At 63.7% G+C, this 110,760-nt stretch carries 116 protein-coding genes and 1 pseudogene (2 of these 117 cut by a window edge); 52 read left to right on the top strand and 65 right to left on the bottom strand.

The annotated features are described in order from the left end of the window. Window positions 1-64: the 3' portion of a hypothetical protein gene (locus tag C437_RS19245; RefSeq protein WP_049919896.1), read on the top strand. Its footprint begins 233 nt before the window's first position; only the last 64 of its 297 coding nucleotides appear in the window; its start codon lies beyond the left edge, outside the window; the stop codon is at window positions 62-64. Between the two features lie 97 nt (window positions 65-161). Here the strand turns inward: C437_RS19245 and C437_RS21260 are convergent, their stop codons facing one another. Beyond that, a complete protein-coding gene (locus C437_RS21260) occupies window positions 162-371 on the bottom strand; it encodes an SHOCT domain-containing protein (protein WP_004518685.1) in 210 nt (69 codons plus the stop codon). A 469-nt stretch (window positions 372-840) separates the two neighbouring features. Between C437_RS21260 and C437_RS19235 the strand changes: the two genes are divergently transcribed. Beyond that, the gene (locus C437_RS19235; RefSeq protein WP_004518684.1) at window positions 841-1,074 is read left to right on the top strand and encodes a DUF2249 domain-containing protein; all 234 of its coding nucleotides are present in this window, start codon (window positions 841-843) and stop codon (window positions 1,072-1,074) included. Window position 1,075: 1 nt separating this feature from the next. Beyond that, window positions 1,076-2,239 (top strand): hypothetical protein, encoded by a 1,164-nt coding sequence (locus C437_RS19230; RefSeq protein ID WP_004518683.1) that lies wholly within the window; start codon window positions 1,076-1,078, stop codon window positions 2,237-2,239. 11 nt (window positions 2,240-2,250) lie between these two features. Here C437_RS19230 and C437_RS19225 read toward each other — a convergent pair whose 3' ends face one another. The 4 genes from C437_RS19225 to C437_RS19210 form a co-directional block, all read right to left on the bottom strand. After that, entirely contained in the window at window positions 2,251-2,898 is a 648-nt protein-coding gene (locus C437_RS19225) for a helix-turn-helix domain-containing protein (protein ID WP_004518682.1), read from the bottom strand. A 65-nt stretch (window positions 2,899-2,963) separates the two neighbouring features. Then, window positions 2,964-4,037: a radical SAM/SPASM domain-containing protein gene (locus C437_RS19220; RefSeq protein ID WP_004518681.1), complete on the bottom strand. Its 1,074-nt coding sequence runs from the start codon at window positions 4,035-4,037 to the stop codon at window positions 2,964-2,966. Continuing rightward, window positions 4,038-4,343 (bottom strand): CGCGG family putative rSAM-modified RiPP protein, encoded by a 306-nt coding sequence (locus C437_RS19215; RefSeq protein ID WP_004518680.1) that lies wholly within the window; start codon window positions 4,341-4,343, stop codon window positions 4,038-4,040. 111 nt (window positions 4,344-4,454) lie between these two features. Then, entirely contained in the window at window positions 4,455-4,868 is a 414-nt protein-coding gene (locus tag C437_RS19210; RefSeq protein WP_241431718.1) for an SRPBCC family protein, read from the bottom strand. Window positions 4,869-5,058: 190 nt separating this feature from the next. Here C437_RS19210 and C437_RS19205 point away from each other — a divergent pair, with 190 nt between their 5' ends. The 3 genes from C437_RS19205 to C437_RS19195 all read left to right on the top strand — a co-directional run bounded on the left by C437_RS19205 (window position 5,059) and on the right by C437_RS19195 (window position 7,071). Continuing rightward, entirely contained in the window at window positions 5,059-5,694 is a 636-nt protein-coding gene (locus C437_RS19205) for a helix-turn-helix domain-containing protein (protein WP_004518678.1), read from the top strand. Window positions 5,695-5,741: 47 nt separating this feature from the next. After that, the gene (locus tag C437_RS19200; RefSeq protein ID WP_004518677.1) at window positions 5,742-6,305 is read left to right on the top strand and encodes an NUDIX hydrolase; all 564 of its coding nucleotides are present in this window, start codon (window positions 5,742-5,744) and stop codon (window positions 6,303-6,305) included. Between the two features lie 67 nt (window positions 6,306-6,372). Then, window positions 6,373-7,071 (top strand): SDR family NAD(P)-dependent oxidoreductase, encoded by a 699-nt coding sequence (locus C437_RS19195; protein ID WP_004518676.1) that lies wholly within the window; start codon window positions 6,373-6,375, stop codon window positions 7,069-7,071. A gap of 9 nt (window positions 7,072-7,080) precedes the next feature. On the opposite strand, the gene C437_RS19190 is transcribed toward C437_RS19195, so the two are convergent. The 3 genes from C437_RS19190 to C437_RS20765 form a co-directional block, all read right to left on the bottom strand. Continuing rightward, a complete protein-coding gene (locus tag C437_RS19190; RefSeq protein WP_004518675.1) occupies window positions 7,081-8,820 on the bottom strand; it encodes a histidine kinase N-terminal 7TM domain-containing protein in 1,740 nt (579 codons plus the stop codon). Window positions 8,821-8,862: 42 nt separating this feature from the next. Beyond that, window positions 8,863-9,183, bottom strand: coding sequence for a hypothetical protein (locus tag C437_RS19185; protein WP_049919895.1), 321 nt, complete (start codon window positions 9,181-9,183; stop codon window positions 8,863-8,865). 127 nt (window positions 9,184-9,310) lie between these two features. After that, window positions 9,311-9,475, bottom strand: coding sequence for a hypothetical protein (locus C437_RS20765; RefSeq protein ID WP_169331095.1), 165 nt, complete (start codon window positions 9,473-9,475; stop codon window positions 9,311-9,313). 112 nt (window positions 9,476-9,587) lie between these two features. On the opposite strand from C437_RS20765, the gene C437_RS19180 reads away from it, so the two are divergent. Both C437_RS19180 and C437_RS19175 read left to right on the top strand, forming a co-directional pair. Then, complete coding sequence (locus C437_RS19180) at window positions 9,588-10,565, top strand: molybdopterin-binding protein (RefSeq protein WP_004518673.1); 978 nt, start codon at window positions 9,588-9,590, stop codon at window positions 10,563-10,565. A gap of 205 nt (window positions 10,566-10,770) precedes the next feature. After that, a complete protein-coding gene (locus C437_RS19175; protein ID WP_004518672.1) occupies window positions 10,771-11,736 on the top strand; it encodes a WD40/YVTN/BNR-like repeat-containing protein in 966 nt (321 codons plus the stop codon). Window positions 11,737-11,748: 12 nt separating this feature from the next. Here the strand turns inward: C437_RS19175 and C437_RS19170 are convergent, their stop codons facing one another. Continuing rightward, a complete protein-coding gene (locus C437_RS19170; RefSeq protein WP_004518671.1) occupies window positions 11,749-12,258 on the bottom strand; it encodes a hypothetical protein in 510 nt (169 codons plus the stop codon). 257 nt (window positions 12,259-12,515) lie between these two features. On the opposite strand from C437_RS19170, the gene C437_RS19165 reads away from it, so the two are divergent. The 3 genes from C437_RS19165 (at window position 12,516) to C437_RS19155 (ending at window position 14,558) form a co-directional block, all read left to right on the top strand. Beyond that, window positions 12,516-13,340 carry an aldo/keto reductase gene (locus C437_RS19165; RefSeq protein WP_049919894.1) on the top strand — a complete coding sequence of 275 codons (825 nt, stop codon included), beginning with the start codon at window positions 12,516-12,518 and terminating at the stop codon, window positions 13,338-13,340. Window positions 13,341-13,434: 94 nt separating this feature from the next. After that, window positions 13,435-13,842, top strand: coding sequence for a hypothetical protein (locus C437_RS19160; protein WP_074654824.1), 408 nt, complete (start codon window positions 13,435-13,437; stop codon window positions 13,840-13,842). Between the two features lie 41 nt (window positions 13,843-13,883). Further along, window positions 13,884-14,558 carry an MBL fold metallo-hydrolase gene (locus tag C437_RS19155; RefSeq protein WP_004518668.1) on the top strand — a complete coding sequence of 225 codons (675 nt, stop codon included), beginning with the start codon at window positions 13,884-13,886 and terminating at the stop codon, window positions 14,556-14,558. Window positions 14,559-14,586: 28 nt separating this feature from the next. Here C437_RS19155 and C437_RS19150 read toward each other — a convergent pair whose 3' ends face one another. From C437_RS19150 to C437_RS19135, 6 genes are all read right to left on the bottom strand, one after another. Beyond that, complete coding sequence (locus tag C437_RS19150; protein ID WP_004518667.1) at window positions 14,587-14,898, bottom strand: DUF7126 family protein; 312 nt, start codon at window positions 14,896-14,898, stop codon at window positions 14,587-14,589. Beyond that, complete coding sequence (gene guaA, locus C437_RS19145) at window positions 14,895-15,812, bottom strand: glutamine-hydrolyzing GMP synthase (RefSeq protein WP_004518666.1); 918 nt, start codon at window positions 15,810-15,812, stop codon at window positions 14,895-14,897. Before guaA ends, C437_RS19150 begins: the two co-directional genes overlap by 4 nt. After that, window positions 15,812-17,473 (bottom strand): CTP synthase, encoded by a 1,662-nt coding sequence (locus C437_RS19140; RefSeq protein ID WP_004518665.1) that lies wholly within the window; start codon window positions 17,471-17,473, stop codon window positions 15,812-15,814. The genes guaA and C437_RS19140 overlap by 1 nt, the downstream gene beginning before the upstream one ends. Window positions 17,474-17,550: 77 nt before the next feature. After that, complete coding sequence (locus C437_RS19990) at window positions 17,551-17,742, bottom strand: hypothetical protein (protein WP_074654822.1); 192 nt, start codon at window positions 17,740-17,742, stop codon at window positions 17,551-17,553. Window positions 17,743-17,790: 48 nt separating this feature from the next. Then, window positions 17,791-17,964: a hypothetical protein gene (locus C437_RS20760; RefSeq protein WP_004518664.1), complete on the bottom strand. Its 174-nt coding sequence runs from the start codon at window positions 17,962-17,964 to the stop codon at window positions 17,791-17,793. Window positions 17,965-18,088: 124 nt separating this feature from the next. Further along, the gene (locus C437_RS19135; RefSeq protein ID WP_004518663.1) at window positions 18,089-18,685 is read right to left on the bottom strand and encodes a hypothetical protein; all 597 of its coding nucleotides are present in this window, start codon (window positions 18,683-18,685) and stop codon (window positions 18,089-18,091) included. A 60-nt stretch (window positions 18,686-18,745) separates the two neighbouring features. On the opposite strand from C437_RS19135, the gene C437_RS19130 reads away from it, so the two are divergent. Continuing rightward, window positions 18,746-19,588: a PspA/IM30 family protein gene (locus C437_RS19130; protein ID WP_004518662.1), complete on the top strand. Its 843-nt coding sequence runs from the start codon at window positions 18,746-18,748 to the stop codon at window positions 19,586-19,588. Between the two features lie 52 nt (window positions 19,589-19,640). Here the strand turns inward: C437_RS19130 and C437_RS19125 are convergent, their stop codons facing one another. Beyond that, on the bottom strand, window positions 19,641-20,543 hold the full coding sequence (locus C437_RS19125) for a diacylglycerol/lipid kinase family protein (RefSeq protein ID WP_004518661.1): 903 nt from the start codon (window positions 20,541-20,543) through the stop codon (window positions 19,641-19,643). Window positions 20,544-20,592: 49 nt separating this feature from the next. Then, window positions 20,593-21,600 (bottom strand): hypothetical protein, encoded by a 1,008-nt coding sequence (locus tag C437_RS19120; RefSeq protein ID WP_004518660.1) that lies wholly within the window; start codon window positions 21,598-21,600, stop codon window positions 20,593-20,595. A 97-nt stretch (window positions 21,601-21,697) separates the two neighbouring features. Here C437_RS19120 and C437_RS20420 point away from each other — a divergent pair, with 97 nt between their 5' ends. Beyond that, window positions 21,698-21,853 carry a hypothetical protein gene (locus C437_RS20420; RefSeq protein ID WP_160163027.1) on the top strand — a complete coding sequence of 52 codons (156 nt, stop codon included), beginning with the start codon at window positions 21,698-21,700 and terminating at the stop codon, window positions 21,851-21,853. A gap of 6 nt (window positions 21,854-21,859) precedes the next feature. Here C437_RS20420 and C437_RS19115 read toward each other — a convergent pair whose 3' ends face one another. The 3 genes from C437_RS19115 to C437_RS19105 form a co-directional block, all read right to left on the bottom strand. After that, window positions 21,860-22,315, bottom strand: a complete 456-nt coding sequence (locus C437_RS19115) for an NUDIX hydrolase (RefSeq protein WP_004518659.1) — start codon at window positions 22,313-22,315, stop codon at window positions 21,860-21,862. A gap of 68 nt (window positions 22,316-22,383) precedes the next feature. Continuing rightward, window positions 22,384-24,312, bottom strand: coding sequence for a threonine--tRNA ligase (gene thrS / locus C437_RS19110; protein WP_004518658.1), 1,929 nt, complete (start codon window positions 24,310-24,312; stop codon window positions 22,384-22,386). Between the two features lie 58 nt (window positions 24,313-24,370). After that, complete coding sequence (locus C437_RS19105) at window positions 24,371-24,937, bottom strand: HTH domain-containing protein (RefSeq protein ID WP_004518657.1); 567 nt, start codon at window positions 24,935-24,937, stop codon at window positions 24,371-24,373. A gap of 182 nt (window positions 24,938-25,119) precedes the next feature. Here C437_RS19105 and C437_RS19100 point away from each other — a divergent pair, with 182 nt between their 5' ends. From C437_RS19100 to C437_RS19085, 4 genes are all read left to right on the top strand, one after another. Further along, on the top strand, window positions 25,120-25,551 hold the full coding sequence (locus tag C437_RS19100; protein WP_004518656.1) for a universal stress protein: 432 nt from the start codon (window positions 25,120-25,122) through the stop codon (window positions 25,549-25,551). Between the two features lie 109 nt (window positions 25,552-25,660). Then, window positions 25,661-26,173 carry a gamma carbonic anhydrase family protein gene (locus C437_RS19095; protein WP_004518655.1) on the top strand — a complete coding sequence of 171 codons (513 nt, stop codon included), beginning with the start codon at window positions 25,661-25,663 and terminating at the stop codon, window positions 26,171-26,173. A 57-nt stretch (window positions 26,174-26,230) separates the two neighbouring features. Next, the gene (locus C437_RS19090; protein ID WP_004518654.1) at window positions 26,231-28,165 is read left to right on the top strand and encodes an ICP22 family protein; all 1,935 of its coding nucleotides are present in this window, start codon (window positions 26,231-26,233) and stop codon (window positions 28,163-28,165) included. An 84-nt stretch (window positions 28,166-28,249) separates the two neighbouring features. Then, window positions 28,250-28,723, top strand: coding sequence for a peroxiredoxin (locus C437_RS19085; protein ID WP_004518653.1), 474 nt, complete (start codon window positions 28,250-28,252; stop codon window positions 28,721-28,723). A 45-nt stretch (window positions 28,724-28,768) separates the two neighbouring features. Here C437_RS19085 and C437_RS19080 read toward each other — a convergent pair whose 3' ends face one another. The 5 genes and pseudogenes from C437_RS19080 to C437_RS19060 form a co-directional block, all read right to left on the bottom strand. Next, on the bottom strand, window positions 28,769-29,806 hold the full coding sequence (locus C437_RS19080) for a dipeptide epimerase (RefSeq protein WP_004518652.1): 1,038 nt from the start codon (window positions 29,804-29,806) through the stop codon (window positions 28,769-28,771). Then, window positions 29,803-30,813: a DUF1611 domain-containing protein gene (locus C437_RS19075; protein ID WP_004518651.1), complete on the bottom strand. Its 1,011-nt coding sequence runs from the start codon at window positions 30,811-30,813 to the stop codon at window positions 29,803-29,805. Before C437_RS19075 ends, C437_RS19080 begins: the two co-directional genes overlap by 4 nt. Before the next feature lie 74 nt (window positions 30,814-30,887). Next, a pseudogene (locus tag C437_RS19070) lies at window positions 30,888-31,781 on the bottom strand (Vms1/Ankzf1 family peptidyl-tRNA hydrolase). Between the two features lie 71 nt (window positions 31,782-31,852). Beyond that, window positions 31,853-32,518, bottom strand: a complete 666-nt coding sequence (locus tag C437_RS19065; RefSeq protein ID WP_004518650.1) for a helix-turn-helix domain-containing protein — start codon at window positions 32,516-32,518, stop codon at window positions 31,853-31,855. Between the two features lie 436 nt (window positions 32,519-32,954). Then, entirely contained in the window at window positions 32,955-33,320 is a 366-nt protein-coding gene (locus C437_RS19060) for a DUF5802 family protein (RefSeq protein ID WP_004518649.1), read from the bottom strand. 147 nt (window positions 33,321-33,467) lie between these two features. On the opposite strand from C437_RS19060, the gene C437_RS19055 reads away from it, so the two are divergent. The 3 genes from C437_RS19055 to C437_RS19045 all read left to right on the top strand — a co-directional run bounded on the left by C437_RS19055 (window position 33,468) and on the right by C437_RS19045 (window position 36,223). Then, window positions 33,468-34,112 carry a DUF1405 domain-containing protein gene (locus C437_RS19055; protein ID WP_004518648.1) on the top strand — a complete coding sequence of 215 codons (645 nt, stop codon included), beginning with the start codon at window positions 33,468-33,470 and terminating at the stop codon, window positions 34,110-34,112. 96 nt (window positions 34,113-34,208) lie between these two features. After that, complete coding sequence (locus C437_RS19050) at window positions 34,209-35,486, top strand: hypothetical protein (protein ID WP_004518647.1); 1,278 nt, start codon at window positions 34,209-34,211, stop codon at window positions 35,484-35,486. Between the two features lie 89 nt (window positions 35,487-35,575). Continuing rightward, a complete protein-coding gene (locus C437_RS19045; protein WP_004518646.1) occupies window positions 35,576-36,223 on the top strand; it encodes an ArsR/SmtB family transcription factor in 648 nt (215 codons plus the stop codon). A gap of 30 nt (window positions 36,224-36,253) precedes the next feature. Here the strand turns inward: C437_RS19045 and C437_RS19040 are convergent, their stop codons facing one another. From C437_RS19040 to C437_RS19030, 3 genes are all read right to left on the bottom strand, one after another. Further along, entirely contained in the window at window positions 36,254-37,819 is a 1,566-nt protein-coding gene (locus C437_RS19040; RefSeq protein WP_004518645.1) for a Na+/H+ antiporter NhaC family protein, read from the bottom strand. A 433-nt stretch (window positions 37,820-38,252) separates the two neighbouring features. Continuing rightward, window positions 38,253-38,762, bottom strand: a complete 510-nt coding sequence (locus C437_RS19035) for a hypothetical protein (protein ID WP_004518644.1) — start codon at window positions 38,760-38,762, stop codon at window positions 38,253-38,255. Window positions 38,763-38,835: 73 nt separating this feature from the next. Beyond that, window positions 38,836-39,435: a DUF5789 family protein gene (locus C437_RS19030; protein WP_004518643.1), complete on the bottom strand. Its 600-nt coding sequence runs from the start codon at window positions 39,433-39,435 to the stop codon at window positions 38,836-38,838. 193 nt (window positions 39,436-39,628) lie between these two features. On the opposite strand from C437_RS19030, the gene gatD reads away from it, so the two are divergent. The 3 genes from gatD (at window position 39,629) to C437_RS19015 (ending at window position 43,567) form a co-directional block, all read left to right on the top strand. Continuing rightward, window positions 39,629-40,876, top strand: coding sequence for a Glu-tRNA(Gln) amidotransferase subunit GatD (gene gatD, locus C437_RS19025; RefSeq protein WP_004518642.1), 1,248 nt, complete (start codon window positions 39,629-39,631; stop codon window positions 40,874-40,876). A 93-nt stretch (window positions 40,877-40,969) separates the two neighbouring features. Beyond that, a complete protein-coding gene (locus C437_RS19020; RefSeq protein ID WP_004518641.1) occupies window positions 40,970-41,860 on the top strand; it encodes a GNAT family N-acetyltransferase in 891 nt (296 codons plus the stop codon). Window positions 41,861-41,911: 51 nt separating this feature from the next. After that, window positions 41,912-43,567 (top strand): histidine kinase N-terminal 7TM domain-containing protein, encoded by a 1,656-nt coding sequence (locus tag C437_RS19015; RefSeq protein ID WP_074654820.1) that lies wholly within the window; start codon window positions 41,912-41,914, stop codon window positions 43,565-43,567. 18 nt (window positions 43,568-43,585) lie between these two features. On the opposite strand, the gene C437_RS19010 is transcribed toward C437_RS19015, so the two are convergent. From C437_RS19010 to C437_RS19000, 3 genes are all read right to left on the bottom strand, one after another. Continuing rightward, the gene (locus C437_RS19010; RefSeq protein ID WP_004518639.1) at window positions 43,586-43,864 is read right to left on the bottom strand and encodes a ubiquitin-like small modifier protein 1; all 279 of its coding nucleotides are present in this window, start codon (window positions 43,862-43,864) and stop codon (window positions 43,586-43,588) included. 105 nt (window positions 43,865-43,969) lie between these two features. Further along, on the bottom strand, window positions 43,970-45,757 hold the full coding sequence (locus C437_RS19005) for a TrkA C-terminal domain-containing protein (RefSeq protein ID WP_004518638.1): 1,788 nt from the start codon (window positions 45,755-45,757) through the stop codon (window positions 43,970-43,972). Beyond that, window positions 45,754-47,034 (bottom strand): potassium channel family protein, encoded by a 1,281-nt coding sequence (locus tag C437_RS19000; RefSeq protein WP_004518637.1) that lies wholly within the window; start codon window positions 47,032-47,034, stop codon window positions 45,754-45,756. The genes C437_RS19005 and C437_RS19000 overlap by 4 nt, the downstream gene beginning before the upstream one ends. A gap of 29 nt (window positions 47,035-47,063) precedes the next feature. Here C437_RS19000 and C437_RS18995 point away from each other — a divergent pair, with 29 nt between their 5' ends. Continuing rightward, window positions 47,064-48,272 (top strand): NAD-binding protein, encoded by a 1,209-nt coding sequence (locus C437_RS18995; RefSeq protein ID WP_004518636.1) that lies wholly within the window; start codon window positions 47,064-47,066, stop codon window positions 48,270-48,272. Here the strand turns inward: C437_RS18995 and C437_RS18990 are convergent. Both C437_RS18990 and C437_RS18985 read right to left on the bottom strand, forming a co-directional pair. Further along, entirely contained in the window at window positions 48,269-49,783 is a 1,515-nt protein-coding gene (locus C437_RS18990; protein ID WP_004518635.1) for an HPP family protein, read from the bottom strand. The genes C437_RS18995 and C437_RS18990 overlap by 4 nt on opposite strands. A 117-nt stretch (window positions 49,784-49,900) precedes the next feature. Further along, the gene (locus C437_RS18985) at window positions 49,901-50,626 is read right to left on the bottom strand and encodes a nucleoside phosphorylase (protein ID WP_004518634.1); all 726 of its coding nucleotides are present in this window, start codon (window positions 50,624-50,626) and stop codon (window positions 49,901-49,903) included. A gap of 86 nt (window positions 50,627-50,712) precedes the next feature. Between C437_RS18985 and C437_RS18980 the strand changes: the two genes are divergently transcribed. Then, window positions 50,713-50,934 (top strand): hypothetical protein, encoded by a 222-nt coding sequence (locus tag C437_RS18980; protein WP_004518633.1) that lies wholly within the window; start codon window positions 50,713-50,715, stop codon window positions 50,932-50,934. 1 nt (window position 50,935) lies between these two features. Here the strand turns inward: C437_RS18980 and C437_RS18975 are convergent, their stop codons facing one another. Further along, entirely contained in the window at window positions 50,936-51,412 is a 477-nt protein-coding gene (locus C437_RS18975) for a hypothetical protein (protein WP_004518632.1), read from the bottom strand. Window positions 51,413-51,716: 304 nt separating this feature from the next. On the opposite strand from C437_RS18975, the gene C437_RS18970 reads away from it, so the two are divergent. Next, window positions 51,717-52,130 (top strand): hypothetical protein, encoded by a 414-nt coding sequence (locus tag C437_RS18970; RefSeq protein ID WP_004518631.1) that lies wholly within the window; start codon window positions 51,717-51,719, stop codon window positions 52,128-52,130. Between the two features lie 7 nt (window positions 52,131-52,137). On the opposite strand, the gene C437_RS18965 is transcribed toward C437_RS18970, so the two are convergent. Next, entirely contained in the window at window positions 52,138-52,974 is an 837-nt protein-coding gene (locus C437_RS18965; protein ID WP_004518630.1) for a DUF63 family protein, read from the bottom strand. A gap of 160 nt (window positions 52,975-53,134) precedes the next feature. On the opposite strand from C437_RS18965, the gene deoC reads away from it, so the two are divergent. Further along, window positions 53,135-53,830 (top strand): deoxyribose-phosphate aldolase, encoded by a 696-nt coding sequence (gene deoC / locus C437_RS18960; protein ID WP_004518629.1) that lies wholly within the window; start codon window positions 53,135-53,137, stop codon window positions 53,828-53,830. 50 nt (window positions 53,831-53,880) lie between these two features. Next, window positions 53,881-55,164 (top strand): tRNA (N(6)-L-threonylcarbamoyladenosine(37)-C(2))-methylthiotransferase, encoded by a 1,284-nt coding sequence (locus C437_RS18955; protein WP_004518628.1) that lies wholly within the window; start codon window positions 53,881-53,883, stop codon window positions 55,162-55,164. Window positions 55,165-55,207: 43 nt separating this feature from the next. Here C437_RS18955 and C437_RS18950 read toward each other — a convergent pair whose 3' ends face one another. The 4 genes from C437_RS18950 to C437_RS18935 form a co-directional block, all read right to left on the bottom strand. Then, window positions 55,208-55,594 (bottom strand): DoxX family protein, encoded by a 387-nt coding sequence (locus C437_RS18950; protein WP_004518627.1) that lies wholly within the window; start codon window positions 55,592-55,594, stop codon window positions 55,208-55,210. Window positions 55,595-55,627: 33 nt separating this feature from the next. Continuing rightward, entirely contained in the window at window positions 55,628-56,542 is a 915-nt protein-coding gene (locus tag C437_RS18945; protein ID WP_004518626.1) for a cation diffusion facilitator family transporter, read from the bottom strand. A gap of 46 nt (window positions 56,543-56,588) precedes the next feature. Further along, window positions 56,589-57,476 carry a Rieske 2Fe-2S domain-containing protein gene (locus tag C437_RS18940; protein WP_049919893.1) on the bottom strand — a complete coding sequence of 296 codons (888 nt, stop codon included), beginning with the start codon at window positions 57,474-57,476 and terminating at the stop codon, window positions 56,589-56,591. Between the two features lie 133 nt (window positions 57,477-57,609). Next, the gene (locus C437_RS18935) at window positions 57,610-58,146 is read right to left on the bottom strand and encodes an HIT family protein (RefSeq protein ID WP_004518624.1); all 537 of its coding nucleotides are present in this window, start codon (window positions 58,144-58,146) and stop codon (window positions 57,610-57,612) included. 243 nt (window positions 58,147-58,389) lie between these two features. Here C437_RS18935 and C437_RS18930 point away from each other — a divergent pair, with 243 nt between their 5' ends. Further along, window positions 58,390-58,587 (top strand): DUF7835 family putative zinc beta-ribbon protein, encoded by a 198-nt coding sequence (locus tag C437_RS18930; protein WP_004518623.1) that lies wholly within the window; start codon window positions 58,390-58,392, stop codon window positions 58,585-58,587. A 205-nt stretch (window positions 58,588-58,792) separates the two neighbouring features. Here the strand turns inward: C437_RS18930 and map are convergent, their stop codons facing one another. Beyond that, entirely contained in the window at window positions 58,793-59,689 is an 897-nt protein-coding gene (gene map / locus C437_RS18925; protein ID WP_004518622.1) for a type II methionyl aminopeptidase, read from the bottom strand. A 43-nt stretch (window positions 59,690-59,732) separates the two neighbouring features. Beyond that, entirely contained in the window at window positions 59,733-60,575 is an 843-nt protein-coding gene (locus tag C437_RS18920; RefSeq protein WP_004518621.1) for an isoaspartyl peptidase/L-asparaginase, read from the bottom strand. 151 nt (window positions 60,576-60,726) lie between these two features. Here C437_RS18920 and icd point away from each other — a divergent pair, with 151 nt between their 5' ends. After that, the gene (gene icd, locus C437_RS18915) at window positions 60,727-61,989 is read left to right on the top strand and encodes an isocitrate dehydrogenase (NADP(+)) (protein WP_004518620.1); all 1,263 of its coding nucleotides are present in this window, start codon (window positions 60,727-60,729) and stop codon (window positions 61,987-61,989) included. A 185-nt stretch (window positions 61,990-62,174) separates the two neighbouring features. Here icd and C437_RS18910 read toward each other — a convergent pair whose 3' ends face one another. Beyond that, window positions 62,175-62,402 carry a DUF7860 family protein gene (locus tag C437_RS18910; RefSeq protein ID WP_004518619.1) on the bottom strand — a complete coding sequence of 76 codons (228 nt, stop codon included), beginning with the start codon at window positions 62,400-62,402 and terminating at the stop codon, window positions 62,175-62,177. 81 nt (window positions 62,403-62,483) lie between these two features. Here C437_RS18910 and C437_RS18905 point away from each other — a divergent pair, with 81 nt between their 5' ends. Next, window positions 62,484-62,708: a hypothetical protein gene (locus C437_RS18905; protein WP_004518618.1), complete on the top strand. Its 225-nt coding sequence runs from the start codon at window positions 62,484-62,486 to the stop codon at window positions 62,706-62,708. A 23-nt stretch (window positions 62,709-62,731) separates the two neighbouring features. Here the strand turns inward: C437_RS18905 and C437_RS18900 are convergent, their stop codons facing one another. Both C437_RS18900 and C437_RS18895 read right to left on the bottom strand, forming a co-directional pair. Further along, window positions 62,732-63,529 carry a hypothetical protein gene (locus C437_RS18900; RefSeq protein ID WP_004518617.1) on the bottom strand — a complete coding sequence of 266 codons (798 nt, stop codon included), beginning with the start codon at window positions 63,527-63,529 and terminating at the stop codon, window positions 62,732-62,734. A gap of 37 nt (window positions 63,530-63,566) precedes the next feature. Then, on the bottom strand, window positions 63,567-63,905 hold the full coding sequence (locus C437_RS18895; RefSeq protein WP_004518616.1) for a cupin domain-containing protein: 339 nt from the start codon (window positions 63,903-63,905) through the stop codon (window positions 63,567-63,569). A gap of 92 nt (window positions 63,906-63,997) precedes the next feature. Between C437_RS18895 and C437_RS18890 the strand changes: the two genes are divergently transcribed. Both C437_RS18890 and C437_RS18885 read left to right on the top strand, forming a co-directional pair. Further along, window positions 63,998-64,522 carry a DUF5817 domain-containing protein gene (locus tag C437_RS18890; protein ID WP_004518615.1) on the top strand — a complete coding sequence of 175 codons (525 nt, stop codon included), beginning with the start codon at window positions 63,998-64,000 and terminating at the stop codon, window positions 64,520-64,522. Continuing rightward, on the top strand, window positions 64,519-64,869 hold the full coding sequence (locus C437_RS18885; protein ID WP_004518614.1) for a hypothetical protein: 351 nt from the start codon (window positions 64,519-64,521) through the stop codon (window positions 64,867-64,869). Before C437_RS18890 ends, C437_RS18885 begins: the two co-directional genes overlap by 4 nt. Before the next feature lie 24 nt (window positions 64,870-64,893). On the opposite strand, the gene hmgA is transcribed toward C437_RS18885, so the two are convergent. After that, entirely contained in the window at window positions 64,894-66,111 is a 1,218-nt protein-coding gene (hmgA, locus tag C437_RS18880; RefSeq protein ID WP_004518613.1) for a hydroxymethylglutaryl-CoA reductase (NADPH), read from the bottom strand. An 81-nt stretch (window positions 66,112-66,192) separates the two neighbouring features. Between hmgA and C437_RS18875 the strand changes: the two genes are divergently transcribed. The 4 genes from C437_RS18875 (at window position 66,193) to nadC (ending at window position 71,421) form a co-directional block, all read left to right on the top strand. Then, on the top strand, window positions 66,193-67,689 hold the full coding sequence (locus C437_RS18875; protein WP_004518612.1) for an amidohydrolase: 1,497 nt from the start codon (window positions 66,193-66,195) through the stop codon (window positions 67,687-67,689). Between the two features lie 269 nt (window positions 67,690-67,958). Next, a complete protein-coding gene (gene nadA, locus C437_RS18870; RefSeq protein ID WP_170832120.1) occupies window positions 67,959-69,086 on the top strand; it encodes a quinolinate synthase NadA in 1,128 nt (375 codons plus the stop codon). Window positions 69,087-69,088: 2 nt separating this feature from the next. Further along, entirely contained in the window at window positions 69,089-70,600 is a 1,512-nt protein-coding gene (locus C437_RS18865; protein ID WP_004518610.1) for an L-aspartate oxidase, read from the top strand. Then, on the top strand, window positions 70,600-71,421 hold the full coding sequence (nadC, locus tag C437_RS18860) for a carboxylating nicotinate-nucleotide diphosphorylase (RefSeq protein ID WP_004518609.1): 822 nt from the start codon (window positions 70,600-70,602) through the stop codon (window positions 71,419-71,421). The genes C437_RS18865 and nadC overlap by 1 nt, the downstream gene beginning before the upstream one ends. A 6-nt stretch (window positions 71,422-71,427) precedes the next feature. Here nadC and C437_RS18855 read toward each other — a convergent pair whose 3' ends face one another. Together C437_RS18855 and C437_RS18850 are read right to left on the bottom strand one after the other, a co-directional pair. Next, window positions 71,428-71,919, bottom strand: coding sequence for a pyridoxamine 5'-phosphate oxidase family protein (locus C437_RS18855; protein WP_004518608.1), 492 nt, complete (start codon window positions 71,917-71,919; stop codon window positions 71,428-71,430). Window positions 71,920-72,011: 92 nt separating this feature from the next. Further along, on the bottom strand, window positions 72,012-72,746 hold the full coding sequence (locus tag C437_RS18850) for a GNAT family N-acetyltransferase (protein WP_004518607.1): 735 nt from the start codon (window positions 72,744-72,746) through the stop codon (window positions 72,012-72,014). Window positions 72,747-72,874: 128 nt separating this feature from the next. Here C437_RS18850 and C437_RS18845 point away from each other — a divergent pair, with 128 nt between their 5' ends. After that, on the top strand, window positions 72,875-73,543 hold the full coding sequence (locus C437_RS18845; protein WP_004518606.1) for an RNA 2'-phosphotransferase: 669 nt from the start codon (window positions 72,875-72,877) through the stop codon (window positions 73,541-73,543). 49 nt (window positions 73,544-73,592) lie between these two features. On the opposite strand, the gene gpmI is transcribed toward C437_RS18845, so the two are convergent. After that, window positions 73,593-75,152 carry a 2,3-bisphosphoglycerate-independent phosphoglycerate mutase gene (gene gpmI / locus C437_RS18840; protein WP_004518605.1) on the bottom strand — a complete coding sequence of 520 codons (1,560 nt, stop codon included), beginning with the start codon at window positions 75,150-75,152 and terminating at the stop codon, window positions 73,593-73,595. Between the two features lie 160 nt (window positions 75,153-75,312). Between gpmI and C437_RS18835 the strand changes: the two genes are divergently transcribed. After that, on the top strand, window positions 75,313-75,705 hold the full coding sequence (locus tag C437_RS18835; RefSeq protein WP_004518604.1) for a DUF7522 family protein: 393 nt from the start codon (window positions 75,313-75,315) through the stop codon (window positions 75,703-75,705). 76 nt (window positions 75,706-75,781) lie between these two features. Further along, window positions 75,782-77,032 carry a DNA double-strand break repair nuclease NurA gene (locus tag C437_RS18830; protein WP_004518603.1) on the top strand — a complete coding sequence of 417 codons (1,251 nt, stop codon included), beginning with the start codon at window positions 75,782-75,784 and terminating at the stop codon, window positions 77,030-77,032. Between the two features lie 781 nt (window positions 77,033-77,813). Here C437_RS18830 and C437_RS18825 read toward each other — a convergent pair. Together C437_RS18825 and C437_RS18820 are read right to left on the bottom strand one after the other, a co-directional pair. Then, window positions 77,814-78,149 (bottom strand): DUF7113 family protein, encoded by a 336-nt coding sequence (locus tag C437_RS18825; protein WP_004518601.1) that lies wholly within the window; start codon window positions 78,147-78,149, stop codon window positions 77,814-77,816. 43 nt (window positions 78,150-78,192) lie between these two features. After that, window positions 78,193-78,954: an endonuclease/exonuclease/phosphatase family protein gene (locus C437_RS18820; RefSeq protein WP_241431717.1), complete on the bottom strand. Its 762-nt coding sequence runs from the start codon at window positions 78,952-78,954 to the stop codon at window positions 78,193-78,195. Between the two features lie 117 nt (window positions 78,955-79,071). Between C437_RS18820 and C437_RS18815 the strand changes: the two genes are divergently transcribed. After that, window positions 79,072-80,919, top strand: a complete 1,848-nt coding sequence (locus C437_RS18815; RefSeq protein WP_004518599.1) for an ATP-binding protein — start codon at window positions 79,072-79,074, stop codon at window positions 80,917-80,919. Between the two features lie 68 nt (window positions 80,920-80,987). Then, a complete protein-coding gene (locus tag C437_RS18810; protein WP_004518598.1) occupies window positions 80,988-81,419 on the top strand; it encodes a universal stress protein in 432 nt (143 codons plus the stop codon). Window positions 81,420-81,421: 2 nt separating this feature from the next. Here the strand turns inward: C437_RS18810 and C437_RS18805 are convergent, their stop codons facing one another. Beyond that, window positions 81,422-81,865, bottom strand: coding sequence for a universal stress protein (locus tag C437_RS18805; RefSeq protein ID WP_004518597.1), 444 nt, complete (start codon window positions 81,863-81,865; stop codon window positions 81,422-81,424). Between the two features lie 157 nt (window positions 81,866-82,022). On the opposite strand from C437_RS18805, the gene C437_RS18800 reads away from it, so the two are divergent. Beyond that, window positions 82,023-82,736, top strand: coding sequence for a DUF4013 domain-containing protein (locus C437_RS18800; protein WP_004518596.1), 714 nt, complete (start codon window positions 82,023-82,025; stop codon window positions 82,734-82,736). On the opposite strand, the gene C437_RS18795 is transcribed toward C437_RS18800, so the two are convergent. After that, window positions 82,733-83,860, bottom strand: a complete 1,128-nt coding sequence (locus C437_RS18795) for a KaiC domain-containing protein (protein WP_004518595.1) — start codon at window positions 83,858-83,860, stop codon at window positions 82,733-82,735. The two genes, C437_RS18800 and C437_RS18795, sit on opposite strands and share 4 nt — an antisense overlap. Window positions 83,861-83,969: 109 nt before the next feature. Between C437_RS18795 and C437_RS18790 the strand changes: the two genes are divergently transcribed. Continuing rightward, entirely contained in the window at window positions 83,970-84,821 is an 852-nt protein-coding gene (locus C437_RS18790) for an NAD(+)/NADH kinase (protein WP_004518594.1), read from the top strand. On the opposite strand, the gene C437_RS18785 is transcribed toward C437_RS18790, so the two are convergent. Both C437_RS18785 and C437_RS18780 read right to left on the bottom strand, forming a co-directional pair. Next, the gene (locus C437_RS18785) at window positions 84,818-85,105 is read right to left on the bottom strand and encodes a hypothetical protein (protein WP_004518593.1); all 288 of its coding nucleotides are present in this window, start codon (window positions 85,103-85,105) and stop codon (window positions 84,818-84,820) included. The two genes, C437_RS18790 and C437_RS18785, sit on opposite strands and share 4 nt — an antisense overlap. 76 nt (window positions 85,106-85,181) lie before the next feature. Beyond that, window positions 85,182-85,790, bottom strand: a complete 609-nt coding sequence (locus tag C437_RS18780) for a hypothetical protein (protein WP_004518592.1) — start codon at window positions 85,788-85,790, stop codon at window positions 85,182-85,184. Window positions 85,791-85,914: 124 nt separating this feature from the next. Here C437_RS18780 and C437_RS18775 point away from each other — a divergent pair, with 124 nt between their 5' ends. Next, a complete protein-coding gene (locus C437_RS18775) occupies window positions 85,915-86,457 on the top strand; it encodes a response regulator (protein ID WP_004518591.1) in 543 nt (180 codons plus the stop codon). On the opposite strand, the gene C437_RS18770 is transcribed toward C437_RS18775, so the two are convergent. Further along, a complete protein-coding gene (locus C437_RS18770; RefSeq protein ID WP_004518590.1) occupies window positions 86,454-87,074 on the bottom strand; it encodes a TetR/AcrR family transcriptional regulator in 621 nt (206 codons plus the stop codon). The two genes, C437_RS18775 and C437_RS18770, sit on opposite strands and share 4 nt — an antisense overlap. A gap of 202 nt (window positions 87,075-87,276) precedes the next feature. Here C437_RS18770 and C437_RS18765 point away from each other — a divergent pair, with 202 nt between their 5' ends. From C437_RS18765 to C437_RS18755, 3 genes are all read left to right on the top strand, one after another. Then, on the top strand, window positions 87,277-89,202 hold the full coding sequence (locus C437_RS18765; RefSeq protein ID WP_004518589.1) for a COG1361 S-layer family protein: 1,926 nt from the start codon (window positions 87,277-87,279) through the stop codon (window positions 89,200-89,202). 3 nt (window positions 89,203-89,205) lie between these two features. Then, a complete protein-coding gene (locus tag C437_RS18760; RefSeq protein WP_004518588.1) occupies window positions 89,206-91,722 on the top strand; it encodes an efflux RND transporter permease subunit in 2,517 nt (838 codons plus the stop codon). A 92-nt stretch (window positions 91,723-91,814) separates the two neighbouring features. Next, entirely contained in the window at window positions 91,815-93,215 is a 1,401-nt protein-coding gene (locus C437_RS18755; RefSeq protein ID WP_004518587.1) for a dihydrolipoyl dehydrogenase family protein, read from the top strand. Here C437_RS18755 and C437_RS18750 read toward each other — a convergent pair. The 3 genes from C437_RS18750 to C437_RS18740 all read right to left on the bottom strand — a co-directional run bounded on the left by C437_RS18750 (window position 93,210) and on the right by C437_RS18740 (window position 97,068). After that, window positions 93,210-95,135: a hybrid sensor histidine kinase/response regulator gene (locus tag C437_RS18750; protein ID WP_004518586.1), complete on the bottom strand. Its 1,926-nt coding sequence runs from the start codon at window positions 95,133-95,135 to the stop codon at window positions 93,210-93,212. The two genes, C437_RS18755 and C437_RS18750, sit on opposite strands and share 6 nt — an antisense overlap. Window positions 95,136-95,222: 87 nt before the next feature. Next, window positions 95,223-95,951, bottom strand: a complete 729-nt coding sequence (locus tag C437_RS18745) for a 5-formyltetrahydrofolate cyclo-ligase (RefSeq protein WP_004518585.1) — start codon at window positions 95,949-95,951, stop codon at window positions 95,223-95,225. 4 nt (window positions 95,952-95,955) lie between these two features. Further along, window positions 95,956-97,068, bottom strand: a complete 1,113-nt coding sequence (locus C437_RS18740) for a PGF-CTERM-anchored ABC transporter substrate-binding protein (protein WP_004518584.1) — start codon at window positions 97,066-97,068, stop codon at window positions 95,956-95,958. Between the two features lie 58 nt (window positions 97,069-97,126). Between C437_RS18740 and btuC the strand changes: the two genes are divergently transcribed. The 3 genes from btuC to C437_RS18725 are packed head-to-tail and all read left to right on the top strand — an operon-like array spanning window position 97,127 to window position 101,950. Next, window positions 97,127-98,197, top strand: a complete 1,071-nt coding sequence (btuC, locus tag C437_RS18735) for a vitamin B12 ABC transporter permease BtuC (RefSeq protein WP_004518583.1) — start codon at window positions 97,127-97,129, stop codon at window positions 98,195-98,197. After that, window positions 98,194-99,465 (top strand): heme ABC transporter ATP-binding protein, encoded by a 1,272-nt coding sequence (locus C437_RS18730; RefSeq protein ID WP_049919892.1) that lies wholly within the window; start codon window positions 98,194-98,196, stop codon window positions 99,463-99,465. The genes btuC and C437_RS18730 overlap by 4 nt, the downstream gene beginning before the upstream one ends. 52 nt (window positions 99,466-99,517) lie before the next feature. Beyond that, window positions 99,518-101,950, top strand: a complete 2,433-nt coding sequence (locus C437_RS18725; protein ID WP_004518581.1) for a DEAD/DEAH box helicase — start codon at window positions 99,518-99,520, stop codon at window positions 101,948-101,950. Between the two features lie 26 nt (window positions 101,951-101,976). Here the strand turns inward: C437_RS18725 and C437_RS18720 are convergent, their stop codons facing one another. The 5 genes from C437_RS18720 to C437_RS18705 form a co-directional block, all read right to left on the bottom strand. Next, a complete protein-coding gene (locus tag C437_RS18720; protein WP_049919891.1) occupies window positions 101,977-103,164 on the bottom strand; it encodes a sensor histidine kinase in 1,188 nt (395 codons plus the stop codon). Window positions 103,165-103,298: 134 nt separating this feature from the next. Further along, a complete protein-coding gene (locus C437_RS18715; protein WP_004518579.1) occupies window positions 103,299-104,399 on the bottom strand; it encodes an AI-2E family transporter in 1,101 nt (366 codons plus the stop codon). An 87-nt stretch (window positions 104,400-104,486) separates the two neighbouring features. Further along, window positions 104,487-104,825 carry a hypothetical protein gene (locus C437_RS21255; protein WP_394324842.1) on the bottom strand — a complete coding sequence of 113 codons (339 nt, stop codon included), beginning with the start codon at window positions 104,823-104,825 and terminating at the stop codon, window positions 104,487-104,489. Window positions 104,826-104,846: 21 nt separating this feature from the next. Beyond that, on the bottom strand, window positions 104,847-105,359 hold the full coding sequence (locus C437_RS21195; protein ID WP_319946233.1) for a mechanosensitive ion channel family protein: 513 nt from the start codon (window positions 105,357-105,359) through the stop codon (window positions 104,847-104,849). A 257-nt stretch (window positions 105,360-105,616) separates the two neighbouring features. After that, a complete protein-coding gene (locus C437_RS18705) occupies window positions 105,617-106,030 on the bottom strand; it encodes an Lrp/AsnC family transcriptional regulator (RefSeq protein ID WP_004518577.1) in 414 nt (137 codons plus the stop codon). Window positions 106,031-106,132: 102 nt separating this feature from the next. Between C437_RS18705 and carA the strand changes: the two genes are divergently transcribed. Next, on the top strand, window positions 106,133-107,179 hold the full coding sequence (gene carA / locus C437_RS18700) for a glutamine-hydrolyzing carbamoyl-phosphate synthase small subunit (RefSeq protein WP_004518576.1): 1,047 nt from the start codon (window positions 106,133-106,135) through the stop codon (window positions 107,177-107,179). Between the two features lie 170 nt (window positions 107,180-107,349). On the opposite strand, the gene C437_RS18695 is transcribed toward carA, so the two are convergent. Next, on the bottom strand, window positions 107,350-107,970 hold the full coding sequence (locus C437_RS18695; RefSeq protein ID WP_004518575.1) for a hypothetical protein: 621 nt from the start codon (window positions 107,968-107,970) through the stop codon (window positions 107,350-107,352). Between the two features lie 216 nt (window positions 107,971-108,186). Beyond that, window positions 108,187-110,760, bottom strand: partial view of a PAS domain S-box protein gene (locus C437_RS18690; protein ID WP_004518574.1) — the 3' portion only. 447 nt of this gene lie beyond the right edge of the window; only the last 2,574 of its 3,021 coding nucleotides appear in the window; its start codon lies beyond the right edge, outside the window; it ends in the stop codon at window positions 108,187-108,189.

Genomic DNA, 110,760 nt, shown 5'->3' with positions numbered 1-110,760 from the left:
GCTGGTCCTGCGCTCGCTGCAGTTCGTCGCCATTGCGGGGTTGAGTTTCACGACGCTGCGGTAACGGTCGGCCTGGTCACATTTTGGTATTCACTGGTACAGCGGAAACAGCCGCACAGCACGGTTGCGTCCAAGTCATACTGCGGTGAGAGCCGAGCAATTTACTCCAACACACGCTCGCGGTCAGTCGGTGCCTCCGCCAGTTCCGCAGTTTCAAGAAGTCGGTCGAGACGGCGCTGAAACTCGTTATCGTTGAGTTCACCTTCCGCATATCGTCGTCGGAGGGTTTCAATCGGGGGTGCAGTCGTCTCATCCAGTCCCGCTTCGTCCCGGTGGTCAGCCGCGGACGCCGCATTCGACTGTCGAACCACATTCAGTGCTAGATACCCAGCGATAACAAGAGTCACAACGCCGATCAGGGAAAACAGGAATCCCCACCCTGTAGTTACGCTTCCGTTTGTGGGATCCAGCCCAACAATACCGACAACCATCGATGGGAAACCGATAAGCGAAGCGACAATCGCAGTGCTGGCTTGACTATCAGGACTGTCTGGCATGTAACGGTGACTCAGTCCATACATTATCGAGCTATTGACAGCCAATCATCAAATGTTTTTGGAGACAGAAAGCTGGTGCAGCAGACGTGACGGGCAGTGGCGCCCGTAGGCGGGTAGACACACGAAGCCGAGCCGATAGGTGAGCCAAGATGTACGTTCCGAGCAACGCCCTGTAGTGACCGAACAGTCGTCCATTCCTGTGAACTGGACCGGGGTAGCGGTCGCCGTACGGGCGAACACGTTCGGGAGAAATATCTGACTGACTGGGACCATCATCAAATGTATGAGCACAGACAGCCAACAGTCGGTACAAGAACTCGACGTTCGGGAGGCCGACGGAGAACCGTTCGAACAGATCATGAGCGCGCTTGGCGATATCGACGAAAGCGAGGCGCTCAGGCTGGTGAACAGTTTCGAACCGGTGCCACTGTACGACGTACTCTCGAAGAAGGGGTACCAGTACGATACGGAACAGGTCGCCGACGAGGAGTGGCACGTCACAATCCGGCCGGAGTGAGATGCGAGCCGAGCGCGCTTCGCGGTGGTTCGTCACCGTCAGCGCGCTGTTTTTCGTCGGCTTTCACGTCGCAATGGCGGTTGCCGCGCCCCGCCGCGTCGTTGTCACGCTGGGCCTCTACGGATTCGTCCTGCACGTCCTGTTCGGGAAGGCCTACGCACTCGTGCCGGCGTACTTCGACCGGGACCTCGCGTGGGAACTGGGACCTGCTGCCCAGTTTCCGCTGTCCGTCTTCGGCACAACAGGGCTGGCGCTCGCACCGCTCGGGCCGCCGTGGCTCCAGCCCGTCGGAACCGCGCTCTGGGTCGGCGGCGTCGCAGTCTTTCTCGGCACGCTCGGGTGGACGATTCGTGACAACATCACCGGTGCGGCGACGGGGACCGGCGGTCCGAACGCCCATCGGGAGCCGGTTGATAGAGTCGCTAACGTCGCGGTCCCGATAGCGCTCGGCTATCTCGTATTCGCTGCGGGCGGCGCGCTCGCCACGGCTGTTGGTTTCGAGTCAGTTCTCCCACAGCAACTGTCGCACTTGCTCGCTGCGGGGACAGCCGCGCTGTTCGTCTTCGGTGTCGGCTTCCGGCTGTTTCCACGGTTTCTGGTCGCGGCGGTGCCACGCCCGGTCGTCGCCCTCATCGTCGCGGCCGGTGCCATCGGTCCGGCGCTGCTCGGGTTCGGACTGTTCGACCACCGGCTCCTCCTCGTCGGCGGCGTCGTCGAAGCTGTCGCGGTCGTGAGCTTTGCGCTGTCGTATCTGACCCTCTTTTTGCGGTCGGAGCGACGCCGTGTGGGGTTCTATGCGGTTCTCGTGGCAGCCGCGGCCGGCGTCGTCGGTATCGGACTCGGACTGACTATCGCCGTCACCGGACGGGAGTCTGCGCTGGTCAGCGCGCACTATCGGGCCATGCTGTCGGGCTTTCTCGGACTCACTGTGGTCGGGGCGGCGTTCCAGTTCTACCCGCCGGCGGTCGGTGTCTTGCCCTATGCAGATGACCGGACGGCACTGCTGTCGATTGCACTGCTTGGGAGCGGACTCGGCATACAGCTACTTGATCTCGTCGGCCGGTTCGATTGGATGAAATCGGTCGGGACAGCGGCCGGGGTTCTTGGCGCACTTCTCTATACGTATCTCCTGATAGCGGCGTTCGCTCGCCGGTGGCAGTCGTGACGCTCTGGGACCTACTCCCCGATGATGCTGTCAAGCAGCTTTGTCTGGGCGGCGGCGAGGTGTTCGGCGAACGTCGAGACGGAGATATCCAGTTCCGCCGCCACGTCGCCGGCGTTGGCTCCTTTCGGGTATTCGAAGTACCCCATCTCGACAGCCGTTTCGAGCACTTCTTGCTGCCGGTCGGTGAGCCTGCTCCGGTCGACCAGTATCGAGTCCACCGGGTCCACGTCGCCGTTTCGGCGCATCGAGCGGAGCGAGACGCCATCGTACAGCTCTTTGAGCCGCGTCACGATAGCGCGCACCCGGTCGACATCGGGAGCGTGAAACGTCAGGTGGAGCTGTCCGCCCTCGGCACGGATATCTGCCACCGGACAGTCATACGTTTCGACCGCTTCGCAGACGCACTCAGTTCGCGACCGTGAGAACTGGTAGCGGGCCCCGTTGCCCGTCGAGAACACTTTGTCCATATCGCCCCGTGCCTCGATTGTGGCATCGTCGGTCCCCGTTGCCGTGAACTCTTCGATGACCTGCCCGTCTGCATCTGGGCTGCTTCGGGCGACATCGGTCACGGCCGCGCCCGCCTCGTCTGAGACGCTCGCCACCGGACAGGCCCCCGGGGCATCGACCGATAGTTCCACTCTGATGCCGGAGTCGCTCATACAAGTTACTGTGACACCACATTACAAAACGGGCGAGGCGCGTTCCCACGGAGTGAAAAATCCCCTCAATCTGCTGGGTGCTGGTCGGGAACCGGGCCCTCGAACCCCTCGGGCTGGTAGTCACACAGCGGGTCCGCCGCCAGCGGGTCTCCCGTCGTCGCATACGCCCGCGACCGACTGCCGCCACAGACCGTTCGGTATCGACAGGCTCCGCACTTGCCCGTCAGCGCGTCGTCATCCCTGAGCTGCTGGAACAGCGTCGAGTCCCGGTAGATGTCGACGACGCTATCTTCCCGAACGTTGCCGGCCGATTTCGGCAGGAACCCGGACGGATACACCTCTCCGGTGTGGCTCACGAAGGCGAACCCCTTGCCGGCGCGGATACCCATGCGGCGTTTGAGTCCGGCGGCACCCTCGTCTTGATGCTGTATCGCGACGCGTCGGTAGTGGGGCGCTTCGGTCGTTTTGAGACCGAACGACGCCTCGTCGCTGACCTCGTGGAGCCACTCCAGCACGCGCTCGGCCCGCTCTGGGGGAATCGGCGTCAGTACCCGCCCGCGGCCGACCGGGACGAGGAAGAACACCGACCACAGCACCGCATCAAGGTCCGCAACGAGGTCCCGTATCGCCGGCAGTTGCTCGACCGTCTCCGCACAGACTGTGGTGTTTATCTGCAGCGGAATGTCGAGCTTCCGGGCCGCCTCGGCCGCCTCCATTGTCGCCGCAAAGCTCCCAGATTCGCCCCGGAAGCTGTCGTGGGACTCGCTGTCGCCACCGTCGATGGACAGCGCCAGCCGCCGGAGTCCGGCCTCGTCGAGTTCGGCCAGTCGGTCCCGCGTGAGCGAGTTCGTCCCACTGGGCGTCAGCGTCATCCGGAGGCCCTGCTCGGTCCCGTAATCGACGAGCTCCGGGAGGTCCTCGCGGGCCAGCGGGTCTCCGCCCGAGAGGACGACCAGCTGGCCGTCGCCGAACTCGCGGGCCTGGTCTAGCAGCGCCTTCCCCTCCGCCGTCGATAGCTCGTCGGGATGACGGTGGGGCTGGGCGTCAGCTCGGCAGTGTTTGCACGCCAGTTCGCAGGCCTGAGTCACCTCCCAGATCAGCACCAGCGGCTGCTCGTCGAGGTCGAGTTTCCCGCGCATCTATGCCTCCCGGTGGACGCGAGTGACGTGGCCGCCACAGCCACACTGCTGGACGTACTCAGTTGTGATCGTGTCGCCGAAAGCCTCTGTGAGCGCGTCGAACAGGTACGTCTCGGGGTGGCCGTGGTCTGCGTGGCTCACCAGATTAACGTGGTTCCCAGCCGTCGTCATCTCGACGGCGTCGATGGCCTGTTCGACGACCACATCGGGGTCCGCAGCGTGTGCGGGCGTCTCTAGGTTCGCCGACCAGGAGTTGTCGTGCACCTCGGTCGTTACCGGCGGCACGTCCTCGTGGGGATGGCTCATGTATGACGGTTATCGGTGCGTATCCCTCGGTCCTCTCCCGAATATGTTCGGGTTATTATATTCAACAAACGGAAGCGAGTGATTCCTTCGAACGGCCGCTGTGACACGACGCTACGAGACCTGTTCGATGAGCCAGTCGAACTGCTTGTTCAGTTCCTTCGTCCGCTGTCGCGCGATGACAGTTGTATCGAGCATCTCGCCGAGCACCGGGAGGTCAAGGGCGCTATACTCCGTCGTCGCCGTTACGTCGGCCCCGTCATCGACGGCCTCAATGGTGTACTCCGTCATCATCGATTCGAAGATGCCCTCTCGCTGTTCGTACCGTAATACGGCGTCTGTCTCGACGACTTCGAGGTCCAGTTGGATTTCGAACAGTCCGACACGGTTCTTGATGGTGAGGTCGTCCCCATCAAGTGTGACTTCGTCGAACCCCGCCGCGCGCATGAACGGCACCACGTCGGTTATCAGGTCGATGACTGTCTCTGGGTCGGCCGGGACCGTCCGGGTCAGGGAGACGCGTTCCATATCGGACGGCGAATGGCCGACGGAATAAGCGTTCGCCATGGCCGAAGGTGTTCGGCAAATCGGTCTTGCGTGACCGAGGCCGACCCGATGGCGCACAGCAGTCTCCCCAAAGTTCTTATCCCAGCCACCGGTGGACGAACATGTTCGGGAGTAGGGCCGCAGGGGCTGGCGAATATATTCGGATACACCCATGCCACACGCAGAACTCACGCTCACGATTCCAGACGAGATCTGGATCGGCGACGTGTCGCGCACGTACGACGACGCGACGTTCCGAATCCTCTCGGCGCTCCCCGGCGAGGACTCCGGCGTCGGGCTGGCAGAGATAACGGCAGCAGACCTTCCGGCGGTGCTCCGCGACATCGAGAACCGGGAGTCGGTCACCACGCTGGAGATACTCTCACACCGTGACGACAGCGCGCTGGTCCAGTTCGAGACGTCGATGCCGCTCTTGCTCTTCCCGGTTCAGGGTTCGGGCGTCCCACTGGAGATGCCGTTTACGCTCTCGAACGGCGAGGCCGTCTGGGACATTTCAGCCCCACAAGAACGGCTCTCCGAACTCGGCGAGCAACTGGAGGAGTTCGGCATCTCTTTCAGCGTCGACCGCATCCGGCAGCACCTCGAAAGCGAGCAGGTACTCACCGAGAGCCAGCTTGAACTGGTCGAGGAAGCCATCGAGGCGGGTTACTACGACACACCGCGGGAGTGCTCGTTGACGGAACTGGCGGACCGGGTCGGTATCGCGAAATCCACCTGCAGTGAAACCCTCCACCGCGCGGAAGAGCAGATCCTCAAGCAGTTCGTTTCGGACCACCCGGCGCGGTGACGGGAAGTCGAAGCGCGTAATACGCGCCTCTGTGAGAGGTACGACATATGAGTTCCGACGCGGCCGACGAGACGCACGAAAACGCCCGACAGGAGGTCATCGCGGTGGACGCCAACGACAACGAGGAGGGCCTGGTCAACCGGCTCGATGCCCACACCGGTGACGGGGTCCGCCACCGCGCGTTCACCGCCCTGTTGTTCGATGAGAACGACCGAATCCTGCTGGCCCAGCGCGCGGCGAACAAACGCCTCTGGGACACCCACTGGGACGGCACCGTCGCCTCTCATCCCGTCCAAGGCCAGACACAGGTCGAAGCCACCGAGGAGCGGCTCGAAGAGGAACTGGGCATCAACCCTTCGCAGTACCAGAACCTCCGCGTGACTGACCGGTTCGAGTACAAGCGCTACTACGAGAACGCCGGCCTCGAATGGGAGGTGTGTGCGGTCCTGCAGGCGACGCTGACCGACACCTCGCTTGACCCCAACCCCGAGGAGGTCGACGGCCTCATGTGGGTCCCATACGAGCGACTGCGCGAACACCCCGAGTACTACCGCCAGCTCCGCCTCTGTCCCTGGTTCGAGATCGCGATGCGCCGGGACGAGGAGCGGTAGGTCGGCCCCGGCGCCGCGGCATCATCACGACCGCCCTTCTTTTCGGCCCGGCCGCCCAACCCCGGGTATGGACGTTCCGCTCTATGACTCTCTCGACGGGCAGGTCGCCCTCGTCACCGGAGCGACGCGGGGCATCGGGAAGGCAATCGCCGACGGGCTGGTCGACCTCGACGCGACGGTGTACGCCGGCGCTCGGGATACCGACGACATCGAGACCACTGACCGCCACGCCGTCGAACTCGACGTAACAGACGACGAGGAGATGGTCGCCGCTGTCGACAGGATCGAGCGCGAACAGGGGCGGCTCGACGTGCTGGTCAACAACGCCGGCGTGATGGACTCTCGGGAGTCGCTCGACGAGATGCCGACCGATGTTATCGACCACACCCTCGATACGAACCTCCGGGGGGCGGTTCTCATGACCAAGTACGCCCTCCCGCTGTTGCTTACAGAGGAGGGCGGCCGCGTCGTCACCATGTCTTCCGGGCTAGGAGCGATTACCGAGAGCCAGTCAGGCGGTACGCCGGCCTACCGCATCTCGAAGACCGGCGTAAACGGGCTGACGAAGTACCTCGACGGCGAGTACGCGACCGACGGTCTCATCGCCAACTCGGTGTGTCCGGGCTACGTTCAGACGGACATGACCGAGGGGAGCGCCCCGCGAACGCCAGAGAAAGGAGCCGAGACACCAGTCTGGCTCACTCGTTTCCGGCCCGACGCGCCGAGCGGGCGATTCTGGCGTGACAGGGCCGAAATCGAGTGGTAACAGTTGCGATCAGTCGGCGTTCTCGCTGCGGGCCGCCAGTGGCTCGTCCGTCGCGTGGGCGGGCTCAGCCGCCGGCAGTTGTAGCTCGACAGTCGTTCCCGGCTCGTCCGTAGCAGGGAACGACATCCGGCCGCCGAGGTTCCGGACAATCCAGTTGACGAGCCAGAGCCCGACACCGGAACCGTGCTTGAGCGGCGTTTCGGTCCCCGAGCGGATGACCTCGCGCTCATGGTCAGTGATGCCGGGACCGTTATCGTGAACAGTCACACGGACGCCCGGCGTCTCATCGGCCCGTGTCGCCGTAATCTCGACCGCAATCGAGCCCTCATCGGTCGCCTGATGTTCGACAGCGTTCTCGACCAGTTCCGCCAGTGCGATGCGGACCGACGGACCGCCCTGTATCCAGAGCCCATCCTCACAAGAGAGCGTAATCGCCAACTCGGGATGGCGGTTCCGGGCATCGCTGACGACAGATTCCACCAGTTGCTGGAGCGCTATCGGGTTGTGCTGTTCGGTCTCTAACGCCTCGGTGACTCGGCCGATTTTGTTGCTGCGGTCGACGATGTCGTCGACTGTGCTGATAATACGGTCGAGTCGCTCGCGTTCGTCGGCGTCGGCCGTATCCCTGAGCAGGTCCGCGTTCCCCTTGACGACGTTCATCTCGTTTCGGATGTCGTGGCGGAGCAGGCGATTGAGCACGTCCAGCCGCTGTTCGCGCTGTCGCCGGTCTGTGATATCCCGGAGGCTGATGAGATGGCCCGAGACAACGCCGTACGCGCGGTACAGCGGTATCGCGCGCACGTCGTAGTAGCGGACGCTACCGCCGTGTTCGAGGGCCGTCTCTGTCTGCGTGCGTTCACCGGGGCCGGGGACCGTCTCGGCGAGTGTCGGTGCTGTCTGCGGCAGCGAGCGACCGAGAACTGCACTCTGGTCACCGTCGAACAGCGCCGTGGCGGCCGCGTTGATATCGACGATGCGGCGCTCGTCGTCGACGATGATGACCATATCGTCCATTTCGGTGAAAATGGCCTCCCGACCAAGTTCACGAGTCACCGGTGCCACATCAAGCAGTTGCCCACGGAGGATTGCGACTGAGAGGACGGCCCCCGACGCGACGTACCCGAGGCTCGTCGGGTTGAAGACAAGCGGCAACACATCGAGCACGAACAGCGTCTGGATGACCGTGGGGACGGCAATGGCGAGTAGCAGTGCAAGCCCCTGACCCTGAAACACCTGATTCGACCGGAACAGCATCCGCAACAAGAGGACACCGCCAGCGAGGATTAACAACAGTATATATGACATGTGTCCCCAGTACATGAGTTCGTACGCGGGAGCGAGCGCTACCGACGACGCCGAGACGTACTGCGTCCCGCGACCGGACCAGATGAGTTCGTGGGCGCGATTCGACCACACGAGCGTGACAAACACCCCCGGTTCGACGAGCAACAGCGCCGTTCGGCGCTGTGTGAGCCAGTGTGGGTGTCCCGTGTACTCGATAACCGTCACGAGCCACGCGACGGGGATGATTACCGAGAGGGTCAGCTGCGCCTGAACCAGTCGCTCCATGGTAGACAGCCCCGGCACAGCGAGTTCGATACCGTACGCAACAGCCCAGAGGCTCGCCGCAACGACGAACACTGCCAGCGGTCCCGCGCCCGGTCGGTCCCGGTGGAGCCACACCAGAAAGGCGACGCCCATACCGACGACACCCGACAATAAAACGACAGTAAGCGGCGACAGGACCATTCAGTAACGTACCAATTGTATTCCAGATATAACTATTCTCGGTCACTCCGATTGTGAGCGAACCGCGGACCACACGGCCAAGGCACCGAGTACGAACGCCGGAACGAGCGGGAGCGTGAGGTAGGCGTCCCGGAGCGTGAGTCCGAAACTACTGATGATGTTCTGTGCGGACGGCAAGAGCAAGATTGCACCGGGAACGAGCAGGAACGCCACGCCGATCATCCCGACGAGGATCCAGCCGCTCGTCCCGAACTCGGGCCCATCGGTGGCTTCCGTACCCGTCTCATTGTCCGCAGATGGGACGTCTGCGGACTGTGGCTCCGTGTCTGGACGGTGGACGTAGCCGGACTCGTCGTCAGCCATCGACATCCACCCCGCCGCGCCCGCTCGAACGGTGCGTCACGATGGACACCCTTCAGTAGTACCGACGGAACAACGTGGCTGCATGGCTCAGAATCAGGCAAGCGTGCGCAAAACGCTAACGGTCCAGCTACTGTGACAGACCAGGTGTTTCCTGACTCGAGATGTCACGCAGGCTCATCCGATGCCCGCTGGATGAAGCGTGTGCGTCCCGCTGCCCCTCCGCGACCGACGAGTCTTCGTACAGTCCCTCGAACGCACACTCGTGGCAGACGACGTGGTATCTCCCAGCCATACATTTTTGTATTTCTTACTATATTTTAAGGCTATCGGTTTCAAATATTATACGAATTCCAATCACACAAACGGTCGTCAGGGTATTTATCCACCGCGGCCGATTGGATAGTATGGTGGATTTCCAGTCCCGTGACACGCGCCGGGGTCCGACTGACGGGGAAGACGACGAAACAGACGAGGGCGAGACAGGGGACGACGAGGAATCTGCGGCAGACGATACTGGCACTGAGGCCACTACTGCTGAGCCCACCGAAGCAGCGGACGCGACGGCGGGAAACGACACTGGCGCAGGAAGTGAGGATGACAGCACAGAAACGGCTGCGGCAGACGACACGACGGAGACAGGCGAACGGATCACATCAGAGTCTGAAACCGACAGCGCTGTCGCGGACCGAAGCAACGAGGCGGCGAATCAGAGCACAGACAACCGGTCCACGGCGGACACACAGAACACCGGGAGCGTTGATGAGACAACACAGGGGCCCAACGAAGAGACACACGAGGAACCCCACACCGAGACGCAGGCAGCCACCCAACCGACGGAAACACCACAGGACGAGACGGCTCCGACAACAGGTGAGCCGACGGCGCAGACAGGAGTCCCAGACGACACGTCGCAAGAACAGTCGGTGACCACCGCCGTCGTCACGGTCGGGACGGCGACGGAGGAAGGCGACCCGATAGGGGAGGCGGTGGAGACAGCACTCGAAGCGACCGGGCAAACGGTCACAGCCCGTGAACGACTGCGAGGAAACTATGACAGCATCCAGGAGACCGTCGACAGACTGGTCCGCCGCGACGACGTGGCGGTCGTCGTCACCGCGGGGGGCCTCGGCGTCGCCTCGTCAGAGCAGACACTCGAAGCGGTCCACCCCCTGTTCGAAAAAGCCCTGCCGGGATTCGAGGAAGTGTACCGTGGCCTTCTCTTCGAACAACAGGGGGCCGGTGTTATCTCCATCCGCACGACGGCAGGCATCGCCGACGGAACGCCGGTGTTTTGTCTGCCCGCGGACCCGGCGGCGGCCCGTGTCGCCATCGACGAGATCATCGCGGCGGAAGCCCCGTCTCTCGTCGCCGACCTGTCCTGAGATGACGCGATAGACGCGCGGTATCAGTCTTGTGTCCGTTTAGCCAGCTTAACGTGATATTTGCCGGTTCGCTCCGGGTCGCCCAGTTTTCCGATGACAAGGGGCTGTTCTCCCGAATATCGACCGTTTAAACGCTTAAAACACCGTGAAAGGTCGTTAACTGCGTTCCCCATTGAAGTGGCGGCAGTCCACAGGGTCGAGTGTCATGTCCGATCGCAACGCGACACGACGCGGCGTGCTCAAAGGTATCGGCGCGACAACTGCAGCTGCACTGGGCGGGGCGGCCCTCTCCGGGACGGTTGCAGCGGCCGGTCCCTGGGAGTCCGTCGAGTCCCCGACCGGGAACACCCTCCACGATGTCGAATACACTGCGGCCGGTGCATACGCGGTTGCGGGTGGCGGTATCGTCCTCGAACGAACCGGAAAGGGCTGGCAGAAGGTCCTCGGCGGCGGCCCGACCGGCAACGGCAACAGCCTCTTCGGGGCCGACGTGACCGACGACGGCAAGGCACTCTGGTTCGTCGGAGCCTCGGGCGCTATCGGCGAGTACGACGTGGAGTCGGGCGTCCTCACCGACCACAGCGCCCCGATGGACGTCACGAACAACTTCAACGACGTGTCTGTGACAGGAGAGGCCGGCGAGGCGAACGTCTACGTCGCCGGCGACTCCGGGAAGATGTACTACAGCTTCGAGAACGGCGCGAGCGAGACGTGGGACTACACCACGCCCGGCTCCGGGTCGGCAATCAACGCCGTCGACTTCCACGGCGTGCGCTCGGGCCACATCGTCGACGGCAACAAGAGCGTCTTCGTCACCGACGACGGCTCGACGTGGGACAAAATCGGCCTCGCCGACGCCAACGTCAACTTCTACGGCGTCGACTCTGACGGTCCAGACGACGTGTGGGTCTCCGGCGGTGGCGGCATGATATTCCACTGGAACGGGTCGGAGTGGACGCCGACTGATACCGGCGACGCCGGCCTGCGCGACATCGAGGTCACCGACGACGACAGCACCGGCTACACCGTCGGTGGTGGCGGCGCGGTGTACGCCCTCGGCGGTGGCGACTGGACCCAGGCGGAGACGCCCGCCGGCGAGAACCTGACGGCTGTCGTCCGCGGCAGCACGGACATCGCGGTCGGTTCAGCCGGGACTATCCTGGAAAAGTAGTTGGCGAGATAACTACTCTCGGTCGTGTCGGCACTCAGCTTCCCCGTCCGCGGGGATTTGCGCGTCTCGATAGGTCCCCTGGTGGAACGACTCGGCCAGCCAGACCTTGTGTCCGTACTCGTTCCCGAGGCGTGCCGTCCCGGTCGAGACGAACTGCCGGGTCGACGACTGCGAATGGAGGTTGACGTGACACTCATCTAGCTCCCAGTAGTCGTCGCCTGACGTCGTCCGGTCCCCCTGTTTGCGGAGATAGACGTGTGTGACGTTCGGCAGGCAGATGGTCATCCGGTCGAGTTGGTCCTCCGCGGTCCGGGGGTCCTTCCCGCCGTAGAAGCTCGCGTACTGTCCGAACGAGTACGTCACGACGCTTCCTTCCTCCCAGTCGTCGAAGTTCTCGACGTTGAGCGCGAACTCGCGGCCGCCGACCGTGCCACAGACACCGAGATACACGTGGTCGTCAGTTCCCGCGTATTTTCCGGCTCCGGTCGTCAACGAGACAAACACGCCAGACAGTTCGCTCATGTTCGATGCTCCCGGATTGCGGACTGTTCGTGTGCTGATACGAGCAGTCGTCGTGGACGGTAGTTGTCCATGAAGCTCACTCCTGTCTCTCGTGAGACAGGACAGGTAGAACGGACGCTGTGTTAGTATCCCATAATTGTTCATGTATAATTCTGAGAGCGGCCGCCGGTAGCCACGACATACCCCTGAACTGTAACCCCTACCTGTGACGCCCGTGTGGACACCGACGTTTTACCTGCGTGATGCGAACGAACAGTATGGACGAGATTCAGGTTCAGGGCACGTCGGTCCCCGCACTCGGCCTCGGAACGTGGCAGTTGACCGGACCGTCCTGTACTGAGACCGTCAAATCGGCCCTGGAGATGGGCTATCGCCACATCGACACTGCACAGGCCTACGACAACGAGCGGCAAGTCGGGCTGGGGATAGAGGCCGCTACGGTCGACCGCGAAGACGTGTTTCTGACGACGAAACTCGACGGCTCGAACCGCGACGAGCGGAGCGTCCGCCGCTCGACGCGAGAGAGCCTGAACAAACTGGGAACAGACTACCTCGACCTCCTGCTTATTCACTGGCCGAACACCCCGTGGATGGCGTCGCTGTCGGAGACGCTCGGAGCGATGAACGATCTCGTCGAGGAAGGGCTGGTCCGGCATATCGGCGTCAGCAACTTCTCGCCGTCGCTGCTGGACAGGGCGCGGACCATGTCGTCGGCCCCCATCTTCACCGACCAGGTGCAGTACCATCCGTACTGGGACCAGCGCAAACTGCTCGACTACTGTCGCATCCACGACGTGCTGCTGACCGCCTACAGCCCACTGGCCCGCGGCGGCGTCCTCGACGACCCGGCGCTCGTCCAGATCGGCAACCGATACGGGAAATCTTCGGCACAGGTCGCGCTCCGGTGGCTGGTCCAGCAGGAGGGCGTAGCCGCGATTCCGAAAGCATCCAGCCGCAAGCATCTGGAAGCGAACATGGCCATCTTCGATTTCGAACTCACCGACGCGGAGATGGAGCGCATCCGGGACCCGTCGAAGGTCAAGACCGGCGTGCAGTTCGTCCGGTCGCAGCTGCCGTTCTGAGGCCGCCGTCGCGCGGCGATGGCGTCCTGCGAGCAGTCGGCCACAGTCATCAGTCAGTGGACATATATCTGGTGGCATGCTCTTCTCTCCCAACATGGTCACCGACACGCTCCTCGGGTCGCTTCCCCCCGCCCCCTTCGCTGCCCTCGCTGTGCTGGTGTGGGCCACAACGGTCGGGTCGATTGGCCTCTGGACCTACAGGGACGCACGGGCACGAGAGAGCAGGTCACCGGTCCTGTGGGCAATCGGTATCGTCTTCGCCCTGCTCGTGTTCCCTTACTACCTCTACAGGCGAGGGTCGCGGACCCACCCGCCGGAGCGACTGGACCACGTACTCGTGACACTCGCCAGTGCGGGCGTCGGGGCCTTTGTCGCCGGTGCCGTGCTCTCACCGCCGGACCCCATCTCACAGGTGTACTACCTCCCGACTGCTTTCGCCGGCCTCCTTCCGGCTGCGTACCTCCTGATCTACCGAGGTGGCTACCTGCGGCCCAGTCAGTAGCTGTCGAGACTGTTTAGTCGCCGGCGTCAATAACCGCTCACATGCTGACGGCGCTCGCCGACGACAGCTGGTGGTACGATCTCACGGGCGTCAACGCAACGCTCGTTGACGACGACGAAACGCTAACGCTCGTGGACGCGGGGCTGCCCTGGCACGGGAACAAACTGATTGCCGGCCTGAGCGACGCCGGCTACGAACTCCGAGATCTGGACCGGATTCTGCTGACCCACTTCGATCTCGACCACGTCGGCGGGCTGACGGCCTTCGACGGCGTCGATGTGACCATCTACGTCGGTGAACGCGACGCACCACTGGTCACCGGCGAGGAGGCCCCACCGCTGGATAATCACAAGGGCGCGTTCCAGCGCCTCGTTTCGCCGCTACGAAACGTGCCGGACAACGACGTCGTCCCCCTCGCCGACGGCGATACCGTCGGCAGTTTCACCGTCTATCACACCCCCGGACACACGCCGGGCCACGTCTGCTACGTCAGCGAAAGCCTGTCGCTGGGGCTGCTGGGGGACCTTGTTCGGGAAGACGGCGGCCGCTTCGAGCCTTCGCCGTGGCTGCTGAGCTACGATACTGCGGCCGTCGCCCGGAGCATCAGTGAGTTCGCAGATCGGTCGCCCGATTTCGAGATTGCCATCCCGGGACACGGCGTTCCATTCGAAAAGAACGGTTCGGCAAAACTCGGCCGGCTTGCGGCAACGCTGTGAGTAAAAACCCCGGAAACGTGGGACTGCGCTACAGTTCTTCGGCGACCGCGTCGGGACCGAGCAGGTCCGGGTCGACGACGAGGTCGGTCTGTCGGCTGGCGAAGTCCGGCAGCGAGCCCTCCGCGTAGACGACAACCCGAAGGTCGGGGTTGAGGTCCTTGGCGACGGCGATAGAGGTGGCCTGTGACATCTCAGTCAGCAGGTACACGTCCGCCTCGTGGATGCCGGCCTCCTCAAGCCCCGGCCGGTTGCCGACATCGGCGACCGTCACATTGTGGCCTTCGGCTTCCAGCGCGTCCGTGAGTCCGTTCGGGTCCGAGCCGACGAGAACGACCTTCATTCGTACTCGATGGTCGCCGGCGGTTTGTGGGTCACGTCGTAGACGACGCGGGCGACGTTCTCGTGGGCCCCGGTGATGCGCGACTGCATACGCTGGAGTGTGTCCCAGTCGAGTTCCTGTGCACGGGCGGTCATCCCGTCCCGGCTCTCGACGGAGCGGACGGCGACGACCCAACCGTGGACGCGGTTGTCGCCCTTGACACCCGTGGCTTTGCCGATGACGGCGGCGAGTGCCTGCCACGGCTCGTACTCCTCCAGCTCCTCCTCGACGACGTGGTTGGCCTCGCGGGCCACTTCCAGTTTCTCCTCGGTGACCTCGCCGATGATGCGGACGGCGAGTCCGGGGCCGGGGAATGGCATCCGCTCGGAGATTATCTCTTCGAGGTCGAGGGCGCGGGCCACCTCGCGTACCTCGTCTTTGTAGAGGTCCCGCATCGGCTCGACGATACCCTCGAAGTCGATGCGCTCGGGCAGGCCGCCGACGTTGTGATGGGACTTGATGGTCCCTTCGCTCTCGATGCGGTCGGGGTAGATGGTCCCCTGCACGAGGTAGTCGGCGTCGACCTCACGGGCGACCGTCTCGAACTCCCGAATGAACTGCTCGCCGATGATGTGGCGCTTCTCCTCGGGGTCGGTCTCGCCCGCCAGCTCGTCGAGGAAGCGGTCCTGTGCCTCGACGATGCGCAGCGAGTCCATGTAGTCGAAGGTCTCGCGGATCTCGTCGGTCTCGCCTTTCCGCATCAACCCGGTGTCGACGTAGACGGCGGTAAGCTGGTCGCCGATAGCCTCGTAGGCCAGCGCGGCGGCGGTCGATGAGTCGACGCCGCCGGAGAGGCCGATGACGGCGTGTTTGTCGCCGATTTCCTCGGCGATTTCGGCCTTCGCCTCCTCGATGAACTCGTCGACGTCCACCATCAGTGGCTCACCTCCTCGGTCGTCACGCTGTGCGGGTCGTCGCCGAGCACGGCCTCAAGCAGGCCGACGAAGGGCGGGCTGGCACGCGTCGGTCGGGAGCGGAACTCCGGATGGAACTGCGTCCCAATAAAGTAGGGGTGGTCCTCTGGCGCGAGTTCAAGTATCTCCATACGGTTTTCGGCGTAGCCAGAGAACTTCAGCCCGGCGGCTTCGAGGTCGTCGATGTACTCGGGGTTGACTTCGTAGCGGTGGCGGTGCCGTTCCGTACAGGACTCGCCGCCGTACAGCGTCGCCGCGAGCGTGTTCGCGTCGATGTCGGTCTCGTGGGCACCCAGCCGCATGGTCCCGCCCATGTCCTCGATCTCGTACTGCTCCGGCAGGATATCGATGACGGGGTGGGGCGTGTCTTCGTCCAGTTCCGCCGAGTGTGCGCCCTCCAGGTCCAGCACGTTCCGGGCGTACTCGACGACAGCCATCTGGAAGCCGAGACACAGGCCGAGGAACGGGACATCGTTCTCGCGGGCATAGCGGATCGCCTCGATCTTGCCCTCGGTCCCGCGGGCACCGAAGCCGCCCGGCACGACGATGGCATCGGCCTCGCGCATCCGGTCGGCGTGGTGGTCGCTCATCTTTTCTGAGTTGACCCACCGGACGTTCACGTCGACGTTCTTCTCCAGGCCGGCGTGTTTCAGCGCCTCGTGGACGGACATGTAGGCGTCTTCGAGGTCGTACTTGCCGACGAGAGCGATCTCGACCTCGCCTTCAGTGTTCTGAGTGACGAGATCGCGCCAGCGGTTCTCCCGTTCGCCTTCGGGGAGTGCCTCGGATGCGATGTCGAGTTCCTCCATCACGTACTGGTCGAGGCCCTCTTCTTCGACCATCAGCGGGACGTGATAGATATCGTCGACGTCCGGGTTCGAGAAGACGGCTTCCGTCGGCACGTCGCAGAACAGCGCAATCTTCTCTTTCGTGTCGATGTCGAGCTTGTCCGAACAGCGGCCGACGAGAATGTCGGGCTGGAGACCGATAGAGCGCAGTTCCTTTACCGAGTGCTGGGTCGGCTTGGTCTTTTGCTCGCCGTTTTTCGAGTACGGGACGAGCGTGACGTGGGTAAAGAGAATATCATCCTCGTCTTCCTCGTGGGCAAACTGCCGGAGCGCTTCGAGATACGGCATCCCCTCGATGTCGCCGACGGTGCCGCCGACTTCGATGATACAGACGTCGTTGCCCTCAGCGGCCTCGCGGATGCGCCGCTTGATGTCGTCGGTGATATGCGGGATAATCTGGACCGTGCGACCGAGGTAGTCGCCGGACCGTTCCTTCTCGATGACGTGCTGGTAGGTCTTCCCGGTGGTGACGTTGTGGTCGAAGGTCATGTCGATGTCGAGGAACCGCTCGTAGTTCCCCAGGTCGAGGTCGACCTCCCCGCCGTCTTTGAGCACGTACACCTCGCCGTGCTGGAAGGGGTTCATCGTCCCGGCGTCGACGTTCAGATATGGGTCAATTTTGACCGCTGTAACGTCGAACCCGGCGTTTTTGAGTAATCTACCTGTGCTGGCGGCGGTGATGCCTTTCCCCAGGCCAGACATCACGCCACCGGTGACGAAGATGAACTTCCGACCCAGCTCAGGGTCGTAGTCCGTTTCGGGTTCGGTCGGCATACCGACGGTGAACCCCGCGTGGTCTAAACGGTTTCGGAGCGCGCACTGTTCGCCACCTCGTCGCAGTGTCAACGCGGCTACAGTGAGGGTCGCGTGAGGACGCGCCACGCGGCCACGAGCGCAGCGAGTGACAGCGCCGAAAACACCGCATCACTGGGACTTGAGCCGATGGCCATAAACAACAGATAGCCAGCAACGAACCCCCCCAGAAGCGAGACGATACCGTGTCGTGTCGAGTGAGACGCCGCTGCCCTAGTGCGTGTTGACATACAAAACTATTTATTATTATATAGTATAAATGTTCCTTCGATTGTAAATCAAGACGTGAGCACGCCGGACCTGATGGCGAAGTACGTTCCGATAGCACCGACCGAAGCGAGCACAAGCGCCCGTGCTGGCCCGCCCGCAACGAGCGCCGTCTGCATCAGGACTAACAGCGCCACCAGCGTGGCGATGAACGAAACGGCGGCAAACGAGAACGCGCGATTCATATCCAGAGGATGGGACGACAGCGCCTCTGTCTTTCGATACCGGCCCACTGTTCAATCGGACAGCGGCCAGCACACGGTCGGTACGAAGTGCCTGTATACTGCTGAGCGGCCGGGTTGCCAGCGGCTACAGGCGGTCCCGTAGAAACGGACCGACAGTCTCGCCGATACGACCTTGCTGGCCGACGAAGTGATGGTCGGCTGGCAGCCGCTCGACGGCGTCGCCCAGCGTTTCGGCGCGGTCGGCGACCGGTTCCCAGTCAACGGTGTCGTCGCGCTCTCCGACCACGACCTGTAGCGGGCAGCCGATGGCGTCGAGCGCGGCGACAGCGTCGAGATGGTCGGTCAGTCCAGCCGGCGGTGCAAGCACTGACAGGACTGCTGGCTCAGCCGCTGCGTCGAGTTCGGCGGCCGCCCGCAGCGCCACAGCCGCGCCGAAACTGTAGCCAAACAAGCCGACCGCGTCGGCCCGCTCGCCGGCCCACGCCAAGGCGTTCTCGGCGTCGACCCGTTCGCCACGGCCCTCGTCCCACGCGCCGTAGTCGAAGCGGAGACAGCCGACATCGGGCGCGAGCGCGTCGCTGACCGCTTGCAGCCGCGTGTCCGACCGCGACCCCCCATGCTGTGGATGTGGCGGGCACGCGACGACGACGGTATCCGACTCGGGGCGGTCGAGTGTCGCGGTGACGGCCCGGCCGCCAGGTATCCGAACGGTGTCACCCATGCGTGTTCACTCGTCATACCTCTGTAAGAAATTTAAGGTTGGAGGGACCAATGCGCATACATGGGAATCCTCTCGCGCGCGTCGTACGTCATCCGCTCGAAGCTCAACGCCGTCCTGAACCGAGCGGAGGACCCGACAGAGACCCTCGACTACAGCTACGAGCAGTTGCGTGACGAACTGCAGGATGTCAAGCAGGGCATCGCGGACCTGACGACTCAGAAAAAACGACTGGAAATCCAGAAGCGTCGCCTCGAAGAGAACGTCGAAAAGCACAATGAACAGGCGCGTCAGGCCGTCGAGCAGGACCGCGAAGACCTCGCTCGTCAGGCGCTGGAAAAGAAAAAACAGAAGATGAGCCAGATCGAGGATCTGGAGGGCCAGATACAGGACTTACAGAACCAGCAGGACCAGCTGGTCGAGCAGAAAGACGAACTCCAGAAGCAGATCGAGCAGTTCCGCACGAAAAAAGAGACGATGAAGGCTCGCCACGAGGCCGCCAAGGCGTCGGCGCGCGTCAACGAGGCGATGACCGGTGCGGGCGACGAGATGCAGGACATCAATCAAGCCATCGAGCGTGCGGAGGAACGCACCGAGGACATGGAGGCCCGCTCGCAGGCGATGGACGAACTCCGCGAGGACGGCGTCCTCGAAAGTCAGATATCGGACGAGAGTTCGCTTGAGCGGGAGCTCGAGGAGGTCCGACAGAAAGGGTCAGTCGACGCCGAACTCGACACGCTGAAAGCCGAGATGGGGAAAGCCGAAGACGGCGATAGCGAATCGACCGACTCGGACGTCTCCGAGGCCGAACTGGAGCAGGAACTCACCGACGAGAGTACGCAGGTCGACGTCGACGAGAGCGAGGTCGAGTCGGAGCTGGACGAGCTGAAAGAAGACGAGAAGTAAGCCAGCCGGCGGCCGGTCCCCGCCAGATGTTCTATACGCGTAGCGTCGGCGGTTACTTCGGGTTTGGCTCGTAGCCCGGACCGACTCGCAGGGTCAGTGCGGTCTCGCGCACCGACAGCGACAGCGTCTCGTGCGTGCTGAGTTCGCCGTCGCGGCTGAACGTGAGTTTCGCACCGTGTCCGTCGACGGTGATTTCGTCCGCCCGGACGTGGGTCACCCCGTCGGTGTCGAGCGCCAGCAGGCGCTGACCGATGGCCTCAGCGACCAGATTTCCGGCGGGCATCTGTTCGACGATAGCGACGTCGAGCAGTCCGTCTTCCATGTTCGCCTGCCCGCCCTCAGCGACGAACTTGCGGGCGTTGCCCACCAGCAGACACGTCGCCTCGCCCGACCATGTGAACGGCCCGTCCTCGCCGACGGCCGCGATAGTAATATCGAGCCCGTCGAAGCGCAGCGCCTCCTGCGCCCCGGTGAGCAGAAACGACAACGTGCCGAACCGCTCTTTGAGGTCACTGGGAGTCGAGACGCTGGCGTCGGCGGGGAGCCCGGCGATACAGGAGACGAGGAAGGGCTCGTTGTCGGCGACGCCTACGTCAACGGGTCGGGTGTCGCCGGTATCGGCGACCTCGACGCCGTGCTCGATGTCCCTGATGCCGACGTTCCCCGCGAGGAGGTTCGCCGTCCCGGCCGGGATGACACTCAGCGTCACCGAGTCGAGGTGGCCGGCGTCGTTGAGTCCGCGGACGACCTCGTTCACCGTCCCATCCCCGCCACAGACGGCGACCTCCGAGGCCTCGGCCTTACCGGCCTCGCGGCCGAGTTCGACCGCATCGCCCTCACTCTCGGTCTCGTACACCTTGAACCCGCGCGCCGCCATCAGCCGCGGCACGTAGTCGGCGTGCTCGCCGTCGCCGCTGGCGGGATTGAGGATACACCGACGCGAGCCGATCTGCATACTACTACCGAGTCCATTCCGGCACTTATACCGTGGTGGTGTGCCGTCGTCACTCCCAGTCGACGTCGACGCTCCGGTCCGTCTCCCGGAGGATGAAGGGGCCGATAGCGAGCGTCCGCTTCGTTATCGTGACGATGCGGAGGATGTACGACAGCAGGACAGTGAAGGGTAGCACCGAAGCCGTCGTCGCCAGCGCGAGGACCCACAACATGTCGGGCACGCCGGCAGTAACGCCGACGAGGTCCTGCACATCGAGGAACAGCAACGAGGTGACGGCGACGGTCAGCGCCGGAATGGCGACGTACAGCAACGTCCGGGAGAGGTTCGACAGCTCCCACTGGAAGTACAGCGTCTTGAAGTGTTCCCGGGCCGGACCGAACAGTTCGAGCGTCTCGACGAGTTCCGCAAGCGAGTCGTCGATCTCGTCGGTGAGCTCGTCGGCGTAGGACATCCGGATGCGCCGACCGGCGTACAGCTTCCAGGAGTAGTTGTAGTTCAGTGCGGCCCTGATGACATCGAACTCCCCGAAGGTCCCGCCTTCGAGTTGGTCGGTGACCACGTCGGCGTTGCCCCGGACGGCCTCAAGATAGCTTGAGAGCAACGCCGTCAGGTCAGCGTCGAGCGTGGTTGCATCGACGGCGTCCTGAGCGTTCTCGGCCCGTTCGGCCGTCCCGCGGACCAGCGACCGGAGGAACGCCGAGGGCTCCGCCGGACTGACCGGCGTGTCGACGGCATCGGCCACGTCCGCACGGAACCGCATCGCGCCGTCCATCCGCTCGCGCTGGTCGCCGACCGCGCCGAGTTCCTGTGACAGGACGAGCTGGCTCAGCGTCAGGACCAGCGTCACGGCGGTTATCGTCCCCGTAATGAGCGCCTGAAACAGCGTTTCCACCGGGTCGCCGCGGGTCAGCAGCGTCGGGGCTGGTGTGGGGTGCAAGAGCCCGACCACGAGGATACCACAGAATAGGACAGCCGAGAGGAGGGCGGTGACGAGCCAGCGGTCCGCATCGAGGAGGAGCCAGAGGAGTCGGGTGTCACCATCGGCGCGCTCCCGCATGGTGTCGCTCGACTGGCCGTCCGGCGAGGTAGATGACACACCGTCCCGGACTCCTGCCAGGCAGAAAAGCCCCCGGCCGGGGCGGCGTCACCCCTGAATGAGCCAGTCAGTCGTCGTCAGTTCCAGCGTCTCGGATTTCGCCCCCTGCGACGGTGGTGTAACCATCACCGGGACGGTGACCGACGTGCCCGGACACACCTGCGTCTCGACTGCCTCGGTCCGGAGTGCCGCCGCGTTCGGCTCGTCGTCTTGACATCAGTCACCAGTAGTGGGTCCGCAGTACCCACCGGACTTGCGGCAGCGTCTGTTCCGGCGGCGATTCCGGCGGGACCCAACGAGCGGCCTGAACCCCCTCCGCGGCGTTCGGAGTGGGTTGGTCCAGCAACTGACACCCGAACACACGATACGCTGAGAGTGTCTGCGAGCAACTGTGGTGAGCGTAGTAGACGGTCGCTACCGGTTTGCGAATCACACTCCGACAGCCAAGTTCCTCGACGAGTTCGCGTTCGAGCGCCTCCCGGTCGTCCTCACCTGCCTGAATCCCGCCACCGGGGAGCGTCCAGAACGGCGTTCCGTCGGCGTGGTACTCTCTGACCAGCAGGACCAGGTCCGACGACCGGATGAGGGCTTTTGCGCCGGAACGGAGGCGGCCACCGGTCGCGAGGTCACTAGTCGTTGGGTCGACGGTTGGTTTCGACACGTGGAACTCAACCATCGCGAGACAACCACATTAGTAGTTTCCGTCTAACAGGGCAAACGCGGCGAACAGGGGCCGATTCGGAGCTACCGGCCGGCGAGGAACGTCACGGCGGTCCGCTGCTGCTCGACTTCGGTTTCGAGGTGGTCACGGAACTCGGCGATGTCGATATCCTTCTCTTCACGTTCCTTGCGGTCCCGGACCGAGATGGTCCCGGCGTCTTCCTCGTTGTCGCCGATGACACACATGTAGGGCACACGGTCGTCGTGGGCCTGCTGGATCTTCTTGCCGACGGTCCACGAGCGGTCCTCGATGGTGACCCGGAAGTCGTCGAGTTCGTCCTGAATCTCCTCGCAGTACTCGATGTTGTCGTCGCTGACCGGGAGCAGGCGGATCTGCTCGGGGGCGAGCCACGGCGGGAACTTCCCGTTGTAGTGCTCGGTCAGCACCATGAAAAAGCGCTCGTAGGAGCCATACAGCGCGCGGTGGATCATCACCGGACGGTGTTCCTCGTTGTCCTCACCGGTGTAGGAGAGGTCGAACCGCTCGGGCATGTTGAAATCCAGCTGGACGGTCGGCCCATCCCAGTGGCGGCCCAGCGCGTCTTCGAAGGCGAAGTCGATCTTCGGGCCGTAGAAGGCCCCGTCGCCTTCCTCAACGACGTAGTCGATGTCCTGCTCGTCGAGGACCGATTCGAGCTGAGATTCGGCTTTCTCCCAGATCTCGTCGCCGCCGACAGACTTCTCGGGCCGCGTGGCGAACTGGACGGTGTAGTCCAGATTGAACGTGTCCAGCGTGTCGAGGATGATGTCGACCGTCGCCAGCACCTCCTCTTCGATCTGGTCTGGGCGAACGAACAGGTGGCCGTCGTCGATGGTAAAGGCCCACGTCCGGGAGAGCCCGGAGAGTTCGCCCCGTTGCTCCTTGCGGTAGACCTTCCCGTCCTCGAAGTACCGCACCGGCAGGTCCCGGTAGCTCCAGGAGTTCTGCTCGAAGATGGTGGCGTGGCCCGGGCAGTTCATCGGCTTCAGGCCGTACTCCTCGTCGTTGACGTCGAGCAGGAACATATCGTCGACGTAGTTCTCGTAGTGGCCCGACTTCTTCCACAGCTCGGTGCGGAAGACGTGGGGCGTCTCGACCTCGTCGTAGCCCGCGTCGCGGTTGAGGCCGGCGACGTAGTCCGAGAGTTCGTTGAGGATCTTCTTGCCGTTGGGTTCATACAGCGGCAGCCCCGGCCCGGTCGTCTCGTCGATGGAGAACAGGTCCATCTCCTGGCCGATCTTGCGGTGGTCGCGCTCCTCGGCCTTGCGGCGCTGTTCGAGGAACTCGTCGAGTGCGTCTTCCGTCGAGAAGGCGGTCCCGTACACGCGAGTCAGCGTCTCGTTGTCTTCCTCGCCGCGCCAGAAGGCCGCGGAGATTTCGAGCAGGGCGAAGCCCCCGATTTCGCCGGTCGATTCGACGTGGGGCCCCTGACAGAGGTCTTCGAACTCACCCTGCGTGTAGAAAGAGACCTCTTCGTCGTCCGCGGCCTCGGTTTCGAGGATGTCCTGTTTGAACTGATTGTCCTCGTAGCGTTCGAAGGCCTCGTCGCGGTCGACGAGTTCGCGCTCGATGTCGAGGTCTTCCTCGATTATCTCTTCGGCTTCGGCCTCGATATCTTCGAGGTCGTCCTCGTCGATGTCGACGCCGGTGATATCGTAGTAGAACCCGTTGTCGGTCCACGGCCCGATTGTGAGCTTGGCATCGGGGTAAAGACGCTGCAGGGCCTGCGCGAAGACGTGGGCGGCGGAGTGACGAAGCACGTCGAGGTACTCGTCACTGCTCTCGGTGACGATTTCGAGCTTGACATCATCTGTCAACGGCGTGTGTTTGTCGACAAGGTCGCCGTCGACGACGCCGGCGACCGTGTCGTCACCTAGCCCTGGCCCAATTTCGTAGGCGACATCCTCGACCGTGCTGCCACGCTCGACCTCTAGGGGGGTCCCGTCGGGCAGCGTGACCGTGACCGTACTCATACCCGAGGATACGACGGCGGCCGGGGATAAGTGTATTGAGACGCGGGCGTCGCTGGCGTTACTCCGGTAACGGCGGGTCCGAATCCTCGTCGGCGGTGTCGGCCATCGGCAGCTCTGACTGGGCTGTCGGCCATGCCGCACTTGCCCGTTCCAGCGATGAGAGTGTCAGTTCCTCCTCTTCTTCGAGCATCGTAAGCCGGTCTATGACGGTGACCGTCCCCTCTTCGGTCGTGTGTGGCGTTACACACCTGAGTTCCGACCCGGCGTACTCGGCTAATAGTTGGACTGGGAACACGAGTGCCCGGTACTGCTCTCCCGATATTTCAGCGTCCACCGACCGAACCTGAAACGCGGGTTCGAGTGAACAATCGTTGTGTTTTGCCCACTCCTGAAAGACGCTAACTCGGTTGAGTGCGAAGAGCCCGAGTTCGGTCCGTGCCTCTGCTGGTGTCGACGGTATCTGTCGACCGATGACCTGAACAGAGATATCTGACAGAACATCAGCGTCGGACAGCTCCTGGAGTCGATCAATGACCGCAGCCTGTTGCTGCGTGTGCCCGTCGGGCAGGAGTGAACGAACGTACAATTCTGCCCGTGTGCCGTCTGGCTGCGTGCTCCCCTGCATCGTATAGGAATCAATGGACAGCAACCGGCAAAAGTATTCCTGTTGACAAATAATGGTTAGAACAGTTATACACTGAACGACGGAAACTGAATCAAGCGGTTTCGCCATCGGTTGGACAGTCACGGACCGTGTCAGCGTGATAGGGAGTACTATGTGGGCACAGTTCGCATGAGAAGCCGGATATGTACGATTCGGTGCTCGTAGCCACAGACGGCAGTTCGGGAACGACGGAGACGCTCGCACACGCCACCTCCATCGCGCGCGACAACGATGCGATCCTGCATGGGCTGTACGTCGTGGACAGACGGCTGTACGTCGCAGCCGACAAGGCCAATCAGGACGAAGTCCGCCAGTCGCTGGAGGAAGAAGGCGAAGTCGCGCTTGATGACATCGTCGTCGGCGGCGAGGAGTCCGGGCTCGATGTCGTCACGACCATGGCGGAAGGGATTCCACACAAGACGATCACCGACTACGCCGAAGAGGAGGCTATCGACCTCATCGTGATGGGAACCCACGGTCGAACCGGGCGAGACCGGGTCGCCAATCTCGGGAGCGTTACCGAGCGCGTCGTCGAGAGCGCGCCCGTCCCCGTCCTCGTCGTCCACATCGAGTAGCTCGGATGAGACGCAGCTGGGGTACGGCCGTGCTTGAAAGCGGCTATACGACCGGACGCACCCCGTTCTGACCGGTATCTTTTCGAGCCGCCGACACGATGGTGGCGGTATGGACAGCCGAGAGTACGCCTTCGAAGGAGCTACGCCAGATATCCACGGATACGCCCACGTCAGCCGCGAGGCAACGCTGGTGGGCGATGTCACCGTCGGCCCGAACGCAAACGTCTGGCCTGGTGTCGTGTTGCGTGGCGACGTGGCCCCCGTCGAGGTAGGCCGTGAATCGGCAATCGGTGACGGAGCAATCGTCCACGCCTCGACCGTCGGCGAGAAGGTGATGGTCGGTCACGGGGCTGTCCTCAACGACGCTCGCGTGCGCGACGGGGCACTCGTCGGGTTCAATTCGACAGTCAGCGACGCCATCATTGGTGAGGGCTCTATCGTCGCCATGGGGACGGTCGTCCCGCCGGGCTATGAGGTGCCCGCGGAGTCGTTCGTCCGCGGGAGCCCGGCCACGGTGACGCCGCTGTCCGAGACCACCATCGACCCCAACGAGGTGTTCGAGGCGTTCAGCTCCGGCGATTACGCCAACCTCGCGGCCCGCCACGAGGACCTCTTCGAGTAACGCCCCGTCGGACAACGACGGGTCACTTATAGTGGAAGAACCCACACAGTACCGAGCATGGACAATATCGTCGACCTGGTGACCCGGTCGCTCGCTGACGAGACTGCCGCGGCGTTCACTGAACGGGTCGACGAACAGGCGATGCAGCTCCGGAAAGCCATCGAGGCCGGGGAGTTCGACAACGACGCGTTCTCGGTCGGACTCGAGATCGAGCTGTACGCAATCAACGCGGAGCCGGACCCGCCCGAACCCGACGAGGACGAAGACAGCGAGGAGGTCGCTGAAGAAGACCTCGACGACGACCTGAGCGGGTCGGGGGACGCGGCCTGGAGCGGGTCGCTCGAAGCGCCGGCCGAACCGGAGAACGGTGGTGGGGCGTCGCTCGAACCCAGCGGTGGGAACGAAGCGTCGCTCGAACCAGACGAGGGCGACCCGTTGGAGCCCGCAGCGGACGAGCCGTCAGACCAGAGTGGCGGCGCTGTCGACGACGCTTTCGACCCCGGTGAAGGGCCGTCACTCGACATTGACCCGGACAGTCCGCTGGCCGAGGACGAACCGGAGACGCCGGAGGAGGAGTCCGAGCCGGCCGTCGAGTCGTCCGTCGAGGACGAAAACGACGAGCCGTACATGGCCCCCGAGGACTGGGAAGGGCGGCTGACCCGCCTGCCCGACGTGGTGTTCGAGGGCGAGGCCAACAAGGAACTGGGCCGACACAACGCCGAGGTCAACACCGAGCCAAACAGCTTCGACGAGACGGGGATGGAGGTCCAGACGACGGCGGTGGAGATGCAGACGAAACAGGCCCGCCAGCAGGCGAGCAAACACAACTGCGAACTCGTCCTTGACGCGATGTGGACCATCCCGCCCGAGGCGGGCAGCGAGCAGTACCTCTCGGCCCACGAGACCCGCGACGGGGTCGTCCTCGCAGACAACATGCGGCAGGCCCCCAGATACGTGGCGCTGGACAACGAGGCGCTGGACCGCGCCGGCGGCACCATCGAGTTCGACGTGCCGGGGTACAGCGGGTCGTTCCCGACGATTCTGTTCGAGTCGCTGGCCACCTCGATTCAGCCCCATCTCCAGATTCCCGACGCCGAGGCGTTCCCCGAGTACTACAACGCCGCGATACGGACGCTCGGACCACTGCTCGCGCTCTCGGTGAACTCGCCGTTCCTGCCGGCGGATATGTACGACGACACCGACGGCGAGTGGCTCTGTGCCAACACGCACCACGAACTCCGCATCGCGGCCTTCGAGCAGTCGGTCAACACCAGCGAGAATCCGAAAGTCCGGGTCCCGCGGGACCTCGACGGCACGACGGACGTTGTCGGCCGCGTCGTCGACGACGACCTGTTCGCGCCGTTCCTCCGAGAGTTCTTGCACGACGACGACCGGAACGGGTTCGCCGAGGAGTTCTGGGAGTTCGACCACAAGCGCGGGACCTACTGGCGCTGGCTCCGCTGTGTCGTCGGCGGAGCGCCGGTCGAGGGAGTCAGCACTGAAAAGTCGCTCCGCATCGAGTACCGTCCGCTCCCGACCCAGCCTCACGCGAAGGACATGATCGGGCTGCAGGCGCTGACGGTCGGCCTCATCCGCGGGCTGGTCGTCGCCGACCACCCCGCCGCGGAGCTGCCGTGGCAGGAAGCCAGGCGGAGCTTCTACAACGCTGCACGGGACGGCTCCGACGCGGACCTGTCCTGGGTGACAGCCGAGGGCGAACGGACGGTCGATCACGGCGACATCTACGACGAGATTTTCCAGTATGCCCGTCTGGGACTGGCCGAGCAGGGCGTCTCGGAGACCCGCATTGACGAGTACCTCGACCCAATTGAAGCCCGATACGACGCCGGGATGACCCCAAGCGACTGGAAAATCGCCCGCGTCCGTGAATCCCTCGACAGCGGCGACGACCTCTCGACAGCCATCAAGTCGATGCAGCGGGACTACATCGATGCGACTCGCGAACACCACTCCTTCGACGAGTGGCTGTAAGCGGCCAGTCAGCGGCGGCAGTGGGTCGGGGCTGCCCTGCCGGATGGCGGGTATTTATTCGGGTGACGCCGTTATATGTGGGTGATGGTATCCACTGGAGACACAGCGCCGGACATCTCGGCGACAATCGCGAACGGTGAGGTAGAGGCCTTCGAACTGAGCGACCACCTTGGCGACGGACCGGTCGTGCTCGCCTTCTTCCCGGGCGCGTTTACGCCGCCGTGTTCCAACGAGATGGTCGCCCTGCAGGACCACCTCGGTGACTTCCACGACGCCGGGGCGACGGTGCTCGGTCTCAGCGCCGACTCGGCGTTCTCGCTGAACTCCTTCCGCGACGAACACGGTCTGGAGTTCGACCTGGTCAGCGACATGGGCCGGTCGGCGATTCAGGACTACGACCTCGAAATTGATATCGAAGACCTCGGGCTGCTCGGCGTCGCCAACCGCGCCGTGTTCGTCGTCGACGACGACGGCGAGGTCGCCTACAGCTGGGTCGCCGACGACCCGACCAACGAGCCGGACTACGAAGAGCTGCTGGACGCCGTCGAATCGGCGTAAGCAGGTCACAAACCGCCACCTGATTTTTTATTTCCTGTCCTAGCGTTACGCATCTCGCGTCCGTCGGGTGCCCGTTCCGGCCGACATCCCGGTCAGATCGAACACGTCGCCCTCCAACGGCACCCCGCTGTAGGGGTCTGACGCCAGCAGAAGCGCCCCGTCGAGGTCGACGTAGTCGACGAGCGGTGCAAGGTGGGCCGCAGCGGCGATGCTGGCGTTGGACTCGACCATACAGCCGAGCATCAGATCGAGATCATGGGCCGTAGCGGCGTTGAGAAGCCGCATTGCGGGCCGGAGGCCGCCGCATTTGACCAGTTTGGCGTTGACGATGTCACAGGCATCGGCGACCCGCGGCACGTCCGACGCAGTCACACAGGATTCGTCGGCGGCGACGGGAATCCCAGTCGCGTCGGTCACACGGCGGAGGCCGTCGATGTCGTCGGCCTCGACCGGCTGTTCCAGCATCGTCACGCCAGCGTCGGCAAGCCAGTCCGCCTTGTCGATGGCCTCCTGTACGGTCCAAGCGGCGTTGGCGTCAACCCGTATCTCGGCGTCGGGGACAGCGTCTCGAACCGCGTCCAGCCGCGCCCGGTCGTCGTCAGTCCCGAGTTTGACCTTCAGATGGCCGAAGCCGCTGGCCGCTGCCCCGCTGGCTTTCTCGGCCATCCGTTCGGGCGAGTCGATGCCGACTGTGTAGGTAGTCGGTGGGACCGCATCGGGGTCAAGGCCCCACCGGCGGTACAGCGGCAGATTTAATTGCCGAGCGGCGAGGTCGTGGACGGCGATAGAGAGTGCCATCCGGGCGGCAGGCTGGTCCGGCGCTTGCTCGTCGAGTTCCTGCTCGATTCGCTGCTGGGCGTGTGGGTCGCCGATTCGGTCGACGACCTCACAGAGTGATGGCAGCGTTTCGGCCACCGACGCCGCGCTCTCGTTGTAGTATGCCGACGGCGTGACAGCCCCGATGCCTGTGGTTTCCTCGCGGGTGAGTTCGACCACGACGGTCTCGCTCGTCTCGCTTGTCTCTCGTGAGATGCCGAACGGGTTCGACAGCGGCAGGTCGTAGCGGTCGACGCGCCAGTTCATAGGATAGCGTCTAGTACCTCCTCGGGAACGCCATGGCGGACTGGGTCAGTCGCCGGTGCGCCCAGCGCGTCGCTGTACCCTGTGACAGCATTCGCGGCCGCGTCGTCGTCGAGGTGGTGCGTGTTCAGCATCCCCGCGACGACTGATGCGTCCGAGATAGGGGCGGCGAGGCGCTCGTAAATGTCGACGTACTCGGAGAGCGGCGGAATGGCGAACGACTCGTAGCCGTGGATGGCCTCGCGGCCGGCTTCGTGGCACATAACGAGCGCATCCGGGACCGACCCGTGGAGGATGCTCGTCGTCACGCCCGAGTAGGCCGGATGGGCCAGTGCGCCCTGACCTTCGACCACGAGGAGGTCCGCTGCCTGCGCCTCTTGGACCAGCCGTTCCACCGCGCCAGCGGCGTAGTCGGCGATGACGCGGTCGACGACGATACCCCGGCCGGTGATTGCGATGCCGGTCTGTCCGGTCGGGACGACAGCGGCGTCGAGGCCGCGTTCCCGCGCCGCGTCGCGGATTTCGAAGGATGCCGTCATCTTCCCCGTCGAACAGTCGGTGCCGACAGTCGTGACGACCGTCGCGTCGACGTCGCCGGCAGTGCCCGCCGCCACGGTCAGGTCCGCTGGCGGCTTGCGGAGGTCGTGGAGTTCGGCGTCGTGTTCCGCGGCGAGGCGGGCGAACTCTTCGTCGTCGGCCAGAAAGTCGTGCAGTCCAGCGTACACGTCACAGCCGCGTTTCAGTGCCGTGCGTACGTCTTCGCGCCAGGACTCGTCGAACTCCCCGCCGATAGGTGAGATGCCGATGACGAGCGCGTCGACGTCGGGCACGTCGGCCATCGACGCGACGATTGGAGCGTCCTGTACGTCCGGGAGCGCGTCGTGGACGCGCTGTCCGGCCCGTTCGCGGTCGACGAGCGCTCGTACGTCGCGGTCACCGTACCGCAACAGCCCGACGGCTGTCTTGGCCCGGTCGGGGAACGCTTCGTGTGTTAAGATGGCTACGGCCATAGCCGGACAGAATCGCCGCCCTGCGAAAAAGCTACGGAACCGGCACCGACGGAGATGGGATGGACGGGCCCGAACTACGGCACGCGCAACCGAACAGTCCACAGCGACCGGACGGCATCGTCGAGCGCCTCGTCGGGCTCGCCGGTCGCGTCGACCGGCTTCGTCGCCGCCGCGAGGTCTTCGAACTCGTGGATGACCGACCCCTCGCCGACGACGTACAGCCGGTCGGGCGACACCGCCTCGATAGCGGCCCGACAGCGGTCGAGGTGGGAGTCGATCTGCTGGTCGCGGAGTCGCTCGAACCGGCTCTGTGAGAAGCCGCCCTTGGAGTGTTGGCTCTTGAGCTCCGAGTCGAAGCCGTGGAAGGCAGTCTGCTCCCGGCCGTCGTACTCGCCCAGCGCGAACAGGTCTGAGCGGACCAGCGCGACGACGTGCTCGCCGGTCGGTTCGAACCACGACCGGTCCAGCCGAACGGCGTCGCCCCACTCGGCGAACGGCGACGGCGGCGCTGGGACGGACAGACAGGCCGACAGGAGGCCGGTGTCGTCGGTGACCGCGAGGCACGGCGCGGCACTTGCGACCAGCGACGCGCGGTCGCCAAAGGCGTTCTGGACCGGGCCGGGCAGGGAGCGCTCCGCGTCGACGTAGGCTGTGAACACGCCCTCCGGCTCCGTCTCGAAGGACTCCAGCCGGTCGAGGACTTCACTCAGACGTGCCCGACTGAGCGTCTCCTCGGCTCGGAACGTCGATTCTCCCTCCTCGTTTTGCAGGCGTTCGACTCGGTCCTAGAGTTCGACGATGCGGTCCTCCAGCCGATTGACCTCGGCCTCGGCCCGCTGGCGCTCGGTCGCTGCGTCGGCGCGGCGCTCCTTCTCGGCGTCGAGCTGTCGTTCGAGGTGGTGGTTCTCCTCCTCGAGTTCGGCCACCTGCTCCTTCAGCGACGCTCGTCCCAGCAACCGGTCAAGCATCGACTGAATGGCAGACGGGGACAGGCTTAAAAGTGACTTCCCGGGCCGCCACTGCATCGAAGCGTTACCGATCAGTCCGGCTGTTCGTCGTGGTCTCCCAACGAGGAGATGATGAGCCGCCTGATGCCGCGTCGAAGGAGACCGCCGGCCGCAGGCTGAGAGATATCCAGGTCGGCGGCAACATCGCCGAGAGTTGCGTTCCGCGGCTCTTCGAAATACCCCGTTTCGAGGGCGACGAGGAGCGCCTCCCGCTGGCTGTCGGTCAGCCCTGCGTCCGTGTTCCCCAGACTCGCGTACTCGTTCACACGCAACAGGTCGATGTCGATGTCGTTCTCCTGTGCGTAGTCCCAGAGACGAGCGAGAGCCGTCCGTTCGGGCATCCATATCGTCAGTATCCACGCGCTCCCGTCGTTTTCCATGTCAAGGATAACCCCGTTTGCGGCGGAGATTACGGGCGAAAGTATCTTCGCTTCGTCCGTGTACTCGAAGCTGTAGATGGCTTCGCCGGCTCTGGTTTCGATGACGCGTTCGAATTCACCGATAGTGCTGTCGTTCCGTAATCCGTCCTCGAACTGCTGGAAGTCGGACGATTCGATGTGGTAAAAGAACTTGCCCGATGTCGGGTCCGTGCCCGCCTCAGACACGGACCTGACTGTTGAGCCCGGGTCGTGGGTTACGGTCTCTGTGAGTACGATGTCGGGATGCTCGACCCGGATAACCGCCTTGATATCAGTCATGTGTCTGTAGAGTGGTGTGAGTGGCCCAGCGCGTGTTATCACGATGTCTGATGGAGACGCCCGGCAGGAATCTGTCTCAAATGCCTGGTGTTGGTAGAGAGTGGTGGTGCGGGAGTTTAACTGGGTCGGTTGAGCTGAGCCAGCGGGTCCTCGCACGGCGATGTCGCCGGCTCAGACGCGATGGTTGAACAGCAAGGCCCAGAGACGGTCAGGCCAGCTGGCTTCACTCGACGGGGATACCCCGGCGGGAAGGTAGAATTTGGATTCAGCAGCGCGATCCCGCTCCGCAGCGTGCTTTCGCTGTGACATACAGGCAAACAGAGGCTCCCGAGCCCCATTGGTCTGTAGCTTAAGCGTATAACCTACTTATTACACGTTTCATGAGTCCGATTCGCCCGGTGGCCAGTGAAAACGGAATAGCGTGGGTTTCAACCGCTCAGACGGCAGTGTCTGGGAGTGTCGGCGTTCCCTCCGAGATAGAGAGCAGTTGTGCGGCGTGGTCCGCTTTCGCCAGAAATACTTCTTCGAGGCTTGGCGGGTTCCGGACGTTGGCGTCTTCGAGCATCGATTCGGGAACGACGAGTGTGTCCGCTGGGACCTGTTCGTCCCCGTGGACGGCGAAGTGCTGGGAGCCGAGTTTCATTACCAGCGGATAGTCTGTGCGTTCGACTCCCTCGCCAGAGGCATACAACTGTTCGTTCACTCGTTCGTGCTGCTCGCGACACATCGCGGCCGCCGCGTCATCTCTCGGTTCGACGTAGAGGCGGCCGAGGTAGTATCCCCGCGAAAACTGTTCGAACATCGGTGCAACTGTATGTGTGCTATTCACATACATAAGTGTTCGCCGGCAACCTTTTGCCGCCGTGCAAACAGCGCGAACTCACAGTCGGTGACCCGATGCCAGCTCCCGTCCGACAGGGCTATCCCGCGAGCGGTCCCGAATCAATCCATGAGCGAGCAGCGGGGGCCGTTGCCACGTCGGTACGCGCGGTACTATCTGGAACAGACACCGAGTCTCGTGTGGCTGCTGGTCGTCAATGCTGTCGCGATGCTCGTCGGTATCCGGTATTACGTCGAGACAATGCCCGAGGTGTCGACGTTTCTCTGGCCGCTGTACGCAGATTCACCGGCCGCACTATTCCTGATGACGCTGTCGGTGGCGACTCTCCTGCCGTTTCTTGGTAGGTCGCTCGACGAGGTCCCGCTGACGGTGCCACTCGCGTACCTCCACACTATTGCGCTGGTCTGGCTGGTCAAGATGGGGCTGTGGACCGTCGTGGCGTTAAACATCGGCTTCGACGCCTACTTCCCCGCCCCGTGGGCGTATTTCGGCATCATCGTCACCCACCTCGGCTTCGTCGCCGAGGGGCTGTTAGTTCCCCACTACGCCCGGACGACGAGAGGCGCACTCGCGACTGCACTGGTGCTGGCACTCGGTAACGACGTGCTCGATTACGGCTTCGGCTATCATCCGCCGCTCCGATACGACCCAGAACTCGTGTTACCGCTCGCCACCGTCGCACTATCGGTGCTGTCGGTGGTAATCGCCTGGCGGCTGCTGCCGATGGAAGAGCCGACGCAAAAGGCATCTTAAACACTCTTGGACTATTTGCGGTTGTTTCAGGAATCTGTGAACAGCACGAACGAAGGCGTTTCTTTTTGATGTGGGAGGGCCGAAGTAGGGATAGGAATGAGCCCACGCCAGGCCACGCTCCTCACAGTGCTGGTCTTCGTCGTGGCTGTCGCTATCGGCCTCCCGGCCGTGACAGCACAGGAGACCACGACGGAGACAGTGGCCACGCAGAACGACTCTGCCAGCGGAATGGGAACGCAGCTCACGGCGTTCCTCCAGTCGAACGCCGCCGCCACGAACGACACAGTCGAGAACGGAATGTGGCGGTCGGCATACAACCAATCGAACGGTACTGGACGAGCCGAGCTCGTCACAGAGCGAGCTGGCTCGCTCGAACGCCGACTGGAACGGCTACAGGAGCGCAACACCACGCTCGAACAGCGATACGAGAACGGAAGCATCAGTGAGCAGGCCTACGTGGCCCAGCGAAGCCGACTCGTCACGGAGATCGAAGGGCTGCAAACCGCCATCAACGACACTGACACGGCTGCCGAACAGACCGGCGTGGACGACACCGCGCTGGAGCGACTGAAGCAGAACGCCAGCAAGCTTTCCGGCCAGCAGGTCTCGTCGATTGCGCGCGGCATCGCCGGACCGCCGGATACCGCCGGCCCAGGTGAGCAGGGCCCACCGGACGACGCCCCAGTCAATCGGACTGACCAGGGGCCGCCCGACGACGGTGGGGTCAATCAGAGCGAACGAGGACCACCAGCGAATACGTCCGAACGGGGTGCGAACGAAAGCGAACGGGGACCGCCCGATGATGCCCCCGGGCAACAGGGAAACGAGAGCGACCGAGAGCCACCGGATAACGCGCCCGACGACAGCGAAAACGAAACCGGCGAGTCCGACGGCGAGAACCAGGGAGCGGGGAACGGGCCTGAGCAGGGTGAACGAGGCACCGACAACGCGGACCGCGATGAATCCGGTACTGAAAGCGGTGACAGCGAGGGAAACGGGGACGAGAGCGATAGCAGTGACGATACCGCCGGAGACGACACCGGTTCAGATGACGCTCCTGATGACGATGACGCCGGGGACTCAGGCGACACGACGGATTCTGACGACGCCTCTGACAGCGACGACGCTTCTGACAGCGACGACGCCTCTGACAGTGACGATGGCTCCGACGACGCCTCTGACAGTGACGATGGCTCCGACGACGCCTCTGACAGTGACGATGGCTCCGACGACACTTCCGATGGAGACAACGATAACGCGGATGACGGAGGAAATCAGGGAAATGACGACGGCCAGGGAAACGGTGGCGGACAGGGTGGTAATGGCGGCAGCGGCCAGGGGAACGGGAACAGCGGGTCACAGAGCACGTCGTAGCTCTACCAGCTAGCGTAGCTGGGTGACGCGTGAGCAAACCACCCGACGAGAGTCATGCTTTTGAACCGTGACCCGCTACCTACGTATCGATGGACTCCGCCGAGCTACTCAATCTCCTTGGAAACGCCAACCGCCGGCGGATTCTCAAACTACTCGCACACAAACCCTGCTACGTCACCGAAATCAGCGAGTACATCGGCGTCAGTCCGAAAGCGGTCATCGACCACCTTCAGAAGCTCGAAGACGCCGGCCTCGTCGACTCCCGAACGGATGACCAGCGCCGGAAATACTTCTCTATCGCCCGGAATCTCCGACTGGAGGTCCGTGTTTCTCCCTACGAGTTCGGTACCAAGAGCGCCTATCCGGCAAACCCCGAGTTCGAGATGCCCTCCTGCCGCCATCTCTCGATAGACGTGGGGGCCGAGTCCGACGGGGACTTTCGCGACTTAGCGCGGGAACTGGAGCACCTCCAGCAGCTAGAGAACGAACTGTCGCTGGCCCAGCGATGGGTGCAAGCCCGCATGACCGATGTCCGGGACCGCATCGACTCCGGCTTCGAGAACGGCGACGGACGACTGTACGCAGAACTGGTCAGTGGGCTCGCAAACGGTATTGATACTGTTCCGGCACTGGCCCGAGAGATCGAGGCCCCGCCTGAAATCGTCGAGGAAGCGCTCACGCGGCTTGCGGAGGACGACGTGGTCGAACGGACCGACGAGGGCTGGGAAATCGTCTGAGCGAGCCGGTGTTTCAGAGAGCGGACCGTCTCAGTCCGCCTTCGAACCGTACGAACTCGGAACCTCGACAGACAGCTGTTCCGAGAGCAGGTACGTCACAGACCCGACAGCGACCAGTCCGATCGGGAGTGCGATGTACGCCGGGACGCCGTAGCCAGCCATCAGGAACAGCCCAGTTGCGACGATACCGGCCAGCACTGCGTAGGGAATCTGGGTGTTCACGTGGTCGACGTGGTCGCTCGCGGCGAACATACTCGACATCACCGTCGTGTCGGAGATGGGCGAGCAGTGGTCGCCGAACAGCGCGCCGGTCAGAATCGCAGCGATGGCCGGTGCCAGCGGTGCGCCGAGCGCGTGTCCGAGCGGGATCGCGACCGGGAACAGGATACCCATCGTCCCCCATGACGTGCCGATGCTGAAGCTGATTATGACGGCGCTGAGGAAGACAATGGCGGGCAGCATCCCGGCCGTGATGATCCCCTCACTGATTGCGACAACGTAGGGACCGACGCCGAGTGCCTGGCTCACAGCACCGATAGACCACGCGAGCGAGAGCACCGCGACGGGGAACATCACCATTTTGAACCCCTCGAAGATGGCGTCGCTCACTTCGTCGACCGCGATGCGTGCGTGCCCGACCAGAATTGTCAGAATGACAAGACAGGCCGAGAACGAGGCCCAGACGATGGCGTCCGCAGTGGCCGCGTTCGACAGTGCATCGGTGAGACTGCGCCCGGCGAATCCGCCGCCGGAGTAATACAGCGAGAACCCGGTCACCCCCACGAGTGCGGCGATCGGCGCAGCGAAGTACCACCACCGCGGGTCGACGTGGTCGGGCGTCACGATATCGTCCTCCTGCGTTTCCATCAGCGGGTCCGCATTGTCGCCGAGGACTTTCCCCTCCTCTCTGGCCCTCCGTTCGGCCTTCGCCATTGGACCGAAGTCCATGTCTGCGATGACGACAATAAAGACCAATGCGAGCGCGAGGAGGCTGTAGAACCGATACGGGATTGATTCGAGGAACAGCAGGAACGCGCTTCGGTCCACCCCGATTGTGTTCAGTTGCTCAGCGATGAGGCCGACCTCGAATCCGAGCCACGTCGAGACGACTGATATCGACGCGGTCGGTGCAGTGGTGGAGTCGAGGATGTACGCCAGCTTCTCGCGACTGATGTCGAACTTATCGGTGATCGGGCGCATAACCGACCCGGTAATCATCGTCGAGGCGTACGAATCGACGAAGATGGTCATTCCCAGTAGTGAGGTCCCAAGCGCCGCCTGCCGGCGGGTCCGAATGCGCTTGACCATCTGTGACGCCAGCGCGTTCATCCCGCCGGAGAGGAAGATCATCCCCAGCATTGCCCCGATGAGGAACGTGAACAGTAGTAGTTTGACGTTGAACGGTTCAGTCACGTTATCCACAACGAACTGGAGGCTTCGAGCGGCTCCGGCCGCCGGATTCCAGCCGACGAGCACCGTCGCACCGATCCAGATGCCTGCAAACAGCGAGAGGAGTACTTGGCGAGTGAACAGCGTCAGTACAATGGCGAGCATCGCCGGAAACAGGCTGATAAGCCCGTATGTCTCTGGTGCCATACGTTCTGTTCCGGGGTTTACATACGAGCGTTATAAGAGTTATCAACTCAGGATACCGTGTATAAACCACTTGTAGATAGGGTACATGTTCAGATCTGTACTCGTATTTTGGACGAATACTCCTATGCTAGCGTTATTCGACGAGACGTAGACAATCAATAACAGGTAATATACTCGTTCAGGTTGCAACCAGAGGCCGTCTGTCCCTCCAGTAACTGGAAGCATTGACCGAAGACAGGAACAGAGTATGTCCGACTGAGACTGCCCGTTATACTCCTTGTAAGATATTAGTCACTTCGAGAGGGTATGACTCTTCACAGACTTACATTCGACAGTATGAAATATTCCAGATAGCCGACACGGCCGTGACATACAGCGCAACGGGTCAGGCCAGCCTGATCGCATCACGGACCGGAATCAGTCGTCGGAAGAGCTACAGGTCTTTCGTCAGCCCGCTACGGAGGTCACGGCCGAAGTGATGGCCGACGAGCGCGAGCACAAGGCCGACACCGCCGGCGATAGCGAACAGTCTGGTACCGTTCAGTCCCGCAGCGAGCTGTGGGAGGAGAGATAGAACGGCCGTCGCGCCGCCGCTGACACCGCCTGCCAGCCCCAGTTCGACGTATCGGCGTTCGCTGGCGAGCAGTCCGTAGACGAACCCACCAAGCAGGATGCCGACCAGTTCCGTAAACGGCACGAGCGGTATCAGCCCGCCGAGGACCATCCCGCCACCGACCGCTCCGAAGGCGAACAACAGCGCCCGAAGTGAAAAGTAGCTCCCGGACTCTGTCGTTGACGCCTCGGCGGCAGACGACCCCACGTCGTGCGATTCCCCGACAGCGACATCGCTTTCGACCGACTCCGTCGTGCCGACATCGACGCCGAGGTCACCGTCCGACTGCGTGTCCGCGTCGCGGGTCCGTTCCTCGGTTCGTTCGGCCATACAGAGTATCGGACGGCGAGTCGTATGGTCCTTGTGGGGCCCGCCAACAATCAGGGAGCTGGTGGTGTGTCGCTCAGATACCGAGCCACTCGTCGTTGCGCACCGAGTAATCGTTCGACCGGCAGAACTTCGCCGCCTGTCGGCGGACATCGCGGGACCCCGGGAGCTTCTCTTTCTCGTGGATGCGCTCGATAATCCAGTCCGCGATAACCCGGATGCCCTCGTCGTCGTCATCCGCGTCGATGGCCTGCAGTTCCCGGAACGTCCGTTCGTAGCCGTCGCGCTGTGAAGCACCGAACGACGCGCTCTGATGCGCATCGGCGGCCTCCACAACGCGTTTCATCGCCCCCGCTATCGTCGGCCGCTGGACCCGCGTCCGGACTTCGGCTGGCGACTCGAAGGACTCGGCCTCCGCATCAGGCAGGAGGTCCGCGACAGTGTACGTCCCTTCAGTGGATTCAATCTCGTGGTCGCCAACCGTTGCGACCACGTCAGCCGCTGTCGCCGGGTATTCGAGCGTTTCGAGTTCCGTCTCGAAGTACGCGAGTTCCGTCGGGTCGACCGGCGGCTCGGGTTCGTCCGCGCGCGAAAGCTCCTCAGCGATGGCACGCTCCCGCTGGCGGCGCTCCTCGTTTCGGGCCTGGGCTTCGCGGCCGTTCTTGTTGTCTGCCATACTTGTTAGATGAGTGTCGAGTGGGATAACAGTGTGGTCTGGTCGCGTCTGTAACCCACAGTAACGGACGGAGATGTCCCAGACCAGGGCCGTGGCGGACACCCACCCTCGACCGCTCGTCATGTCCGGCGCGTGACCGAGGGCGCTCGCCGAAACGAGTGGGTTCAAGTCCCACCGGTGGAAAGTGCCGCGCATGAACGCAGGCGACCGGGTCCGCGTCGAGCGCGCGGCCCAGACATACGAGGGCGTGTTGCTCCCATCGAGTACGCCCGAGCACCTCGTCGTCAAACTCGACGGCGGGTACAACGTCGGTATCGACCGCGAGGACGCATCCGTCGACGTGCTTGAATCGGACGTGTACGACGTCGAGAGCGCACAGGACGAACAGAGCCAGTCGGCAATCGAATTTGACGACGACCTCCCGACGGTCTCGCTTATCTCCACTGGCGGAACCATCGCCTCGACGGTCGACTACCGGACCGGGGCAGTGACGGCCCAGTTCGACGCCGAGGATGTACTACGAGCGGTTCCGGACCTCGCCGGCATGGCGAACTACCGCGGCCGCGTCGTCGCTAACATCCTCTCGGAGAACATGACTCCGGCTGTCTGGCAGGACCTCGCGAAGGCAGTTCACGAGGAAATCGAGAACGGGGCAGACGGCATCGTCGTCATGCACGGCACCGACACGATGCAGTACTCCGCCTCGGCGCTGTCGTTCATGCTCGATACGCCGGTCCCTATCGTGTTTACGGGAAGCCAGCGCTCGGCGGACCGCCCGTCCTCGGACAACGTGATGAACGCGGTCTCGGCTGTCGAGGCCGCTACAAGCGATTGTGCGGAGGTGCTGGTCTGTATGCACGCCGATGAGTCCGACGACCGCTGTGCGCTCCACCGCGGCACCCGCGTCCGGAAGAACCACACCTCGCGCCGAGACGCCTTCGAGACGGTCGGCGCGAAGCCGCTTGGCGAGGTCGACTACGACATCGACGGTGAGAGCACGGTTACGTTCCACCGCGAATACACCGAGCGGGACGCCGCCGATCTGGCGCTGCACGACAACATTGAAACCGACGTGGAACTCCTGAAGTTCTCGCCGGGAATGGACCCGTCGCTGCTCGAAGTCGCCGCCGAGGACAGCGACGGCATCGTCATCGAGGGGACGGGGCTTGGCCACGTTAACACCGACTGGATCGGGACCATCGAGGAACTGGACATCCCGGTCGTCATGACCAGCCAGTGCCTCGAAGGCCGGGTCTGTGACCGGGTCTACGACACCGGACGGGACCTGCTCGACGCCGGTGTCACTGAGGGCGAGGATATGCTCCCCGGCACAGCGAAGGTCAAGCTCATGTGGGCGCTGGCAAACAGCGACGACGTGGCTGATACGATGCAAGAGCCCCTTGCCGGCGAGATTCAGCAGCGCTCGACGCCCTGGTTGTAGCACCGGGACCGACTCGGTGACACAGTCACGGTACAGACAGCGACCCCGTCACCGGAGCGGCTCTTTTTTATCGTCGCAGGCGAGTCTCACAGTATGTCGCCGACTGTTCGGACGGCTCGTCACGACGACTACGACGATATCGTCGACATGACCAGCGATGTCTGGGCCGACCGCGCGATGGCTGATTACATCCCCGACGTGTTCCGCGATTGGGTCGACGACGACGGCGCGGCCCGGAAAACCCTCGTCGCCGACGTTGGCGGCCACGCCGTCGGCATCGCGCAGGCCGTCTTACTCACCGAGACCGAGGCATGGTTTCAGGGGATGCGTGTCGACTCGGAGCACCGGGGGAAGGGGCTCGGGTCGCTGCTGACGGACCACCTCATCAAATGGGCGGCCGACGCCGGCGCGTCAGTCGGTCGAAGCATGGTGTTTTCCTGGAACGAGGCGGGGCTCGGCCAGTCGCTGGCTGCCGGCTTCGAAGCGGTCACGTCGTTTCGCTGGGTACACCCCGATCCGGCCGACGTGACGCCCGAGATGACTGTCAGAAACGACCCCGCGACGGCGTGGCGCTACTGGCAGGGGAGCGACGGCCGAGACGCTCTCTCAGGACTCGCGCTCGACAGCGGAGAGAGCTGGGCGCTCTCGACGCTGACGCAGGAAACGCTCGACCGGCTGGCGGCTGAGCAGGCGGTTCTGACCGTCGGCGAGAAGCCACAGGGGATGGCGTGTCGGGTCCGGACGACCGAGTCTGACGGCGAACAGCTCGCGGAGTACGCGGTCGGGGTATGGCGTGATGTCGCCGCTGCACAGTCATTATTCACTGCGATAGCCGCCGATGCGGCGACGCTCGGCGTCGACGCGACACGGGTCCTCATCCCCGAGACACCGCGCCACGTGGCCCAGGCCGCGTACGCCGGCGGAGACGTCAGTGAGTGTCCGGACTACGTGTTCGAGATCCGCGACCTCCGAGAGTTATCATAGGCGATAACGCGGACACAACACTCATTCAAAGACTTGCCATACAATGGGTAGATGAATCTAATCGGGAGCTCTCCTGCATTTCTCGCGTACGCAGCGGTATACGCCTTCGCGGCAGTCGGATGCGGTGTCGGGCTCTACAGAGCGGCCCGCATGGAAGACCCCGATACCCGTCGCGGGATGGTCGGACTCCTCCTCTGTAGCGGTGGCTGGGCGGCGCTGGAACTCGGCTTCCTGATCACGCCCGGGACGCTCGGATACGCGTTCTACCTCGGTAGCCTCATCGTCGGTCTCGCAACGGTCGGTGCGTGGCTGTACTTTTGCTCGGCGTACACCGGACGGGCATTCCACCGGAACAGGTCGTACCGCGGGGTCGCTGTGGGCGCGTACATCGGTATCGTCGTCATAAAGCTGACCAATCCGTTTCACGGGCTCTACTTCGCCACGCAGTTCGTCGCCGAGCCGTTCCCGCACCTGGCAATCACGCACGGCGTGTTTCACTGGGTAGTGACGGGGCTCTCCTACGCGCTCGTCACCGTCGGCTTCTTTATGCTGTTCGAACTGTTCCTCGAAGCGGACTACGACACCCGTCCGCTCGGCGTTCTTGTCGGCGTCACGGCGCTCCCAGCGGTGCTTGACGTCATCGGGTACACCAGCGACCTCCTGCTCGACATCAACCACGAACCGCTCGGCGTCGCACTGTTCGCGCTCGGTGTCCTCTACGTGTACGATGAGGCGTTTCTCGCCGTACAGCTGACCGATGGCGTCGACGAGGCAGTCGTGTATCTCGACGATGACGGCTATATCAAGGAGTCGAACGGCGAGGCACAGCAGCTCTTTCCGGCGCTATCTGGGAGCCGCGGGCAGCAGCTTGAGACGGTTCTGCCGGCCGTCACAGAGATACTCCAGACGGACGAGCAGATTCTCGAACGAAACCGAGGTGGCGGCGCGGAGTACTACCTCATCAGCGACACTTCGTTTTCGCTGGGACAGGTGGATATCGGTCGGATGCTCGTGTTCACTGACGTGACCGAAAGCGAGCGGCGTCGCCGCGAACTGGCCCGGCAAAACGAGCAGCTGGAGGGGTTCGCAACTGCAATCAGGCACGAATTGCTGAACACGCTCCAGATAATCACCGGTCGCGTCTCCGCCGCCGGCGACGCCCTGAACCGTGGAGACGTCAATCTAGCGAAGGAATCCCTCCAGTCAACGTCTGAGACGGCCGAGCGAATGTCCGAAATCGTCGACGGACTCGCGACGCTAGCTCGACATGGACAGACAATTGACGAAACGATGCCTGTCGACCTCCAGCCAGTCGTCGACGGAGCCTGGGACCGTACCGACACCGACGGCCTCACGATGGCAGCCGACGTTGACGGACAGGTTATCGCCGACCCGACGCGCCTGCGGGACCTCTTCGAGAGCGGGTTCAGGTTCGCGGCACACAACGACGCGTCGGCGGTCACCGTTTCCCGGGAAGCTGACGAAATTGTCATCACCGATGACGGGAATCCAACGGGGGAGACAGCATCAGAGACGTTCTTCGAGTACGGCGGTGCGATGCCGGACGCCGAAGCCGGGATGACGCTGCCGAACCTGCGGATGCTCGCCCGGACCCACGGCTGGGACGTGACCCTCGATACCGAGTATCAGGACGGCGTCCGAATCGTCATCTCGAACGTGACGGTTGCGGGATCACTGGAAAGCTGATCTGGCCGCCGGTCCGTATCAGCCGCCGCTGACCGGCGGAAACAACGCAAGTTCTGTCTCTTCATCGACTGCCGTCGCCAGCCCATCGCCGGCGGCGAAGGGGTCTTCGCCGTCGACGAGCACCCGGATGTGGTCGGCCAACTCCTCGTTCTCGTCCAGCACCTCCTCGGCGAGCGCCGGTCGCGCCGCGAGCAGCGCATTGAGCGCTGTTCCGACCGTGGCGTCCCCCTCGATATCGACAGTGACCGACTGTCCGTCGGCCGCGTCTCGGAGGTGTGCGAACAGTTTCCACTCCATAGCTATGCTCGGAGCGTCCGGCAAAAGAGGGTTCCGGACTGGGGTGTTCCTCCCGGTTCGGACGGGCCGGAGACAGGCGTCTGCGACAGTACCGACATCCACAATTCAGTTTCGGTTCTCTGAATCGTCACCAGCGGTCGGCTCGTCGTCTTCACCGTCTCCCTCGCCGGTCGGCGCTTCGGAATCCATCAAATCGCTGTCGGCAGCAGACGCGTCGTCAGTCTCGCCGATCCGCTCTTCCGGGTCCCACACCTCGACGGTGTCGTCACCGTTGTCCGGGGGGGAGTCGTCGAACGCTTCCGCCGTCAGGTCGTTGCTTGGCTCCTCCGTGTCGACGTTCCGGAGCGCCTCCAGGGGGTCGTCATCGGGAGGCTCGTCACCAGTCTCGGTTGTCCTCTCGGCAGCGTCAACATCAGCTAGCTCAGACTCACCCGCCTCATCCGCAACAGCGGTGTCTGCCGACTCGTCGGCGGTGGCGGTGTCATCCGTGGTCGTGTCCGTGTCGGCGTTGGTCGTGTCATCGGTAGCAGTCTCGACCGCGTCGACATCCGTAGCGCTGTCGTCAGCCGAGCCATCAGTTGTGTCTGCCGCTGCTCCCGCCGTCCCGTCAGTCTGCTCTGTCAGGTCAGCAGTATCAGACGCGGTTGACTGGCCCTCCTCGTCGCCAGCGTCGTCTTCCAGCTCGTCCGCCACAGCCGCTGTCGCGGCCGTTTCGCCTGTTCCGTCCGTGGCTTGCTCCAGCCGCCGCAATGCGTCCGGTGTCGCGATTGCGTAGATTGTATCACCGGCCGCGAGAACGCGTTCGCGGGACGGGATTGTCTCCGGCGCTGTGTCGTCGCGGGTAATCGCGACCACCGAGACCGCCAGACTGCCGACTGGCGCGCCGTCGAGCGTGCTCCCTGATTCGACGGTGGCCGTACCCATTGTCTCGTCGGCCGCCCGGAGCAGCGAGGCGAACTCGCGGTCGGAGCGGTCCTGTACCGGGAGCGTAACGAGCTTGTACTGCGTTTGCGGGTCGAGTTTCGGCGTGTCGGCGGCGTCGATAGCGACCGTTACCACGTCGTCGGCGACGCCGCGGAGTTCACCGGTGAGCACGCGTTTCGATGGCGCTTGCTCCCATACCTGCACGAGGTCGCCGGCGCTTGCAGCATGAGCCGGATCGGCCTGAATTGCAACGGCGTTCGTCGAGGGTGGCAACGTCGGACCGATACCGGCCGCCCGCGAGCCGACAGCGAGGTAGTCGACAGTGCCGTCGTCGGCCAGTTCCACGTCCACGTGGCCGACGCCGTAGTCCGTCTTGAGCCGGCCGACCAGTCGGTCGCGGAGTTCGTCTTTCGTCAGGCGACGCGGGAAGAGAAAGCGGCGGTTCGCGAGCGTCTCTTTTGTCTCGTCGGGCATCGGATCGTAGCCAATGATGTCGTCGATATCGTCCGGGAGGCGAACCGACGTGACGCGGCCGACGGTCTGGACGATCTCGCTCACGTCGGCGTCGATGTTTCGACCACCGGTTGCGGCAAAGAGGTCGACACCCAGCCGGTCCCCGATGCGCATCCCGCCGTAAGCCCCGACGCCGCCAGCGAGGAACGCGGCGAGGTTCAACAGGACTACCCCGGCTGCCAGTACGTCATCGTCACCGAGGATGACCTCGCTGAGCGCCGTGGTCGCGCCGATGACGAGGACGACCGCGGTCAGGCCGAACAAGAGCGCCAGCCCGGTCTGAATCCGTTCGCGGACGTACCAGCGGTAGAAGACGGCGATAGCGCCCGCCGGCGTCGCAGCGAGGACTGCAATCGCGAGGAGCCACACCACTCCTTCGACCAGCGACTGTGATACTGACCCCAGCTGCAGGTTCTCACCGACCTGGGCAAGCAATGTCGGACCGGGCGGTGTCATGCGACCGCCTCCACGAAGGCATCAAGGTCAGCACGGCGGCCAATCGCGTACAGTTCGTCGCCCGCCTCGACGGCCGCGTCGCCGCGTGGCGCGACCTGCCAGCCGTCCGGCGTCCGGATGGCGACGATAGCAACGTCGTAGGTCTCCCGAACGTGGGCGTCCCGGAGCGTCGCCCCGTCGAGCGGACCGTCGGCCCGGACCGTGAGTCGGCGGAACCGGCTGCCGGCCCGTCGGAGCAGGGAGACGAGTTCGTACTCCCGGTGTGTCCCGCGGGGTTCGACCACGACCTTCGGCCGGGCTGACCGCAGGAGCGGTTGCACGTCGGTCCGAGTCACGGCGACCGTGAGTCGGCCCTCACCGCCGTCGGTCGTCGGTGCCTGAACCGGCGTCGGAGGCGCTTCTGTGTCGGCGATTTCGGGCTCTGTCGGCGTCTCAGCAGGTGTCTCGTCAGCCGACGGCGTCGACCGCGCACTCACCACGGTCCCCCGAACCTGTGCATCCTCAGTTAGTACCGTCACCTCGTCGTTACGGGCCAGGCCGGTCGGCAGCAAGGCGTCCACCGAGACGGCATGGCGGTTGTCGCCGACACGCTTCGACAGCCCCGAAAACGGCGGCGCAGCGACGACCGTCGCTCGCCCCTGCTCGTCGATTGAGACCGCGGCGTCGCCGAGGTCGAACTCCGATTTCAGGCGTTCCTCCATCCGGCGTTCGAGCTCGCCGATGCGGAGGTCAGCCGGGAACCGCCACTCCTCACTCCGAATTTCGGCCCGAAGTGACTCCGACAGCGGCGGATACCCCTCCATGTCGGCCACGTCGCCGACCACGCGGATACGGACCTCGTCGCGGCCGCCGACAAATTCGACCACGTCCGCGGAGAGTTTCTTCTCGCGCAGCCCCTTCAGCGAGAGCCGCTTCGGAAACTCCGCGCCGAGCTGGTCACCCTTGCTGTGTGCGTACAGCGACACCATCCCGACGAGGACAATTGCAGTAATGATTCGCTCGGCGTTGGGAGCCTGCGTAATCGACTTGTCCGCCAGTGCCATGAGGCCGCCGCTGACGCCGGCAAGTGCGATTGCCAGCACGACGACACCGAACCCAGGCACGGTAATGCCGGTAAAGTATTTGAAACTGAACCCCAGCGCCCACGACACGAGCGCCGGTATCACTCCCACCAACAGCCCCAGATAGATCCCCATCAACACCTCGACCGGGAGCGAAGCCATGTCCACATCCTGCGTGGCCGGTAGTAAATCGCTTCCGGCCCGCGGACAGTACATTTACACCGACCGCTGTAATCTGGATGGGTATGGACAGGCCGCGAAACTGGTTGGGGGCTCGCACCGCGATCCTGTTGCCGGTGTTGGTGGCGGTGCTGTCGTTCATCACTGGTGTGGTCAACATCAGTGCTGTGTCGATTAGCGGGCCGCTCGGGGACCTGATTCCGCGAAGCATCCAGCGGACAGCCGGGTTCACCGGTGCGCTCACCGGGTTTACGTTGCTCGTCAGCGTCGTCGGGCTTCGCCGTCGGCTGCGGATCGCGTGGTACGCGACCATCGTCTTACTTCCCGTGGCGGCGATTCAGGGTCTGGTACAGAACTCGGCGGTGTCGCTCCCAGTTATTGGCCCAGTGCCGAGTTCAGCGGTGTCGATCCCGCTCGTCGTGCTCTCGCTGGTTTCGCTCCCGGTAATGCTGCTGAACCACCACCGGTTCGACCGGCCAATCGACCTCTCGACGGCGCAACTGGCCGCGGGCGCTGCACTCCTCGGCTCGCTCATGTACGGGACCGCCGGCTCGTACGCGCTCCGCGACGAGTTCACCAACCTTTCGACGGCGACCGATGCGTTCTATTACACGCTGGTCACGGCCAGTACCGTCGGGTACGGCGATATGACCCCACAGAGCCAGCAGGCGAAACTGTTCGGCATGTCGGTGGTCGTCCTCGGGACGGCCAGTTTCGCCATCGCGCTGGGGTCGCTGCTGGGCCCGGCAATCGAGAAGCGGCTTTCGGAGGCACTCGGAAACATGACTGACGCACAACTGGACCTGCTCGAGAACCACGTGCTGGTACTCGGCCACGGCGACCTGACGGAACCGATCATCGAGGAACTGACCGGCGCAATCGATTTCGTGGTCATCACGCCGGACACGGAGACGGCCACGCGGCTCCAACAACGGGACATCGCCGTTCTGACCGCGGACCCGAGCGACGAAGAGCCGATGCAACGGGCCGGTATCGAGGAGGCCGCGGCGGTCGTCGCGGCGACGAACGACGACGCACAGGACGCGCTGGCGATACTGACGGCACAGACGCTCAATCCGGAGGTCAACATCGTCGCCGCGGCGACGGACCGCGAAAACATCGAGAAGCTCCGCCGTGCGGGCGCGGACACGGTCATCAGCCCCGCAGTACTGGGTGGCCACCTTATTGTCCAGTCCGCGCTGGGTCGCAAGGGGATGGAGAACATCGCCGATCACCTGCTCGATGTGAACGACGAGGACGACGCAGATATCTAGGGTCGGCCGCGGTCGACGATAGCGATATCTGTCTCCACCTCTTCCAGTCGTTCGAACGTCGGCGGCGAAATGAACCGCGACGCCTTACTCCGGTCGCGGCTCGCCCCGATCATGACGAGGTCGTACTGCGACGCAGTATCGGACAGAAACGTTTGGATGTCCGTCCGCGGAACCCGCGTCTCGAAGGCACACTCGTACGGTTCGATGAGGTCCGCGAGCATCTCTTCGGCCCGGCGACGGTCCCCGCGGGAGCCGATACACGTTGCGACAGCGACCCGCCCGCTCCGGCCGGCCAGTCGCGTGGCGAAATCGACCATGTTGTGAGCCACGTCGCTGACAGACCGGACAGGGACGATGACGTGTTTCCAGCGGGTCCGGTCGCTCCGTGACCGATGGACGACGATGTCGCTCTTGCTGCGGAACAACCGCTGTAGATACGGCGTTAGCGCTCCGTGTTGGCTCTCATAGGGCGCAACGATGAGGTCGCAGTTCGTTTCGGTCGCGGTCTGCAGCGTCGTCTTCGCCGGTGACCCGTCGTCACTTGCAACGACGACCTGACAGGAGACACCAGTTCGTGTCTCGATTCGGTCGGCGTGGGTCTCAAGCCAGTCGATCTCTGCTTCGAGGTCCGTCTGGTCGGGCGACGCCGGCGCGTTTGCTGGGTCACCGCCGTCGGCGACAGGACGGGTCTGTGCCGATTGCGAGTCCGACCCGTTCTCCGACCGGATGTCGAGCCGTATCGTCTCCCGCATGAGCGACTGTTGGGTCGTGGCGGCGTCGCTGTCCGAAACCATGTCCAACAGGACGACTTTGCCGGCCTCGTGGGCGGCCGCGAGTCGCGCGCCCAGCATCGCCGTCTGGCCCGCCGACTCGCCGCGCATCGGGACGAGGACGTGGTCGTCCCCGGACATCGACTCGTACAGGTACGTCGCCCGCTGCTCGTAGAACTCCTCGCGCCAGACCACAAAGAGGCCGGCCACGAGCGAACTGGCGACGAAAATGCTGGCGACGAACGTCGCTCCCTGGGCCGGTTCGACCAGCAGCGCCAGCAGGGCAGTCGAGTACGACGATGGCTCCTCGATGTCGAGGGGCCACGTGACCACGCCAGTCGCGAAGACAGCGAGGCCGGCACCGAGCGCGGTGACGCCGAACTGGCCGCCTGGGGCCGTGAGGTAGCTGTTCGAGACGGCGAGCGCGCCCAGCCCACAGACCGCACCGATAGTGAGTCCCGCGACGAACCGCTTCGGGTCGGCGTACTTGCTCGTCGGGTCGACAAAGAGCGTGTACGACCCCGCTGCAAGCGGTGGGAACAGCAGGAAACTCAACTGCGGGACGGCGTTCGCCAGCGTCGTCACCAGCACGATAGCTAGCGGAACGAACACCAGCATGGAGAGATGGACGAGGTTTTCGGTTATCTCAGCCCACCGTCTGAAGTCCTGTAGTTCACGGCGCTCGACCCGCCGGAGTCGTCTGGCTGCCCTGTGGAGCCGCTTCCGGAACTGGTCGAGCATACAGAATTGCAGGGGAGATGGTCTGTTAAGCCCTCCGCCGGGAAGCGGCGCGACCGCTCGCTCACACGGGTCCGACAGTCCGACGAGTCGCTCGCAGAAGTCCGGCAGTCCCGACGCCTACAGCGACGTGGTCGCCGTCAGACTGATTTCGATGGCGCGCTCGACGTTGTTCTTGGCTTTCTCGGGGAGTTCCTCGTCCTCGGTTTCGCCCTTCTGTGTCCCCTCGACGAGGTTCCCGTCGACGGTACAGATAGCGCCCGAGCGCAGGCCCTTGCGGCGACACAGCGAGAACAGCGCGGCGGCCTCCATCTCGACAGCCAGTAGACCGGCGGCTTCCCAGTCGTTGATGTACTCGTCAGTTTCGGCGTAGAAGGCGTCGTCCGTGGCGATAGGGCCGACGTGCACGTCCTCGTCGTTCGCCTCGGCGGCGTCGACCAGCGACGAGAGCACGTCATAGTCGGGGACGGCCGGGACAGACTTCGATTCGTAGCGCTGGGACGTTCCCTCGTCCTTGGCCGCGCCGTTAGCGACGACCATGTCACCGATCTCGATGCCTTCCTGAAGTGCCCCGGTCGTGCCGACGCGGATGAGCGTCTCGACGCCAACGGCTTCCAGTTCCTCGACAGCGATTGCCGTCGACGGCGAGCCGATGCCGGTCGAACAGATCGTCAGTTCGCGGCCGTCGTAGGTCGCGTTGACGAGTTTGTACTCGCGGTTCTCCGCGACGACCTCGTGATCGTCACAGAGGCCCGCAATGCGGTCGACGCGCCCGGGGTCGCCCGGTACGAGCGCGATGTCTGTCAGGTCACCCGGTTCGACGAGTAGATGCGGTTGTTTCGCCATACCGGCCAGTCGGACGGAACTATTTAGTAGTCAGTGGATTCCCGTCGGTCACAACAGTGAGGGAGGTCCCCTGAGAGAGAGGACATATGGCAGACGAAATATCGCTGTTCGACAGGCGAATGCGAGGGCCGGCGGGCATCGCTATCGCCGCCGGCGTCGTCCTCGGACTGCTGACCGGTTACACCGTCGGCGCGGGAACGCCGGACGGTCCCTCGTGGACACTCGTCGTCCCGTTCGCGCTGCTTGCCAGCGTATTCCTGTATCTCGGGGCCTACAGAAATCTCTCGAAGCGGGTCGAGGACGCGTAGCTTACAGCCATGTGACGAGCACCGGGATGAACAGCGCGAGGGCCGTGCCGAAAATAAACGCCGTGAGCGCCCACTGTCGGATAACCTCGGCAGCGTCGTTCCGGGCGCTGCCGCCAAAGCGGGGCATGGCAATGCGGGCGAAAAAGTAGTACACGAACGTGGAGACGCCCGAAACACCGAGGAGATGGGGTATCAGCGGGACGCCGTTGAGCGAGAACGCCGTCGGAAGCACGACGGAGAGCCCTGCGACGACCGCGCCGTATAGCAGCGCCGCGACGAGGGCGGTGCCGTGATGCACGGCGACGGCGAGGGGGCGGCTGACTCTGGCCGGATCAGTGCGAGTAAGTCCGGCTCCAGCGACGTACGCCGGCAGATACCCCTCGTCCTGTGTCATCATCGGGATGTTCAACAACAGGCCGACAACCGCGCCGGCGACAACACAGACGAGCGCCCACTGCGAGAGGAGGTAGTTGAGCACATGTTTCCTTGCTCGCGGTGCCAATGAGTATTGCGCCGTGTGACCGGATTGGGGAAGAACCGCCAGTTCTGGCAGAACGGTTCGACAGCACGGGAGCGTCGTGAAGACAGCGACTCCAGAGAGACCACGGAACGCGCCGGCGGTAACGGTTACACTGCTGCGTTCACGACAGCAGTGTACTATTTGTCCGCTATAGCACGCTATGGCAGCACATGGGTCACCGGACTCGGGGATCGATTCACCCAATATACCACACCACGCAAGTATATATGCGACCTTCTCAGTACATATATTAAAGGACACTATGACGCAGCAGCGCTATCAGAACGGGAAACGGGTAATTAAGCGCTGGGACGAGGTTTTCAAGGCTGTTGCGGCAGAGCCACGGCGGCAGCTCATTATCGCGTTGTCGGATGCCCACCCAGACGAGACGGTCTCGCTCCCCGAGAATGCTGTCAACCCCAACGTCCCGCGCGATTCGGCGGTCCTGCGACAGCAACTGCACCACTGTCACCTGCCGATGCTGTCCGACCACGATTTCATCACGTGGGATACAGAGCCACTGGTCGCTGGTCGTGGACCACGGTTCGATGAGGTGGCCGCCGTGTTCGAATCGCTGCAGTCAAACGCGACAGATATTCCCGAGTCGCTCGTGTTCGGGTGCCAGCGGCTCGAACGGGAACAACAGGAACAACTCGACGATTCGATGGCAGAATAGCCTCTCCTCAGACCGGGCTGAACAGGAACAGGACGATGTTGTTCGTCGCCGGGCCGATACCAACAGCGGTCACGAGCGCGAGCAGGAGGCTTGCTTCGACGGGGTCTTCTTCGAGATAGTCATCCAGCAGGAAGACGACTCCAATCGCGACGAGCAGTTTGACGAACACGAACAGCCAGCCTTTGCCGAGATACGGGGCTGTCGGGAGCGTGCCGGCAAACTCCATAATGCGGGCCGGAATTGGGGTTCGCTCGGTGATACCGATAACGTCAGCGCCGACTGCCGTCGAGACGCCGTCAAGCATATGTGCGAACACGACGGTCGGGGCCGCATAGCGCATTCGAACCACGACCGGCGTTCGCCACAGTGCGACCGCGAGTACCGTCACGGCAGTGACGGCGATTGCGACGACAACAGCGACGGTCGGCCAGATGAGCGCCAGTAGCTCCGACCGCAGCGCCATCACGACACCGATGACGAGCAACACCGTCAGGAGTCCGGTCCCGATATATCCCAGATTGCGCGATATCGTCTCGCTGTGGCCACGTCGGACGCTGAACAGCGTCAGCGTGATCCAGACGACGCCCAGCGTGACGAAGGTTGTAAGATACACCGCCGGCGCACCGAACAGCGGCGCGACCACGGGCCTGTACGCTTCAATCGGTGGCTGGTGGAACGCGTGGAGCGCGCCGCCGAGTGCCATCCACGGCGTCAGGGCGACCACGGTCCGCTGGTCAATCGGCGGTTCGAGGGCGTACAACAGCGCTGTCACCACGAGCGTGCCCGCAAGCAGCGCCACGGTGTACTCAAGCGGCGGGAGCGCTAACCCCGAAGGCAGTACCATGTCCCCCACGCCGACTCCGATGAGGGAAAACCTTCCGAACGAGGCCGACGGTGGTCTCACAGCCTGAGCGGTGACTGTCGGATACCGGATACGAAAAGACAGTGGCCCCGCCGACTCCCGCCCGCCGTCTTTACGTGGACACCACGCCTCACCCCGTGGTATGGACGATATACCAGACCGCATCGAGCATACGATTCTCGGACCGACGACGACACCGGACGACGTACGAGCCTGCCTCGACGAGGCGCTACAGTACGGAATGCGAGCGTGTATCCCGCCGTGGGCGCTCCCGCTTGCGACTGAATACGCGAACGTCCCGCTCACGGCCGTCATTGACTTCCCACACGGCCAGGGTCAGACTGACAGCGTCTGTCAGGCGGCTAAACTGGCCTGGGACGCCGGAGCCGACGAGCTGGATATGGTGTGCAACGTTGGCTTGCTCAAAGCCGGCGAGGACGACGCCGTTCGGGACCACATCACGGAGGTCGTCGCCAGCGTCCCGGTTCCCGTGAAAGTCATCGTCGAAGCGCCGTTGCTGACCGATGATGAACTCGAACGGGTCGGGCAACTCGTCGCAGATGCCGACGCCGCGTATCTCAAGACCGCAACAGGGTTCAGCGAGGGCGGCGCGACGGTCCACGACGTTGAAATCCTCAGCAAGTACCTCCCGGTGAAAGCCAGCGGTGGCGTCGGGTCGTGGGCCGACGCCAAGGCGATGTTCGAAGCCGGAGCCGAGCGTATTGGCGCCTCCAGCGGCGATACCATCGTTCGGGAGTGGCAGGCCGAGACAGAAGGCGAAACCGTGACCGAACCGGGCACAGACCGGGACGGCGCGGGTACGACCGACGGCTACTGACCGGTCCAATCCGTCGCCCTTTTGCCGGTCTGGCGATAGTATCTGGATGAATGGCCCGGTATCACATCGAGACGTACGGGTGCACCTCGAACAGAGGTGAGACCCAGCAGATCGAGCAGGCGCTCCGGGAGGGCGGGCACCACCCCGCCGACGGGCCGGAGGCCGCTGACGTGGCGATACTCAACACCTGTACGGTGCTTGAGAAGACCGAACGCAACATGCTCGCGCGGGCCAAAGAACTCGATAAAGAAACGCCGGCTGACCTCGTTATCACGGGCTGTATGGCGCTCGCACAGGGCGAAGAGTTCCAGAGCGCCGACATCGACGCCGAGGTGCTTCACTGGGACGACGTGCCGCAGTACGTCCTCAACGGCGAGTGTCCGACAATCACGCCGGACACCGAAACGGTGCTCAACGGCGTCGTCGGTATCCTCCCCATCGCCCGGGGTTGTATGTCTGACTGCTCCTACTGTATCACGAAGCAGGCGACGGGCCGAATCGAGTCGCCCTCGGTCGAGGAGAACGTCGAGAAAGCCCGCGCGCTCGTGCACGCCGGCGCGAAGGAAATCCGCATCACGGGCCAGGACACCGGCGTCTACGGCTGGGATACGAACCAGGGGACGAGCCTCCTGCCGGAGCTACTGGACCGCATCTGTACCGACATCGACGGCGACTTTCGAGTCCGTGTCGGCATGGCGAACCCCAAGGGCCTCCACGGCGTCCGCGAGGAACTCGCGGCGGTGTTCGCCGAGCACGACGAACTGTACAACTTCATCCACGCGCCGGTCCAGTCCGGCAGCGACGACGTGCTGGCAGATATGCGCCGCCAGCACGCCGTCTCAGAATATCTGGAGGTCGTCGAGACGCTGGACGACCAGCTGGAGTACTGGACGCTGTCGACGGACTTCATCGTCGGCTTCCCGACCGAGGAGCCGGCCGACCACGAAGAGTCGATGGCGCTGCTACGTGAGACCCGCCCCGAGAAGATCAACGTCACGCGCTTCTCCAAGCGGCCCGGCACCGACGCCGCCGACATGAAGGGTCTTGGCGGCCAGACGAAGAAGGACCGCTCGAAGGAGATGAGCGAGGCGAAGATGGAGCTGATGGCCGAGGCCTACGAGGAGATGGTCGGGCGCACCTCGTCGGTGTTGCTCGTCGAGGACGGTACTGACGAGTCGCTGGTGGGTTACGACGAGGCCTACCGGCAGGTCGTCATCGCAGACGCCCAAGAGCGCGGCCTCGAAATCGGCGACACGGTCGACGTGGAAATCACGAGCCACAACACCGTGTACGCCTTCGGCGAGCCGATCGAGCGGGCGCAGTTGGCGGACTAAACCGGTCGCCGAATCACGTTGTCACTGGGATTCGACTGCACCGTCAGTCGTCGCTGTAGGCTTCACGAAGGAACGCTATCGCTCCGCCGAACATCGCGAGGTTCCCGAAGAAGGCCAGGCGCTCGCCGCTCCGGTCGTCCGGATCGGCGTTCCAGAAGTCGTGCATCGTCGGAGTGACGACAGCCAGAAACGTGGCGACCGCACCGGTCGAAACCCGCGGGAGCCGCCAGAGTGCCGTCCCCAGCCCGCCGACCAGCATCATCCCCGATGCCAGCGGAGCCAGCACGTCCGGCGCGGGGACGCCAGCCGACTCGGCGTACTCGATCGCGTCCTCCATATGGCGGAAATCCTCGGCAGCCTGCAGGGCTACGCCGAAGCCGAACAATAGTCGTCCAAGCGCTAGCCAGCTACGTGATGAGTCGTCACCCATATGCTATCAGATGGCACGGCTACTACTAAAACGTCACTCCGGATCAGCAAGCCGTTCTACTTCTTCGTCGTCTTTCCACTCTCCGAGTTCCTTCGGATCGACGTGGATGAACGCATCGTCGACCTCCGGGAGTTCCTCGATAGATTTGATGACCGCCGTCTCGATATCATGGGCCTCGAATAGCGTCAGGTCGCCCTCCACCTCGATGTGGAGGCTCACGTCGATTTCAGGCCCGACGTAGTGGGCGATAACGTCGTGTGCGCCGCGGACCTTCGGGTGGTCGAGTGCTCGGCGAAGGATTTCGCGCCGGAGGTCTTCCGGTGGTGCGCCGCCGACGAGATACGTGACGTTTTCCTGTACGACCTCGATGCCGGTGTAGATGATGCCGATGGCGACGACGAGTGCGGCCAGCGGGTCGGCGATAGGGTAGCCGAGCATCGCACCACCGACGCCGACTAGCGCCGCTCCCGCGGTGAGGATGTCGTTGCGGTTGTCCTTCGCCGTCGCAATGAGCGCCGGGGAGTTCCGGTCTGTGCCTGCGCGGAGACAGTAACGATAGAGAGCATACTTCGCGACGGCAGAGAACACGAGCACGGCCACTGCGGCCGGCCCCTGTGTCACCGAAATGTTCCCAGTCAACAGGGCGCTCCCGGCGTTCCAGAGGACGAACCCACCAGCGGCGAAGATACCCGCGGCGACGAACAGCGAGACGAACGGCTCGATGCGTTCGTGGCCGTGGGGGTGCTCGAAGTCCGGCGGACGCGTCGTCAGGTACAGCCCAGCGACGATGACCAGCGAGTAAGCCGTGTCGGCGGCGCTGTTGATCGCCTCGGACTGGACGGCGAAGCTCCCGGTGGTGAGCCAGACGCCGGCTTTCAGCAACACGAGGAGGAGGTTGACGCCGAGAACGAGCAGGCCAACCCGCCTGAGCGTCGCGCGGCGTGACATTGCTCCCTCGTTGTCGGGCCGCCGTCAAAGCCGCTTCGACACTGAGCTACTCCTGTGGCCGAGGCCGAGACGCGAAGGTTGCCGTCGTTGGCGAAAACGGGTCGTATACTGACTGGTGGCAGTTACAGTACACCTTGTCGGCGGCTTCGAACTTCGCGCTCCCGGACATCGTTTTATACCCGGGATTACAGCAGAGGTGCGTACAGCGGTTCATCCATGCGATGAAATCCGCATCAGTGGCCGCTTTCAGAAACTCACGGAGCTCACCAGCGAGGTCGCTGTACTCGTCTTCACCGGCGACCATCTTCGAGACGACGGGTGTCCGGAGCACCTGCACCTGAATCTCTTTGACGTCCTCACCCTGTGAGCGCCAAGTGGCGACCGCTGGCTTGCCGAGGCCGTCGCTACCGATGTTGTTTCCCCACGACTCGTAGTCCTCGAAGTGTTCGACACGGAGTTTGTCTCCGTCGTCCAGCTGTGATTGCCAGTCATACGCCGTCTTCGACCTGAGGAACCCGTCACGCTCAGGGTCCGGTTCGAGCCCCTCGGCGACTTCGAGTCCACAGTACTGGAACCACTGCTGGGAGTACGTCGCGCCACCAAGTTCTCCTTTGGCGAGACGGAAGGTGTCACCGCCCGCTGTCACTTCTGAGACAGACGGCCAGATTCCACGGAGTGCGCCATCGGATATCTCCAGCGGGACGATCGGCATCGGTCGATTCGCTGGTCCGGCGATATTCTTGATGCCGACATAGGGAACGGTACCGCCGCCGACGCCGCCTTCGTCGGTCGCCGAGTCAACTGCGAGGCCGCCGACAGTCGTCACTCCCGATAGCGCACTGGCGCCGGCCAGTCCTTTAACGAAGCGGCGGCGGCCGGACGGAGCTGGGTACTTATCACGCAGACCGTGATTTGGAGGGGCTTCTTGCGTCATGGGACCATGCGACAGTTTGGTGGCCACTGAAAAAGGCCTACCCGATGCTTTTCAGCTGGCGGAAATCGGCTGTTTCACCACGGTTCTACGTGAAAAACCGATATTTCAGACAGGTCAGCCGGGACGGCCGCGGTTACTCGATTCGGACGGCCCCGTCCTCGGGAACGGTTGTCCCGTCCTGTGACGCAAACGCAGTGTAGAGCCGGTCGTACGTCTCTTCGACGGCTTCGACGATGACTTTCGTGTCACTGATGACCGGCATGAAATTGGTGTCGCCGTTCCACCGCGGGACGACGTGAGTGTGGAGATGGTCGTCAATCGAGCCGCCGGCCGCGGAGCCGCCGAGGTTCAGCCCGGCGTTAAACGCGTCCGGGGCCAGTGCAGATTCAAGAGCGTCGAACGTCCGCTGTTTCAGTCGAGCGTGGTCGAGCAGGGTCTCGTCGTCGAGGTCGCCGTACTCACCAGTGTGGGTGTGGGGAATGACCATCACGTGCCCGGGGTTGTACGGGTAGTTGTTCAGGAGGACAAAGGCGTGGTCGCTTCGCGCCACGAGGTTGTTCGCCCGGTCGTCGTCCTGTGCCTGAAACGCACAGAACACGCAGTCGACATCAGGGTTCCCTTCCTCGCGTTCGACCCACTCGATGCGCCACGGCGCAAACACCTTGTCCATACCGCCACTTGTCGACCCACCAGCAAAAACGACAGGACTGATAGTTCAAAGGTTGTATATAAAAGTGTTGGCCGTTCACGCAGATGGGCCGGTTTCTGTGGCTTTAGGAGTGTGTTTAAACGTTCTCGCCACGTCTACGTCCGTAGTCGACCAAAATCGGCTGCCGTCTGGTGATAAACAGTGCTAAACGGACCAGAACTGAAGGCGGTTTTTATACTCTCTACCCGGTTTGTATCAGACGGGATGGCAGCGATAAACGACGGCGTCGACATGGCTGAACACTGTTCGACGTGTGACCGTGAAACACCGCACGCCGTGCGTGTCCAGATACAGACAGAGTCCGATAAACGCGAAAACGCGGCGTTTTCCCGAGAACCGTACCGGGTCAGCGAGTGTCAGATCTGTGGCACGACCACGTCCACGCGGATGAACAACGCCTGACCATCCCACACACCCCACCCTTTCCGTACGCCACGCGGTCTCTGACTGCGTGGCCACACACCCCCCACCCCACCGTTTCCATACGCCACGCGGTCGCTGACTGCGTGGCCACACACCCCAACCGTTCACACGATTCTCGAAGCGATAGCGCTGCTCAAAAACAGTCGTCCGGTATCACCCGGCGGATTCGAAGTCGGTATCGGGGCTACCGCGAACGCGTCGTCACTTCACAACCGTCCTCGGTGATGATGACGGTGTGTTCCTTCTGGCTGACGTAGGCACCGTCCTGTTCCTTGAGGACCGGATAGCCGTGGACGATGTCTTGCTGCTTCAGGCGGCGAAGCGCCATCTCCGCTCGCGGCGAGTCGAGCCAGCGGGCGGCAAACGGCAGTGTGCGGTACTCCTCTGTGATCTGTTCGAGGACCTGTCGGGCCTGTCGGTTTCGGACCGACCCTTCGCGTTCGAGGGCGAAAATCTCCTCGTCGGCTCCTTCCTGTACCTTACCGCGACCGTCGGTGGCGAACGGCTCGATAGCGACTACGTCGCCCACGTCGAGCGTCGCACCCTGTGCCACCTCGCGGTTCGGGATGTTCGGTTGGGTGTGCTGCTCCCAGTGGCCGAGTCCGTGGCCGGTGAGGTTCACGACGGGGTTGTAGCCGTACCCCTCGATGACTTCCTCGACGGCTGCGCCGATCTGGCCCACGTCGACGCCGGGCCCGGCAACGTCCAGCGCGGCATCCAGCGCCTCTGCGGGGGCTTCGGCGAGTTCGTCCTGTCCAGAGAGGTCGACCGTTACGGCGGTGTCAGCGAGCCAGCCGTCGACGTGGACGCCGATGTCGAGGTTGACCATCTCCTCGCCGAACGTGGCGTCGTCGTCGCGTTCGGGCGTGGCGTGGGCCGCCTCCTCGTCGATGGAGATGTTGACCGGGAACGCCGGCTTGCCGCCTAACTCTCGTATTTTGTCCTCTGCCCACTGGGCGATTTCGAGGTGAGAGACGCCTACCTCGACGCGCTCGGCCGCCTCGTCGCGCACCTGTGCCAGAATCTCGCCCGCTTCGCGACATTTCTCGTACTGCTCGGAATCGAAGTCCACGTCGGTCATGTACGGCGGTTAGTCGGTGGCGGGCAAAGGGGTTTCCCTCTGGCTATCGCCTCGCGGTCTGCATCGCTGCGGTGTTCCGTTCGGCGCCGGTGTGGCCGGCGTGGTCGAGCACGATGACGCCGGCGCGCCCACCAGTAGCGTCTTCGAAGTCCGCAATCGCCTCCTCGGCGGCCTGTCGCGGGCCGTACGTGTCTAATTGCTCGACTGCGTGGCGGGCGAGCCCGAACCGGGCGATGGCCTCCCCCTCGCCGGTCGCGCTCGCGCCGCCGCGGTCGTCCGCGTAGAAGCCAGCGCCGATCTGGGGCACGTCACCGACCCGACCCGCCAGCGCAAACCAGCGCCCGGCGGTCGACGTGGCCGCTGCGAGCCGGTCCCCATCGGTCGCAACCGCACCGACAGTGTCGGTTCCGCTGAAATGCTCACGGACCCAGTCGAGATGGTCGGCGGGGCCACCGTTGGGCGGGTCCGCACGCTCGTATCGTTCTCGCGTCTCTGCAGTCGTGAGGTCACGACCGGTTTCGACACCGATGCCCCCCGCGAACGCCACAGCCTCGTCACCGGCAAGGAGGACGTGTGGCGTCTCAGTCGCTACAGTGTGGGCCACGTCCGCAGCGTGTACAACGCCAGACATTGCACACGCCGCTCCGGTCTGGCCGTCGTGGGTCATCAATCCGGCGTCAGTCCGGACCTCGCCGTCACTCTGGACGGCCCCGCCGACGCCAGCGTTGAACGCCGGGTCGGATTCGAGGGGCCGAAGCGCAGCCAGTACCGCCTCCATCGGACGCTCCGTCTCCGACGCCTGTTCGGCAGCATCGGTGAGTGTCGCCTGCCGGTCAGTCGGCGAGTCAGGGGGGCTGCCCGCGCCGCCGTGGACGATGACGTGCATGCAAACCCATTGTCACACGGAAGGCATATCACCTCCGGCTGTGGCGACGGTAACGTATCTGTAAGCGGTCGTGGCCCTTTCTTTACGCACTGTGTTACCACGTCTGAGGCAAAGCGGCACGCCTTTAGGGGCGACTGTCAATTGGCGGAATATGGGCTACGATTACGACAAAGTGGAGGTTCCCGACGAGGGACAGCAGATTCAGGTCACGGAGGACGACGAACTCGACGTTCCAGAGAACCCGATTATCCCCATCATTCACGGGGACGGTATCGGAACGGACGTCGGTCCGGCCGCACAGAAGGTGCTCGAAGCTGCCGCGAACGCTACCGGTCGTGACATCTCCTGGATGCGCGTCTACGCCGGAGAATCCGCCCGCAACAAGTACGACGAGAATCTGCCCGACGACACCGTCGAGGCCATCAAAGAGTTCAACGTCGCTATCAAGGGCCCGCTGACAACACCAGTCGGCGCTGGCTTTCGCTCGCTGAACGTCGCGCTCCGAAAGACGCTCGACCTCTACGCGAACGTCCGCCCGACCTACCACATCGAGGGCGTCCCGTCACCGGTCAAGGACCCCGAGGAGATGGACATGGTCACCTTCCGGGAGAACACCGAGGACGTCTACGCCGGCATCGAGTGGGAGGCCGGCACCGACGAGGTCGAGGAGGTCAAGGAGTTCGTCGAGGACGAGATGAACTTCGACGAGACCATCCACGACGGCCCGGTCGGTATCGGCGTCAAGCCGATCACCGAGTTCGGGACCAAGCGCCTCGTCCGTGAGGCCATCGACTACGCCCTCGAAGAGGACCGCGACAGCGTCACGCTGGTCCACAAGGGCAACATCATGAAGTTCACCGAGGGTGCTTTCCGTGACTGGGGCTACGAAGTCGCCGAAGAGGAGTACGGCGAGCACGTCATCACCGAGGACGAGCTGTGGGACGAGTACGACGGCGAGCAGCCCGAGGACTCGCTGGTCGTCAACGACCGCATCGCCGACAACATGCTCCAGCAGCTCCTGACCCGCACCGACGAGTACGACGTCATCGCGACGATGAACCTCAACGGGGACTACATGTCCGACGCCGCCGGCGCACAGATCGGCGGGCTCGGCATCGCCCCCGGTGCGAACTTCGGCTCGGCCCGCTGTCTCGCAGAGCCGGTCCACGGCTCTGCCCCGAAGTACGCCGGCGAAGACAAGGTCAACCCGACCGCGATGATCCTCTCCGGCCGCCTCATGCTCGAATACATGGGCTGGAAGGACGCCGGCCAGCTCGTGCGTGACGCCGTCGAGGAGACCATCTCCTCCGGCAACGTCACCTACGACCTCGAACGCCAGATCGAAGGCGGCAACAAGCTCGCCACCAGCGAGTTCGCCGAGAAGGTCGTCGAGAACATCGAGAAGCTCTCGTAGAGAGCTTCTGGGCTCTGGCGACGAAGCCGCCAGAACATCGAGAAGCTCGCGTAAGCGAGTCACGTAGACCACCCGAAATCTGCTTTTTTGTAACACGTTCAGTCCGAGACTGGCGGACATGCTGTCGAGCGTGGAGCTGTGGCTCGGATGTGGTTTGGTATCGAGCGTCGCCGGTCCGAGAGGCGTTACTCCGTCAGCGGAAGGACCACGCCGAACACGAGCGGCGAGAGGAGTCCGACGAGAATACCGAGCATTTCCATATCGACCAGCAGCGTGTCACCCCAGGCGGGGAGCGTCCCGAGAACGGCGCTCCCGGCGACCTCTCCCGCGATGCCGAGGAGGAACAGCCCCGCTCCGAGCATGAACCCCCGCTTTGCGAGTGTCGCGTAGTCTGCGTTCAAGTTTTGGCTCATACAGGTCCGTTCTCGTGGGCCTACTAAGCTTTCTCGGATCGAAAAAGCTACAAGCGCGTTCACACTGATAACTGTCAATACATGGTTTCAGAATCAATTCCAGAGCTACTCGAGCTTCTCCTCTCGACGCTTCTCGCAGCCGGACTGACCATCGGCGGGGCACTCACCGAACAGGCCGCTCTGGCCGATCTCTCCGGTGGCATCTCAGCCTTCGCTACCTGGGAGCTGTACATGGGGCTGGTTCTCCTGTACGCCGGGTATATGCTCGCCTCGCGCAAAGTCCTGCCCGCGCTCGGTAGCGCCTAACGCTGTTCTCTGCAGGTAGTCAGCTATTCCTGAAGCGACCGCTGAGTCGCATTGGCGACCCACTCCGGCTGTCTCACTGTCGTCGACCCGACGTGTTGTAGCCGCATCGCTTGCGTAACACGAACCTGCCGGTCGCTTCGTTCAGCGTCGAAAACCAGCCGAAGTGCCACAACGGTACCGTCATGGCTGATGCGGAGCCGGACGGAGACATTGTGCGGGTCACTCACGAACAGCGGCGTGTGGAGCCTGTCGGGGTTGGTGAAACGAGTCCCGACGAGGACGACGCCGCCGTCACTCCGGTCGGCAACGGAGAGAGCAACGGCTTCCCCGATGCCACGTATCGTCCGGCGCTCTGAGAGGTCCGAGACCGGACCGTCATCGCGGACTGGCCACGTGACCTGATTGCGCCGGTTCGCTCGATTGTCGTACTGGGCCGCGACGATGGAGCCGTTGGTCCAGTAGTCAATGCGGGTGGTGAAAGTGTTCAGCTCCGTGCCGTTCTGTCGGAACTGCCCTGCGTACGTCGTCTTGTTTGCCGCGACGTAGCGCGTGTGGTTGGTTGTCCGGAGCACTGTCCCATTGCTGTCAGTGACTCGCTGGCGAGTGACCAGCGTGTAGTTCGTTGTCGCAAGCGTCCGCGCGTGGGCGCTGGCCAGCGTTGACGGAATCACTGCGTCGTCGCTCACACCCGGCGGATACCCGACCCCATCGGTCGGCACCGCTGCCGGCGTGACCGTCTCGGAGCGGTCCGGCTGGACGAATCCCGAGCACCCGGCGAGTACGAGCGCGAGCGTCACGATGGCAGCCACTGCCCGAGTCATTGACTGTCATACGGTCGCAGGACTCAAACAGTTGTGGTCAGTCTTGCCAGTCCGGGTTTGTTCTGGGCGGACTGAACACGTCGATGCCACGGACCGGCTCTTCCCCGTCGTTGCGCGCCTTGTGTGGTTCCTCGCTCGGGACCACGTAGGAGTCTCCGGGGCCGATGACGTACTCCTCGCCGTTGACGTGGAAAGTAAAGGTCCCTTTCACGACATAGCCGACCTGCTCGTGGCGGTGGCTGTGTTCCGGGACGGCCGCGCCGGGTTCGATATGGAACTGCTGGACACTCATCTGCTCTCCGACGGCCAGCTGCGTCAGGTGAACGCCGTCGACTGCCTCGACTGTCTCACAGGCCGCCTGTGGCACTTCTTCCATGCTCGGCTATGTCATGTCCACCGCACCTAAGCCTTCGTTCCCCGGCATCGGACGTCGGTGGATTCAGTACCGTCCGGCCCTGACAGAAGAGCATGTACGCGGTCGTCGGGTGTAGTGATTGCAGCGCGCTGTGGGTCACCGAGGGCCGGCCGGAGACGACCCAGTGCCCGCGGTGTGGTACGCGCCGTAAACACGAGAAGCGACGGAAGTTCGTCGAGACGGACGACGAGGCCCACGCCCGCGAGGTGCGGGCATCGATGCTGGCGAACCGGCAGGGGGAGGACGACGCCTTCGCGGCGTTAGATTCGTACGCCGAGATGGAGCGACAGGTCGACGACGCGGGTGTGGACGACGAGACGTACCTCGAAGAGTCGGGGGTCGACACTGACGCCGTGTCGGCGGCCGCCGAACGCGTCGAGCAGGGGGCGACCGGCGGGTCAAGCCGCAAGGAGACGGTCACGAACGCGCTGCGGGAACTGGACGAACCGACCGAGGACGATATCGTGGCCTACGCCGAGGAGCGCGGCGTCCCAGCGTCGTACACCCGGAAGGCACTGGACAAGCTGCTTCGTGCCGGCAAGGCCTCGGAGAGCCGGGGGCAGTACCGGCTTCTATGACCGCAACACTGGATTTCGAACCCGGACCGGTCGCGGTCGGCACGCTCGTCGGCCTCTCGGGACTGCTGTTTCTGCTCACGCCGGTCGTCGAACCCGTCGCAGTCGGCTCGTTGCGGGTGAGCACAGTCGCGCTCTCGGCGGTCGTCTTGACCCTCGGGTTCACGCTGGGAACGGTCGTGTTCGCCCGGCGGGGCCGGCGGCTGTTCGCTATCGCCCACGGCGTCTTCGCCGTCGCGTGGGCACTGCTGGTGCTCGGGCCGCTGCTCGGTGAAGAGGCGCTCTTGCTCGCTGGCGTCGTCGTACTCGTTGCGGGTGCCGGCTTTCTGGTGAGTCAGAGCCGGCAGTGATAGCGCCCCGACGCGGAAACGGCGCTACCGCCCGAGATCGGCGTGGGCCGACGAGAGGTGCCGGGATGAGAGTGCGGCAAGAAGCGAGAGTTCGCCGGCCAGCGCGCCAGCGGCGATGACCTCCGCGAGCGCGTCGGCGTTACTGCCAGCAGGGTCGCCGCCGCCGCTGTAGCCAAGCACGTCAAGCGCCTCGGACTGGGTCGGCAGGCCCGTCCCGCCGCCGACGGTGCCGACCTCCAGCGACGCGATGGTGACCGAGGCGTACAGGCCGTCCTCGCGGGCGTCGACCGTCGTGATGGCGTTGCTCCCCTCGACCACCTGTGCGATGTCCTGTCCGAGCGCGAGGAAGGCCGCGGCGACGACGTTGGCGGCGTGAGCGTTGAACCCCAGCGCGCCGGCCTTTGCCGACCCGACGAGGTTCTTGCGCGTGTTTGCCTCGACGATAGCGTCGGAGGTCGTATCGAGCCGTTCTTCGACCTGTTCGTGGGGAATGAGCACGTCCGCTGCGACGGTCCGACCGCGGCCCTCGACGGCGTTGATGGCGGCGGGCTTCTTATCCGAACAGAGGTTGCCCGACAGCGCGACGAGGTCGGCCGGAGTTTCGGACTCGACGATATCGCAGGCCGCTTCCGTCGCGATGGTGGCCATGTTCATGCCCATCGCATCCTTCGTGTCGTAGGAGAACCGCAGGAAGACGCTGTCGCCGACGACGTAGGGCGTCACGTCCTGCAGTTCGCCGTGGCTCGTGGTCGATTCGGCGGCGTCGGCCAGCGTGTCGACGTGCTCCCGGACCCAGGCCGACACCTCCCCCGCCTCGGCCACGTCTTCGACGCGGAACACCGGCGCGCGTGTCATCCCGGATTTGAGGACGCGAGCGGTCGCGCCGCCGGCGTTGCGAATCGTCGAGACGCCACGGTTGACCGAAGCTAACAGCGCGCCCTCGCTGGTCGCCAGCGGGAGGTGGTGGTCGCCCTCGGCGGCCCCGCCATCGACGGGCAGCGGGCCGACGACACCCATCGGGACCTGCGCCGCGCCGACCATGTTCTCGATGTTGCTCTCGGCGGCGGCGGCGTCGAAGGTGTAGTCACCGACTGCAGAGAGGTCCGCGTCGGTTTCCTCAGCCAGCAGGTGTCTGCGGGCCGCCGCCGCGGTGTCGGGGTCGGCGTGGTCTTCCAGTTCGTAGCGCCGCAACTCACCGTCACGAACGCGCTCTGCGAGCGCGACGACGTCGGAGTCAGTCATACTGACCGATGTGGCTTCGGGACTCCTAACAGTTGCTCTTGGCGGGCCAAGCGTTTTGCAGTCGCCGCTCCCGGACTCTGTATGGTCGACCGCGTATTCACGAACTGTGAGGTGCGGCCGCTGTCCGGCGACGACCCGGCGTCAGCGGTCGCGGTGACGAACGGGACTGTCACCGCCGTCGGTGACCCGGACAAACTCTCGACCGCAGGTGCCGAAACTGTCGACTGTCAGGGCGGCATCCTGCTGCCCGGCTTCGTCGACGCCCACACGCATCTGGATATGGTCGGTCGGCGTGCAGTCGAGGCGGACCTCGCCGGGGCAGACGGCCCAGACGACTGCATCGGCCGACTGTTGGCGGCTGACGACGGTGAGGGCTGGGTCTTGGGCTTTGGCTACGACGAGAGCGACTGGGATGGAGACTTGTTGCAAGCGGCGACACTGGACAGAGTGAGCACTGAGCGCCCGGTCGTGGCCGCGCGCGAGGACATCCACACGGTGTCGGTGAACCACGCCGCGCTGGACGCCCTGGACCTGCCCGACGACAGCGTCCGGACCGAGGACGGTGCCCCGACTGGCGTGCTCGTCGAGGAAGCCGCCGAAGCTGTCTTCGACGCAATTGTGCCCGACTACACACAGACCCGTGAGTACCTGCTGGCCGCACAGGAGGTGGCGCTTTCGAGGGGGATTACCGCTATACACGACATGGTGCGACAATCTCATGCCCCGCGGGTGTACCGCGATCTGGACACCGAGGACGCACTCTCTCTGCGGGTGCGGCTCAACTACTGGGTGGACCACCTCGATGCAATCAGGGAACTCGGGCTGGTGACGAACCACGGGAGCGACCGGGTCCGAACGGGCGCGATTAAGACCTACATCGACGGGTCGCTCGGGGCCGAAACCGCGCGGCTCCGTGACCCCTACGCAGACAGCGACAGCGTCGGCGAGTGGCGGACGGACCCCGAAGCCCTCCGGGAGCTGGTGTCGGCAGTCGACGACGCGGGCCTCCAGTTCGCCGCCCACGCCATCGGTGACGCGGCTATCGACGCGCTGCTTTCCGCCGTCGAGTCGGTCGACGCCGCGGACGAGCGCCACCGTGTCGAACACGCCGAGGTTCTCACAGGTGATCTGGTGGAGCGACTGGCGGCGTCGTCGCTGGTCGTCTCGGCGCAGCCGAACTTCCACCGCTGGGCAGCCTCGGGCGGCCTGTACGATGAGCGACTTGGTGAGCGCCGGTCGTTGACGAACCGGTTTCGCGATCTCGTGGACGCCGGCGCACAGCTGGCCTTCGGGAGTGACTGTATGCCGCTGTCGCCGCTGTACGGCGTTCAGCAGGCTGTCACCGCGCCGGAGCCGGGCCAGCGCCTGACAGTTGACGAGGCACTCCGGGCGTACACCAGCGAGGCCGCGTACGCAGGCTTCGACGAGGACCGCATGGGAACGGTCACGCCGGGGGCCGCCGCGGATTTCGCCGTCCTGTCGGCCTCTCCGTGGGACGTACCGGCCGACGATATCTCGGATATACCCGTCTCGCTGACCGTCAGCGACGGCGACATCGTGTTCGAATTCGGGCAGTAAGGCTGACAGACAGCAGTATCGAAGCAGCACGCTTCCTGTTTCTCGGTAACAAATAACATAATTCGACAATCACGGATATAGAAGCAGTTAGCTCGCCAAAACCGGATACAAAAACTGATACACCACCAACATCGTGAACAGAACTAGATTGGCCACCAACACCAGCTATATAATTCTCTCCGCTGCCAACCTACTTCTTTGAAGATAAAATCTTTTCACGGAGCAGTTACGAAGTGTGAGTACCCACAGGTGGATACATCGTGCCCGAAATGGAAACCGCCGCGTTCGAGACGGACCTCAGCCTCTTCAAGTACGACAACCTCGAGCAGCTCCCGCCAGCGTACCGGGACCTCGATGCGGACGAGCGGACTGAGCGCATCGAGAGCGCGCTCGAGACCCTCGGTGACGACGTGGTCATCCTCGGCCACAATTATCAGCGTCAAGAGATTGTCGAACATGCCGACTTCATCGGAGACTCGTATCAGCTCTCCAAAGAAGCCGCCCAGTCCGACGCCGACTACGTAATTTTCGGCGGCGTGACCTTCATGGCCGAGTCGGCAGACATCATCACGGACGACGACCAGTCCGTGATCCTCCCGTCGATGGAGGCGTCCTGCCCGATGGCCGGGATGGCCGAGGCGCTGCAGGTCGACGCCGCGTGGGCAGAGTTGACCGCAGCACTCGACGACGACGAGGAGATCATCCCCATCACGTACATGAACAGCTACGCCGACCTGAAGGCGTTCTGTGCCGAGCAGGGCGGGCTCGTCTGTACGTCCTCCAACGCGCACAAGGCCTTCGAGTACGCCTTCGAGAAGGGTGACAAGGTGCTGTTCCTGCCCGATAAGCACCTCGGCGAGAACACGGCCCACCGACTCGACATGGCCGACGAAACCGTCGAGTGGGACCCGTGGGACGCCGAGGGCACCGACGCCGCCGACGCCGTCGAGAACGACGTCATCCTCTGGGAGGGATACTGCCAGGTCCACGAACGCTTCCGCGAACACCACATCAAGTCCATTCGCGAGGACTACCCCGACGCGAACGTCATCGTGCACCCCGAGTGTCGCCGCGAGGTCGTCGAAGCCGCAGACGTGTCCGGCTCGACGTCGACTATCTGCGAGTCCGTTGCCGAGGCCGACCCCGGTGAGACGTGGGCCATCGGCACCGAGATACACCTCACCCACCACCTCCAGCGGTGGCACCCCGACGTGAACGTCGTGCCGCTGTGTGGCGACGCCTGCATGGACTGCAACGCCATGCGCCAGATCGACCCGAACTACCTCGCGTGGGTGCTAGAGGAACTGGTCGCGGGCCGTGAGCGCAACGTCATCGAAGTCGCGCCCGAGGAGAAGGAACTGGCACAGGTCGCGATGGACCGAATGCTGGAGATCTAACAATGACAGACGACCCGATTACGACTGACGTACTCGTCATTGGTTCCGGTATCGCCGGGCTGGCGGCGGCCCTGTCCGCAGCCCGTGACGGCGACGACGTGACACTCGCAACGAAGGCGACCCGCCCGGAAGGGGCCTCCTCCTGGTGGGCACAGGGCGGCATCGCAATCTCCCGGGATACCCCCGAAGAGTTCAAAGAAGATATCATGGCCGCCTCCGACGGCACCGCCGACCCTGACGCGGTCGACGTGCTGGTCGAGAACGCCAACGCGGCTGTCGAGGACGTGCTGCTGGAGACCCTCGATGTTGCCTTCGACCAGAACGGGTCCAGCCACGACTTCACCCGCGAGGCTGCTCACAGCGAGGACCGCATCCTCCACGTCGACGCCTCGACAGGCAAACACATCCACGTCCCCTTCCTGAACTACCTCGATGACCACGACGGCGTGGAGATTCTGGACGATACCGCCGCGCTCGAACTCATCCGTCACGAGGGTCGGGTCCACGGCGCGATGCTCGAATCCGACGGCGCGGTCGACCCCTACTTCGCCGGCAGCGTCGTTCTGGCGACCGGCGGTATCGGCGACCTCTACCCGCGGACGACGAACCCCGACAACACGACCGGGGACGGCATCGGGATGGCGGCACTCGCCGGGGCCGAGGTCGAGGACATGGAGTACGTCCAGTTCCACCCCACAGCCTGTACTCTCGATGGTGAGATAGCATTCCTCGTCAGCGAGGCCGTCCGCGGCGAGGGCGGCCTGCTGCGCAACGGCGATGGCGAGCGGTTCATGCCCGACTACCACGCGGACGCCGAGCTCGCGCCCCGCGACGTAGTTGCCCGAGCGGTCAAAGCTGAACGGGAGGCCACCGGTGAGGTCACGCTGGATGTCTCGCCACTGGACTTCACCGAAGAGTTCCCGAACCTCGCGGACCGCTGTGCGGAACACGGCATCGACCCGGACGGTGGCATCCCGGTCGCGCCCGCCGAACACTTCCTCTGTGGCGGCATCAGCGTCGACGACCGCGGCCGAACGACGCTGGACCGACTCTACGCTGTCGGGGAGTGTTCCCGAACCGGCGTCCACGGCGCGAACCGCCTCGCCAGTACGTCTCTGCTTGAGGGGCTAGTCTGGGGCCTGCGGGCCGGCGAAGACGCCGCCGGGGCCGAAGCTGACCCAATCGAAGCGCCGGAGTTGCTGGAACGGGACCCGGACCTGCCCGAGCGGTTCGCCCGCGACAAGTTCCAGCGGCTGACCCGCGTGATGGACGAGAACGTCGGCGTCGAGCGCGACCCGGCCGAACTCCAGCGCGCAATGGCCGTCCTCCGCCGGCTCAAGGGCGAAGTGGACGCGTACGTCCGCACCCGGACCAGCCGGTCGCTGTACGAACTCCGCCACGCCAGCGTCACCGCCCTGTTGATTGCGCGTCATGCCGCCGAGAACGAGGAGAGCGTCGGCACACACAACCTCGTGGGCGCGAACGAGGACCCGCCGGAGTCCACGGCCGACTGATGCTCACCGACAGCGACATCGAGCGGTGGCTCCGCGAGGACGTGGGCCACCACGACGTGACCAACGACGTGCCCGGGACGACGACGGGGCGTCTGGTGGCGAAGGAAGCAGGCGTCGTTGCAGGCCTCGACGCCGCCACCGCGGTGTTCGAGTATCTGGACTGTGCCGTGGAAACGCCGCTCGCCGCCGGAGATGCGATCGACGCCGGCGATGAAGTGTTGCGAGTCGAGGGACCCGCGCAGTCGGTGCTCCGCGGGGAGCGCGTCGCCGTGAACATCACCGGCCACGCCTCGGGCGTGGCGACGAAGACCCGAGTCGCCGTCGACGCCGCGGCCTCGGCAGACGCTGACGCCGACACTCGCATCGCCGGCACGCGCAAGACGACTCCGGGGTTGCGCGGCATCGAGAAGCGAGCGGTGTCGGCCGGCGGCGGCGACACCCACCGGCTGGACCTCTCGCACATGGTGATGATCAAGGACAACCACATCGCGGAGATGGGGCTGGTTGACGCCGTCGAGCACTTCGGGCAGCGGGCCTCATTCGCCACGAAACTCGACGTGGAGGTCGAGACGCCCGAGGACGCCCCGCGGGCCGCCGAGGCCGGCGCGGACATCGTCCTGCTCGACAACATGACACCCGCCGAGACCGAGCGGGCCGTCGACTTCGTGGCGGCGGCCGAGGCCGACGCGCTCACCGAGGCCAGCGGCGGTATCACAGTTGAGGACGTGCCGACCTACGCTGAAACAGGCGTGGACATCATCTCGATGGGGGCGCTGACCCACTCCGCGCCGACGCTCGATTTCTCCTTCCGGACGGGCTGAACCCGGTCAGTCCGGCCGGCTCGACGAGGATTCGGTCCTGAGTTCAGGCGGGAGTTCGAGTTGCTTGATACCGGCGCGGTCGTCGATTCGGAACCGGTACAGCGCTGTGGCCTCCGTCTCGGCCGCCCGTTCGAACATGTCTGGTTTCCAGGAGGTGTCGATCTGTTCTTCGAGTGCTGCACGTTCGTCATCAGGGACTCGCTCGATTGTCCCCGTCAGCAGGACGCTGCGCCAGTTGAACGTGGTTTCGATGTTGTAGACGAGAAACTGAGCGACGTCTGCGCGGTCGCTCGCCGTCACTTTCTGGCTGTCGGCACCGAGGACGTAGACGAAATAGAGCGTGGACTCGCCGTCGTACCAGAAACTGAGCGGGCACAGTAGCGGGGCGGCGTCGGTCGGGACACCGAGCACGCCGACGCTTTTCCGTTCGAGGGTCTTTTCGATGTCCTCGCTATCCATCTGGAGCATCCCGAAGTCTTCCAGTTCGGCAACTGTCATGTCCGCACTTGTCGGCAGATAATCATAAATCCACAGGGCGCTGTCCTCGGACTCTCTGTCCGGCAGGTCGCGGTGGTTGCCTGAAATTCGACTCAGTCCAGCCGGCGAGCGAGCATCACCTCGTCGACCAGTTCCCCGCTGATTTCATAGTGACCGTCGCGGATAGCCTCGACCGTCCAGCCGGATTCTTTCAGAAAGTCGATAGCTCGCTCGTTCGTGGCCGGAAGGCTGTTGTACACCTTCCGACAGCCACGGGTGGCAGCCCATTCGACCCCGCGGTGAAGCAGGTGACTGCCGATTCCATGGCGGCGGTAGGTCTCCATCACACCGAGGGTGAGTTCGGCCGTCGACGCGAGTTCGTCCACCTCGGACATAGAGACGTGGACCCAGCCGACGACATCGTCGTCGACAGTAGCAACGAACACGACGCGACAGCGGTTAGGACCCCAGCGGACGAGCGTGTCCTCGTATGCCAGTTGCTCGGCAACGCCAGCTGCGATGAGGTACGGCGCTTCGCTGGTCACGTCGCGGATCGTGCCGACGACGCCGGAGAGGTCCGATGGCCGGGAAGGCCGTATCTCGTAGCTGACGCCGGCCTCGTAGTGTTCGGCCGTCTCGCCCTGATGGAGGGCAACCGTGAGCTTCCCCTCTTCGGTGGTCTCGATGAGGTCGTCCCGTTTGAGAATGGAGATGTGGTGCTGGAATCGCTCGGGGTCAACGCTGATGGCTTCGGCCACCTCGGCGGGCGCGACAGGGCCGTTCCGTTCCACAAACCGATACACGTCAGACCGCTCGCCACCGAGTTCGAGGTCTGTTGGGGACGGCATTTCGCTATGGCTCACTGTCGACTGTATTCACTTGAAGCTACCCGGACGCTGGGGTGGAGAAATCAGGGTAATCTCGGCCGAAATCCGTCCACGTGACGTTTTTGTGTGGTCGTGGCTCATTCTCGACCATGCCAGACGCGGTCCGTCGCTGTCCCGAGGATGGCTTCTTCGAGGGTGATACCTGCCCGGTCTGTGATGGAGCGGGGATTGATGTTCTCGACGGTGCACGGCGGCGACAGCTCTCGAAGTTCATCTCGGGGGCGCTCAGACACTTCCCCGAAGACGCGGGCATCGACGTAGACGAGGCAGGCTGGACACCATTCGAGTCCCTCCGCGCCGCAGTCGAGCGAAAGTACGACTGGGTCGACGGCGAGGCGCTTTCGGGTGTCATCGCCACGGACCCGAAGGGACGGTTCGAGCGAGCGGGAGTCAGCGACGAGTCAAGTGAGGGAGCGGCTGGCGGTCGCGTTCGAGCGGCGTACGGACACTCCGTCGACGTCTCTCTCGACGCGACCGACGACCCGGTCCCGCCGACGCTGTATCACGGGACTGCCCCGCGGAACGTCGAACCAATACGCGAGGATGGACTGAAGCCGATGGGCCGCCAGACGGTCCATCTCTCTGACTCCGCTGGAGCGGCCCGCGAGGTGGGGCGTCGCCACGCCGATGACCCCGTCGTGTTCGTCATCGACGCCGCGACGATGCAAGCCAACGACTGGTGGGTCGTCAAACGGGGGGCCGAGACGTACACGACCGACCGCGTGCCGCCGCAGTACCTCTCGCTGCTGGGAGAGTAGCGCCGTCGCCCCTCCCACTACTCGAAGACTAGCGTGGTTGCGCCGCCCATTACTCGATGAGCGGCGTGCCGGTCATCGCGGCCGGCCGGTCGATATCCATGAGTGTGAGCATCGTCGGCGCGAGGTCGGCCAGCGTCCCGCCGTCGCGGGCAGTCCGGCCACCGGCGGTCCCGTCAGGGGAGAGGTAGATGAACGGGACGGGATTGGTCGTGTGGGCCGTGTGCGGGTCCTCGACGGTCCCCATGTCGTCAGCGTTCCCGTGGTCGGCACAGATGAGGACGTGGCCGCCGGCGGCCTGAATGGCGTCGACCAGCCGGCCGAGCTGTTCGTCGACGGCCTCGACAGCGGTCACCGCCGCGTCGAAGTCGCCGGTGTGGCCGACCATATCGGGGTTGGCGAAGTTCAGGACCATCGCATCGGGGTCCTCGGCCTCGATGAACTCGATGGCGGTGTCGGCCAGTTCCGGCGCGCTCATCTCCGGTTGTAGGTCGTAGGTCGCCACGTCGGGGCTGTCGACGATTTCACGACTCTCGCCGTCGAACGCGACTTCCCGCCCGCCGTTGAGGAAGTAGGTGACGTGGGGGTATTTCTCCGTCTCGGCCAGCCGAATTTGGGTCTTCCCGGCTTCCGAGAGCACCTCGCCGAGCACGTCCTCGGGCTGATTCGGTGGGAAGGCGACCGGCAGGTCGAACGTCTCGTCGTACTGGGTCATCGTCACCAGCCGGGTGTCCGGCGATTCGGTGTCAGCCCCCCAGTCCTCGGGCCGGATATCGCCGAGCATTCGGGTGAGTTGCCGAGCGCGGTCAGACCGGAAGTTGAAGAAGATGACTGCGTCGCCGTCTTCGAGGCCGGCGTGGTCGCCGACGGTCGTCGGCTCGATGAATTCGTCGGTGGTGTCGCGGGCATACGATTCCGTGGCCGCCGTGACGGCGTCGTCGGCGTGGTGGTCACCCTCTCGGTGGACGATGGCGTCGTAGGCCCGGCGCGTCCGCTCCCAGTTCTGGTCGCGGTCCATCGCGTAGTAGCGGCCGCAGACGGTGACGACGTGGCCAGTTCCGTGCTTCTCGGCGGTGGCTTCGAGGTCGGTGAGGTAGTCCTCGCCGCCGGTCGGCGAGGTGTCGCGGCCGTCGGTGAAGGCATGTGAGACGGCGTCGGTTCCGCGCTCGCCGGCGAGTTCAATGAGCGCGTGGAGGTGATCCTGATAGGAGTGAACGCCGCCGTCGGAGACGAGGCCCATGAAGTGAACTCGGCCACCGTGTTCCTCGGCGTACTCGAAGGCCGATAGGATCGTCTCGTTCTCGAAGAAGGGCGGGTCCTGTGCCTCGTCGTCGGGCGGTGACTCGCCTCGCGAGCGGGCGATACTGTCGCTGACGCGGGCGGAGTCCTGCTTGACGACACGGCCGGCCCCGATGTTGAGGTGGCCCACCTCGGAGTTGCCCATCTGGCCCTCCGGGAGCCCGACCCGGCGGCCGTGGGTCGCAAGCGTCGACGCTGCGCCTGCGTCTCGGTAGCGGTCGAAGTTCGGCGTGTCGGCGGCGGCGACGGCATCCCGGACATCGTCGTCCGGGTTCAGTCCCCAACCGTCCAGAATGATGAGTCCGGCGTCCATACCCGGTGGGTCACGCGACCGGCCTAATACACTGTCGGTCAGTCCCGAACGTGACGGTCGATAATGCGAAATTCGGTAGTTCTGGTGCTGCTATTCCCCTGCTATCGTTGCTGGTATCGGGAACCCTGAAATTAAGAGGGTGGCCCGCCTTCGGTCGGGCATGACTCGAAACATTCTCTCGGACGATCTGGCCGACGCAATCGTTACGACAGCCCGGACGGCGACGGGCGACTCCCTTCGCTCGGTGACGTATTTCACTCGTGCGAACTTCGAGCAACTCTATCTGCGGGAGGACCTCGAACAGGACGCCGACCTCAACGACTTCGTCGGCCACGAGTGGCAGGGGTACAAACAGACGAAAAACGCCTACCAGGAGTCAGAGCTGGGTGATTACCGTTTCACCGTGCGCGCGTTCTCCAACGGCTACCTCCTCCGGGCGACGACAGAGCGGCATGGCGTGCTCATCACTACAGACGGACTGACGATGCAGTCCTACGAGGAGATCGCTGAAGCCATCGAACGTCTCCTCCGCGAGGAGTCCGACGAGGAGTAGGCGACAAACAGCAGGGAGTCAGCGCCGAATCGGTGGGTGACCAAAGGATTATACCCGTGCCCGCGAACGCACGGGCATGACGCTGGACCCGGTCCACGTCGACGGAATCGCCAAGCTCGCCGGGCAGGTGCGCGAGACCGTCGAGACGAGCGACCAGGAGGCGGCCGCCGAGGAAGTGTGGGACAGCTTTCTCGACCCGCTATGGCAGGACGGGACGAAGATTCTGGAGCCGCTCGACGAGCAGCGCCGCCGAAAGGTCCCCATCGAAGACATCGCGCTGGCGGACCCGCCGTTTCCGACCCAGCACGGCCTGGACTCGGGCAGCATCAACCCCACGACGTTCAAGAACGGGCTGGTGCTGGACGTGGCACAGGCGGCGATGGGCAGCGTGCCATCCGACGTCGAACTGCACCGTGGCCGGACGATTATCATGGCCGTCCACTCGAACGACGCGACGCTGGGGTTCGACGGCGAGTGGCAGGGCGGGGACCGCGGCTACGCCAAGCGGCGTGTCCTCGACGTGCCACAGGTCGACCGCTACGAGCAGCGGGTCGTCCACGCGCTGGCGCTGTATCTCGCGGAGAGCCAGCACGCGCTGACAAACGCCGATATGGTCGAGGACCTGTTCATCCTCGACGGGCCGATCTACCCGACCGGCGTGCTCCGCTGGGCCGACCGCGACACCGAACTGGCCGACCTGCTCGCGGAGGACGACCGGCCCAAGACGGTGGTGAACAACTACGTCGACCTCGTCGAGCGGTTCGTCGAGCGGGACGTGCCGATGGTGGGGTTCATCAAGAACTCCTCGACAAAAGCCCTCACACGGGCGTTACGTCGCAAGACCAACGCGCCGTGGGTGAACGACACCGCCTTCTTCCGCCGAATCCTTGAGCGCCGCGACAACGAGGGTGAGCGACAGACGGACTGTCTCACTGCGACGAACTGGTTCCGCTCGCGGGGCGGCACTGACGGCATCATGGCCGCCGACGGCGACGCGCTGGGCATCGAGCGGTCGCTCGACCCCGAGGCCTACGAGGTGACGTTTTTCGTGCTCTACGACCCCCGGTCCGACCTCGTGTTCCGCGTCGAGGCCCCCTATGCCTTCACCAAGGACCCGGAGTGCCGGGCGAAACTCACACGGCAGATACTCCACGACGTGGCCCGAGAGCAGGGCCCGCCGCTGGCCATCGGGAAGGCCGACGAACTGGCGAAGATCGACCGACAGGGCAGCGAGGAACTCACTCGACGCATCGAGCGAACGTTCGAGACCGACCGCGAGCGAGAGTACAACGATATCCGGTGGGGTGCCGTCGAAGAATCGTTCTGAAGTGGCTAGTCGCGGCGGGCGAGGACGATGGCGTAGAGGATTGACAGTAGCCCGATGCTCTCGGTCAGGCTGCTCGTAATTAACGCGGGCGGGACGACACGGACCGCCGCGAGCGTACGAGATACGGGTGGCGGATTCGGTGGGTTTACTCCCAGTCGTTAGTCGTGAGTCACATCGTCCAGGGCCTGTTTGGCTCCTCAGTGTGGTGAGTAACTTGGGTAAGTACCAGTTGAACTAATCGACTGTTCATATCCCATCAGCGTCTCTCAACAAGCGAAGTAACAGACCGAGAGTCAGTGTCATCGCCACAATGACTGTAACCGCAACAATGAGTGTTCCTATCCCAATCATATGCGGTTTCGGGGAACCTTGCCAAAGAAATTCCCGGTATGGAACCCTGCTGTCCGGATAAATCCGGTTAGTCAGTGCAACGTCTACCAGCATAATCTACTGAAAGTGGCTATTTCGAACGCGTGCAACAGGCCATCCAGTTAAAAAGATTAGACATATATCGTGTGAAATGTTAGGCATCGTCGAACGCTATTTGATACTGATGAGTTCAGAGCGGTACAACTGTCCGAACTGCGGCGCAGGATTGAGCTACCAGACGACGAAGCACAACGGCTGTCCGAACTGCAGTTTCGTTCCGCCACACAGCGCTGAGTAACCAATCTAGTCGGGTTGCAGGGACAATACGCACCCCTACGTGTCGGTCGGTCCGTCGGAAGAGAGATGCAAACAACTCCATGGGAGCCACTCCAGAACCCTCACAGCGAGCCAGCTACGCCGTCTCGGCCTGTTGCACCGTCACGTCTACGGTCTCGCCGGCCACGCCGAGCCGGGCGAACTGCGTTCGGACGTGTTCCTTGGCCGCGTTGATGGCCGCATCGCGCGTCTCGAAGCCGCGGGGCATCGGGGATTCGAAAGCGATTCGGATCTCCCGGTCGTCGATGGTCTGGACCTGACCGCCGCTTTCGACCTCGTAGAAGGCGTCACAGACCCAGACGTAGGGCGTCCCCTCGTCCGGCGCGCCGCTGAACTCGGGCGGTTCCTCGCCCGGCTCGTACAGCGTCCCGGTCAGCGCTGTCCCGCCTGCCGTCCCCCGAATAAGCAACATAGTTCGACGTAGGGGCCCCAGTGGCAAAAGATTCGCCCTCGGGTCAGGGCTCGCAGTCGACCACGACAGGCAGGTGATCGGAGCCGTAATGGTCGTCGTCGCGGTCGGCAACGACCGCTCGGGTGTTGACGGCCACATCCTCGCTGACGAACACGTGGTCGATACCCATCTCGGGAATGAGGTCGTGGAAGTCCGTCCGACTCGTCGTCGGGCCGTGGGTGACGGTCGCTGTGTCGCGGGCGTCGACGAGCCTGCGGCCGTCCGGGAGTTCGTGTCCGTCGGCGCGTTCGTAGGCCGGCTCACCGACCACGCAGTTGAAGTCACCCATCAACACCGCAGGCGCATCCCGAGCGACAGAGTCGAGATGGTCGAGTACCAGTTCAATTCCCTCGGTCCGCGCAGCGGTGCCCTGATGGTCCAGATGCGTGTTCAGACACAGCAGGTCGTCGCCGGTGTCGCGGTCACGGAGGCGGGCCCAGGTCGCCACGCGGGGATAGGCGGCGTCCCAGCCGACGCTGCTCGGCTCGGCGGGCTGTTCAGAGAGCCAGAAGGTATTCGTTGCCGCACAGTCGAAGCGCTCGGTCTGGTAGCCGATGGCCGTGTGCTCCCCGCCGGCGTCGACGGAGTCACGCGGGTCACCGACCCACTCGTAGCCGTCGAGCAACACCTCTAGCTCCCGGAGCTGGTGGGCCATCGCCTCCTGAATCCCGATAATAGCAGGGTTGTGATACTGAATTATCCCCGACACCAGCTCCCGCCTGTGGGGCCACCCATCTACCCCATCTCCGGCGGTGTCGTACCGCACATTGAAAGACATCACCCGCGTCGGCTTCATATGCGTTCGTTGACAGCCACCCGGGTAAGGTTTCACATTCATGCTGCCGGGGAAAGGTGTTAATCCCCGGCTACCCTGAACTGGGGTATGTCCGACCTCGGGGATTTCACTGATTTCGACGGCGACGACGCGGCGGCCGAGAGCGAGGCCGCCGATTCGGCTGCGACGACCGACGACGGCGACCGAGCTGTCGACGCGTCGGGGGGCACAGACCCGACACAATCTGTAGACGACGACTTCGAAGATATGGACGTGACACCGGCCGGAACAGACACCGGTCTCGGTGTCCTTTCGGCGGCGAACGGCCTCCGGATCAGCGAGGAAGCGGAGGAAACGGTTCTTCGGGCGTATGTCACCGCGCGGAACCGCTCGCGCCTGCGTATCGGCACGTATCTGCTCGTCCCATATCCAGGGGGAGAACGCCTGTTCTGTCGCATCAAGGCCCTGGAGTACGCACAGGAATTCCACGCCGACGACGCGACGGAAATCCACGCCCGGCGGGCGATGCGCGAGCGGGGCATCGACGAGCGGGATTTCAAGTTCATCGCGGAGCTGGAGCCGGTCGCGGTGCTCTACTCCGACGGCGGCGAACTCAAACGACGGATGACCGACCGGGTGCCCAAGCCCGAAACCGTCGTCCGGGAGGCCACCGACAAATCCGAGATCAAGACCGGCCTGAAGATTCCGGAGGACGGCGTCTTCCTGGGCCATCTCGCTGTCGGTGGCGAGAAGGTCCGGACAGCCGCCGAGCCGCCGACCATCGACTACCGGCTGAAAGACGACTACGACGCCGGCGACCCGCTCGTGTTCCGGCACACCCTCGTCGCGGGCGGGACCGGGTCGGGGAAGACCCACAGTTCCAAGAACGTCCTGCGGCAGTATCTCGGCCGGACCTACGAGATGGGCGACGGTCGGACGCCCGAACTCGCCGTGGTCCAGTTCGACCCTCAGGACGAGTACGCCCAGATGCACGACGACAACCCCGCGATGACCGACGAGTTCGAACGCCGCTGTGAGCGGGAAGGCGTCGCCTACGGCGGCCACGACAACACCATCGCGTTCGTCCCGAAGGTGGCCGGGGCCGACTACAACGCTAGCCACCACCGCGCCGAGCAGGTGGAGTTCACCATCCCGTTCTCGCTCGTCCACGACAACCCCTGGCTCATCGCCGGCTCGAGCCTGAACGACAACCAGTACGGCGCGCTGGTGAACACGCTGCTTCCGCGATTTAAGCGCGAATACGGCGAGGGCGGCACGTACAGCGACTTCCGGACCTTCCTCGGGGACCCCGCGCTCAAGGAGGAACTTGACGAAGCGGGCGACGTCCACGAGGCCACGTTCGACGCAGTCAAGCGCCGCGTCCAGGGATTCGGGGCCGTCTTCGACCAGGACGCCCGCCCGATTACAGACCAGATATCGCAGTTCGTCCGCGACGGCGGCCTGACGGTCATCCCGACGTACCACATCACGGACTCACGGACGGCATCGACAATCGTGCTGGCCGTCTCCAGCCTGCTCATCGACCAGAAGCTCTCGAACGACCCGGACTACGACCGCATCAAGGAGACGCCGCTCGTGCTCGGGATGGACGAGGCCCACAACTTCCTCACCGACGCCGACAGCGTCCAGGGCCGCAAGGTCATCGGGAAATTCACCGAGGCCGCCAAACAGGGCCGAAAGGAGCGTCTGGGCCTGTATCTCATCACGCAGGACCCACAGGACATCGCTGACCCGGTGTTCAAGCAGATCAACACGACGATGGTGCTCAATCTCGGCGACGAAGACGCAATTTCGGCGGTGAACATCCCCAGCAATCTGGAATCGAAGGTCCCCTACATGGAGAAAGGCCAGCGGGTCGTCTACTCACCTGACAACTCCGAGCCGGTGGAACTCATCGGCCTGTCGACATGTGTGACCCGCCACGGGCGGGACTGACAGACACAGGCTAACTCATCGATTGCAGCGGGCCGAAGATTCAAACCGGCCCCAGCGGAAGTGGGCATATGGCAAAGCGCATCCTCGTTCCGGTCGATAGTTCAGATCAAGCATCGGTAGCCTGTGAGTTCGCAGCCGAGGAACATCCGGATGCGACCATTGTTCTCTTGCACGTCATCAACCCCGCAGAGGCCGGCTACAGCGCGGAGGCATCAATCCCCTCCTTCTCAGAGGAGTGGTACGAAAAACAGAAAGCCACAGCAGAGGGCCTGCTCGACGAGCTTGAAGCAGAAGTGACCGAGACCGGTGTCGAGTCTGTCGAACGGGTCATCGAGGTCGGGCGACCGACGAAGGTCATCGTGGAGTACGCGGACGACCACGAAATCAGCCAGATAGTCATGGGGAGCCACGGCCGCTCGGGGATGTCCCGCATTCTGCTGGGGAGCGTCGCTGAGATCGTCGTTAGAAGGGCGTCTATCCCCGTAACTGTCGTCAGATAGCGCTACGGGTGCCGGACGATATGGACATCGTACTGCGGGTCTTCGGACACCGGTGAACCGACGCTACAGACTGGCGTCGACACCCGTCCGGCGTTCTCACTGCCGATGAACACGATTGAGGCCCCTTCGTCGTGCGCGACTTCTCTGATTGTCCGGGTGATATCCGTCGTCGTCGATGCCATCGAGCTTACGTCTTCTGGGACCTCGTAGCGGAACGACGCCATCGGGGCGACCGATTCGGCCTGTTCTCGCATCCGGTCGGCGATGGTCTCGACAGCGAATGTCTCATCGGCGTCGATCCAGCCACGCTCCCGCGCGTAGGCCGCGTCGTCCGGGATGACAGACAGTGCAGTAACATCCTCCTCGCGGTAGTCTGCGAACTCCATTGCCCGCGTTAGCGCGGCTTTCGACAGGACCGAGCCGTCGAAGGGAACGAGTAGTACCATATCCTACCTGTCGCCCGGTTGTGATTTATTGGTTCCGCAAGCTAGCGCGATGTGAGAGCAATCGTGTTGGGACCGACACATCGCAGTCCTGCGGTAAGCCGAGCGAATAACCCGGCAAGGTGTCTGTAACTAATTATGAGGAATGTGACCAAGGGTCATGGAGTCGCTCGAAGATACACTCAGATATCCCATGGAAGACGACGACTGGACGACGACTGTACTCATCGGCGGCGTCCTCAGCCTTCTCTCGTTCCTCGTCGTCCCTGTCATACTCGTGTACGGCTATCTCGTTCAGGCAATCGGTGAACGAGCAGACGGAGCGACACAGCCACCGGCGTTCGAAGACTGGGGCGAACTACTCGTCGACGGGCTCAAGGCCTGGCTCATCAGCATCGTGTACATGCTCGTCCCGCTGGTCGTGTTCGGAGTGACCGTCGGCGGCAGCCTGTTCGCGATGGCGACCGGGACCCGCGCCGGGGCAGGGGCCGGTCTGGCCGGTTTGTTTGGCGGGCTGGCGATATCATTCGTCCTGTCGCTGGTGTTTGGCTACGTGGCGACGGCGGCCATCATCCACTTCGCCTGTACCGGCGATTTCGGTGCCGGGTTCGACTTCGGGACGTTGCGGACGCTGGTCCTGTCGCCGGAGTATGCGACGCCGTGGCTGGTCTCGATTGCGCTGTTCATCGCCGTCAACGTCGTGGTGAACTTGCTCAATGTGATTCCGTTCCTCGGGTCACTCCTCGCCGTGGTTCTCAGTCCGTTCGCCACCTTCTACGTGCTGGTCGTCGCGACGGACCTCTGGGCCGGCGGCTACAACGCGGCCCTCGACGAGCAGGATGAACCGGAGTCGGTCGGGACGGCGACGGCTTAGAAGATGTTTGCCTGCTGGTAGACCGAGATACCGTCGTTGGTTATCTCGTAGGGCTTCGTCTCCCGCGAGTGGTTCGCGTTCCGTATCTTCTGGATTTCCACAGCGAGTCGCGTCTCGCCGGTGTCTGACCGGACGTACTGCAGGATGAACACGGCGTCGGTCAGGTATTCGATGATGCCGTGTCTGGACGCGAAGGGGTTGCTCTCGCTGGCCTCGGAGACGAGCATCGTCGTCACGCCGGCTTGCTTCAGCGACCGTGTGAAATCGAACACTTCAGTGCGCCGACGGGACTGGTCGTCGTACATCATTTCGAGCAGCGAGACGGAGTCGAGGACCAGTCGGTCAGCGCCGAACTTCTCGATGAGCGCCGGCAGCTCACCGCGAATGTTGTCGAGGCTGTTTGCCATCTCGACCGGGTCGAGGTCGACAATCGCTAGCTGCCCCTGTTCTTCGTATTCCTCGAATCCCCAGCCGCGGTCACCGGCGGTGTCCAGTATCGCATCGTGGGACTGTTCAAGCGTCAAAAATACCGCGCTCTCTCCGTTCCGGAGGCCATGGTGAAGGAACTGCAGTCCGAACGTCGTCTTCCCGGTTCCGGCCGAACCGATGGTGACGATGAGGTGGCGCTGTGGAATCCCACCCTGAATCATCTGGTCGAGGCCTTCGATACCGATGTCGACCCGCGGGATGTCGGACTCGAACTCCTCCTCGAAGTCGCTACCGCTGTCACCGTCGCCGCTGCCAGCAGACTCGAAGGCGGTGGCGAAGTCGTCGTCGAAGAGCCCGCCGCCGTCGTCGCTGGAGGGGTCGGCCTCTGCGTCGACGGTGCTACTCCCACCGCTGCTGAAGGGGTCACCGCCGCCGCCGTCATCGAACGGACTGCTGTCACTGTCCGCATCAGCGACGGCGCTTCCGTCGTCACCGAACGGGTTGCTATCAGCACTGCTACTGTCGTCGTCACTGTCACCCTCAGCCAGCCCAGTGTCCGCAGGCGCCGACTCCTCGGCGTCGCTCTCTGCTGCTGTCACCGGAGTCTCGTCGGCGTCCCTCGGTTGGCTGTCGCCGTTCTCGTCGTCCAGCGCGCTTTCGAACCAGTCGTCGTCGGACTCGTCGTCCCCGCTCATACGTCCGACCACCAGCCACACGAACGGCCCATGGAAGGGGATACGCGTCGGGACTGATATAATTGCCGTCGAAGAGGGTTTATATGTGGCTGGCCGGAAGGTCCGAGCAATGACTGTCGGTATCGTCGCACAGCGGGACAACGACCGGGCCATGTCGCTTGCGAGTACACTGTGTGACCGACTGCGCGCCACGTCGGCGGCCGTCGTCGTCGACCAAACGACTGCCGGGGCGCTGGGTGACCACGACGCGTGGGAGGCCGCTGTGCCGGATTCGGCCCCAGTCGAGGACATGTCCGCCTGTGACCTTGTCGTGAGTATCGGCGGCGACGGAACCTTCCTGTACGCGGCCCGCGGCGCGGGGTCGACACCAATACTGGGCGTCAATCTCGGTGAAGTCGGCTTTCTGAACGCTATCGCACCTGAGGAAGCCGTTGAGACGGTTGTCGCGGAGGTCGAACACATCCAGAAGACCGGGAGCGCACGGACGCGAGCCAAGCCGCGGCTACAGGCCAGCGGCGACGACTGGGAGCTCTCGCCGGCGCTGAACGAGGTCGTCGTTCAGGGCGAGCGTCGCGGTCACGGCGGCGGGGCCACAGTCGACGTGTACGTCGATGACTCGCTGTACACGTCCGGCCACGCCGACGGCGTGCTCGTGGCGACACCCACCGGCTCGACAGCGTACAACCTCAGCGAACGCGGCCCGCTCGTCCACCCTGACGTGGCCGGCCTCATCATCACCGGGATGGCGGACGAGATGGGGACCCCGCCGCTGGTCGTCGACGTCGACAGCGAAGTCAGCATCGAACTCACGGACGCCAACAGCGGCGTCGTCGTCAGTGACGGACGAGTCAGAAAGAGCGTGGTTCCGCCGGAGCGAATCACAATCTCGCGTGCGGGCGAACCGGTCCGGCTTGCCGGGCCTCCGCTTGACTTTTTCACCGCACTGGACAAGCTGGCCTAACGCCGGCCGACGGCATACAGCACCGGTGCGAGAACGAGCAGCACCAGACCGAACAGTTTGTACTGGAACGACGACGCAAGGACGCTCCCGCTGTTTGGTTCCATCGCCGACGCCGGCGTAATCACGAGCAGTGCGCCCAGCGCAATCGTATGTAGTCCCAGCATCCGGAGCGACCGTTGCGGGAGAATTGCGACGAGCCCACCGACAAAGCCGAGCAACAGGACATCACCGATGGTGTAGTTCAGCAGGAAACTATCGATGAGTTGCAGCGGTGACGCGAGCATTCCTATCCAGAATCTCGCCGGGATGGAATCTTTAAAGTTCCGTTACGCCGCCGACGTGCGGGTGGCGTTCGGCCGTTCAGTCGACCGCTGTCCCCAGCGGTGTAAGCAGGAGGTAGCCGGTCGAGGGAGCGCCAGCCGTCCGCAGTCGAAACTGCGTCGGTTCGTCAGGTGCCGTCGAGAGGGCGACGACATCGAGGTCAGCTGTGCTGACCGTCTCGGCGTCCACTTCGTCGATACCAGCCACGAGCAGTGCCTCTGAAAGGGCTGTCCCGGTGAGCCGGTCGGACGGCACGTCGAACGCTGTCCCGAAGGCCTCGTTGGCCGCACGCACGACCGGACCATGACCCTCGTCGGCGAAGTACAACACCGGGTCCGGATGCCCGTCGAAAAGGTCGACCGGCTGTGGCTCCGGTGTTTGCTCGGCATCTGCAGACACTGTCATCGTCTCGTCGGTCATCTCGCCGGGCGAGTCAGTCACCAGAAGGTAGGAAACGCCGCCCAGTCCGCCGCCAAGCGCCAGACCGAGTCCGACAGTGACCTGTTCCGAGAGCCCGAGTGAGAACACTGACTGGACCACCAGCGCGACGGTGGCGAGCACGACCGCCCCTGCCCCTATCCACCCGACTACGGCCGCGAGGCTGCCAAGACGGTGTCGACCGCCTGTGTCCGCCGACGACTTGCTCATCGGTGTATACTCAATGGGCCATCGGTTAACGCTTTTCGAGAGGCGGTTGCCGATAAGACATATACAGTTGCCAGCTCTAGAGCCGTATAATACCGTGTCCAGAACAAGAGGCGGCCCACCTCGGGTGCTCGTCGTCGACGACGAACACGACGTCGCAGACACGCAGGCTCTGAAGCTCGGCGAGCGCTACGAGACGACTGTCGTGTACAGTGGCCAGGCGGCACTCGACACAGCCGGTCGGAAGTTCGACGCTGTGTTGCTCGACCGACGAATGCCCGACGTACACGGGGACGACGTGCTGTCGCGGCTGCGCGAGCGGGGATACGACGGTGTCATCATTATGCTGACCGCGGTTGACGCCGACCTGAACATTCTGGAGATGCCCTTCGACGACTACCTCCAGAAGCCGGTCGAGCAGTCGACGCTCCTGTCGGCGCTCGATCAGCATCTCGACAGGCCCGAGGAAGACGATAGACTCGATGAGTACTTCCGGATTTCCTCGAAGCTCTCCGTGCTGGAACGGGACAAGTCCGCGTCACAGTTGGAATCGAGTGCCGAGTACACGGAGCTGAAAGAGCGTGCCAGAGAACTGGAGTGGGTGCTGCAAGCCGAAAACGACGATTTCGAGGAGCTAAAGGAGACGCACCAGTCTATCAGCCGAAGCTAAGTGTCGAGAATCAGCGTCTCTTCGATGTACTCGTCGATAGTGTCCCGAATCTCGGCGACAGGGTTGTCATTACGTGTCGCGCTCTGAAGAATCACGCCGTCGAGTATCGTGATCATGAACCGCGAGACCGTCTCGGGATTGACATCGGCGAAGACCCCCTGTTCGATGCCGTCCTCGATTATGTGTACGAGTTGTCGGGTGAACAGTTCGTCCGTCTCGGTGAACTTTTCACGGAACTCCGGATTCTGGACTGCCTGAGCACGCATCTCGATGTACGACCCGAGTACGGCGTTCTTTTCGGGCGTCTCGACGCAGTCGGGAAAGTCATCGAGAACGAGACTGACAAACGTCTGGATGTCCTGTTCGGGGTCGCCGGTCGATTCGACTTGAAAGATGCGGTTAAACTCCGTGAGGATGAACTCCTGAAAGGACAACAGGAGGTCCTCCTTCCCATCGAAGTGGTGATAGAACGTCGATTTACTGAGGTCTGCCTCGTCCGCGATTCGCTGTATCGAAAGTCCGGCGTACCCGTATTCCCGGAGGGCACGGAACGTGGCCCGCATTATCGCCTCATGCGAGTCCGCTGGCTCCCCGGCAAACGGAATTCCATCACTCATCCCGACCGAATATTCGTTCGGGAAGTAAATATCTTCCCACTGTTACTGAACCACAACGTTGATAGGCGACCGAACGTTCGTTCGATGTACACGGTTCGGGCGGGAGTCTGCACAGACGTATGTGGGTACGTATCCCGATCTCAGACATGACATCCGCTCCGGACAGAAACAACGGCAAGGAATGTCCGAAGTATCCCTACGCATGAAACCACGAACATTACTGACGCTGGCTGTTGTCGCATTGCTCATGGCGTCCGGAACGGCAATCGGTGCCGTCACTGGGAGCCCAGACCTTGATGCAACGTTCGTCGATAACACTGTTACGCCCGGTGAAGAGACGACACTCGACGTTGTGCTCGTCAACAGCGGAACGGTCGACTCTGGTCCGACGACGCAGGCTGCTAAGAGCAGCGAGGTAACGACCGCTCGCGGGACCACAGTCAGAGTCAACGACGGAGACGCGCCAATTACCGTGACAACGAACAAGCAGGCCGTCGGGTCCGTCCCGGAAGGCAAGACGAACCCGATTTCTTTCGAAGTGAGCGTCGATGACGACGCAAGTCCCGGCGACTACACCGTTCCTGTCATCGTCAAATACGAATACACGAGCTTTATCGCGGAAGACAGCGGTGCACGGGAGGAATCGACTACAACCGAACGAATCGAACTCGAGCTCGAAATCGACGACGACGCAGCCTTTGACGTGGTGGACGTCGACTCCGGCGCGCGCGTCGATTCGGTCGGGACGGTCGCAGTTACCGTCGAAAACACTGGTGACGACCCAGCCCGAGAAGCCTCGGTAACACTGGCATCGACGAACCCTGAACTCACAGTCGGTAGCGACACCAGTAGCTCCCGGTTCATCGACACTTGGGAGGCCGGTGAACAGCGAACGCTCCGGTACCGCGTCGGTACGAGCAGTGATGCCAGAGCTGAACCGTACCAGTTCGATCTTCAGGTCGACTTCGACGACACGGACGGGGTGCGAAAGAGTACGTCCGCCTCTTCGCTCGGTATCACACCTGCACGCGAGCAGACATTCAGCGTCCGGGGCGTCGACAGCGACGTCTCAGTCGGCGATTCGGGGACGTACAACGTCACGCTCCACAACGACGGGCCAGTGGCTGTCAGAGATGCCACGGTCTCCCTGCGCTCACAGAGCAGCGAAATCGCGTTCGGCCAGTCCAACTCCGCCGAGCAGTACATCGGGACGTGGAAACCCGGAGAGACTCGCACCATCAGCGTCGACGCGTCCGCAAGCGAGGACGCGTCCGTCAGAGGATATGCGATCTCCGCCACGGTCGGCTACAAGGATCCGGAGGGCGACAGCGGCGTTGACGACAATATCGCACTCGGAATCCGACCGGAACCCGAACAGTCCTTCGAGATGAGTGATGTGGAATCGACACTCCAGGCGGGCGACGACGGGACCATCGAAGCGTCCCTGACCAACACCGGCGACCGGACGGTCCGCAACGTCGTCCTGAACTGGGCCAGCGACAACGACAACATCTCGCCGAAGGAGACCCAGTACGCGGTCGGCGACCTCGAACCGGGCGAGTCGACGACTGTCTCGTTCGACGCCGACGTGTCGGATAACGCGAACGCCGGCCCGCGGCAGTTCGACTTCGTCGCCAACTACCGCAACAGCGAGGGCGACAGGCGCGAGAGCGACACGCTCGAAATCCGGCAGAGCGTCGACGGCAGCGCCGACGAGTTCATCGTCGAGACGACGAACGCGTCCGTCGACGTTGGCGGGTCCAGCACGCTCGCAGTGACCATCACCAACGACGCCGGTGAGCGACTGACCGATATCGAGGCAAAGCTGTTCGCCGAGTCCCCGATCTCTGTGTCAGACGACCAAGCGTACGTCGACAGCCTCGACCAGGGTGAGTCGGCGACCATCGAGTTCGGTATCAGCGCAAGCGGTTCCGCGATGACGAAAAGCTACCCTGTCTCGGTGGACTTCCAGTACGAGGAGCCGGATGGAGACACGCCGGTGTCCGACACATACCGGCTTCCCGTCTCTGTGACCAACTCCGGCGGTGGCGGCTCGCCGCTGACGGCGATTGTCGGCGTCGCACTCGTGGCCGCCCTGGCCATCGGCGGCTACTTCAGGTTCCGCTAACGCATGGACTACCAGCGCTACATCGACTGGGCGGACGACCGCATCGTCAACGATTCACGGAAGGTGGTCCTCGTCTTCTTGGTCGTGACGGTGATCTTCAGCGCCGGCCTCGGGAGCGTCTCGACCAATTCCGGGACGTCGCAGTTTACGACTGATCTCCCGGCCGAGGAGGCGCTACAGGAGGTCAACGACAAGTTCTCACCGACCTTCTCCCCGGATACCGGGAGCACACAGCTCATCCAGCAGGAGAACAACGTGCTCTCGAAGCCGGCGTTGCTCCGGATGCTCAGGTCACAGCATCGGTTAGAACAGCACGGACAGCTCCGTGTCACATCGACCTCAAGCGCCGCCAGCATCGTCGCCCAACAGCTAAACCCGGAGGCGACGACGACTGAACAGCAGATCTATGCGGTCGAATCCGCGACGTCGGGCGAGATCGATGCCGCTGCTCGACGCGCGGCCGAACAGAACCCCCGGTTCGAATCGCTACTGAGCAAGGATTTCAACCGCAAGGCCGCCTCAGCGTCGGCGACAATCGGCGTCGTCACCCACGAGGTCCCGGCCGGAATCTCCTCCGGATCAGGCCAGGGCGGTTCGAGCCCGCTGACGAGCATCCAGAAGCAGGCCGGGTTCACTGTCGCCAGCGCAGACAACGGTGGCATTACCCTGTTCGGCAGCGGTATCGTCGCTGACGAGTTCTCGAACGTCGTCGGCGACTCGCTCATCCTGACCGTCCCCGCAGCAGTGCTGTTCATCCTGTTCTTCCTGACGATTGCCTACCGCGACCTCGCGGACATGGCACTCGGTCTGCTCGCGCTGTTTATGGCCGTCGTCTGGACGTTCGGTTTCATGGGGCTTGCCGGCATCCCCTTCTCGCAGATGCTTATTGCCGTGCCGCCGCTGTTACTGGCGGTCGGTATCGACTTCGGGATTCACGCCGTCAACCGGTACCGCGAGGAGCGCGAGACCGGGGCATCCATCCAGCAGTCGATGCGGATCACGACTGACCAGTTGCTTGTCGCCTTCTTCATCGTGACCGGGACGACAGTCATCGGGTTCGCAGCGAACCTCACCAGCGCGCTACCGCCGATTCAGGACTTCGGCTACGTGGCCTCTGTCGGTATCATCTTCACCTTCCTCATTTTCGGGGTGTTCCTGCCCGCCGCGAAGGTGGAGCTAGACCGGCTCCGACAGAAGTATCCTATCCCGACGTTCAGCGAAACACCGCTGGGGGCCGAGGATTCGGCACTCAGTGGCGTGTTGCGCGGCGGTGTCGTCATCGCGAATCGCGCCCCGGTTATCTTCCTCGTACTCATCCTCGTGTCGACGGTGGGAGCCAGCTACTACGCCACTGGCGTCTCGACGTCGTTCAGCCAGGAGGACTTCCTGCCGCCCGAGGAGAACCCGGACTTCGTCGAAGCGCTGCCGGAGCCGTTCGCTCCGAGCGAATACACCGTCACGGAGGTGACGAACTTCCTCGACGACCGGTTCGATACCACTCAGTCCAGTCAGGCGACGGTGTACGTAGAGGGACCAATGCGGAACGACGCGGCGCTCGAACAGATATATCGGGCGGGTGACAACCCGCCGGACTCGTTCGTCCGAGAGGACAGGCGCGCCGATTCGACGTCTATCGTCACGGTCATTCAGGACCGAGCAGCAGAAGACCCCGAGTTCCGCCGGATGGTCGAGCGCAACGACCGGAATGACAATGGGGTCCCGGACGATAACCTCGAGCAGATATACGAGTATCTGCTCGACTCCCCCGCCCGTAGTACGGCGATAGAATACATCACCGAGGACTACCGGAGCGCACGTGTCGTCTACACGGTCGAGTCGGATGCGACCGACGCCGAAGTGACCGAGGACACGCGCAGCGTTGCCGACGACTTCCGATATGAGGCGACAGCGACCGGCTCGATCATCGTGTTCCAGGCTGTCTCGGACCTCATTCTGGAGTCAGCTATCCAGTCGCTTGCGATTGCACTGGTCGGGTCAGCGTTGTTCCTCATCCTCATGTACAATATGCTGGAGGGGCGGCCGTCGCTTGGCCTCGTGAACATCATCCCCGTCGTCGTCACTGTGGCGTGGCTCGGCGGGACGATGCGGCTGCTCAGTATCCCGTTCAACGCGCTCACAGCGACGATGTTGGCGATAACGATCGGGCTGGGTGTCGACTACTCGGTCCACGTCACCCACCGGTTCGCTGACGAGTTCGACGAAAACGACCTCGAGACGGCACTGGACCTGACTGTTCGCGGGACCGGCGGCGCGCTGTTCGGGAGTATGCTCACCACGACCTTCGGTATCGGCGTGCTCGGGCTGGCTGTGTTCCCCGCAATCGGCCAGTTCGGCATCCTGACAGCGATGTCGATCGGCTACGCCTTCCTCGCGTCCATTCTGGTGATCCCCTCCGCACTCGTCGTCTGGGACCGGGTGTTCAACGCTGACTGGTCTGTCCGTGGCGTGCTCGGGTTCGGGCGGTCGCGGCCACCCACGCCCGTCGACGGCGACGATTGAACCGCGACCCCGAGGCACGACCGCCCGCCGGTCGTGTCCGGGCAAAACACGCCACTGAAGCCTTTATTTGACGCCGTCGCTCTAGCACTCGTATGACTCACGTCGTTATCATCGGCGCGTATGGGAGTGCCGGAGCCGCAGTGGCCGGCGACCTTGTCGAGGAAGAGGGCATCGAACTCACACTCATCGACAACGGCGAGCCCGGCGGTGGCCTCTGTATCCTTCGTGGCTGTATGCCGTCCAAAGAAGTGCTCTCCGCAGGCGCCCACCGCTTCCAGGCGCGCCACGACGACCGTCTCGTCGGCGACGTGCCCGAAGTCGATCTGGAGGCCGTCGTTGAACGCAAGGACGACCACGTACTCGGCTGGGCCGGACACCGTCGTGATTCTGTCCACGAGATGGCCGAGCGCGACGACGTAACCTTCATTCACGACACTGCCACGTTCGTCGATGAGCACACAGTCCGGGCCGGCGGCGAGGAGCACGAAGCCGACTACGTCGTCATCGCGACCGGCTCCAGCGTGAACGTCCCGGACACGCCCGGCATCGACGAGGTCGACTTCATGACGAGCGACCAGGTGCTCGACGCCACCGAGTTCCCCGACTCTGGCATCGTAATGGGCTTTGGATACATCGGGATGGAACTGGTCCCATATCTCGCCGAAGCCGGCGGGATGGAACTCACCGTTATCGAGCACGACGACCGACCCATCGACGAGGGCGACCCGGAGTTCGGCGACGAGGCGCTTGATATCTACGAGGAGAACTGGGACGTGACCATTCCGACGAACTGTTATGAAAAGGAACTGGAGGAGACTGAAGACGGCGGCGTCCGACTCACCGTCGAGTACGACGACGGCAGCGAGGAGACGTTCGAGGCCGACCAGCTGTTCCTCTTTACCGGCCGCCGCCCGACCGTCGACGGGCTGGGTCTGGAGAACACGCCCGTCTCCGTCGAAGGTGACTGGGCGAAAGACACGATGCAGACCCGCGACGCCGACCACATCTACGCCGTCGGCGACGTCAACGGCAAGGAGCCGATTCTCCACGTCGCCAAGGAGCAGGGCTTCACCGCGGCCGAAAACATCGTCCGACAGGAAGCCGGTGGCTCGCTCAATGAATACCGAAACGTCCACCACCACGTCATCTTCTCTGGGCTGGGCGTCTACCCGTTCGCTCGCGTCGGGCACAACGAGGAGACTGCAACGGAAGCGGGCTATGACACCGTCACGGCGACGCGACAGGCCAGCGACGACGGCGTGTTCAAATCGAAGGACGTGCCCGAGGGGCTGGCGAAACTCGTCGTCGACGCCGACGATGGGACGGTACTGGGCTGGCAGGGGATGCACTACCACGCCGACAGTTTCGCCAAGACGTTCCAGATTATCGTCGAACTCGGGCTCGACGTGCGCGACCTCCCGGACCGGGCCTACCACCCGACGCTCCCGGAGAACGTCGACGGGCTCATCCGGGACTGCGTCGACCAGCTATAAGCGGTCGACCTGGATGCCGATCACGTCGAAGCGCGTGCCGCCGGCTTCACTTTCCGAGACGGTGATCCGGGCACCGTGTGCGTCGACGATTTCGGAGACGATAGCCAGCCCGAAGCCGGTTCCTTCGTCGCTCGTGGTGTAGCCGCGTTCGAACACCTTGTCGCGCTCGTCCTCGGGAATCCCCGGGCCGTCGTCCGCGACGTAGAACCCCCGTTCGTTCGAGAGCGTCCCGACGCGAACGGTCACGGGGCCGTCGCTGTGCTCTACGGCATTGCGGAAGAGGTTTTCAAACAGCTGCTGGAGCCGTGTCTGGTCGCCCGTGATTTCCGCATCCGTATCACCCCATTCAAGCGTCGCGTCCGAGCTCTCGACGGTGTCCCAGGCGGCGGTAATGATATCATCTAACGACGTTTCGGTCGCGTCGATGACCTTGTGGCCGCCGCGAGCGAGGGCAAGCACGTCGTCAATGAGTTCGTCCATCCGTTCGAGCGACCGCCGGAGCGATTCGATGTGCTCCGGGTCCCCGTCGTATTCCTCATCGACAAGGGTGAGCCGCCCGAACGCGACGTTGAGTGGGTTCCGGAGGTCGTGGCTGACGACGCTGGCGAAATCCTCCAGACGGTTTCGCTCACGGGTGAGTTCCTGCTCGCGGCGTTCGCGCTCCTGTTCGTAGCTGACCCAGTTCCCCATCAGTTCGACGAGCGTGACTTCCCACTCGGAGAAGGATTCGCGGGGCTCCGTACCGTAGAAGCAGAACGTGCCGTACACCGAGCCATCGACGATAACGGGCGTTCCAAGGTAACAGGAGACGCCCATTTCGGTGTAGCCCGCTCTTTCAGCCAGGTCTGGTCGGTCTTCGGCGATATCAGCGAGCACCAGCGTCTGCTCCTCGACGACGGCTCGCTCGCAGTTCGTCGCATCTAGCGGGACTGCATCGCCCGCCTCAGTGGCCCCCGTCGGGTCGTAGACGACTTCGAAGACGTACCTGTCGCCGTCAATGTGTGAGAGGGCGGCTGTGTCTGTCCCGAGGACATCCTGCCCGATTTCTAGCAGGCGTCCGACCTTCTCCTCGAACACAAGGTCTTTGCGGGAGATGACCCGGTAAATCTCTCGGAGCGTCCGTTCTCTGCTTCTAATCTCCTTCTCGTGTTTGTGGCGCTTGGTGATATCACGGAAGTACACCGAAATCCCAGTCGACGACGGGTAGACGGACACTTCGAACCACGTCTGCAGCGGCTCGAAGTACGCCTCGAACGAGGTGGGCTCCTGCTGTGTCATCGCCTGCCGGTACTGCTTGCTGAACTCCGTTCCCTCCACTGACGGGATTGCCTCCCAGAGGTTGCGCCCCAGCAGGCCAGTGGTGTCCCCGTCCACCCCCATCGCACGACCGATGACACGCCTGCCGCGCTCGTTGGCGTAGGTAAACTCCCAGTCCTCGTTAAGCGCAAAGAACGCGTCGGTCATCCGGTCGAGAATGTCCGCCTCCTCCTGATAGCGGGCGACGGCCGAGGTGATCCGTTGCCGGAGCAGTTCCGTCTGCTCGGAGAGGGGCGTCTTCGTCACGTAGTCCGTGACGCCGACTGAAATAGCGTTGCTCGCCACGCTCTCGTCGCCGTCGTCGGTGAAGAGCAGGAACGGGAGGTCCGGCGACCGGTCTCTGACGGCCCGTAACAGTTTGACCCCGTCCTGATCGGGGAGCCGATACTCACTGACGACGCAGTTAAACGAGGCGTCGTCAAGGGCATCTAGCGCCGCCGATGCGCTCTCACACACCGTCACAGTGAATTCGTCAGCGCTCCCGCTCAGTGTCTCCTTGACCGCCGTGATATCGTCACAATCCGAGTCGACATAGAGGACGCGTAGCCGCTCAGCAGCGCCATCGCCCCCGTGACGGTTTGACGCGGCCACGGGTGTGTCCATATGCATTGCAAGGCAGGTAGGGGTAAAGATGTACCGCCGGTAAGCTTGCATTACCAGGGTTGTACCCCAGCTATAACCGCTGAAAACTCAGTCCGGCTGCCGCGCCGCGAGTACCGGAATCTTGTCGATTCGGTCCGCCGAAAGCGCGTGCCAGTCGACGCCTGTTGGCGTCGTGTGCGTGGTCGCCGTCTCGACAGTTCGGTCCGGCGTCACGACCCAGTCCATCGGCACGTCGTGGGCATCGATAGGCACGGTTGTGTCAACGACGCCCTCGGGACCGCCGACAATCTGGAGTTCGTGGACCGTCGTCACGACCGGCGTCGTCTCGTCGACCAGCCCCAGTTCCCGGAGGACGGCGTATTCGAGGTCGCTATACCCCTCGCCCTTTCCGACACGCGCGCCGTCCTCGGTGACCGCGACCGACCCCGACACGACGAGGTCGACGCTCCCGACCGCCTCGGGGCCGACCTGTCGCGCGTGGTCGGCGACGTTCGAAACCGCCGGTGCCGCTTCGATATCGTCCAGTTCGGCGGGGTCGAGTTCGTAGAAGCATCGCTCGTCCCGGAGCCGCGGCACGGCCATATACACGGTCTTGCCGGCCCGCAGCGCCGCCCGCCGGACCGGAAGCTGTGGCGAGTCCGGGTTCGCCTTGACCGTCTCAGCGGCGTCCCAGACGGCTGTCTCGGTCAGGCGCTGGGCGGCCTCGCTTGCCCCCTCGAAGTTCGGAATCCGGTCGTGTGGCGGGAACGGGAACCGGGCGATACCCTGCGCTTCCAGCGCATCCCAGACCGCTTCGCGGATAGTCTGTTTGTCCATGGCGCTATAGCCTCCGACCGGCAAGTGTGCCAATCAGCGTGAGCACTGCGACGAGTGTCACGATGGCCGTGAATCCGGGGCCGCTGGCGGCGGTCGTGGACTGGTCGTTGCTCGGCGTGTGGTCTGCGGGCGTCGGCTCATCCGTCCGGGTCGTGCTTCGCGATTCCGTCTCGGTCGCCATCACGGCCGACCGGGGAACGTAGCTGTCATCGTCGTAGCGGTCCGGGTAGAGCTGTGCGGTGGCGTTGTGCGCGAATGAGACCACGCTCCGCGGGGCAGGCTGATTGATGTCCCGTACCTGTACGGCGACCGTCGAATTGGTGTCGCCCGCGGTCGTGCTGGCGTAGGGCTCGGTCGTCGCGATGGTCGCCGTGTTCTCGGTGACAAAGAGCACGTCCGGGTCGAGCTGGAGAATGACTTCGTCGCTGAGCTGTGGGTACTGCGTGTGGTTGCGAGCCGCGACGTTCTCCGCGCCAGCGAGCTCGATGAGCGACGTGACGAAGGTGTTGCCCGCCGCCACGTACCCCCCACCCAGCGGGTACAGCGCCGTCGGTCGGTCCTCGGCGTCCGCTGTGACCTGCCGAACGACATCGACATTCGCGTCCATCCAGGCGTTTGCCTCGGCCGCGCCTCCGCAGTTCCCGGTCAGGCGGCCGATGGTCGTTGTCTTTGCCCGGATGTCCTCGATAGTCGTCGCGGCGGGGAGGTGATACACCGTCAGCCCGGCCTGCCGGAGCGGGGCCACGTCACCGGCGCTGGCGTTCGGCGCAATCACCAGATCCGGGTTCGTGCTGACGACACGCTCGACGTTAACGCCGAAGCTCGCCGAGACGTTCGTTCGGCTCTCAGCGCCGTCGAGATAGCTCGCGTACTGTGTGAGCCCGACCACCTGCGAGCGCCCACCGATCTCCCACATCGTCTGTGCGGCCGAAGGGTTGGTCGTCGTGACTCGTTCCGGGCGCTCCTCGATAGTGACCTCGGTCCCAGTGGCGTCGGTCATCGTGACCGGGAACGAGCAGTCGTCGGCCTGCGTGTCAGCCGTTGCTGTGGCCGGAGCGACACCCGCAAGCGAGCCGACAAGCAAGACAAAGACACACGCGAGAGAAAGTCGTCGCATGCTCTATGCGGGTGCCAGGAGCAATAAATACTTATCTACTGCAAGTGGGCTTTCATACATGCGTTTCGCGGGTCGGACCGTCGGCTGGTCGGCAGGGCTCGTCGCCGTCCTCTGTGCCGTGGTGACGACGAGCGCCGGCATCGGCCCGGTGTGGATTCCGCCCGGAGTCGTCGGGAAAGTGCTGCTCAACGCCGTCGTCGTCCCAACGGGACTCTCCATCTCCGGCCCTGCCGTCGACGTGACCACGGCTCACGTGTTTTCCTACGCCGTAAGCGACCTCCAGACACAGATTGTGATGCAGGTCCGACTGCCGCGGATACTGCTCGGCGCGGTCGTCGGCTTCTCGCTGGCCGCCGCGGGGACGATCATGCAGGGCATCTTCCGGAATCCGATGGCCGACCCCTCTATCATCGGCGTCTCCTCCGGCGCAGCAGTCGGCGCGGTCGGTTTCATCGTCGCGCCGGTCGTAATCCCGTTTGGGCTGGGCCTCCGCGGCGCGGCCTTCGCGGGGGCGCTGGTCGCAGCCTTCGGCGTCTACCTCATCGCGACGCGGAACGGCCGGACGCCGGTCGCGACGCTGTTGCTGGCCGGGGTAGCGATACAGACGTTTCTGGGCGCGGTGGTCTCGTTCCTGTTGCTTCACAGCGGCGAGAGCATCCGCCGAGCGCTGTACTGGCTGATGGGCCATCTCAAGGGGGCGTCGTGGCCCGAGGTGACAACGAGCGTCGTGCTCGTCGCCATCCCGTTCGTCGCGTTGCTCGCGTACGCTCGCGACCTGAACATCATGCTGCTGGGCGAGGAAGACGCACAGAGCCTCGGCATCGAGGTCGAACGGACCAAGCGGGTCCTGCTCGCGCTGTCAGCAGTCATCACGGCGGCTGGCGTCGCTGTTGCCGGCATCGTCGGCTTCGTCGGGCTCATCGTTCCCCACGTGATGCGGCTGCTCGTCGGGCCGGACCATCGGATACTGCTCCCGACGGCGGCGCTCGCTGGTGCGTCGTTCCTCGTCGCGACGGACACGCTGGCACGCTCTGGCAGCGCCGAGGTACCGGTCGGCATCGTCACCGCTGTCCTCGGCGCGCCGTTTTTCCTGTACCTGCTCCGGAAGCGGGAGGTGCACGAGCTATGAGCGGTGCAAACGGATCCAACAGTTCAGGCCCGGGACAGGACCGCTCCGGGCCGATGCTCGACGTGTCCGACCTTGCAGTGTCCTTCGGCGAGCAGTCGGTCGTCTCGGGCGTCGATTTTACCGTCGACCGGGGGTCACTCGTCGGCCTCGTCGGTCCCAACGGCGCTGGCAAAACGACCGTCCTGCGGGCGCTCAAGGGGACGCTCGACCCGGACACTGGAACGGTTCGCGTCGACGGCGACCCCATCCGGGAGAAATCCGCGAAGGCGGTGAGTCGCCTTGTCGCGAGCACCCCACAGGGAACGGCGCTGTCGTTCGATTTCAGCGTCAGGCAGACCGTCGAGATGGGGCGGACGCCCCACCTCGGCCGCTTCGACCGGATGGGCGAGGACGACCAACGGGCCGTCGAGCGAGCGATGGAGCGTGCGAGCGTCGCCGAGTTCGCTGACCGACCGTTCACCTCGCTGTCCGGCGGCGAGCGCCAGCGCGTCCTGCTGGCCCGGGCGCTCGCACAGGAGACGCCGGTCCTCCTGCTCGATGAACCGACGGCGAGCCTCGACATCAATCACGCCGTCCGCACGCTCGAACTGGTCCGGACGCTGGTCGACGACGGGAAGACGGCCGTCGCCGCGATTCACGACCTCAATCTGGCCGCCCGGTACTGCGACGAACTGGTGTTGCTCGCCGGGGGCAGGGTCCGCGCCGCGGGCCGGCCTGCTGACGTGCTCACGAGCGACACGCTCCGTGACGCCTTCGACGCCGAAACGCTGGTGACGACCCAGCCCGGCACCGATGCGCCGCTCGTGACGCCGCTTTCCGAACGGGAGTCAGTCGCTCGTCGCGTCCACGTCATCGGGACCGGCACGCCAGCGGCTGCCGCCGTCTCGAAACTCGCTGGAGCCGGCTGCCAGGTCAGTATCGGCGTCGTTCCCGCCGGCGACACAGCCGCCGAGCGGGCCGCAGACCTCGACTGCGAGGCGGTCACGGTCCCGACCTTCGCCGGCATCGACGACGCGGCCCGGGAGCGTGCCGCCGACCTCGCCGCTGCCGCCGATGCCGTGGTGATAGCGGGCGAAACCGGCGACGGCAACAGGCCGGTCATCGAGGCGGGCAATGCTTGCCTCGCCGTCGAGAGCGGTGGGAGCGGCCACGCCAGTGGCGCTCTGGACACCGTACCGTTGGCTGGGCTCTCCGAAGCGGTGGCGTCCCTGCCGTCTGCAACGGAGCGCGACGCGGCCCGGCCGCTCGACCAATCAGCTACCGACTGAAGACCCGTCCGAGAACAGCAACACCGATACTTTTCGCTTCCCTACCTCGCCTGTGGACGACACGATCGCGTGGCTCCGGGGCCGGCCGTACTACGAGGGACAGATCGTCGACCAGCGGACGGTGCCCGGCCGAGACGCGCAGACCGCGGACTGCGACGTGACGGACCGGCTCGCCGGCGTCCTCGAAGACCGGGGCATCACGGACCTCTACGCACATCAGGTGGACGCTATCGAGGCCGTCCGTGACGGTGACAACGTCGTTCTCGCAACGGAGACGGCAAGCGGCAAGAGCCTCGCCTACACCGTTCCCGCGTTCGAGCGGGCACTGGACCGCCGGGCCACGACGCTCTACGTCGCACCGCAGGTCGCGCTCATCAACGACCAGACAGAGACGCTGTCAGAACTGGCACAGGGACTTGGCTTCGCCTCCGGCGTCTCCGTCGCCCAGTACACCGGCCGCCAGTCCAAATCCGAGAAGGAGGCCATCCGGGAGCGCCAGCCGACCGTGTTGCTGACGACGCCGGACATGCTCCACTACGGGATACTTCCCCACGCCCACCGGCTGTGGGACTGGTTCTTCCAGCGGCTCGAAACCGTCGTCATCGACGAGGTCCACGGCTATCGCGGCGTGTTCGGGAGCCACGTCTCGATGGTGATGCGCCGCCTTCAGCGGGTCGCCGAGCGATTCGACGCCGGGAGTAACAGCTCTGGAAGCGACGGCGGCACAGCGGGCGGCCCGGAGTGGCTCTGTTGCTCGGCGACCATCGGCAATCCAATCGAACATGCGGCAGCGGTCACCGGCCAGCCCGGGGCGTCGTTCGCGCTGGTCGATGAGGACGCAAGCGCCAGCGGGCCGCGCCACTGGCTGCTGTGGAACCCCCCGGAGTACGAGGGCGATGGCTGGGGGAGCGGCCGCCGGAAGTCGAACCACGTCGAGACGAAACAGCTGTTCGTCGACCTCGTCGAGCGTGGCCTCCAGACAGTCGTCTTCGCCGGGTCGCGCCAGACTGCCGAACGCTACGCCAGCGACAGCGCCGACGAACTCCGGAGCCGCGGCGAACACGACCTCGCCGACAGCATCGGCGCGTATCAGGCCGCGCTGACCGACGAGCGCCGGCGCGAACTGGAACAGGGCCTGCAGTCCGGCGACCTGCGGGGCGTCTGGTCGACCAGCGCGCTCGAACTGGGCGTCGACGTGGGCGGCCTCGACGCCGTGTTGCTGGACGGCTACCCCGGCACGCGGATGCGGGCCTTCCAGCAGGCCGGGCGGGCCGGCCGCGGCACTGACCCCGCGCTGGTCACGCTCGTCGGCGGCGAGGACCAGCTCGACCAGTACGTCCTGCGCAACCCCGACGCGCTGTTCGAGACAGGGGCCGAACAAGCCGTGACCAACCCGGAAAACGAGCAGTTGCTCCCGGACCACGTCCATGCGGCCGCCTGCGAGAACTGGCTCTCGCCCGAGGACGACCGCCACTTCGGCGAGACGTTCCCCGACGTGGTCGCCGACCTCGAATCGGCCGGGAAGCTCGACCGCCGCCAGACCGACCAGGGAATGCGCTGGCTGGGCAACGGCAGCCCACACCACGCGATGAACCTGCGGACCGTCGACGACGGTGAGGTGAAACTGGTCGCGAAAGGCGACGTGATAGCGAAGCTCTCCGTTGAAGACGCGCTGCGGGACGCCCACCCCGGCGCGATTTACCACCATCAGGGCCGGCGCTACGAGGTGACCGACCTCGACCTCGACACGGGCGTCGCACAGCTTGACCGGACGTGGGCCGACTACTTCACCCGCGTCCTGCACGATAAGACCATTACCATCGAAGCGGATCTGGCGGAGCGGCGGTTGCCGGCTCGGGAGGACGTGCCGGTCCGATTCGCGTCGGTGACGATGCGCAAGCAAATCACCGGCTACGAGCGTCGTGACGGCTCCTCTGGAGAGGTACTCGGACAGCGTTCGCTCGATTTGCCGGAGACGACGCTGGAGACGAAGGCGCTGTACCATACCGTGCCGTCGGACCTCGAAGATGAGATACGACAGGGCGCGTACAGGGCTGGGAGCGGCCCCGGGCGCGAGCGCGGAAGCGATGGCGGCGGTCAGCCCGGCGATACAGCAACTGACGGCGGCGGCTCCGGCGACTTCCCGGGTGCCATCCACGCCGCCGAGCACGCCATGATCTCGATGTTCCCCTTCGAGTACCTCTGTGACCGCGGCGACATCGGCGGCCTGTCGACGCCGCGCCATCCCCACACCGGTGAGCCGACCATCTTCATCTACGACGGCTACCCCGGCGGCATCGGCCTGACGCGGGCTGGCTACCACGACATCGGGCCGCTGATGGACACCACGCTATCGATGCTGACTGCATGTGACTGCGCCGGCGGCTGCCCGGCCTGCGTGCAGTCTCCCCACTGTGGGAACGCAAACGACCCGCTGGACAAACACGGCGCGATACATCTACTGAGCGGGCTGCTGGAACAATAACGAGACCGCCCGGTTCTGGAATCGACTCAGGCGTCGTCCGTTGCTTTCTGTAGCGCGAGTCCGACGACAGCCCCCGTCGGCTCGTTGTCTTCGACCCACACATCGCCGCCGTACGCGTCGACCAGCGTTCGGACGAGATAGAGACCAACGCCAGTCCCCGCACTGTTCGGTCGCTTCTTCCCACGCTCGAACACTGTCCGTTTCTGCTCGTCCGGGATTCCCGGACCGTTGTCGGCAACAGTGACCTGAAGCACGTCACCGTCGTCGGTTACGTCGACGACGACCGACGGCGTTGCCGAGTCGTTGTGCTGGATTGCGTTAGTGAGAACGTTCCGGAACACGGAGGACAGGAGTTCGTCGGCTTCCACCTGTGCTGACGGGAGCGCGTCCGGGACAGTTACCTGTGCGTCAGTGTATGTCGCTGTGATATCCTCGATCACTGATGACAGGACTGGCCCGAGAGCGACCGGCTCGGTCTCCCACTCCGTCTGTTGCATTACCGACGCAAGGTTTCCAGCCGTTTCAAGCAGTTCCGTGGCTGCCTGACTGCTTTCCTGAATCCCGTCGACGTGTTCTATGGCGTCGCCGCTGCACTGGTCCCGGAGCAGTTCCGCTCGGCCACTGATGGTCTGCAGGTGGTTCGTGAGGTCGTGACGGACAATCTGGTTCAGCAGGTCGAGGTTGTCGCGCTGTCGTTTCAGCTCCTGCTCGCGCTCTATCCGGTCAAGGGTCGAGAGCACGTTCTTCCCGAGGATGTCGGCCAGTTGCGCCTCCCGCTCAGTCGGTTCGGCCTTCACATCTGTCCCGGCTGTCAAAAGCCCGTGCCCACTGAGCGGAACGACGATACCGCCGTGGAGCGGTGCATCGGACGCCGCTTTCTCCTCGTCAACGAGGACCGTCTGGGTCTCGTCGCGTTCGTAGTGCGCCCACAGCCAACTCCCGCGCTCGTGTTGCATTACCTGCCCTGGGTCCTCGGGGACTGCAACATACTCCCGAAGTGGTTCGGATATCGCCTCAGCTCTGAGCACGCCATCATTGGCCGTCCAGAAGACACTGAACGGAAAGTCGAGAATGGCTGTCGCGGTCTTGACTGCGGCGGTCGCGGCTTCTGACCGATTCTCAGTTTTCATCAGTCGCCGGGTCGCCATGTGCAACTCCTCGATCTGGTCGGCCGGAGTTACCTGACGGGAGGGGGAGCCGGAGTTTGACCCCATTTTCGAGCCGTTATGTCTGCCTGAATATGAATGTTTGTCTCGTCTGTGACACCATCACAACTCGACACAGCGGTCGGTCCGTGCTCGCTCGTACCACCCGTTCGCGTCCAGCAGCCAGTCCGCTGTTACGGCGACTACCCGAAGTCTTCCAGCCGTAACTGGTCGGGGTGGATGCCGTCCGGTTCACTCGCGCCGAGCAGACGAGGTAGTGCCGTGTTCGCAAACGTCATGCCGACGACGAGCAGTATCGGGGCAAAAAAGAGCCCATAGAAGCCCAGTACGACCGGTCCGAGCGTGTACGCGAGCATCAGGAGCCCGACGTGCGTGCTTTCGCCGCTGAGAAGTGGCCGAAGCAGCAGGTCCGGAACCGTGTCGACGATGACCACCGCGACGAGGAGGAATCCGAGCACGTACGCGAGCAGCGAAGACTGGCCGTCAAGCACCACCGGGAGCGCGGTGACACCAGTCAGTGGGAGGTAGATTATTTTCATCCCGACGACGGGAATCAGGCTGGCGATACCGGTCAGCGCGCCGGCGAGCGTCGGATACGGGACCTCGACAGCCGCCGGCGCGATGACGTTATAGCCGGTGAATGCGGCGATGGCGATGAGCGAAATCGCCAACACGTTCAGTAGATTGCCAAACAGCACCGCTTCCAGTTCCTCGTCGACGGCTTCGAGGTACTCACGGATGATGGCCCCATCGTCGAACCGGAGCAGCCACTGACGGATGCGCTGTCCGTCCACCAGAAGGTAGTACGTAACGATAGTCGTGATGAACAGATTGAGGACGAACCGAGAGGCGACCGACGTAAGCACCATCGCGTTCTCGCTGAGGAAGGCGACGAACGGCGAGAGCTGTCCTGACTGGTAAGCGCTGTACAGTCCCTCAACGGTGAGGTCCGGCACGGACTCTGGACCGTCCAGCCAACTGACGTGCGTTGCGGCCACGTCAACGAGCGCGTACTGGGTGACGAACTGCCGAGTTTCGACAAGGAGGAGGACGGCCGCATAGCTGACGAGCAACAGGAGCGGGATCGCCAGCGAAGCCATAACGACGACCGCACGCACCCGTGCCGGAAGGCGGAGCCTGCGCAAGGTACTGTGGTACCGTCGCGTCGAATAATAGAGGAACACGGAGACGGTCAACGCCGCGATAAACTGATATGCGAGGACACCGACCACCACCGCAACAGCGAGACCAAAGAGGGCGACGACGAAGCGCTTCTCGTCCATATACGTACCATTTTGTGAACAAATATAAACGTACGGGCACCGGGAATCTCGCAGACACCGCGAGTCGAACCCTGTTCAGACCGGTGGCTACTCCGTTCGTTCGCGCGTCGGCCCGGCGCTGCCGTGGACACCGATATCGCCGGAGAGTTCGTACTGGTTCGTTTCGCTGAGGTCGATACCCTCCGCGTGGCAGTCCTCTGTCACCTGCTGGATGAACGCGGCCCTGACTGACGCGAGTCGGTTCCGCCGTTCGTTGGGAATCCAGATCCGGCCCGTCAGGATTATTGCCGTCGACGCGAGGTCGGAGACTCTGGCCGTCGGCGCTGGCTTTTCCGAGACGTGGTCGAGGTCGCGAGCGGCGTTTTCGATGATGGCCCGGACCGTTTCGATGTCGTCCTCGTAGCCGATACCGAACTGGTAAGAAATCCCGATGGGACCGGTCGATGTCTAGTTCGTCACCGCACTCGTCGCCAGTTCCGTGTTCGGGACAATGATGCGCTCGTTGTCCGGCGTCCGGATCCGGGTCACGCGCAGGTCGATATCGACCACCGTACCCTGCATCCCGTTCCAGGCGATGACGTCACCGACGTTCAGGTCCGGGTCAGTCACGATGAACGCGCCGGCGACGAAGTTCCCGAGCACGTCCTGTGCCGCCAGCCCCACCGCCAGTGTAATACCTGCCGCCAGGAGGGTCGATCCCGCAAGTGCGCCCCGAAAGCCCGCAACGCTAGCCCCGATTACCACCGCAAAGACGACCGCTAGCAGGTGGACGGCGCTGGTCAGCGCACTGGCAACTGTCTTGTTAGTCTCCGTCCGTGAGAGCAGCCATCGGGCCACCGGCACGGCGATCAACCGGCCGACAGCGTAGAGGAGCGCCGCGACGGCGAGGAACTGTGCCCCGTCGGTCGCCAGTTGGCCGTACGTCGAGACGATATCGATATCTAGGCCCGGGAACTGCATACTGTTTCTCGTAGTCCAGCCGGTATGATAGTACGGTGTCACGTCCGGACTCGTAGCCACCACGGCTCCTCTATATTGTTCGCGTCCCGCGGCTCTCAGTCGCTTTGGTGCGCCAAACGGCACTCCCGCCCGGGACCCCACTGCTCGACCTGCACCGTCGCTTCACGACTTCGCTGTGCACCCGACGTGCCGGTTTAGAAGGACTTCACTCGACGAATTCCGCTTCACCGAGTTGGCTCGGACCGCAGGGGTGTGTGTTACCCGACTCGCTCGTTCAGAATGAGCCTCGTTTTCGTACCGACGACCTCCTCCAGCTCGCGCGCCTGCGTGATGAGTCCGTTGACCGCGTCGGTATCAGCAGCGTCAACGACGACGACGATATCCTCCTCGCCAGAGACCTGCCAGACAAAATCCACCTCCTGCCAATCGGCGATACGGTCCGAGACCTCGGCCGTGTCGACGTTTACGTCGACGCTAACCTCGATCATCGCTTTCACGTTGCCGGTCCGCGTCGCGACGGTGAAACGTTCGATAACGCCGTCGTCGACCAGTCGTTCGACGCGGTTTCGCACGGTCCCTTCCGACGTGCCGACCCGGTCCGCGATTTCCGTATACGGGGTTCGGGCGTCCCGGCGGAGTATCGAAAGTATCTCCCTGTCGAGGTCGTCCATCGAGATGTGATAGTATCACCGGTCGTGACTTGAGGATTGCGAAATTCGAAACTCGTCTTCGAAAGCAACCCTTATGACCGACTATAGTATACGCATCTCGTAATGGCTGACGCATACGTGGCAATCGAAGGCGACCGCGTCATCGAGGCGCGCGCTCGTGCTCCGGGGACGGCCCGCGGCGAACTGGTCTTTACAACAGCGTACACCGGGTACGAGGAGAGCCTCACCGATCCATCCTACGAGGAGCAGGTCCTGACGTTCTCCTATCCGCTCATCGGGAACTACGGCGTCCGGGAGGAGCGCTTCGAATCCGACCGCGTCCACCCGCGCGCGGCGGTGGCCCGCGAGATGACCGACGACGTGGCCGAGTGGCTCGAATCCGAAGGCATCCCGGCCGTCGACCACCTCGATACGCGCGACATCGTCACCGAAATCCGCGATGAGGGAGCAATGAAATGCGGGATCGCCGCCGGGCCGGACGCGACCGAGCAGGACGCGCTCGATGAACTCCACGAGTGCAAGCATATGTCCGACCACACTGACATCGGCGCACAGGTCTCCGTCGACGACGTAGAAGTCCACAACGAGGGCGGTGACGGTGCGACGGTCGCACTGGTCGACTGCGGTGCGAAGGGGTCCATCACCGAGTCGCTGGTCGAACGCGACGCCGAGGTTCACATCTTCCCCTACGACGCCAGTGAAGACGACGTGGCGGCTGTCGACCCGGACCTGCTGTTTATCTCGAATGGCCCCGGCGACCCCGAGAACTTCGAGCAGGCCGGCGAACTCGTCGAGACCTACGTCGGTGACGTGCCACTGGCCGGCATCTGTCTCGGCCAGCAGGTCGTCGCCAACGCGCTCGGCGGTGAAACCGAGAAAATGGAGTTCGGCCACCGCGGCGTGAATCAGCCGGTCCGCGACCTGCGCTCCAATCAGGTCGTAATGACGACCCAGAACCACGGCTACACCGTCGCCGACCCCGGCGACAAGCTCGACGTGACCCAGGTCAACGTCAACGACGACACGCCGGAAGGACTGGAGAACGACGACCTGAATATCATCACGCGCCAGTACCATCCCGAGGCCAACCCCGGCCCGCACGATTCGCTCGGCTTCTTCGATGATGTGCTGGGGATGGCGGGGGAGTAGGGAGGGACGCGACTGAAAGGAGCGGCCCTCGGAATTGCGAGCGGGGAGGAACGACCCGCGAGCAGTAGCGCGGTTCGGAGCGAGCGAAGCGAGTGAGAACCGCGAGACGCGAACGGTGAGCGTCAGCGAACCGTGAGCAGCGCAGTTTGTACGCGCACGAGCCACGTCGGTCAGTCGCTGTCGTCGATTGGCTGCCCGCGATAGTATGTCGTCTGATCGCTGTCTTCGTTTTCGTCTGTATCTTGTGGTGCGACGGGGCGGCCGCGATACATGACCCGGTTGGCGGTGTCGTCGCCGTCGATTGCGTCTGGACTGTCCTGCTGGTGGGCCTCGATGAACTCGGCAGCCGCGTTGAGGGTTTTCTTGTCGGTCTTGCGGTGTACCCAGCAGTGGTACATTTTCCGTGGAGTCCGGAGCGCGAGGCGGTGCGCACGGAACCCGGACTTGGTGGTGACATCGGCAACTGCCTCGTGTGGAATCTCGATGACATCGTCGTCGTTGTCTTTCCCGATGAGACAGAGGGTCCGCCGACCGGTGACCAGAATGACCGTCCGTCGGTCGCCGACCGGTGATTCGGTCTTGCGTTTCGTCCCGCGTCCGATACCGCGCTTCCCGTTGGTCAGGAGATATGCCGGGGCTTCAGCGCCGTCGAGGTACGTCAGCGGTGGGTTGTTCAGCGGTGGTGACTCGGAGAAGCGGCTCTTGTATCCAGCGAGGACTCCCACCGTTACCGAGTCACCGGGGGCCATCTCAGCGACTGTCTCTGCCCGTCTGGTGATGTCCTCTATCATCGGCTTCCCAGAGCAGCGACAGCGATTGCAACGCGGTCCATACAACTAGTGCCACAGCCGCAGAGATGAGTGTTACGAACGTGCCATTATTGGCCCAGAACAAGACAGGCAGTCACCGATATCTTACCAACATTCATTTATTGCCAGTTTAAATCCACAGTGGCTATGAAGTGTAATGCTCGGGTCCGGTACACGGACCGTTACCGCGCAGACGCTCTATGACAGCTGTCTGACGCTTCTGAATTCGAACTGTGCGCCGCCGGCATCGCTCTCGGTCACGGACACCGACCAGTCGTGTGCCGCCGCTATCTGCTTGACGATGGCGAGCCCGAACCCGGTGCCACCGTCAGTGGTGGTGTAGCCGCTCTCGAACACCGTCTCGTGCTTTTCTGGCGGGATACCATCGCCATTATCGGCGACGTAGAACCCCGAATCGTCGAGTTCGCCGATCTCGACAGTGATTTCCGAGCCGCCGTGCGTTACGGCGTTGTTGATGAGGTTTTCGAGGAGTTGGCGAAGGCGGCTCTCGTCGGCGTAGATCGGGCTTTCAGCCGGGATTTCGAGGGTAGCATCGTCAGTCTCGACGGCCTGCCAGCAGGACCGTGCAGTCGATTCAAGATCGAGTGGCTCCGTCTCCGGCACTGTATCCCCCTCACGGGCGAGGGTTAGCAGGTCCTCGATGAGTTCCTTCATGCGGTCGATTGCACGGTAACAGCGGTCAAACTGCTCGTCGTTGCCGGTGTCCTTGGCAAGGGTGAGCGAGCCTTCGAGGACGCCAAGCGGGTTCCGGAGGTCGTGACTGACGATGCTCGCGAACTCTTCGAGCCGGTCGTTCTGTCGCTCCAGTTCCTCTCGGTACTCGATCCGGTCGGTAATATCTCGTGACACGACAACGAGGCGGCTTATCTCATTGTCAGCGAAGATTGGTGTGACCTGCGTTTCCCAGACGCCGGTCGGGTGGAGGTCTCGCTCCTCGAATGTGATGGTTTCACCGGCCGAGACACACCGCTCGTAGTGGTCAGCGATTCGACGACCGATGTCCGGGCCGGCAGCCTCAACCGGAGTCTGATCGGTCAGCGAGTCGGTGTCGAAGCCGGCCTGTCGCTCATAGGTCTCGTTCGTCCGAATGTATCGGAACCTCGGATCGTCCGCCGACCCCGCAATGTCGACGAGCGCGATGGCGTCGTTCGTGTTCTCGAACACCGCCTCGTACTCATCAGTGAGTCGGGCCAGTTCCTGTTCGCGCCGTTTCTGGTCAGTAATGTCAGTCGCAACGACACAGAGGGCGTACGGGTCGCCGTCGTCGTCAAGTATCGGCGTCTTTCGCGTCAGATGTGTCCGATCTGCCCCATCAACGGGAATCACTGTTTCGACTTCGACAGTCTCTTTTTGTTCAAATGCGCGCTGATCGTCGGCGTGGGTCTGATCCGCGATATGCTCCGGAAGGATGTCGTAATCGGACATCCCGACGACGGACTTGTCACCGTCGATGCCGTAGAGGTCACGGGCCGCGCTGTTGATGAAGAGAAAGCGACTGTCGGTGTCTTTCATCAGGATGTAGGTCGGTGCTGTGTCGAGAATGACCTGCAGTTTGCGGCTTGTGTCTTCGAGTTGCTGTTTCCGTTCTTTGTGGTCGGTCACGTCCTGATGGATTCCCACCGCACGGACCGGATCGCCGTTCTCGTCGCGTTCGAACACCTTGCCGATGTCGCGAATCCATCGATAGTCGCCGGTAGCCGTTCTGAGTCGGTGGTCGCACTCATATATGTCCGTCTCGCCGTCGAGGTGAGCGTTCAGCGCCTCGTAGGTTGGCTCGCGGTCGTCCGGGTGTATCAGATCGTCCCAGGTGTCGACCGTGGGTTCGAGTTCGTCCAGCGAGTACCCGAGCATGTCGGCCCACCGCTCGTCGAATGTGACCTCGTCTGTCTGGACGTTCCAGTCCCAGACGCCGAGTTCGGCACCCTCAAGCGCGAGTTCGTGCCGCTCGGTGAGCGTTCTGAGTTCGCGCTGGCGGTCGAGTCTGGAAAGCGCCTCCTCGGTGTTGGCGGCGAGGGTTCGCAGCAGCGAGACCGACGCGTCCTCGACCCCTCCAGCGTCGGTCGATGCGGCGATCAGCACGCCGTGGTCACCCAGCGGGAGCAGTATCTCGCTGCTGACGTCGGTGTCGGGGTTGTAGCGGTCAGGGTGCGTGGATACGTCGTCCAAGACACGCTGTTCGCCGGATTCGAACACGTCCCAGACGAGGCCGTCGCCCTCGCTAAACGTCGGCTGGTCGTCGATGACCGCTTGTGCTTGGTCAGTCACTGCGGCCGGTCGGAGGCGACTATCCGACTCATCAACGAGAAAGACAGCACTGAGTGGTAATCCGAGCAGGTCGCGTGCGGTTTCGACGACCAGTTCAGCGACGTCCGCGCGTGATTCGGCGTGCATCAGCTCCCGCGTTGTGTCGTGTAACGCCTCGATGCGCTGCTGTCGCCGCTGGCGTTCCGTTATCTCCTGAAACTGCGAGAAGATCGCGACAGTCTCTCCGTTCTCACGGATGATGCGGTTGTGCCACTCACAGACGATCTGCTCGCCGTCGCCGGTCTCGATATCAAGCACGGTATAGTAGCCACCGCTGGCTTCCTGCAGTGCCGTGATCGTCTCTTCGACCGCATCCAGCGCCGAGTCCGGGACGAGCGTCTCAAACCCCGTGCCGACGAGCGCCGATTCCTCACGCTGTAGGATTTCCTCGCCCTTCTCGTTGACCTGTACTATCTCGAAGTTCTCGTCCCACTCGATGACACCGAG

The organism is Haloarcula vallismortis ATCC 29715 (assembly GCF_000337775.1).
Lineage (GTDB): Archaea > Halobacteriota > Halobacteria > Halobacteriales > Haloarculaceae > Haloarcula > Haloarcula vallismortis.
The sequence above is the reverse complement of the archived record's forward strand: the minus strand, read 5'-3'. Positions and strand labels throughout refer to the sequence as shown.

Excerpts from the sequence above, each read along its gene's own strand:
- C437_RS19235 (WP_004518684.1), top strand. The coding sequence starts at position 841 with ATGAGCACAGACAGCCAACAGTCGGTACAAGAACTCGACGTTCGGGAG.
- C437_RS19230 (WP_004518683.1), top strand. The coding sequence starts at position 1,076 with ATGCGAGCCGAGCGCGCTTCGCGGTGGTTCGTCACCGTCAGCGCGCTG.
- C437_RS19225 (WP_004518682.1), bottom strand. The coding sequence starts at position 2,898 with ATGAGCGACTCCGGCATCAGAGTGGAACTATCGGTCGATGCCCCGGGG.
- C437_RS19220 (WP_004518681.1), bottom strand. The coding sequence starts at position 4,037 with ATGCGCGGGAAACTCGACCTCGACGAGCAGCCGCTGGTGCTGATCTGG.
- C437_RS19215 (WP_004518680.1), bottom strand. The coding sequence starts at position 4,343 with ATGAGCCATCCCCACGAGGACGTGCCGCCGGTAACGACCGAGGTGCAC.
- C437_RS19210 (WP_241431718.1), bottom strand. The coding sequence starts at position 4,868 with ATGGAACGCGTCTCCCTGACCCGGACGGTCCCGGCCGACCCAGAGACA.
- C437_RS19205 (WP_004518678.1), top strand. The coding sequence starts at position 5,059 with ATGCCACACGCAGAACTCACGCTCACGATTCCAGACGAGATCTGGATC.
- C437_RS19200 (WP_004518677.1), top strand. The coding sequence starts at position 5,742 with ATGAGTTCCGACGCGGCCGACGAGACGCACGAAAACGCCCGACAGGAG.
- C437_RS19195 (WP_004518676.1), top strand. The coding sequence starts at position 6,373 with ATGGACGTTCCGCTCTATGACTCTCTCGACGGGCAGGTCGCCCTCGTC.
- C437_RS19190 (WP_004518675.1), bottom strand. The coding sequence starts at position 8,820 with ATGGTCCTGTCGCCGCTTACTGTCGTTTTATTGTCGGGTGTCGTCGGT.
- C437_RS19185 (WP_049919895.1), bottom strand. The coding sequence starts at position 9,183 with ATGGCTGACGACGAGTCCGGCTACGTCCACCGTCCAGACACGGAGCCA.
- C437_RS20765 (WP_169331095.1), bottom strand. The coding sequence starts at position 9,475 with ATGGCTGGGAGATACCACGTCGTCTGCCACGAGTGTGCGTTCGAGGGA.
- C437_RS19180 (WP_004518673.1), top strand. The coding sequence starts at position 9,588 with ATGGTGGATTTCCAGTCCCGTGACACGCGCCGGGGTCCGACTGACGGG.
- C437_RS19175 (WP_004518672.1), top strand. The coding sequence starts at position 10,771 with ATGTCCGATCGCAACGCGACACGACGCGGCGTGCTCAAAGGTATCGGC.
- C437_RS19170 (WP_004518671.1), bottom strand. The coding sequence starts at position 12,258 with ATGAGCGAACTGTCTGGCGTGTTTGTCTCGTTGACGACCGGAGCCGGA.
- C437_RS19165 (WP_049919894.1), top strand. The coding sequence starts at position 12,516 with ATGGACGAGATTCAGGTTCAGGGCACGTCGGTCCCCGCACTCGGCCTC.
- C437_RS19160 (WP_074654824.1), top strand. The coding sequence starts at position 13,435 with ATGGTCACCGACACGCTCCTCGGGTCGCTTCCCCCCGCCCCCTTCGCT.
- C437_RS19155 (WP_004518668.1), top strand. The coding sequence starts at position 13,884 with ATGCTGACGGCGCTCGCCGACGACAGCTGGTGGTACGATCTCACGGGC.
- C437_RS19150 (WP_004518667.1), bottom strand. The coding sequence starts at position 14,898 with ATGAAGGTCGTTCTCGTCGGCTCGGACCCGAACGGACTCACGGACGCG.
- guaA (WP_004518666.1), bottom strand. The coding sequence starts at position 15,812 with ATGGTGGACGTCGACGAGTTCATCGAGGAGGCGAAGGCCGAAATCGCC.
- C437_RS19140 (WP_004518665.1), bottom strand. The coding sequence starts at position 17,473 with ATGCCGACCGAACCCGAAACGGACTACGACCCTGAGCTGGGTCGGAAG.
- C437_RS19990 (WP_074654822.1), bottom strand. The coding sequence starts at position 17,742 with ATGTCAACACGCACTAGGGCAGCGGCGTCTCACTCGACACGACACGGT.
- C437_RS20760 (WP_004518664.1), bottom strand. The coding sequence starts at position 17,964 with ATGAATCGCGCGTTCTCGTTTGCCGCCGTTTCGTTCATCGCCACGCTG.
- C437_RS19135 (WP_004518663.1), bottom strand. The coding sequence starts at position 18,685 with ATGGGTGACACCGTTCGGATACCTGGCGGCCGGGCCGTCACCGCGACA.
- C437_RS19130 (WP_004518662.1), top strand. The coding sequence starts at position 18,746 with ATGGGAATCCTCTCGCGCGCGTCGTACGTCATCCGCTCGAAGCTCAAC.
- C437_RS19125 (WP_004518661.1), bottom strand. The coding sequence starts at position 20,543 with ATGCAGATCGGCTCGCGTCGGTGTATCCTCAATCCCGCCAGCGGCGAC.
- C437_RS19120 (WP_004518660.1), bottom strand. The coding sequence starts at position 21,600 with ATGCGGGAGCGCGCCGATGGTGACACCCGACTCCTCTGGCTCCTCCTC.
- C437_RS20420 (WP_160163027.1), top strand. The coding sequence starts at position 21,698 with ATGAGCCAGTCAGTCGTCGTCAGTTCCAGCGTCTCGGATTTCGCCCCC.
- C437_RS19115 (WP_004518659.1), bottom strand. The coding sequence starts at position 22,315 with ATGGTTGAGTTCCACGTGTCGAAACCAACCGTCGACCCAACGACTAGT.
- thrS (WP_004518658.1), bottom strand. The coding sequence starts at position 24,312 with ATGAGTACGGTCACGGTCACGCTGCCCGACGGGACCCCCCTAGAGGTC.
- C437_RS19105 (WP_004518657.1), bottom strand. The coding sequence starts at position 24,937 with ATGCAGGGGAGCACGCAGCCAGACGGCACACGGGCAGAATTGTACGTT.
- C437_RS19100 (WP_004518656.1), top strand. The coding sequence starts at position 25,120 with ATGTACGATTCGGTGCTCGTAGCCACAGACGGCAGTTCGGGAACGACG.
- C437_RS19095 (WP_004518655.1), top strand. The coding sequence starts at position 25,661 with ATGGACAGCCGAGAGTACGCCTTCGAAGGAGCTACGCCAGATATCCAC.
- C437_RS19090 (WP_004518654.1), top strand. The coding sequence starts at position 26,231 with ATGGACAATATCGTCGACCTGGTGACCCGGTCGCTCGCTGACGAGACT.
- C437_RS19085 (WP_004518653.1), top strand. The coding sequence starts at position 28,250 with ATGGTATCCACTGGAGACACAGCGCCGGACATCTCGGCGACAATCGCG.
- C437_RS19080 (WP_004518652.1), bottom strand. The coding sequence starts at position 29,806 with ATGAACTGGCGCGTCGACCGCTACGACCTGCCGCTGTCGAACCCGTTC.
- C437_RS19075 (WP_004518651.1), bottom strand. The coding sequence starts at position 30,813 with ATGGCCGTAGCCATCTTAACACACGAAGCGTTCCCCGACCGGGCCAAG.
- C437_RS19065 (WP_004518650.1), bottom strand. The coding sequence starts at position 32,518 with ATGACTGATATCAAGGCGGTTATCCGGGTCGAGCATCCCGACATCGTA.
- C437_RS19060 (WP_004518649.1), bottom strand. The coding sequence starts at position 33,320 with ATGTTCGAACAGTTTTCGCGGGGATACTACCTCGGCCGCCTCTACGTC.
- C437_RS19055 (WP_004518648.1), top strand. The coding sequence starts at position 33,468 with ATGAGCGAGCAGCGGGGGCCGTTGCCACGTCGGTACGCGCGGTACTAT.
- C437_RS19050 (WP_004518647.1), top strand. The coding sequence starts at position 34,209 with ATGAGCCCACGCCAGGCCACGCTCCTCACAGTGCTGGTCTTCGTCGTG.
- C437_RS19045 (WP_004518646.1), top strand. The coding sequence starts at position 35,576 with ATGGACTCCGCCGAGCTACTCAATCTCCTTGGAAACGCCAACCGCCGG.
- C437_RS19040 (WP_004518645.1), bottom strand. The coding sequence starts at position 37,819 with ATGGCACCAGAGACATACGGGCTTATCAGCCTGTTTCCGGCGATGCTC.
- C437_RS19035 (WP_004518644.1), bottom strand. The coding sequence starts at position 38,762 with ATGGCCGAACGAACCGAGGAACGGACCCGCGACGCGGACACGCAGTCG.
- C437_RS19030 (WP_004518643.1), bottom strand. The coding sequence starts at position 39,435 with ATGGCAGACAACAAGAACGGCCGCGAAGCCCAGGCCCGAAACGAGGAG.
- gatD (WP_004518642.1), top strand. The coding sequence starts at position 39,629 with ATGAACGCAGGCGACCGGGTCCGCGTCGAGCGCGCGGCCCAGACATAC.
- C437_RS19020 (WP_004518641.1), top strand. The coding sequence starts at position 40,970 with ATGTCGCCGACTGTTCGGACGGCTCGTCACGACGACTACGACGATATC.
- C437_RS19015 (WP_074654820.1), top strand. The coding sequence starts at position 41,912 with ATGAATCTAATCGGGAGCTCTCCTGCATTTCTCGCGTACGCAGCGGTA.
- C437_RS19010 (WP_004518639.1), bottom strand. The coding sequence starts at position 43,864 with ATGGAGTGGAAACTGTTCGCACACCTCCGAGACGCGGCCGACGGACAG.
- C437_RS19005 (WP_004518638.1), bottom strand. The coding sequence starts at position 45,757 with ATGACACCGCCCGGTCCGACATTGCTTGCCCAGGTCGGTGAGAACCTG.
- C437_RS19000 (WP_004518637.1), bottom strand. The coding sequence starts at position 47,034 with ATGTACTGTCCGCGGGCCGGAAGCGATTTACTACCGGCCACGCAGGAT.
- C437_RS18995 (WP_004518636.1), top strand. The coding sequence starts at position 47,064 with ATGGACAGGCCGCGAAACTGGTTGGGGGCTCGCACCGCGATCCTGTTG.
- C437_RS18990 (WP_004518635.1), bottom strand. The coding sequence starts at position 49,783 with ATGCTCGACCAGTTCCGGAAGCGGCTCCACAGGGCAGCCAGACGACTC.
- C437_RS18985 (WP_004518634.1), bottom strand. The coding sequence starts at position 50,626 with ATGGCGAAACAACCGCATCTACTCGTCGAACCGGGTGACCTGACAGAC.
- C437_RS18980 (WP_004518633.1), top strand. The coding sequence starts at position 50,713 with ATGGCAGACGAAATATCGCTGTTCGACAGGCGAATGCGAGGGCCGGCG.
- C437_RS18970 (WP_004518631.1), top strand. The coding sequence starts at position 51,717 with ATGACGCAGCAGCGCTATCAGAACGGGAAACGGGTAATTAAGCGCTGG.
- C437_RS18965 (WP_004518630.1), bottom strand. The coding sequence starts at position 52,974 with ATGGTACTGCCTTCGGGGTTAGCGCTCCCGCCGCTTGAGTACACCGTG.
- deoC (WP_004518629.1), top strand. The coding sequence starts at position 53,135 with ATGGACGATATACCAGACCGCATCGAGCATACGATTCTCGGACCGACG.
- C437_RS18955 (WP_004518628.1), top strand. The coding sequence starts at position 53,881 with ATGGCCCGGTATCACATCGAGACGTACGGGTGCACCTCGAACAGAGGT.
- C437_RS18950 (WP_004518627.1), bottom strand. The coding sequence starts at position 55,594 with ATGGGTGACGACTCATCACGTAGCTGGCTAGCGCTTGGACGACTATTG.
- C437_RS18945 (WP_004518626.1), bottom strand. The coding sequence starts at position 56,542 with ATGTCACGCCGCGCGACGCTCAGGCGGGTTGGCCTGCTCGTTCTCGGC.
- C437_RS18940 (WP_049919893.1), bottom strand. The coding sequence starts at position 57,476 with ATGACGCAAGAAGCCCCTCCAAATCACGGTCTGCGTGATAAGTACCCA.
- C437_RS18935 (WP_004518624.1), bottom strand. The coding sequence starts at position 58,146 with ATGGACAAGGTGTTTGCGCCGTGGCGCATCGAGTGGGTCGAACGCGAG.
- C437_RS18930 (WP_004518623.1), top strand. The coding sequence starts at position 58,390 with ATGGCAGCGATAAACGACGGCGTCGACATGGCTGAACACTGTTCGACG.
- map (WP_004518622.1), bottom strand. The coding sequence starts at position 59,689 with ATGACCGACGTGGACTTCGATTCCGAGCAGTACGAGAAATGTCGCGAA.
- C437_RS18920 (WP_004518621.1), bottom strand. The coding sequence starts at position 60,575 with ATGCACGTCATCGTCCACGGCGGCGCGGGCAGCCCCCCTGACTCGCCG.
- icd (WP_004518620.1), top strand. The coding sequence starts at position 60,727 with ATGGGCTACGATTACGACAAAGTGGAGGTTCCCGACGAGGGACAGCAG.
- C437_RS18910 (WP_004518619.1), bottom strand. The coding sequence starts at position 62,402 with ATGAGCCAAAACTTGAACGCAGACTACGCGACACTCGCAAAGCGGGGG.
- C437_RS18905 (WP_004518618.1), top strand. The coding sequence starts at position 62,484 with ATGGTTTCAGAATCAATTCCAGAGCTACTCGAGCTTCTCCTCTCGACG.
- C437_RS18900 (WP_004518617.1), bottom strand. The coding sequence starts at position 63,529 with ATGACTCGGGCAGTGGCTGCCATCGTGACGCTCGCGCTCGTACTCGCC.
- C437_RS18895 (WP_004518616.1), bottom strand. The coding sequence starts at position 63,905 with ATGGAAGAAGTGCCACAGGCGGCCTGTGAGACAGTCGAGGCAGTCGAC.
- C437_RS18890 (WP_004518615.1), top strand. The coding sequence starts at position 63,998 with ATGTACGCGGTCGTCGGGTGTAGTGATTGCAGCGCGCTGTGGGTCACC.
- C437_RS18885 (WP_004518614.1), top strand. The coding sequence starts at position 64,519 with ATGACCGCAACACTGGATTTCGAACCCGGACCGGTCGCGGTCGGCACG.
- hmgA (WP_004518613.1), bottom strand. The coding sequence starts at position 66,111 with ATGACTGACTCCGACGTCGTCGCGCTCGCAGAGCGCGTTCGTGACGGT.
- C437_RS18875 (WP_004518612.1), top strand. The coding sequence starts at position 66,193 with ATGGTCGACCGCGTATTCACGAACTGTGAGGTGCGGCCGCTGTCCGGC.
- nadA (WP_170832120.1), top strand. The coding sequence starts at position 67,959 with ATGGAAACCGCCGCGTTCGAGACGGACCTCAGCCTCTTCAAGTACGAC.
- C437_RS18865 (WP_004518610.1), top strand. The coding sequence starts at position 69,089 with ATGACAGACGACCCGATTACGACTGACGTACTCGTCATTGGTTCCGGT.
- nadC (WP_004518609.1), top strand. The coding sequence starts at position 70,600 with ATGCTCACCGACAGCGACATCGAGCGGTGGCTCCGCGAGGACGTGGGC.
- C437_RS18855 (WP_004518608.1), bottom strand. The coding sequence starts at position 71,919 with ATGACAGTTGCCGAACTGGAAGACTTCGGGATGCTCCAGATGGATAGC.
- C437_RS18850 (WP_004518607.1), bottom strand. The coding sequence starts at position 72,746 with ATGCCGTCCCCAACAGACCTCGAACTCGGTGGCGAGCGGTCTGACGTG.
- C437_RS18845 (WP_004518606.1), top strand. The coding sequence starts at position 72,875 with ATGCCAGACGCGGTCCGTCGCTGTCCCGAGGATGGCTTCTTCGAGGGT.
- gpmI (WP_004518605.1), bottom strand. The coding sequence starts at position 75,152 with ATGGACGCCGGACTCATCATTCTGGACGGTTGGGGACTGAACCCGGAC.
- C437_RS18835 (WP_004518604.1), top strand. The coding sequence starts at position 75,313 with ATGACTCGAAACATTCTCTCGGACGATCTGGCCGACGCAATCGTTACG.
- C437_RS18830 (WP_004518603.1), top strand. The coding sequence starts at position 75,782 with ATGACGCTGGACCCGGTCCACGTCGACGGAATCGCCAAGCTCGCCGGG.
- C437_RS18825 (WP_004518601.1), bottom strand. The coding sequence starts at position 78,149 with ATGTTGCTTATTCGGGGGACGGCAGGCGGGACAGCGCTGACCGGGACG.
- C437_RS18815 (WP_004518599.1), top strand. The coding sequence starts at position 79,072 with ATGTCCGACCTCGGGGATTTCACTGATTTCGACGGCGACGACGCGGCG.
- C437_RS18810 (WP_004518598.1), top strand. The coding sequence starts at position 80,988 with ATGGCAAAGCGCATCCTCGTTCCGGTCGATAGTTCAGATCAAGCATCG.
- C437_RS18805 (WP_004518597.1), bottom strand. The coding sequence starts at position 81,865 with ATGGTACTACTCGTTCCCTTCGACGGCTCGGTCCTGTCGAAAGCCGCG.
- C437_RS18800 (WP_004518596.1), top strand. The coding sequence starts at position 82,023 with ATGGAGTCGCTCGAAGATACACTCAGATATCCCATGGAAGACGACGAC.
- C437_RS18795 (WP_004518595.1), bottom strand. The coding sequence starts at position 83,860 with ATGAGCGGGGACGACGAGTCCGACGACGACTGGTTCGAAAGCGCGCTG.
- C437_RS18790 (WP_004518594.1), top strand. The coding sequence starts at position 83,970 with ATGACTGTCGGTATCGTCGCACAGCGGGACAACGACCGGGCCATGTCG.
- C437_RS18785 (WP_004518593.1), bottom strand. The coding sequence starts at position 85,105 with ATGCTCGCGTCACCGCTGCAACTCATCGATAGTTTCCTGCTGAACTAC.
- C437_RS18780 (WP_004518592.1), bottom strand. The coding sequence starts at position 85,790 with ATGAGCAAGTCGTCGGCGGACACAGGCGGTCGACACCGTCTTGGCAGC.
- C437_RS18770 (WP_004518590.1), bottom strand. The coding sequence starts at position 87,074 with ATGAGTGATGGAATTCCGTTTGCCGGGGAGCCAGCGGACTCGCATGAG.
- C437_RS18765 (WP_004518589.1), top strand. The coding sequence starts at position 87,277 with ATGAAACCACGAACATTACTGACGCTGGCTGTTGTCGCATTGCTCATG.
- C437_RS18760 (WP_004518588.1), top strand. The coding sequence starts at position 89,206 with ATGGACTACCAGCGCTACATCGACTGGGCGGACGACCGCATCGTCAAC.
- C437_RS18755 (WP_004518587.1), top strand. The coding sequence starts at position 91,815 with ATGACTCACGTCGTTATCATCGGCGCGTATGGGAGTGCCGGAGCCGCA.
- C437_RS18750 (WP_004518586.1), bottom strand. The coding sequence starts at position 95,135 with ATGGACACACCCGTGGCCGCGTCAAACCGTCACGGGGGCGATGGCGCT.
- C437_RS18745 (WP_004518585.1), bottom strand. The coding sequence starts at position 95,951 with ATGGACAAACAGACTATCCGCGAAGCGGTCTGGGATGCGCTGGAAGCG.
- C437_RS18740 (WP_004518584.1), bottom strand. The coding sequence starts at position 97,068 with ATGCGACGACTTTCTCTCGCGTGTGTCTTTGTCTTGCTTGTCGGCTCG.
- btuC (WP_004518583.1), top strand. The coding sequence starts at position 97,127 with ATGCGTTTCGCGGGTCGGACCGTCGGCTGGTCGGCAGGGCTCGTCGCC.
- C437_RS18730 (WP_049919892.1), top strand. The coding sequence starts at position 98,194 with ATGAGCGGTGCAAACGGATCCAACAGTTCAGGCCCGGGACAGGACCGC.
- C437_RS18720 (WP_049919891.1), bottom strand. The coding sequence starts at position 103,164 with ATGGGGTCAAACTCCGGCTCCCCCTCCCGTCAGGTAACTCCGGCCGAC.
- C437_RS18715 (WP_004518579.1), bottom strand. The coding sequence starts at position 104,399 with ATGGACGAGAAGCGCTTCGTCGTCGCCCTCTTTGGTCTCGCTGTTGCG.
- C437_RS21195 (WP_319946233.1), bottom strand. The coding sequence starts at position 105,359 with ATGCAGTTCCCGGGCCTAGATATCGATATCGTCTCGACGTACGGCCAA.
- C437_RS18705 (WP_004518577.1), bottom strand. The coding sequence starts at position 106,030 with ATGGACGACCTCGACAGGGAGATACTTTCGATACTCCGCCGGGACGCC.
- carA (WP_004518576.1), top strand. The coding sequence starts at position 106,133 with ATGGCTGACGCATACGTGGCAATCGAAGGCGACCGCGTCATCGAGGCG.
- C437_RS18695 (WP_004518575.1), bottom strand. The coding sequence starts at position 107,970 with ATGATAGAGGACATCACCAGACGGGCAGAGACAGTCGCTGAGATGGCC.